103 protein-coding genes, 1 tRNA gene and 7 pseudogenes (2 of these 111 only partly in view) are annotated in these 115,343 nt (G+C 51.0%); 41 read left to right on the top strand and 70 right to left on the bottom strand.

Annotation, left to right across the window (positions count from 1 at the left end; genetic code table 11):
• A protein-coding gene (putP, locus tag C1N64_RS14545; protein WP_033742030.1) for a sodium/proline symporter PutP crosses the window boundary here: on the bottom strand, positions 1–1,365 show its 5' portion. It extends 120 nt beyond the left edge of the window; the window shows 1,365 of its 1,485 coding nt (coding positions 1–1,365); it begins with the start codon at positions 1,363–1,365; its stop codon lies off the left edge, out of view.
• A gap of 441 nt (positions 1,366–1,806) precedes the next feature.
• Here putP and putA point away from each other — a divergent pair, with 441 nt between their 5' ends.
• Complete coding sequence (gene putA / locus C1N64_RS14550; RefSeq protein ID WP_367143930.1) at positions 1,807–5,751, top strand: trifunctional transcriptional regulator/proline dehydrogenase/L-glutamate gamma-semialdehyde dehydrogenase; 3,945 nt, start codon at positions 1,807–1,809, stop codon at positions 5,749–5,751.
• 211 nt (positions 5,752–5,962) lie between these two features.
• Here putA and C1N64_RS14555 read toward each other — a convergent pair whose 3' ends face one another.
• The 9 genes from C1N64_RS14555 to C1N64_RS14595 all read right to left on the bottom strand — a co-directional run bounded on the left by C1N64_RS14555 (position 5,963) and on the right by C1N64_RS14595 (position 14,693).
• Entirely contained in the window at positions 5,963–7,042 is a 1,080-nt protein-coding gene (locus C1N64_RS14555; protein ID WP_367143929.1) for an acyltransferase family protein, read from the bottom strand.
• A gap of 414 nt (positions 7,043–7,456) precedes the next feature.
• Entirely contained in the window at positions 7,457–8,539 is a 1,083-nt protein-coding gene (locus C1N64_RS14560; RefSeq protein WP_205958559.1) for an acyltransferase family protein, read from the bottom strand.
• 237 nt (positions 8,540–8,776) lie between these two features.
• Positions 8,777–9,529 (bottom strand): L-cystine ABC transporter ATP-binding protein TcyN, encoded by a 753-nt coding sequence (tcyN, locus tag C1N64_RS14565; RefSeq protein WP_006118892.1) that lies wholly within the window; start codon positions 9,527–9,529, stop codon positions 8,777–8,779.
• On the bottom strand, positions 9,526–10,194 hold the full coding sequence (tcyL, locus tag C1N64_RS14570; RefSeq protein ID WP_033742036.1) for a cystine ABC transporter permease: 669 nt from the start codon (positions 10,192–10,194) through the stop codon (positions 9,526–9,528). The genes tcyN and tcyL overlap by 4 nt, the downstream gene beginning before the upstream one ends.
• Positions 10,194–10,994 carry a cystine ABC transporter substrate-binding protein gene (gene tcyJ, locus C1N64_RS14575; protein ID WP_033742037.1) on the bottom strand — a complete coding sequence of 267 codons (801 nt, stop codon included), beginning with the start codon at positions 10,992–10,994 and terminating at the stop codon, positions 10,194–10,196. The genes tcyL and tcyJ overlap by 1 nt, the downstream gene beginning before the upstream one ends.
• A gap of 132 nt (positions 10,995–11,126) precedes the next feature.
• Positions 11,127–12,113 carry a D-cysteine desulfhydrase gene (locus C1N64_RS14580; protein ID WP_058707979.1) on the bottom strand — a complete coding sequence of 329 codons (987 nt, stop codon included), beginning with the start codon at positions 12,111–12,113 and terminating at the stop codon, positions 11,127–11,129.
• A gap of 191 nt (positions 12,114–12,304) precedes the next feature.
• Entirely contained in the window at positions 12,305–12,808 is a 504-nt protein-coding gene (gene fliZ / locus C1N64_RS14585) for a flagella biosynthesis regulatory protein FliZ (RefSeq protein WP_039342604.1), read from the bottom strand.
• A gap of 50 nt (positions 12,809–12,858) precedes the next feature.
• Positions 12,859–13,581, bottom strand: coding sequence for an RNA polymerase sigma factor FliA (locus C1N64_RS14590; RefSeq protein WP_133745289.1), 723 nt, complete (start codon positions 13,579–13,581; stop codon positions 12,859–12,861).
• A 143-nt stretch (positions 13,582–13,724) separates the two neighbouring features.
• On the bottom strand, positions 13,725–14,693 hold the full coding sequence (locus tag C1N64_RS14595; protein ID WP_006118886.1) for an HNH endonuclease signature motif containing protein: 969 nt from the start codon (positions 14,691–14,693) through the stop codon (positions 13,725–13,727).
• A gap of 342 nt (positions 14,694–15,035) precedes the next feature.
• On the opposite strand from C1N64_RS14595, the pseudogene C1N64_RS14600 reads away from it, so the two are divergent.
• The 7 genes and pseudogenes from C1N64_RS14600 to C1N64_RS14630 form a co-directional block, all read left to right on the top strand.
• A pseudogene (locus C1N64_RS14600) lies at positions 15,036–15,164 on the top strand (sugar phosphate nucleotidyltransferase); the annotation flags it as partial.
• Complete coding sequence (locus C1N64_RS14605) at positions 15,162–15,353, top strand: dTDP-4-dehydrorhamnose 3,5-epimerase family protein (protein WP_324030615.1); 192 nt, start codon at positions 15,162–15,164, stop codon at positions 15,351–15,353. The pseudogene C1N64_RS14600 and the gene C1N64_RS14605, both read left to right, overlap by 3 nt.
• Positions 15,353–16,219, top strand: coding sequence for a dTDP-4-dehydrorhamnose reductase (gene rfbD, locus C1N64_RS14610; protein WP_324030488.1), 867 nt, complete (start codon positions 15,353–15,355; stop codon positions 16,217–16,219). Before C1N64_RS14605 ends, rfbD begins: the two co-directional genes overlap by 1 nt.
• A 12-nt stretch (positions 16,220–16,231) precedes the next feature.
• A complete protein-coding gene (locus C1N64_RS14615) occupies positions 16,232–17,074 on the top strand; it encodes a WcbI family polysaccharide biosynthesis putative acetyltransferase (protein ID WP_164482092.1) in 843 nt (280 codons plus the stop codon).
• Positions 17,075–17,477: 403 nt separating this feature from the next.
• Positions 17,478–18,644, top strand: a complete 1,167-nt coding sequence (locus C1N64_RS14620; protein WP_367143927.1) for an ATP-grasp domain-containing protein — start codon at positions 17,478–17,480, stop codon at positions 18,642–18,644.
• A gap of 9 nt (positions 18,645–18,653) precedes the next feature.
• Positions 18,654–19,763 (top strand): Gfo/Idh/MocA family protein, encoded by a 1,110-nt coding sequence (locus C1N64_RS14625; RefSeq protein ID WP_033742051.1) that lies wholly within the window; start codon positions 18,654–18,656, stop codon positions 19,761–19,763.
• Between the two features lie 33 nt (positions 19,764–19,796).
• Positions 19,797–20,903: an FkbM family methyltransferase gene (locus tag C1N64_RS14630; protein ID WP_367143926.1), complete on the top strand. Its 1,107-nt coding sequence runs from the start codon at positions 19,797–19,799 to the stop codon at positions 20,901–20,903.
• 241 nt (positions 20,904–21,144) lie between these two features.
• On the opposite strand, the gene C1N64_RS14635 is transcribed toward C1N64_RS14630, so the two are convergent.
• The 6 genes from C1N64_RS14635 to C1N64_RS14660 form a co-directional block, all read right to left on the bottom strand.
• Positions 21,145–22,287, bottom strand: a complete 1,143-nt coding sequence (locus C1N64_RS14635) for a DegT/DnrJ/EryC1/StrS family aminotransferase (protein ID WP_394514907.1) — start codon at positions 22,285–22,287, stop codon at positions 21,145–21,147.
• Between the two features lie 76 nt (positions 22,288–22,363).
• On the bottom strand, positions 22,364–25,837 hold the full coding sequence (locus C1N64_RS14640; RefSeq protein WP_394514908.1) for a glycosyltransferase family 2 protein: 3,474 nt from the start codon (positions 25,835–25,837) through the stop codon (positions 22,364–22,366).
• Positions 25,838–25,967: 130 nt separating this feature from the next.
• Positions 25,968–29,660, bottom strand: coding sequence for a glycosyltransferase (locus C1N64_RS14645; protein WP_394514909.1), 3,693 nt, complete (start codon positions 29,658–29,660; stop codon positions 25,968–25,970).
• Positions 29,661–29,846: 186 nt separating this feature from the next.
• Positions 29,847–30,752 carry a flagellin N-terminal helical domain-containing protein gene (locus C1N64_RS14650; protein ID WP_039342628.1) on the bottom strand — a complete coding sequence of 302 codons (906 nt, stop codon included), beginning with the start codon at positions 30,750–30,752 and terminating at the stop codon, positions 29,847–29,849.
• 178 nt (positions 30,753–30,930) lie between these two features.
• Positions 30,931–31,860: a flagellin N-terminal helical domain-containing protein gene (locus tag C1N64_RS14655; protein WP_006119482.1), complete on the bottom strand. Its 930-nt coding sequence runs from the start codon at positions 31,858–31,860 to the stop codon at positions 30,931–30,933.
• 402 nt (positions 31,861–32,262) lie between these two features.
• The gene (locus tag C1N64_RS14660) at positions 32,263–33,192 is read right to left on the bottom strand and encodes a flagellin N-terminal helical domain-containing protein (RefSeq protein ID WP_006119482.1); all 930 of its coding nucleotides are present in this window, start codon (positions 33,190–33,192) and stop codon (positions 32,263–32,265) included.
• Positions 33,193–33,444: 252 nt separating this feature from the next.
• Here C1N64_RS14660 and fliD point away from each other — a divergent pair, with 252 nt between their 5' ends.
• The 4 genes from fliD (at position 33,445) to amyA (ending at position 37,212) form a co-directional block, all read left to right on the top strand.
• Complete coding sequence (gene fliD, locus C1N64_RS14665) at positions 33,445–34,842, top strand: flagellar filament capping protein FliD (RefSeq protein ID WP_058708341.1); 1,398 nt, start codon at positions 33,445–33,447, stop codon at positions 34,840–34,842.
• Positions 34,843–34,856: 14 nt separating this feature from the next.
• Positions 34,857–35,267 carry a flagellar export chaperone FliS gene (gene fliS, locus C1N64_RS14670; RefSeq protein WP_033742062.1) on the top strand — a complete coding sequence of 137 codons (411 nt, stop codon included), beginning with the start codon at positions 34,857–34,859 and terminating at the stop codon, positions 35,265–35,267.
• Positions 35,267–35,626: a flagellar protein FliT gene (gene fliT / locus C1N64_RS14675; protein WP_033742064.1), complete on the top strand. Its 360-nt coding sequence runs from the start codon at positions 35,267–35,269 to the stop codon at positions 35,624–35,626. The genes fliS and fliT overlap by 1 nt, the downstream gene beginning before the upstream one ends.
• A 104-nt stretch (positions 35,627–35,730) precedes the next feature.
• Positions 35,731–37,212, top strand: coding sequence for an alpha-amylase (amyA, locus tag C1N64_RS14680; RefSeq protein ID WP_205953273.1), 1,482 nt, complete (start codon positions 35,731–35,733; stop codon positions 37,210–37,212).
• An 82-nt stretch (positions 37,213–37,294) separates the two neighbouring features.
• Here the strand turns inward: amyA and yedD are convergent, their stop codons facing one another.
• Complete coding sequence (yedD, locus tag C1N64_RS14685; RefSeq protein WP_367143923.1) at positions 37,295–37,753, bottom strand: lipoprotein YedD; 459 nt, start codon at positions 37,751–37,753, stop codon at positions 37,295–37,297.
• A gap of 241 nt (positions 37,754–37,994) precedes the next feature.
• Here yedD and C1N64_RS14690 point away from each other — a divergent pair, with 241 nt between their 5' ends.
• On the top strand, positions 37,995–38,318 hold the full coding sequence (locus C1N64_RS14690) for a DUF6388 family protein (protein ID WP_006119488.1): 324 nt from the start codon (positions 37,995–37,997) through the stop codon (positions 38,316–38,318).
• A gap of 130 nt (positions 38,319–38,448) precedes the next feature.
• Here C1N64_RS14690 and iraP read toward each other — a convergent pair whose 3' ends face one another.
• Positions 38,449–38,745 (bottom strand): anti-adapter protein IraP, encoded by a 297-nt coding sequence (gene iraP / locus C1N64_RS14695; protein ID WP_006119490.1) that lies wholly within the window; start codon positions 38,743–38,745, stop codon positions 38,449–38,451.
• A 175-nt stretch (positions 38,746–38,920) separates the two neighbouring features.
• Here iraP and C1N64_RS14700 point away from each other — a divergent pair, with 175 nt between their 5' ends.
• A complete protein-coding gene (locus C1N64_RS14700; RefSeq protein WP_033742070.1) occupies positions 38,921–39,160 on the top strand; it encodes a DinI-like family protein in 240 nt (79 codons plus the stop codon).
• A 37-nt stretch (positions 39,161–39,197) separates the two neighbouring features.
• Here C1N64_RS14700 and C1N64_RS14705 read toward each other — a convergent pair whose 3' ends face one another.
• Positions 39,198–39,464 carry a hypothetical protein gene (locus C1N64_RS14705; RefSeq protein WP_367143922.1) on the bottom strand — a complete coding sequence of 89 codons (267 nt, stop codon included), beginning with the start codon at positions 39,462–39,464 and terminating at the stop codon, positions 39,198–39,200.
• A gap of 249 nt (positions 39,465–39,713) precedes the next feature.
• Between C1N64_RS14705 and C1N64_RS14710 the strand changes: the two genes are divergently transcribed.
• Complete coding sequence (locus C1N64_RS14710) at positions 39,714–39,911, top strand: hypothetical protein (RefSeq protein WP_006119494.1); 198 nt, start codon at positions 39,714–39,716, stop codon at positions 39,909–39,911.
• 255 nt (positions 39,912–40,166) lie between these two features.
• Here C1N64_RS14710 and C1N64_RS14715 read toward each other — a convergent pair whose 3' ends face one another.
• Together C1N64_RS14715 and fliE are read right to left on the bottom strand one after the other, a co-directional pair.
• Entirely contained in the window at positions 40,167–40,457 is a 291-nt protein-coding gene (locus tag C1N64_RS14715) for a hypothetical protein (RefSeq protein ID WP_033742072.1), read from the bottom strand.
• Positions 40,458–41,215: 758 nt separating this feature from the next.
• Positions 41,216–41,527, bottom strand: a complete 312-nt coding sequence (fliE, locus tag C1N64_RS14720; protein ID WP_006119561.1) for a flagellar hook-basal body complex protein FliE — start codon at positions 41,525–41,527, stop codon at positions 41,216–41,218.
• A 233-nt stretch (positions 41,528–41,760) separates the two neighbouring features.
• Between fliE and fliF the strand changes: the two genes are divergently transcribed.
• The 15 genes from fliF to C1N64_RS14795 all read left to right on the top strand — a co-directional run bounded on the left by fliF (position 41,761) and on the right by C1N64_RS14795 (position 55,605).
• The gene (fliF, locus tag C1N64_RS14725) at positions 41,761–43,479 is read left to right on the top strand and encodes a flagellar basal-body MS-ring/collar protein FliF (protein ID WP_033742074.1); all 1,719 of its coding nucleotides are present in this window, start codon (positions 41,761–41,763) and stop codon (positions 43,477–43,479) included.
• Positions 43,476–44,468 (top strand): flagellar motor switch protein FliG, encoded by a 993-nt coding sequence (gene fliG / locus C1N64_RS14730; protein ID WP_006119564.1) that lies wholly within the window; start codon positions 43,476–43,478, stop codon positions 44,466–44,468. Before fliF ends, fliG begins: the two co-directional genes overlap by 4 nt.
• A complete protein-coding gene (gene fliH / locus C1N64_RS14735; RefSeq protein ID WP_367143920.1) occupies positions 44,461–45,156 on the top strand; it encodes a flagellar assembly protein FliH in 696 nt (231 codons plus the stop codon). Before fliG ends, fliH begins: the two co-directional genes overlap by 8 nt.
• Complete coding sequence (gene fliI / locus C1N64_RS14740) at positions 45,156–46,517, top strand: flagellar protein export ATPase FliI (protein ID WP_033742076.1); 1,362 nt, start codon at positions 45,156–45,158, stop codon at positions 46,515–46,517. Before fliH ends, fliI begins: the two co-directional genes overlap by 1 nt.
• Before the next feature lie 28 nt (positions 46,518–46,545).
• A complete protein-coding gene (gene fliJ / locus C1N64_RS14745) occupies positions 46,546–46,989 on the top strand; it encodes a flagellar export protein FliJ (protein ID WP_033742078.1) in 444 nt (147 codons plus the stop codon).
• Complete coding sequence (locus tag C1N64_RS14750) at positions 46,986–48,254, top strand: flagellar hook-length control protein FliK (RefSeq protein ID WP_367143919.1); 1,269 nt, start codon at positions 46,986–46,988, stop codon at positions 48,252–48,254. The genes fliJ and C1N64_RS14750 overlap by 4 nt, the downstream gene beginning before the upstream one ends.
• Before the next feature lie 129 nt (positions 48,255–48,383).
• Positions 48,384–48,869, top strand: coding sequence for a flagellar basal body-associated protein FliL (fliL, locus tag C1N64_RS14755; protein ID WP_006119574.1), 486 nt, complete (start codon positions 48,384–48,386; stop codon positions 48,867–48,869).
• Positions 48,870–48,873: 4 nt separating this feature from the next.
• A complete protein-coding gene (fliM, locus tag C1N64_RS14760) occupies positions 48,874–49,881 on the top strand; it encodes a flagellar motor switch protein FliM (RefSeq protein WP_006119575.1) in 1,008 nt (335 codons plus the stop codon).
• Positions 49,874–50,287: a flagellar motor switch protein FliN gene (fliN, locus tag C1N64_RS14765; RefSeq protein ID WP_006119577.1), complete on the top strand. Its 414-nt coding sequence runs from the start codon at positions 49,874–49,876 to the stop codon at positions 50,285–50,287. Before fliM ends, fliN begins: the two co-directional genes overlap by 8 nt.
• Before the next feature lies 1 nt (position 50,288).
• Complete coding sequence (fliO, locus tag C1N64_RS14770) at positions 50,289–50,687, top strand: flagellar biosynthetic protein FliO (RefSeq protein ID WP_033742082.1); 399 nt, start codon at positions 50,289–50,291, stop codon at positions 50,685–50,687.
• Complete coding sequence (gene fliP / locus C1N64_RS14775; RefSeq protein WP_033742230.1) at positions 50,687–51,418, top strand: flagellar type III secretion system pore protein FliP; 732 nt, start codon at positions 50,687–50,689, stop codon at positions 51,416–51,418. Before fliO ends, fliP begins: the two co-directional genes overlap by 1 nt.
• A 26-nt stretch (positions 51,419–51,444) precedes the next feature.
• Positions 51,445–51,714 carry a flagellar biosynthesis protein FliQ gene (gene fliQ / locus C1N64_RS14780; RefSeq protein WP_033742083.1) on the top strand — a complete coding sequence of 90 codons (270 nt, stop codon included), beginning with the start codon at positions 51,445–51,447 and terminating at the stop codon, positions 51,712–51,714.
• Entirely contained in the window at positions 51,714–52,499 is a 786-nt protein-coding gene (gene fliR / locus C1N64_RS14785) for a flagellar biosynthetic protein FliR (protein WP_006119583.1), read from the top strand. The genes fliQ and fliR overlap by 1 nt, the downstream gene beginning before the upstream one ends.
• 627 nt (positions 52,500–53,126) lie before the next feature.
• Complete coding sequence (rcsA, locus tag C1N64_RS14790) at positions 53,127–53,762, top strand: transcriptional regulator RcsA (RefSeq protein ID WP_006119584.1); 636 nt, start codon at positions 53,127–53,129, stop codon at positions 53,760–53,762.
• Between the two features lie 136 nt (positions 53,763–53,898).
• Complete coding sequence (locus C1N64_RS14795; RefSeq protein WP_367143918.1) at positions 53,899–55,605, top strand: methyl-accepting chemotaxis protein; 1,707 nt, start codon at positions 53,899–53,901, stop codon at positions 55,603–55,605.
• A gap of 106 nt (positions 55,606–55,711) precedes the next feature.
• Here C1N64_RS14795 and dsrB read toward each other — a convergent pair whose 3' ends face one another.
• Positions 55,712–55,906 carry a protein DsrB gene (gene dsrB / locus C1N64_RS14800; RefSeq protein WP_006119586.1) on the bottom strand — a complete coding sequence of 65 codons (195 nt, stop codon included), beginning with the start codon at positions 55,904–55,906 and terminating at the stop codon, positions 55,712–55,714.
• A gap of 62 nt (positions 55,907–55,968) precedes the next feature.
• The gene (locus C1N64_RS14805) at positions 55,969–56,127 is read right to left on the bottom strand and encodes a YqaE/Pmp3 family membrane protein (protein WP_006119587.1); all 159 of its coding nucleotides are present in this window, start codon (positions 56,125–56,127) and stop codon (positions 55,969–55,971) included.
• A gap of 304 nt (positions 56,128–56,431) precedes the next feature.
• Here C1N64_RS14805 and C1N64_RS14810 point away from each other — a divergent pair, with 304 nt between their 5' ends.
• The 3 genes from C1N64_RS14810 to C1N64_RS14820 all read left to right on the top strand — a co-directional run bounded on the left by C1N64_RS14810 (position 56,432) and on the right by C1N64_RS14820 (position 59,074).
• The gene (locus C1N64_RS14810; RefSeq protein ID WP_394514910.1) at positions 56,432–56,662 is read left to right on the top strand and encodes a DUF2525 domain-containing protein; all 231 of its coding nucleotides are present in this window, start codon (positions 56,432–56,434) and stop codon (positions 56,660–56,662) included.
• Positions 56,663–57,027: 365 nt separating this feature from the next.
• The gene (locus tag C1N64_RS14815) at positions 57,028–57,813 is read left to right on the top strand and encodes a mannosyl-3-phosphoglycerate phosphatase-related protein (protein ID WP_058708345.1); all 786 of its coding nucleotides are present in this window, start codon (positions 57,028–57,030) and stop codon (positions 57,811–57,813) included.
• A 40-nt stretch (positions 57,814–57,853) separates the two neighbouring features.
• Complete coding sequence (locus C1N64_RS14820) at positions 57,854–59,074, top strand: glycosyltransferase family protein (RefSeq protein WP_033742089.1); 1,221 nt, start codon at positions 57,854–57,856, stop codon at positions 59,072–59,074.
• A 94-nt stretch (positions 59,075–59,168) separates the two neighbouring features.
• On the opposite strand, the gene C1N64_RS14825 is transcribed toward C1N64_RS14820, so the two are convergent.
• From C1N64_RS14825 to C1N64_RS14845, 5 genes are all read right to left on the bottom strand, one after another.
• Positions 59,169–59,351, bottom strand: coding sequence for a YodC family protein (locus tag C1N64_RS14825; RefSeq protein ID WP_033742091.1), 183 nt, complete (start codon positions 59,349–59,351; stop codon positions 59,169–59,171).
• A 172-nt stretch (positions 59,352–59,523) separates the two neighbouring features.
• Positions 59,524–59,655, bottom strand: coding sequence for a hypothetical protein (locus C1N64_RS14830; RefSeq protein WP_006119592.1), 132 nt, complete (start codon positions 59,653–59,655; stop codon positions 59,524–59,526).
• Between the two features lie 44 nt (positions 59,656–59,699).
• The gene (locus C1N64_RS14835) at positions 59,700–60,602 is read right to left on the bottom strand and encodes a DUF808 domain-containing protein (protein WP_054633597.1); all 903 of its coding nucleotides are present in this window, start codon (positions 60,600–60,602) and stop codon (positions 59,700–59,702) included.
• A gap of 99 nt (positions 60,603–60,701) precedes the next feature.
• Positions 60,702–60,977, bottom strand: coding sequence for a hypothetical protein (locus tag C1N64_RS14840; protein ID WP_006119595.1), 276 nt, complete (start codon positions 60,975–60,977; stop codon positions 60,702–60,704).
• A 65-nt stretch (positions 60,978–61,042) separates the two neighbouring features.
• Positions 61,043–61,522, bottom strand: a complete 480-nt coding sequence (locus C1N64_RS14845) for a very short patch repair endonuclease (protein WP_394514911.1) — start codon at positions 61,520–61,522, stop codon at positions 61,043–61,045.
• Between the two features lie 233 nt (positions 61,523–61,755).
• Here C1N64_RS14845 and dcm point away from each other — a divergent pair, with 233 nt between their 5' ends.
• Both dcm and C1N64_RS14855 read left to right on the top strand, forming a co-directional pair.
• On the top strand, positions 61,756–63,144 hold the full coding sequence (gene dcm / locus C1N64_RS14850; RefSeq protein ID WP_282497973.1) for a DNA (cytosine-5-)-methyltransferase: 1,389 nt from the start codon (positions 61,756–61,758) through the stop codon (positions 63,142–63,144).
• Positions 63,145–63,245: 101 nt separating this feature from the next.
• The gene (locus C1N64_RS14855; protein WP_367143916.1) at positions 63,246–64,862 is read left to right on the top strand and encodes a methyl-accepting chemotaxis protein; all 1,617 of its coding nucleotides are present in this window, start codon (positions 63,246–63,248) and stop codon (positions 64,860–64,862) included.
• 69 nt (positions 64,863–64,931) lie between these two features.
• Here C1N64_RS14855 and C1N64_RS14860 read toward each other — a convergent pair whose 3' ends face one another.
• The gene (locus tag C1N64_RS14860; protein ID WP_006119599.1) at positions 64,932–65,183 is read right to left on the bottom strand and encodes an Arc family DNA-binding protein; all 252 of its coding nucleotides are present in this window, start codon (positions 65,181–65,183) and stop codon (positions 64,932–64,934) included.
• Positions 65,184–65,256: 73 nt separating this feature from the next.
• Complete coding sequence (locus C1N64_RS14865) at positions 65,257–65,961, bottom strand: phosphohydrolase (RefSeq protein WP_033742101.1); 705 nt, start codon at positions 65,959–65,961, stop codon at positions 65,257–65,259.
• Positions 65,962–66,571: 610 nt separating this feature from the next.
• On the opposite strand from C1N64_RS14865, the gene C1N64_RS14870 reads away from it, so the two are divergent.
• From C1N64_RS14870 to C1N64_RS14880, 3 genes are all read left to right on the top strand, one after another.
• Complete coding sequence (locus C1N64_RS14870) at positions 66,572–67,255, top strand: ASCH domain-containing protein (RefSeq protein WP_033742103.1); 684 nt, start codon at positions 66,572–66,574, stop codon at positions 67,253–67,255.
• A gap of 165 nt (positions 67,256–67,420) precedes the next feature.
• Positions 67,421–68,188, top strand: coding sequence for a DgsA anti-repressor MtfA (gene mtfA / locus C1N64_RS14875; RefSeq protein ID WP_367143915.1), 768 nt, complete (start codon positions 67,421–67,423; stop codon positions 68,186–68,188).
• Between the two features lie 112 nt (positions 68,189–68,300).
• Positions 68,301–68,376: transfer RNA gene (locus C1N64_RS14880), tRNA-Asn, on the top strand.
• A gap of 199 nt (positions 68,377–68,575) precedes the next feature.
• Here the strand turns inward: C1N64_RS14880 and hemH are convergent.
• On the bottom strand, positions 68,576–69,538 hold the full coding sequence (gene hemH / locus C1N64_RS14885; protein ID WP_006119604.1) for a ferrochelatase: 963 nt from the start codon (positions 69,536–69,538) through the stop codon (positions 68,576–68,578).
• 674 nt (positions 69,539–70,212) lie between these two features.
• On the opposite strand from hemH, the gene C1N64_RS14890 reads away from it, so the two are divergent.
• Positions 70,213–71,451: an MFS transporter gene (locus tag C1N64_RS14890; RefSeq protein WP_054687634.1), complete on the top strand. Its 1,239-nt coding sequence runs from the start codon at positions 70,213–70,215 to the stop codon at positions 71,449–71,451.
• 351 nt (positions 71,452–71,802) lie between these two features.
• Here C1N64_RS14890 and C1N64_RS14895 read toward each other — a convergent pair whose 3' ends face one another.
• The 19 genes and pseudogenes from C1N64_RS14895 to C1N64_RS14985 form a co-directional block, all read right to left on the bottom strand.
• Positions 71,803–72,555, bottom strand: coding sequence for a macro domain-containing protein (locus tag C1N64_RS14895; protein WP_054687633.1), 753 nt, complete (start codon positions 72,553–72,555; stop codon positions 71,803–71,805).
• Positions 72,549–76,661, bottom strand: coding sequence for an RHS repeat-associated core domain-containing protein (locus tag C1N64_RS14900; RefSeq protein ID WP_394514912.1), 4,113 nt, complete (start codon positions 76,659–76,661; stop codon positions 72,549–72,551). Before C1N64_RS14900 ends, C1N64_RS14895 begins: the two co-directional genes overlap by 7 nt.
• A gap of 10 nt (positions 76,662–76,671) precedes the next feature.
• Positions 76,672–76,800, bottom strand: a complete 129-nt coding sequence (locus C1N64_RS14905) for a hypothetical protein (RefSeq protein WP_096010432.1) — start codon at positions 76,798–76,800, stop codon at positions 76,672–76,674.
• The gene (locus C1N64_RS14910) at positions 76,797–78,347 is read right to left on the bottom strand and encodes a hypothetical protein (RefSeq protein ID WP_394514913.1); all 1,551 of its coding nucleotides are present in this window, start codon (positions 78,345–78,347) and stop codon (positions 76,797–76,799) included. The genes C1N64_RS14905 and C1N64_RS14910 overlap by 4 nt, the downstream gene beginning before the upstream one ends.
• A gap of 12 nt (positions 78,348–78,359) precedes the next feature.
• Positions 78,360–80,573: a type VI secretion system Vgr family protein gene (locus C1N64_RS14915; protein WP_367143912.1), complete on the bottom strand. Its 2,214-nt coding sequence runs from the start codon at positions 80,571–80,573 to the stop codon at positions 78,360–78,362.
• 311 nt (positions 80,574–80,884) lie between these two features.
• Positions 80,885–81,859, bottom strand: a complete 975-nt coding sequence (locus C1N64_RS14920; RefSeq protein WP_367143911.1) for a FecCD family ABC transporter permease — start codon at positions 81,857–81,859, stop codon at positions 80,885–80,887.
• A 29-nt stretch (positions 81,860–81,888) separates the two neighbouring features.
• On the bottom strand, positions 81,889–82,803 hold the full coding sequence (locus C1N64_RS14925) for an ABC transporter substrate-binding protein (RefSeq protein WP_367144010.1): 915 nt from the start codon (positions 82,801–82,803) through the stop codon (positions 81,889–81,891).
• 49 nt (positions 82,804–82,852) lie between these two features.
• Positions 82,853–83,656, bottom strand: a complete 804-nt coding sequence (locus tag C1N64_RS14930) for an ABC transporter ATP-binding protein (protein WP_394514914.1) — start codon at positions 83,654–83,656, stop codon at positions 82,853–82,855.
• A gap of 249 nt (positions 83,657–83,905) precedes the next feature.
• A complete protein-coding gene (locus C1N64_RS14935; RefSeq protein ID WP_033742120.1) occupies positions 83,906–84,202 on the bottom strand; it encodes a hypothetical protein in 297 nt (98 codons plus the stop codon).
• A gap of 83 nt (positions 84,203–84,285) precedes the next feature.
• Positions 84,286–84,774: an Hsp20 family protein gene (locus C1N64_RS14940; RefSeq protein WP_033742122.1), complete on the bottom strand. Its 489-nt coding sequence runs from the start codon at positions 84,772–84,774 to the stop codon at positions 84,286–84,288.
• Positions 84,775–85,325: 551 nt separating this feature from the next.
• Positions 85,326–85,451: a PTS sugar transporter subunit IIB gene (locus C1N64_RS14945; RefSeq protein WP_269750923.1), complete on the bottom strand. Its 126-nt coding sequence runs from the start codon at positions 85,449–85,451 to the stop codon at positions 85,326–85,328.
• A gap of 1,207 nt (positions 85,452–86,658) precedes the next feature.
• Positions 86,659–86,922 carry a hypothetical protein gene (locus tag C1N64_RS14950; RefSeq protein WP_367143909.1) on the bottom strand — a complete coding sequence of 88 codons (264 nt, stop codon included), beginning with the start codon at positions 86,920–86,922 and terminating at the stop codon, positions 86,659–86,661.
• Positions 86,919–87,287 carry a hypothetical protein gene (locus tag C1N64_RS14955; RefSeq protein ID WP_367144049.1) on the bottom strand — a complete coding sequence of 123 codons (369 nt, stop codon included), beginning with the start codon at positions 87,285–87,287 and terminating at the stop codon, positions 86,919–86,921. The genes C1N64_RS14950 and C1N64_RS14955 overlap by 4 nt, the downstream gene beginning before the upstream one ends.
• 42 nt (positions 87,288–87,329) lie before the next feature.
• Positions 87,330–88,156, bottom strand: a pseudogene (locus C1N64_RS14960) (RHS repeat domain-containing protein); the annotation flags it as partial.
• A gap of 126 nt (positions 88,157–88,282) precedes the next feature.
• Complete coding sequence (locus C1N64_RS14965) at positions 88,283–88,756, bottom strand: hypothetical protein (RefSeq protein WP_367143908.1); 474 nt, start codon at positions 88,754–88,756, stop codon at positions 88,283–88,285.
• 40 nt (positions 88,757–88,796) lie between these two features.
• Positions 88,797–89,274, bottom strand: a pseudogene (locus tag C1N64_RS14970) (type IV secretion protein Rhs); the annotation flags it as partial.
• Between the two features lie 166 nt (positions 89,275–89,440).
• The gene (locus C1N64_RS14975; RefSeq protein ID WP_338147057.1) at positions 89,441–89,809 is read right to left on the bottom strand and encodes a hypothetical protein; all 369 of its coding nucleotides are present in this window, start codon (positions 89,807–89,809) and stop codon (positions 89,441–89,443) included.
• Between the two features lie 750 nt (positions 89,810–90,559).
• Positions 90,560–90,808 (bottom strand): hypothetical protein, encoded by a 249-nt coding sequence (locus C1N64_RS14980; protein WP_164482108.1) that lies wholly within the window; start codon positions 90,806–90,808, stop codon positions 90,560–90,562.
• Positions 90,805–91,209: a hypothetical protein gene (locus tag C1N64_RS14985; protein WP_185199321.1), complete on the bottom strand. Its 405-nt coding sequence runs from the start codon at positions 91,207–91,209 to the stop codon at positions 90,805–90,807. The genes C1N64_RS14980 and C1N64_RS14985 overlap by 4 nt, the downstream gene beginning before the upstream one ends.
• 281 nt (positions 91,210–91,490) lie before the next feature.
• Here C1N64_RS14985 and C1N64_RS14990 point away from each other — a divergent pair.
• Positions 91,491–92,498, top strand: a pseudogene (locus tag C1N64_RS14990) (IS3 family transposase); the annotation flags it as partial.
• 410 nt (positions 92,499–92,908) lie between these two features.
• Here the strand turns inward: C1N64_RS14990 and C1N64_RS14995 are convergent.
• From C1N64_RS14995 to C1N64_RS15045, 11 genes and pseudogenes are all read right to left on the bottom strand, one after another.
• Positions 92,909–93,286: a hypothetical protein gene (locus C1N64_RS14995; protein WP_205958571.1), complete on the bottom strand. Its 378-nt coding sequence runs from the start codon at positions 93,284–93,286 to the stop codon at positions 92,909–92,911.
• A pseudogene (locus C1N64_RS15000) lies at positions 93,283–94,105 on the bottom strand (glycohydrolase toxin TNT-related protein); the annotation flags it as partial. The pseudogene C1N64_RS15000 and the gene C1N64_RS14995, both read right to left, overlap by 4 nt.
• 56 nt (positions 94,106–94,161) lie before the next feature.
• The gene (locus C1N64_RS15005; RefSeq protein WP_205958572.1) at positions 94,162–94,326 is read right to left on the bottom strand and encodes a hypothetical protein; all 165 of its coding nucleotides are present in this window, start codon (positions 94,324–94,326) and stop codon (positions 94,162–94,164) included.
• Between the two features lie 1,271 nt (positions 94,327–95,597).
• A complete protein-coding gene (locus tag C1N64_RS15010; RefSeq protein ID WP_205958573.1) occupies positions 95,598–95,864 on the bottom strand; it encodes a hypothetical protein in 267 nt (88 codons plus the stop codon).
• Between the two features lie 9 nt (positions 95,865–95,873).
• Positions 95,874–97,658, bottom strand: a pseudogene (locus tag C1N64_RS15015) (RHS repeat-associated core domain-containing protein); the annotation flags it as partial.
• Between the two features lie 244 nt (positions 97,659–97,902).
• Positions 97,903–98,103, bottom strand: a complete 201-nt coding sequence (locus C1N64_RS15020) for a DcrB-related protein (protein WP_394514915.1) — start codon at positions 98,101–98,103, stop codon at positions 97,903–97,905.
• Between the two features lie 11 nt (positions 98,104–98,114).
• Complete coding sequence (locus C1N64_RS15025; RefSeq protein ID WP_367143907.1) at positions 98,115–98,963, bottom strand: hypothetical protein; 849 nt, start codon at positions 98,961–98,963, stop codon at positions 98,115–98,117.
• A 10-nt stretch (positions 98,964–98,973) separates the two neighbouring features.
• Positions 98,974–99,525, bottom strand: coding sequence for a hypothetical protein (locus C1N64_RS15030; protein ID WP_367143906.1), 552 nt, complete (start codon positions 99,523–99,525; stop codon positions 98,974–98,976).
• A 415-nt stretch (positions 99,526–99,940) separates the two neighbouring features.
• Positions 99,941–100,474: a hypothetical protein gene (locus C1N64_RS15035; protein WP_367143905.1), complete on the bottom strand. Its 534-nt coding sequence runs from the start codon at positions 100,472–100,474 to the stop codon at positions 99,941–99,943.
• A gap of 84 nt (positions 100,475–100,558) precedes the next feature.
• The gene (locus C1N64_RS15040; protein ID WP_394514916.1) at positions 100,559–100,873 is read right to left on the bottom strand and encodes a hypothetical protein; all 315 of its coding nucleotides are present in this window, start codon (positions 100,871–100,873) and stop codon (positions 100,559–100,561) included.
• A 220-nt stretch (positions 100,874–101,093) separates the two neighbouring features.
• A complete protein-coding gene (locus tag C1N64_RS15045; protein ID WP_367143903.1) occupies positions 101,094–101,636 on the bottom strand; it encodes a hypothetical protein in 543 nt (180 codons plus the stop codon).
• Positions 101,637–102,794: 1,158 nt separating this feature from the next.
• Here C1N64_RS15045 and C1N64_RS15050 point away from each other — a divergent pair.
• A pseudogene (locus tag C1N64_RS15050) lies at positions 102,795–103,270 on the top strand (integrase core domain-containing protein); the annotation flags it as partial.
• A 79-nt stretch (positions 103,271–103,349) separates the two neighbouring features.
• On the opposite strand, the gene C1N64_RS15055 reads toward C1N64_RS15050, so the two are convergent.
• The 9 genes in view from C1N64_RS15055 to tssE are tightly spaced (at most 55 nt apart) and all read right to left on the bottom strand, a layout consistent with a single transcriptional unit that may run on beyond the window.
• Positions 103,350–103,706, bottom strand: a complete 357-nt coding sequence (locus tag C1N64_RS15055) for an immunity protein Tsi6 family protein (RefSeq protein ID WP_367143902.1) — start codon at positions 103,704–103,706, stop codon at positions 103,350–103,352.
• Positions 103,707–103,709: 3 nt separating this feature from the next.
• Positions 103,710–104,972 (bottom strand): polymorphic toxin type 46 domain-containing protein, encoded by a 1,263-nt coding sequence (locus tag C1N64_RS15060; protein WP_367143901.1) that lies wholly within the window; start codon positions 104,970–104,972, stop codon positions 103,710–103,712.
• Between the two features lie 3 nt (positions 104,973–104,975).
• Positions 104,976–105,770, bottom strand: a complete 795-nt coding sequence (locus C1N64_RS15065) for a DcrB-related protein (RefSeq protein ID WP_394514917.1) — start codon at positions 105,768–105,770, stop codon at positions 104,976–104,978.
• A gap of 14 nt (positions 105,771–105,784) precedes the next feature.
• Complete coding sequence (locus C1N64_RS15070) at positions 105,785–107,722, bottom strand: type VI secretion system Vgr family protein (protein WP_367143899.1); 1,938 nt, start codon at positions 107,720–107,722, stop codon at positions 105,785–105,787.
• An 11-nt stretch (positions 107,723–107,733) separates the two neighbouring features.
• Positions 107,734–109,224: a serine/threonine protein kinase gene (locus tag C1N64_RS15075; RefSeq protein WP_033742141.1), complete on the bottom strand. Its 1,491-nt coding sequence runs from the start codon at positions 109,222–109,224 to the stop codon at positions 107,734–107,736.
• A 29-nt stretch (positions 109,225–109,253) separates the two neighbouring features.
• Positions 109,254–111,863, bottom strand: a complete 2,610-nt coding sequence (gene tssH, locus C1N64_RS15080; RefSeq protein ID WP_367143898.1) for a type VI secretion system ATPase TssH — start codon at positions 111,861–111,863, stop codon at positions 109,254–109,256.
• 55 nt (positions 111,864–111,918) lie between these two features.
• On the bottom strand, positions 111,919–112,965 hold the full coding sequence (tssG, locus tag C1N64_RS15085) for a type VI secretion system baseplate subunit TssG (protein ID WP_367143897.1): 1,047 nt from the start codon (positions 112,963–112,965) through the stop codon (positions 111,919–111,921).
• Positions 112,962–114,839: a type VI secretion system baseplate subunit TssF gene (tssF, locus tag C1N64_RS15090; RefSeq protein ID WP_394514918.1), complete on the bottom strand. Its 1,878-nt coding sequence runs from the start codon at positions 114,837–114,839 to the stop codon at positions 112,962–112,964. The genes tssG and tssF overlap by 4 nt, the downstream gene beginning before the upstream one ends.
• A gap of 2 nt (positions 114,840–114,841) precedes the next feature.
• Positions 114,842–115,343, bottom strand: partial view of a type VI secretion system baseplate subunit TssE gene (gene tssE / locus C1N64_RS15095; protein WP_033742150.1) — the 3' portion only. Its footprint extends 74 nt past the window's final position; 502 of the gene's 576 nt are visible here — the last part of the coding sequence; its start codon lies beyond the right edge, outside the window — the gene reads right to left on this strand; it ends in the stop codon at positions 114,842–114,844.

Consider the following 115,343-nt stretch of genomic DNA (forward strand, 5'->3'; position numbering starts at 1 on the left):
GATTTCGTACAGACCGAGCCAGCCATACTGCTTCCAGACCACCACGGTCACCGCACCGACAACCATGCCCGCTAATGCGCCATTGCGGTTCATACGTTTCCAGCACACGCCGAACAACACAACCGGCCCGAACGCCGCACCAAAGCCCGCCCATGCATAGCTGACCAGGCCTAATACCCGGTTTTCAGGGTTGGCGGCCAGTGCGATGGCAATCAGCGCGACCAGCAGCACCATCAGGCGACCGACCCAGACCAGTTCTTTCTGGCTGGCATTTTTGCGCAAAAAGCCTTTATACAGGTCTTCGGTCAGGGCGCTGGAGCACACCAGCAGTTGGCAACTGAGTGTCGACATGACGGCCGCTAAAATGGCTGACAGCAGAATCCCGGCAATCCAGGGGTTAAACAGAATACGTGCCAGCTCAATGAAGACACGCTCGCCGTTTTGAGTTACACCAGCGGCCTCGCCCGGGTTGTTCTGGAAATAGGCGATACCAAAGAAGCCAACCGCGACGGCGCCGGCCAGACACAAAATCATCCAGGCCATACCAATACGGCGCGCGGTACGAATTGACCGGTGTGAATCCGCCGCCATAAAGCGGGCCAGAATATGGGGCTGGCCAAAATAACCTAATCCCCAGCCCAGTAGCGACAGGACCGCAACCACATTCAGTCCTTTGAACATATCCAGGTTTTCCGTGCTTTTAGCCTGAATGACTGCCAGCGAATCGCTTAAACCACCGACGGCCATGATGACGATAAGCGGCGTCAGGATCAGGGCGAAGATCATCAGGCTGGCCTGAACCGTATCTGTCCAGCTTACCGCCAGGAATCCGCCCACCAGCGTATAGAGAATGGTCGCCGCCGCACCGGCCCATAAGGCCGTGGCGTAGTCCATTCCAAAGGTGCTTTCAAACAGGCGCGCACCGGCAACCACACCGGAAGCACAGTAAATGGTGAAAAACATCAGGATGACGACCGCAGAAATCACACGCAGAATTTTGCTGCGATCTTCAAAGCGGCTGGTGAAAAAGTCGGGCAAGGTTAAGGCGTTATCATGATGTTCTGTCTGGACGCGTAAACGACCCGCGACAATTTTCCAGTTAAGCCAGGCACCAATAATCAGACCAATGGCGATCCAGCTTTCTGAAATGCCGGAGAGAAAAATGGCACCGGGTAAGCCCATCAGCAGCCAGCCGCTCATGTCAGAGGCACCCGCTGACAGCGCGGTAACCACACTGCCCAGGCTGCGACCGCCCAGAATGTAGTCATCAAAGTTTTTGGTTGAGCGCCAGGCAATAAAACCGATGAGCACCATCCCGAGGATATAAATTAAAAAGGTCACCAGCATGGGTGTACTTACTGTCATGTGTTTCTCCGTTATTATCCGATCTCTTAAGAGAAATCTTTTCCTGCGCCACCGGAACGGGGTAGCGTCAGCGTATTACCGCATCGATAAAAGTCCCGTTTCCCTTAAGGCGCGGTATCCTGCCGTAAAGGCACGTTCTACACAATGCATTTAACACATCCGTTACATCAGTTTCACCTCTCTCTCTGTTTTAAATGTTCACAGGTTGCGCCCGCTCACACTTGAGTTGCACCTTTACCACCACAACCCTGTTTAAATTGAAGGGGGTTGCAACATTGGCGAGTTTCTTGCAGCAAGATTTGTGCCGCTTTTAAATGTTAATGGTAAAAGCGGCGGTAAAGTATGGAAGCAAGGTCACATTTAACAAGGTTGCACAAAGTTGCAACATGAGTGATAGTGCAGCCCTTGCTCTGGTAAAAAACGTTTTAAGGAACAGAAATCATGGGAACAACGACCATGGGGGTGAAGCTGGATGAAGCCACCCGCAGTCGCATTAAACTGGCGGCACAGAAAATGGATCGCACGCCGCACTGGCTGATTAAACAAGCGATCTTTAACTATCTCGTGCAGTTAGAAGCCGGTGAAACAGTGGAAGAGATTCCCCTGCAGCTCAACGAATCGGCTTCTGATGAGGTCGCTGCGGACGAGATGGTTCAGCCGTTCCTTGACTTCGCAGAGCACATCCTGCCGCAGTCGGTAGCCCGTTCGGCCGTGACGGCCGCCTGGCGTAGACCGGAAACCGATGCCGTTCCCATGTTGCTGGAGCAAGCCCGCCTTCCCGCTCCGCTGGCTGAAAAAACCCGGCAGCTCGCCTTTACCCTGGCCGAGAAGCTCAGGCACCAAAAAGGGGCAACCGGACGCGCCGGTATGGTGCAAAGTCTGCTTCAGGAGTTTTCATTATCTTCACAGGAAGGCGTGGCGCTGATGTGCCTGGCGGAAGCGTTGCTGCGTATTCCGGATAAGCCGACGCGCGATGCGCTTATCCGTGACAAGATCAGTAACGGCAACTGGCAGTCGCATCTGGGCCGCAGTCCGTCCATGTTTGTTAACGCCGCCACCTGGGGCCTGTTATTTACCGGCCGCCTGGTCTCAACGCATAACGAAGCGAATCTGTCGCGCTCGCTCAACCGGATCATTGGCAAGAGTGGTGAACCGCTGATCCGTAAAGGCGTGGATATGGCGATGCGCCTGATGGGTGAACAGTTCGTGACGGGTGAAACCATCGCCGAAGCACTGGCTAACGCCCGTAAGCTTGAAGAGAAAGGTTTCCGTTACTCTTACGATATGCTGGGCGAAGCCGCCCTGACCGCCAGCGATGCGAAAGCCTATCTGGTTTCGTATCAGCAGGCGATTCATGCGATTGGCAAAGCCTCCAATGGCCGCGGCATTTATGAAGGCCCGGGGATTTCAATTAAGCTCTCTGCCCTGCACCCGCGCTACAGCCGTGCCCAGTATGACCGGGTGATGGATGAGCTGTATCCGCTGCTTAAGTCGCTGACGCTACTGGCCCGCTCTTACGACATCGGCATTAATATTGATGCAGAAGAAGCCGACCGCCTGGAACTCTCTCTTGATATGCTCGAAAGGCTGTGTTTTGAGCCTGAACTGGAGGGCTGGAACGGTATTGGCTTTGTCATTCAGGCCTATATGAAGCGCTGTCCGTTTGTTATTGATGAGCTGATCGACCTGGCGCAACGTAGCCGCCGCCGTTTGATGATTCGTCTGGTGAAAGGCGCTTACTGGGACAGCGAAATTAAACGCGCCCAGATGGAAGGCCTGGAGGGCTATCCGGTGTACACGCGCAAAGTGTATACCGACATTTCGTACCTGGCCTGCGCGCGCAAGCTGCTGGCGGTGCCGAACCTGATCTATCCGCAGTTTGCCACGCACAATGCGCACACCCTGGCCGCCATTTATCAGCTGGCAGGCAATAACTACTATCCGGGTCAGTACGAGTTCCAGTGCCTGCACGGCATGGGTGAACCGCTGTATGAACAGGTGGTCGGCAAGGTTGCAGACGGTAAACTTAATCGTCCCTGCCGTATTTATGCCCCGGTCGGTACGCATGAAACGCTGCTCGCCTATCTGGTGCGACGCTTACTGGAGAACGGCGCGAATACCTCCTTCGTTAACCGCATCGCCGATACGTCCCTGCCCATCGACGAACTGGTCGCCGATCCGGTTGCCGAAGTGGAAAAACTGGGTCTCAGCGAAGGAACACTGGGCCTGCCGCACCCGAAAATTCCCTTACCGCGTGACCTGTATGGCGAGGACCGCGTAAACTCCGCCGGTCTTGATATGGCGAATGAACATCGTCTTGCGTCGCTGTCCAGCGCGCTGCTGAGCGGTGCTACCGAAACATATGTGGCGCAACCGCTTATCGATGGCCCCTTAACGGGAGGGGAAAGCGAGCCAGTGCTCAATCCGGCCGTCCCTGCGGATGTGGTGGGCACCGTGCGCCAGGCATCCGAACAGGAGGTTTCCCTGGCCATTGAGGCCGCCGTTAATGCCGGCCCTATCTGGTTTGCCACGCCGCCGCAGGAGCGTGCCGCCATTCTGGAGCGCGCCGCACAGCTGATGGAAAGCCAGCTACAGCAACTGCTGGGTCTTCTGGTGCGTGAAGCCGGAAAAACCTATAACAACGCCATTGCCGAGGTGCGTGAAGCGGTCGATTTCCTTTATTACTATGCCGGCATTGTGCGCCATGATTTCGATAACGAAACCCACCGCCCGCTTGGCCCGGTAGTCTGCATCAGCCCGTGGAACTTCCCGCTGGCCATTTTTACCGGCCAAATCGCCGCGGCTCTGTCGGCAGGTAACAGCGTGCTGGCGAAACCCGCCGAGCAAACGCCGTTAATTGCCGCACAGGCCGTCAATATTTTACTGAGCGCTGGCGTGCCCGCCGGTGTACTGCAACTGCTGCCGGGTCAGGGCGAAACCGTGGGGGCACAGCTCACCGGCGACGAAAGGGTGCGCGGCGTCATGTTTACCGGCTCCACCGCCGTTGCCACGCTGCTGCAACGCAATCTTGCGGGCAGACTCGATCCGCAGGGCCGTCCGACACCGCTGATTGCGGAAACGGGCGGAATGAATGCCATGATTGTGGACTCCTCCGCGCTGACCGAACAGGTGGTTGTCGACATCGTGGCATCGGCCTTTGACAGCGCGGGACAACGCTGTTCCGCCCTGCGTCTGCTCTGCGTGCAGGAAGACGTCGCAGACCACACGTTAAAAATGCTGCGTGGCGCGATGGCGGAATGCCGCATGGGCAACCCGGAACGCCTGTCCACCGACATCGGTCCGGTGATCGATCAGGAAGCCAAAGCCAACATCGAACGCCATATTCAGGCCATGCGTAATAAAGGCTTCAAGGTCTACCAGACGGCACAGGATAACCCACAGGACAGCAAAGAATGGGCCACAGGCACCTTTGTGAAACCGACGCTGATTGAGCTGGATAAGGTCAGCGATCTGACCCAGGAAGTGTTTGGTCCTGTCCTGCACGTGGTGCGCTTTACCCGCAGCAACCTGCCGCAGATCGTTGAGCAGATTAACGCCACAGGCTATGGCCTGACCCTGGGTGTTCATACGCGCATCGACGAAACCATCACGCAGGTCACCGCCAGTGCCAAAGTGGGTAACCTGTATGTTAACCGCAACATGGTCGGCGCGGTCGTCGGTGTGCAACCCTTTGGGGGCGAAGGCCTCTCAGGTACCGGTCCAAAAGCGGGCGGCCCACTGTATCTTTATCGTCTGCTGGCTAACCGCCCGGATGAGGCGCTGAGCACCACCCTCGCCCGTCAGGATACGGAACGTCCCGCAGACAACAGTCAGCGTCAACGCCTGTTAGCGCCGCATCAGGCACTGACCAACTGGGCAAAAGATAAGCCACAGCTGTCTGCGCTGTGTCAGCATTATGAACAGCTGGCGCAGGCCGGTACGGTTCGTCTGCTGCCGGGCCCAACAGGAGAGCGCAACACCTTCCTGTTACTCCCGCGCGAACAGGTGCTCTGTCTGGCAGATAACAACGACGATGCGCTGATTCAGCTGGCTGCGGTAACCAGCGTCGGCAGTCAGGCCCTGTGGCCGGATGATGACCTGCATCGTACGCTGCTTAATACCTTACCGGCAGCGGTGAAGAGCCGTATTACCCTGGCGAAGGATCCGCTGACCGCGCAGTTTGATGCCGTGATTTATCATGGTGATGCCGACCAGCTCCGCAGCCTGTGCGAGCAGATTGCGGCGCGTGAAGGTGCGATTGTCTCGGTACAGGGATTTGCCCGCGGTGAAACCAACCTGTTACTGGAACGCCTGCTGATTGAACGCTCTTTGAGCGTCAACACCGCCGCCGCGGGCGGTAACGCCAGCCTGATGACGATCGGTTAACTGTCGGCGCGTTTCATTCTGGTTGTGATCAAGGTTCATGCCTGGCATGAACCTTTTTTTTATGACGGATGAAAAACCCGCGGCCGTTGAGCGCCTCAGCAGTGGAGAAGTGCGAAGGGATTCGCGCTATCAGGTGGTCTCTGCGCGCACATCCCCCGCATACGCAATCCGGACGCGCCGCAGAGACAGGTGGCTGACATGCGTACAATGGTCAGGCTGCCGGAATGGAAGGCCGTTTCATCAGATGTGGCAAGCGAAACAGCGCGCGTCCCGGTCCCCGATTCAGCAATGACCAGACCGCCATGGAGCACAAGGCGCAGATCGTAACCATCACCGGAGGATAGAGACAGGCCCAAAGCCATGAAAAGCCTGTCAGCTCAAAAAGCTGGTGACGTTGCGCATATAAAATCGCCGTCATCCCGAAATATTCAATGAAAATACGGTGAATAACGTAAAGGGGTAAGGTATGGCGGCCTGTCCAGTTAAGCCAGGCCATACAGCCCAGCTGGCTTAACCATCGGCAGGCGGCCACGCTGGCCAGAATGGCAATCAGACAGAGAAAAAGACGGCTGTTCAAATCAAGCAGGCCCTGTAGTACAGCCAGCAGTCCCAGTAACAGCCACGGCAACCTGTTCTCCCGTCGCCCTTCGCTCAGTCGTAGCATGGGTGCCCACCAAAATGCGCCCAATACAAAAAAGACAAAATACTGCGCCAGACTTTGCGGTCCCCAGAACGGGATACTCTTTTCGACCGCCAGATAGTTCAGCACAGCGGCTACGATAAGCAGCGGGATTTTGTAATGTTGAAACCATTTGGCGCACAGGAAATAGAGTGCCAGACCATATAAATACCAGGCGGTACTCATGGCGAGAAAGGTCAGTCTGAGAAATTCTGAAAACGAACCGGCATAGGCCGCATTAAGATTTTGCGAAATACGCTGTCCGGTAATTTCCGTCGCGATGCCGGAAATGGATCCCCACTGAATAACGCCCCATAACAGGTAAAGGTAAAACAGATTCATAATGCGGCTGGTGGCGACAGACTGCCAGGGCCGGTGAAGAATGGCATGACTGGCCAGCAGACCCGATACAAAGAAAAAGGCGGGCATGCGCAGCGGCGACAGTAGCAGGTTAAACCGGACCCACAGTTCAGCCGGGAGCAGGCCCGCGGTCAGTTGTGTTACCGTATTATCAAAGCCGGGTAATACCGTGTGATACAGAATAACCAGCAGGATACACAGGCCTTTGAGTGTATTAATCCAGGCAATTTCTTCTTTTTCTTTGCTCATCATTGGCACATTTCCGCTGCGGTGAAACGGCAATTCACATCGCCTTCTCTTGTGCGAAAAGTATTCCGTATGTTCTTTCTGCTGAATGTAGCGAAAGTCTTAAATACCCGCGTTGCGGTGCGTTTCGGACCGTACTTTACACTTAAAGGGATTTATTGACACTGCGCCCGGCAAGCGCGTTATTCAGACGCCTTTTCCTTTCCTGTCTGGTTATCCTTATGACATAAACCGAGGCTCTGCCCTGCTTTCAACAGGCGTACCTTTGGGACTGACGTAGGCGCTTTTATCCCGTTTACCCGATAAAAAATGGCTTCACGGTCAGGCGTGCGCTGACCTGGCTCCCGGCCCGCGAGGATGTCGGGCGACTAAGAGGTAATCTGGCAGATGAAAAAGGGGCCAGCGCGCTGGCCCGGATCTTCAGGATAAGGTTTGCGTTTCAGGCTGACGCTGACTGACCAGGCATGGATGGAGAAACAACATACGTCCTGGCCCGCGATTAAGTAACGACCAGACCAGCAGCGACAGCAGTGTGCATACCGCCACACCGGTCACCGGCATCAGCAGCGCCCAGGCCCAGCTAAAGCCGGCATTGCCGAACCAGCCGAAATGCAGCGCCAGTGTGATAGCGCTCAGTCCGAGCAGTTCGATAAAAATGCGGTGTAACACATAGATTTGTAATGTATTTCGACCGATAGCGTTCAGCCAGGTCATTCTGAAATGCGCATTGAGAAAACGACACAGCACGATGCCAAACACGATCGTCAGCAGGCTGTAAAACGGGTTTTTATAGATGCCACCTGCATGATGGGCGATGCCGACAAGTGCAATCGCGCCAAGCCACAGCCAGTGACGTCCCTTGAGGGCGCTCAGTTCAATTAGCCTCGCGCTGAAAAATACGCCCAGCAGGAAATACAGAGAGTTCTGCGCCACGCTGGCCGGGCCCCATCCGGGGATCAGGTTAAACTGCGCAGCGTAGTTCGCCGCTATCGCCGCCGCCAGCAGAACCCTTTTCTGTTGATGGAAAAGCTTAGTCACCAGGAAAAACCCTGCCAGCGCGTACAGGTACCACAGGCTGGTCATCGACAGCATCAGCAGCTTAATAAACTCAAGAGGCGAATCCGCATAGGCGGCATTTTTGCTACTGGACAGCCGTTCGCCTAAATGGGTGGAAATGTAGTGGATACTCAGCCACTGAATCACGCCCCACAGCAGGTAGAGGTAAACAATATTGCTGAATTTTTTCGTAAACACTTCCTGCCAGCTTTTCTTCACGACCGCGTTAGCGGCCAGCAACCCAGACACAAAGAAGAAAGCGGGCATACGCAATGGCGAGAGCCAGGTATTAAACGCCACCCATCCTTGTGCCGGTAGCAGACCCGCGGTCAGATGATGAAGCGAGGGTGCGAACGTGGTGATGATGGCGTGATGCAGTACGACAAGTAAAATGCACCCTCCTTTGAGGGTATTGATCCAGAGGATTTCCTTCCTGGGGTGAGTCATTATAACGTCCCGATAGCGCGATGAATTTGTGAAGAATTATTAATATTTTCACTGTCACCTCAATCGGGGAGGTCTTAAAATTTACACTCTGTTACGTCATTGAAACATCACTCCGTATAACCGAAGCGATAACAACAGGTTAAGGAAAGACCAGCTGTAAATTTTCAGAAGAAACTGAGCGCGCAGGCAGGAAAAAAATAAATAAAACGCCGCCCGTGTCGGGCGGCATTTTGGGGATTATTGATTAAGAAATTTATCCAGAAACTGTCGGGTACGTGCCTGCTGAGGAGCGCTGAACAACGCTTTGGCCGGGCCCTGTTCTACCACGCGGCCCTGATCCATGAAAATCGCCCGGTCAGCGACATCACGGGCAAAGCTCATCTCATGGGTCACAATCACCATCGTGCGCTTTTCCTGCGCCAGCGCCCGGATCGTATTCAACACTTCGCCCACCAGCTCGGGATCCAGCGCCGAGGTCGGTTCATCAAACAAAATGACTTCAGGCCGCATGGCAAGCGCGCGGGCAATGGCAACACGTTGTTGCTGTCCGCCGGAAAGACGACGTGGATAGCTGTCTTCTTTACCCTGCAATCCCACTTTTTCAAGCAGGCCACGCGCCCGCGCAACCGCGTCCGCTTTGGTTTCGCCTTTGACGATGACCGGCCCCTCAATAATGTTTTCCAGCACCGAGCGATGCGGAAACAAATTGAAGTTCTGAAACACAAACCCCACCTGCTGACGGAGTTGGCGCACCTGTTCTTTCTGCTTATTGATCCCCAGACTGGCGTCAATCGTAATATCACCGACTTTGATGCGCCCGGCCTCAGGCACTTCAAGCAGGTTGATGCTGCGCAACAGCGTCGTTTTACCGGATCCGCTCGGGCCGATAATCGCCACAATTTCACCCGGCGCAACATCCAGATCGATGCCGTGCAGTACCGTTTGGCCGTTAAACTGTTTCACCAGTTGGCGTACTTCAATGGCACTCATTTCGCCTCCTGATCCTGACGGTTAACGTGTGCTTCGAGCCGGTTCTGTAAGGCAGACAGCACGGTAGCCATGATCCAGTAGATAACCGAGGCCGCCAGATACATCGTAAATACCTCCAGCGTACGTGAGGTAATCAACTGGGCCTGACGAAATAACTCCGGTACCTGAATGGTCGCCGCCAGTGAGGTATCTTTGACCAGGCTGATGAAGCTGTTACCCAATGGCGGTAAAGCGGTACGGGCAGCCTGAGGCAAAATAACCCTGCGCAGCGTTTGCCACGGCGTCATGCCAATGCTGGCCGCCGCTTCCCACTGGCCGCGCTCAATCGCCGCAATGGCACCACGAAGCGATTCCGATGCATAGGCTGCTGTATTCAGCGACAGGCCAATCATCGCGGAAGGAATTGGATCCAGCTCAATGCCAAACTGGGGCAGACCGTAGTAGATCATAAACAACTGAGCGATAAGCGGCGTGCCACGAAAAATCGACACGTAGATACGTGCCAGCCAGCTGATGGGCCAAAAGCGCGACAAGCGCATCAGCGCCAGCACAAAGCCCAGTATCAGCCCAAAAAACATCCCGCCAATACTGAGCTGAAGCGTAAACAGCGCGCCTTTAAGAAGGAATGGTGCTGAATCCAGCACCAGTTGTAAACTTTCCTGCATTATTGCGTAACGTCCGCGCCAAACCATTTCTCAGACAGCTTTTTAAGCGTGCCGTCTTTCTGCATCTCTGCAATCGCCTGGTTAATGGCTTTCAGTAAATCTTCGTTACCTTTACGCAGTGCAACGCCCGCTTCAAGACGCGAGAACGCAGGGCCAGCAACGGCCATCGTGTCACCGGTTTTCTTCACCAGATCCAGTGCCGCCAGACGGTCCACCAGAATCGCATCAACGCGACCTGAACGCAGATCCTGGTATTTGGTAGGATCGTCATCATAGGTACGAACATCGACACCTTTCACGTTTGCACGTAACCACTGCTCGTAGTTGGTGCCCAGACCGACGCCCACTTTTTTACCTGCCAGATCTTCGGGGCGGGTGATGCTGCCGGCATTTTTCTTCAGCGTCAGCGCCTGCACGCCCGAAATGGTGTACGGCGTGGAGAAGTCATATTTCTTTTTACGCTCATCGGAAATGGTGACCTGATTAATCACCACATCGATACGTTTGGAATCCAGCGCGGCCAGCATGCCATCCCATTTTGTCGGTTTCAGAACGGCTTTCACACCCATGTGTTTCGCCAGGTCCTGGGCGAACTCCACCTCAAATCCGGTCAGCTTGCCTTTTTCATCCTGGAAACTGAAAGGCGGATAGGTGCCTTCCAGGCCCACACGCAGTTCGCCTTTACTTTTCACTTGCTGCAGCAAATCTTCTGCGGCAAAGGTTTTAACACTAACGCCAGCAACCAGCGCAACCGCCATCATTCCAGTCACCAGCTGGCGACGAATCTGTGAGAAAGCCATGTGTACCCCATTTATTATTCGTGAGTGTGCTGTTGAGCGGCTAAACCCCGTTTGCCGCTCTGTCATTATGGGCGTTATTTACCTGAGACAGCAAAATAACGGCCGGATTATAAACCTTTTTTTCGCGACGTCTCAGACCGAAGGGTGATAAGCAAATAACGCGGGCGCACCGCCGGTATGCACAAACAGGAGCGGTCCTTCGCGGCGGAAACGATTCTGACTGATCCCATCAATTAACCCCGCCATCGCTTTGCCAGTATAAACCGGGTCGAGCAGGAGGCCTTCCAGCCGGGCAAGCAGCTTGATCGCCTCTGTGCCCTCTTCATTTGGCTCGCCATAGCGTGGCCCAAAGTAGTCATCCCACAGCGTCACCGGCGCCTTTGCCTCTACCGACAACTGCGATGCCAGCGCCTGACGAATAGCGTCCACTTTCGGCAGCTGTTCATCACGCTGACGCGATACGGTCACGCCCACCAGCTCGGTTTGCGGCATGAGGTGTTCCAGCCCAATGGCCAGCCCCGCATGGGTTCCGGCACTGCCAGACGCGACAACTACCGCAGCAAAATCCACCACGCCTTCACTTTGATGCACGATCTCCTGGGCGCACTCTACGTAACCCAGCGCGCCTAGCGCGTTTGATCCACCAACAGGCAGGGTATAGGGTCGAAAGCCCTGCGCCTCAAGGCGTTCCGCCTGTTCCGCCAGTTGTGCGGCAGGATCGGTCAGTGCATCAACCATCACTACTTCAACGTCCATCAGTTCCAGCAGCAGCCGGTTACCGTTAGTGAGGTAATTCTCGCTCTGGGTCGCGATGGGGTTTTCGAGTAATGCCACGCATTTCAGCCCAAGTTTGGCCGCGACCGCAGCGGTCTGACGCACGTGGTTGGACTGGATCGCACCGGCGGTGAGCAGCACATCGGCCCCCTCACGCAGCGCATCGGCCGCCAGGAACTCCAGCTTGCGCAGTTTGTTGCCGCCCAGCGCCAGCGGCGTTACATCGTCGCGTTTGATAAAAATGTCACGACCTAAGAAGTCCGACAGACGGGGCAAAAATTCCAGAGGCGTGGGCGCACCCAGAAGTTCAATACGGGGAAACTGATGAATAAGATGTAAAGACAATGCGGCCTCCAGTCAGGCACAGAGCAGTTATCATTACAGTGTTACAGAAGATGAAGAAAGGATCATCCTGAATTGAGGTCAGGAACGTGGAAGACGGGAATGCACAACATCCCCACGTTTCTTCCGATGGTGAGAAGAAACGTGGGGCGGGAAATCGACTGACCGTGCATCCTGTGCCCGGCATTTTTCCCTTAACGTTGCTGCCAGCCTAAGAACTGGTCGTATTTGCGCAGCGCAATTCGATAATTATTGTTGCCTGCATCGGGTAAATCTTCTTCCAGGCATTGATGCCAGCTATTGCCTTTCAGTTTTTCTGCCGGAAAATTTCGCGCCTTCAGCATATCGTCAAGCCGACGTAACCGAACCACATACTCACGAATCGTGCTTGGGCTCATTTCCGTCTGCTCGAACAGATATTGTTTAAACGCCATAATGTCAAAATAGTTAGGATGTGTATTACAAAAAATATCGCTGCAAAAACGACAAAGTGCCGTTAATTCTGGCTGCAGTTTTAGCCAGAGTGGCTCATCAATCATTTGGTCCATCCGTGCGATGGCCTCTTTATTGATGATCTGGCCACGAAAAACCAGCGCCATTCGGTCTAGTACTTTGCCACAGTGTGAACAATTGGTTTGGCTGTGTTTATAGTCTTTAAGATAGCGACTTAAAGGTCTGGCTTTGGTTTTGGCTCCCACTGTTGAGTCCCCGATTTCTTATATTTATAGATCTCCAGGAACTGAGCCTTCTAGCGCGCTCCCGTAAGTCGGGCACGCAAGCGTTTAATCGCCTGACTGTGCAGTTGGCTGACCCGGGATTCCCCGACATCAAGTACCGCGCCAATCTCTTTAAGATTCAGTTCTTCCTGGTAGTACAGTGTCAGCACCATTTTCTCGCGCTCAGGCAACGCCTCGATCGCTTCTATGACGCGTTCACGCAGACTCCCTTCCATTAACTGATGAAGTGGATTGGCCTCTTCGTGCCCTTCCGTCACCAGCTCCGCACTGTCACCGTGTTCTTCCCGATACTCGTCGTATGAAAAGAGCTGACTGTTGTTGGTATCCAACAGAATCTGCCGGTACTCTTCTATCGAAACATTCAACTGTTGCGCGACTTCCAGCTCGGAAGCGGCCCGACCCAGCATCTGCTCAACCTGATGCATGGCTCCGGCTACCTCACGTGCATTACGTCTGACGCTGCGTGGCGCCCAGTCCCGGCTGCGAAGCTCATCAAGCATTGCGCCACGAATGCGCTGGACTGCATACGTGGTAAAGGCGGTACCCTGAAGCGCGTCGTAGCGCTCCACCGCATTCAACAGACCAATGCCCCCGGCTTGCAGCAGATCGTCAAGTTCCACACTGGCAGGCAGGCGAACCTGCAAGCGCAGTGCTTCATGACGCACCAGTGGGACGTAGCGCTGCCAGAGCGAATGTTTGTCCATCACGCCTTCGGCGGTATAGAGATCGTTCACGTTGACTACCCTGCGTTAATGAAGTTATCGGCATGATTATGCAATTCTGTAGGACTTTCGATTGGCAGAATAGGCGGGATAAACCGAGGTTATTTCAAATTTGTGATGTTTCAGAGCGGAAGATTCCGCTCTGTCTCAACAGGCTAACCTAATGACAGTAAACGTTGACGAGTGGCGGAGGGCACGCTGTCCCATAAAGCACAAACCTGCCCTTCCATTTCCTGATAAAAAGGGCTAATGCTTTCGCGGGTTTTTTCATCCCCATTAAAACGGACCTTGCCGGAATCACCATCAATACTAATCATTCGGTTAACAAAAAGTCGCTGTAAATCGCTGCGCAGGAACAATCCGTTATCCACACTGTTATCCGCCAGAAAACCTTCATCATTCTCTCGCGTATCAATATGGCAGGCTTCCACCCATGGCCACGGATGCTGATCGATCAGGCTGGTGCCGGTAATGACACAGGCACCATAACGGGCTTTCACGGCGGCCATAAATTCGGCCTGGCTGGCTCGCTGCAGCACTTTAGCCTTTACCCGCCGCCCGACTTCAGTACCAGGCATCACTGCGGCGGGTGTTTTATGTCCGGGGGTACTCAGTACCACAATAAACTGGATACGCTGTGATTGCGGAAAGCACGGGTTGGAGTGCATGTTAAACAACTGCCACCAGGCATCGTCGCCGTCTTCTCGCATCAGCACCAGTTTATATCCCCGGCTGTTAATCAGGTTCTGCGCCTGTGCTGAATGGGGATCGATCATGGCATATACGTAGCTTTGGCCAATCACTTTCCACAAATTCTCCGCTTTGTCCTGCTCTCCCCGGCGGAAATAGTGAAAAGGAGCCTGCTGCTTCAGGTAATACTCAAAACGGCGCAGGTAATTTTTACGTTCATTGTCGTTCGCAATAAATAACAGGTCTTCCAGCGGACTGTTGCTCTCTTCCTGTGCGAAGACAGCACGAATCTTTAGCGTCCGAAAGCTGGTCGAAGGACTCAGCAGCGCTCGCGCTGTTAATTCTTTCTCATCAGGGTATTGCTGTGCATAGCGCCGGGCGATCTCCTCGAAGGAAAGCCGTTCACCCGGTAGCAGGTCATAGTTGAAGCGCATAACCACCCCAGAACACGCGAAGTTGTAGCCAAATTAAACTTATCCTGAAGAGTGTTATCGGCACCATCTGTATGAACTGTAACGTTTATCCAACTTTTATCGCGCCGAAAACTCTAATCCACAATCACTTCCTTCTGGTTGACGCGATTTGCATTACTGCGCGATAAAATGTGCCCGCTTCGCTTATGCTGATTTATTTCATTAGCCGCTATGGATGCGGGGACGGACTTATCCTTGACTTTACCCGCTTTTTTGTCGGTTATTCGTGCCATTACTTTCACTCGAACACTCGTATTCTTTCACCATCACGCTGCACGCGCAGACGAGTTATGAAGGAAGCGAATGATGAAAGGCATAGTACTGGCAGGCGGAACCGGTTCCCGACTGCATCCGGTGACCTGTGGCGTCTCTGAGCAACTGCTGCCGGTCTATGACAAGCCCATGCTCTCTCTTCCCCTTTCACTCTTGATGCACTTGCATCCATTCGTCTCGCGCCCGGACATTGCTGATTTTGAATATACCTGTCCTCACTATGACAATCCTAAGGATGAAGCCTGCCTGATGTGGAATGCCCCTGATGTTGCGATTCAATGGTTTGTCGAACAGCCGATATTATCGGTGAAAAATCAACAAGGACTCTCATTGCAGGAGTTGGTGTAATGCGCGTTTTACTTACAGGTGCTTATGGTCAGTTGGGGCGCTGTTTACTGGATCGTTTTCCCGCCGACTGGATTACGCTGGCATGTGGTTCGGCGGAACTGGATATTACCGATCGCGTTGCCGTTGTGCGCGTGGTTAAAAAATTTAAGCCCGATGTCATTATGAATGCAGCGGCTTATACCGCCGTTGATAAAGCAGAAACCGACCGGACACGTGCCTTAAAGATCAATGCGATTGGCCCTGAAAATCTGGCTCAGGCCGCCAAAATGATCGGGGCGCGTTTCATTCATATTTCCACAGATTATGTTTTCGACGGGGTGAAAAGAACGCCCTATACCGAACAGGATCCGCCCTGCCCGATTAATTTTTACGGCCTGAGTAAGTGGGAAGGTGAAAAGCGCGTCTTTGAGGTCCTACCCGAGGCGATCGTGATCCGTACTTCATGGATGTTCAGCGAATACGGTAATAACTTCGTCAGTACCATGCTTCGTCTGGCGCAGACACGTTCCGAGTTACATGTGGTGAACGATCAGTATGGTTGTCCGACCTACGCGGGTGATTTAGCCCAGGCCATGATCACGCTCGCCGACATGCCCGAAAAGCACGGTATTTACCATTATTGTGGCGACGTTGCCGTCAGCTGGTGCGAATTCGCTCAGACAATCTTTGTCGCGGCGCAACAGGACGTGGTCGTGCATGGCATTATCAGCTCGCACTATCCGTCTGCGGCGATTCGGCCGGCGCGCAGTGTGATGAACAGCGACGCTCTCAGCACCATCGGCATCCCCCCCTCAGACTGGCAGGATAAACTTCGCCTCTGTCTGAATCACCTGGCGACCCCCTTTCCCTACGCGAATACTTTATAAGGAGATAATGTAATGAAAGTAGCAACGATTGGTAACTGTCAGCTCGAAGTCGTTGGTCAGTTATTAAGTAATTATTCTGAGCTTCATCGTGGCGCAATAACACACGTTGTTAATACACCTCTGTATAAACTTGATGCTCAGCGAGACATTATCAATCTGATGCACGAACTTGAAAGCTGCGATCATATTTATATGCAGTTTCATTCTGAACGCTGGGGTTTGCTGTCAACCGCGAAACTGACCGAGTATTTCGATATCCGCATATTACCCACAATGGAATCAAGCGTATCAGCACCGCAGCTAGGGTATTATTCTGCTGCCGTGCCCGATTTAATGGTGTATGTTGATTACCGTTTTTTGCATCTCTATTTGACCGCACATGCCTGTGCGGATGCCGTTGCTGCGTACCACAATGTCAGTTACGACGAGGCCAGGCAGCATAACATGATTATGGACGACGCTAATCGCTACCAGCGGTTGTTCAAAGAAGGTAAGGTGGCGTTTGATTATTCAGACTTTTATCGGGACGCCCTGTTAAAAGATAAACATTGCTACAGCACGGTAAGCCACCCCAATAACAAACATTTAAGCATTTTCTTTAGTGCAATCTTTTTTGATTTATTTAAAGAGAATAAGAACTTCGATCTTGGCGGCAACGATTTGCTTAAAAACTATATTGCTCCAGAGGTAGGCAGTGGCGAACAGCATTATTTCATGATGCGCGAAACAGGGCTTTCTCTGGCCTGTAAAATTAACTATCACTTCTTTTCTTCACAACCGCGTGAACAACTCTCAGAAGCCTTACTGCGTTCCACTTATTATCGTAGCCTGAAATCCGGCTATCAAAATCTCTGAGCCTTTGCTGTAAGCCTGAAGATGCATCTTATCGATCAGGCTTGTCAGCACACAAAACAGTACCATTCAGTCACGGCGGCAATGCAATCAATACTGCGATGTTGCTTTACTGTATTAATACAGCGTTATATCGCTTTGTGGCGTCTGCCTGTCTCTGCCATTCCGGTCATTATGACTCTGCATAAAACATTCACGTTGCCGCCAGAAAGAAGCGCGGTTCCTGACGAGCCTGCCTGTCCCCGTTTGCGTTAAATACACACTAAAAAGGGCTTTATTTACGGCATCAGTTCGGCCTGCCGGGATTACAATCTGCTATAAAAGCGCGCCTGGCACCCCATCCATACCAGGAAAAAACTTTGCCAGCTAAACAATGTGTTAGCTGCACCACCTCAGGCAAATCATAATGAGCAGTAATAAAAAAGCACTTATGCTGGATGCCGGTTTTGCTGCCATGCCTCTTTTGATGGCACTTAAGCATTCCGGTTATGAAACAGCCGTATGCAGCGGCAAACCGCAGGATCCGGGTCATCAACTCGCGGCCCACTCTTTTTGCCTGAATTATGCCAATGTACAGGACGTACTGACCCTGGCGAAATCACTCAATATTACATCACTTCTGCCTGGTGTTACCGATGTGTCTTACCTTACGGGTGCCAGTGTCGCTGAGGCAATGGGCTTACGCGGTTTTGATCGCCCTGATGTAGCAGAAATTATTTTTAAAAAAGACGTCTTCCGCCAGTGGGCACAGAATAAGGGTTATCCAGTCCCTATGGCCGTGAGCTGTCCTGAAGAGGCGGCGCAACTTCCGTTACCGTTGATGATAAAACCTGTCGATTCCTACAGCGGATTAGGGATTTCACTGGTGGCTGAGCGCGAACACATCTCCGCCGCCTGGCGAGATGCCTGTGCGGCATCATCCTGTGGCCAGGCGCTTATAGAGCGCTGGATAGCTGGCGATTTACACAGCCACTCCGCTTTTATCGTGAATGGAAAAGTGGCGGTCGAATATTTTGTCGATGAATTTTGTACCGTTTACCCCTGGCAGGTAAACAGTAGTAGCCTCAGCCTCAATCTTCCTGCGTCGATAAAAGACCAGGTCAGCGACTGTATACAGGCACTCGTTGATGAGCTCGGGCTTTGTGATGGTTTACTGCACACTCAGTTTATCTCGGATGGTAAAAGCTTTTCTCTGATAGAAATGACACGCCGATGCCCGGGTGACCTGTATAATCAACTCATTGAATATTCTACAGACACGCCTTATTCACTCTGGTTCACCCATGCCTTTACCGGCACACCTTTTACGCCAGCCAGTCGGCGTCCCGAACATGTCAGATTAATCGCTCGCCATACTGTGTCTGTTGATCAGGAACAAACCTTTACCTCCGTCAGCTTCGCAGCATTACCGGCCAATATCCTTTCTTTTCTGCCACTTAAGAAAACAGGCGAGAGAATCCAGCGCGCGCCTCACGATCGCGCCGCGCTTATTTTTGCTGAATTCCACCAACGTGATGAACTGGCCCGCTTCACACCACAGTTAAAAAATTTTTTTACGCTTGGTAAGTACTAGGAAACCGATATGAAAAAACGACTACAACTTGGTTTTATTGGCGGTGGCGCGAATTCGGCTATTGGTCTTACCCATAAAATTGCCTCACAGCTCGACGGGGATTTTACGCTTGTGGCGGGCTGTTTTAGCCGCAATCCTGAGCAGAATCGTCACACGGGTGAGAGCTGGAATATTCATCCTGAACGTATTTACGAGAGTATTCAGGCGTTTATTTTGCAGGAGCGCCATCATCTTGATGCAGTTGCGGTGTTAACACCCACCCCTGACCATCATGAAATTATCACCGCCTGTTTCGAAAACGGTCTGGCTGTAATTTGCGAAAAGGCGATGGTTGAAAGCCATCAAAGCGCTTTGCACATCATGAACAGCGAGCACCAACATCAGGCAAAATTGTTTGTCACTTACAATTACAGTGGCTATCCCATGGTGCGCGAACTGCAAAAGCGCGTACAGCGCGGCGATTTCGGGGCCATTCAGCAGGTCATGGTTGAAATGCCTCAGGAAGGTTTTGCACGCCATAATCAGCATGGCGATGTGCCAAAACCGCAGAGATGGCGGCAGCAGGATGCCGTCATTCCAACCGTTTCGCTCGATCTTGGCGTTCATGTTCACCAGCTTATTGAATTTATCACCGGGGATCACGCCGTCGATATTTATGCGATCAATGATACGTACGCCAAAATTCCCGGCGTTATCGACACCGTACATATCTTATCGCGTTATCAAAGCGGTATGACGTGTAATTACTGGTATGGCAAAGCCGCTCTGGGATACCGAAATGGCCTGCGGATTCGCGTCATGGGAAGTCAGGGCAGCGCAGAATGGCTCCAGATGGATCCTGAATTCCTGTATGTCAGCGGTTTGCAAGGCAGTCGTTCTGTTATTGATCGCACAGCCAATGACAACATTGTTGCTGCTGATGCACGTTACTGCCGTTTTAAAGCGGGTCACCCTGCTGGCTTTATTGAAGCATTTGCCAATTATTATGCTGACATTGCCTCTGCATTGAGAGGGGAACCTAACGATTACGTGATGGGTTCAGACGTTGCGGCTCGCGGGCTTCACTTTCTTGAAAGTGCCGCGAAAAGCGCAACAAGTCAGCAAAAATGTACCCTTTAAACAATAAAAAGATAAAATATAACGGAGTTCCTCATGAGTTTTCTTAGTGAAATAGTCGAGAAAAATAACCATTTTCTCGTTACGCTGGAGAAAATGTACCAAAACGGTAATCCGGTAGTCCTTATTGGCGCAGGCTGTCTGGCTACCAAGACCCGTGAATATATGGCGCGTAATCACTTGCATATCGATTATGTAGCGGTCAATGAAATGTATTTTTCTCCTGGTCAAACGTTAAACGAACTGACTGTTGTGCCTCTGGAAAGTTTGCTCAACACCAAAAAAAAATATAATTTTATTATTGCACTACAGTATGTGGATCCGGCGTTTTTGAATTCATTATCAGACGTTCAATCTGAAGTGCTGGTCTATGACCCCTCTTTTACGGGCGTAAACACCGAAGATATTATTTCCTATGATTTTTGTCAGACCCATGCTGACGCCCTGCATTCCTTATATGAAAGTCTTGGTGATGATAAATCTCGCGAGACGTTTATCGCATTCATGAATCAGCGTATTAGCGCACGACCTGACTATATTAAAACAGTGTATGATGAGAACCATTACTTCCCAACCGACATTGTCGCGTTGAGTAAGTCCGAGGTTTTTGTTGACTGTGGCGCTTATAATGGTGACAGCGTGAATGCTTTCGAAGCCGCACTGGCCACCCGCGGACTCCCTTCGCCGAAAAAAATCTTTGCCTTCGAACCTGACAACGTCAATTATCCGTTGCTGTGTGCCGCTACAGCGGATAAAGCGTATTGTGAATGCCACCAGGCAGGCGTATGGAGTGAAGAGACAACGCTGTATTTCGACTCAGGAAAAGCGTTGGATTCAAAAATTACTGAAAAGGTCACGACTAACAGTATCGCATTAACCACACTCGATAGCGTTATTGCGGACAGTAAGGTGACATTTATCAAAATGGATATTGAAGGCGCTGAGCTTTCTGCGCTGGAGGGGGCGAAAAACAGTATTCAACGCTGTTACCCACTGTTGGCAATCAGCGCTTATCATAAACCGGATGATCTTATAAAGATTCCTGCTTATATCAAAAGCATTATGCCCGGGTATCGATTTTATCTCCGCGCCCATCATCCTGTTCATGCTTTTGAACTGGTGTTGTACGCGATTCCTGCCTGATTTTTTTCGCATCAGCCCGGCTCTCGCGTATCAGCCGGGCAGAATTGTTCTCATTACCTGTATCCGTCGTCTGTGCCCTTCCCGTTTCTTTTTCGATATACCGCTGTCAGCAACGATTTTTGAGATGAGAAACGGTTAAGAAAGCGAGATCGTGCAGATGGAAAGCATGTGAGATCTGCAGCGTCAGGCAAAAGCATGTTCCCTTTTGCCTGACGGGCTTATAAAGATCCGGATTGAAGGCTTACGCAGCATTCACATTGCTGGCACGCATAATAATGTTAATAATCTCATCCTGATCCGCTTCCGCCAGGTTCGGATGCACCGGTAAACACAACACCTGCAGAGAAATTTGACTGGCCACCGGCAAATTTGAAGGAGCCGATGATTCATAGCCTTTATACATCGGGAAATCGGAGATGAGCGGATAAAAATACCGTCTGACATAAATATTTTGGCTTTTGAAGTGATGATACAGTTCATCACGCGTCATCGGGAATAATCCCGCGTGAACAAAGACCGGGCAATATGCATAGTTCCAGTCGGTTTCATCAACGAGCGGTAGTAGCGTAAGTCCGTGTATATGCCCTAATGCCTGCTGATATTTTTCGTAGATGACTTTACGCTTAGCCAGCGCTGAATCCACATGCTTCAGCTGGAGTAATCCAAATGCCGCCTGAACTTCATTCATTTTGCCATTGATACCCGGCGCAACCACCGTGGTTTCATCGGCAAAGCCAAAATTCTTTAAATAATCAATACGTCGTTTGATTTTTTCATTCGGGCAGATAATGGCGCCGCCTTCAAACGTGTTAAATACCTTTGTCGCATGGAAGCTTAAAACAGAAAGATCGCCGTGATTCAGGATACTGACGTTTTTTTGTTTAACACCAAAACAGTGCGCGGCATCGTAGATGACTTTCAGACCGTAGTTGTCGGCAATACGTTGAATGCGGTCGACATCGCAGGGAATGCCATAGCAGTGAACGGGTAAAATTGCACTGGTGGTAGGCGTAATGGCGGATTCGATTTTTTCAGGATCGATATTGCAGGTAACAGGATCAATATCGACGAATATGGGTTTTATGCCGTTCCATAATAAGGAATGGGATGTCGCGACGAAAGAATAGGGAGTGGTAATCACCTCCCCCGTGATTCTGAGCGCCTGAAGCGCAGTCACCAGCGCCAGGGTACCGTTCGCGAACAAACTGAGGTGCTCGACACCGAGATAATCGGCAAGGGCCCGTTCCAGCTCCTGGTGATACGGACCACCATTTGTGAGCTGTTTACTGTCCCAGATACGTTCTAAATAAGGCAGGAACTCTTCCAGGGGCGGCAGAAGAGGACTTGTCACCAGCACATTTGATGAGGGTTTGTTTATCTTCATCGGATAACTTCCTGACCTTAAATAATTGTTGAATGCGTACAGGGCTTTTATCTGGCGCGCTGTCTCTGCACGTCATTTATGCCTGAGTGGCTTCAGATAACGCCTGTATCCGGCCGAAAAGTGTCATAAGCGCGTCCTGGTTTACCTCGTTATACGCTTTTTCTTTCAATTGCTGACTGAGCGTGTCACTCAGCGACGTATCAGTACAAAGCGTTGCGATAGCCTCTTTCCAGGCGTTCGGGTTATGTTTTACTCTCCAGCCGGGAACGGACTCACCGAATGTAGGATGATCGCTATACATCGCCGGTATCCCCATTACTGCTAACTGCATGAGTACGTTGTTATCTTTGTAACGGTTTTCATCATTGTTGCAGCGCGGAAGCACGGCGATATCGGCGTCACAATGCAGCAACTGCGCGACCAGGCGGGCCTCAGTCTGAAAACGGTACGTTTCCCTGATATAAGGCAGCCATTCCGGCGGACAATGTCCAATGACAATCCAGTCAAGCTTTTCCGCACTTGCCGTTATCGCTGGAGTCAGTAATTCATAATCTTTCTTCCTGAGATCGTATGTGAAACACACGACACGGCATTTGTCTTTTTTCTGCTTAACTCTATCCTGACAGGGTTGTACTAAAACATTGGGAAGAATAACGACAGGTTTATGGCGCTTTTTGAGCCAATTGGCCAGTGCATCGCTGTACGTTAGCCAGTTATCGATAACATTATCTTCAATTAATTTTTTATATTTCCGCGCATTCGGATCGTCCTGAATAAGATAATGAACACGACAGGTTATGGCGTTCTTGAGTTGCCTGATTGTCTGGCAGGCGAGATCCGTCAGTTCGCCGCTGATAACGAGCTCGTCAGGATGATGCCGCAATAATTCTGGCGCGGAGGGTATCTGTTCAAGAAGCACGCTTTTGACGCCACCGGCATTCATCAGCCTGTCCAGCGCGGTGGTAAATCGCTGCACGCCAGTATTATTCTGATCCTGCGCGATAAAAATGACGGTGCGTGTTTCGCCAGGTTTGAGCGGATTCCAGCCCGTGACTAACGTGCTGTCTGCGGTAAAAAGGGTTCTGTTCAGGCTTAAATTTTTATTATAAGCCGGATCATCTGCCAGAACAGGGAGCCAGGCGTGATAGAAACGGTCAAGTTCCTGTGAAGGCGACAACGCATATTGTGGCGGAAAGTCCGTCACGGCTTCCTGTTTTGCTACAACGCTGTAAGGTGTGCATATTGCCCGACCGCCCTGCTGAACCAGTCGCAGATTCAGGTCCAGTCTGGCCAGCAGAGGTTGTGTATAAGCCGTATCAAATCCACCGACCTCCAGCCATCTGTCTTTTCTGATTAACAGACAGTCTGTGGCCAACGTCGAATAACTACAGTCGCTTTGATAGCGTGACAGGTAGCCTGCATTGCCCCATCTTTCGGCATAACCAACAGGGAAGGCCAGGCCCCGAACCCCAAGAATTTCTCCGGCACATAAGAGCTGACTGTCCAGGTTGATAATATGAGGCGCGACGCAGACAACATCATGTCGCAGGGCATGACATGCCAGCGCCTCCAGCCAGCCGCGGCTGACAAATAAAACACGGGGATCCAATAACAGCAGAAACTCCCCTTCTGCCTGCCCTACTGCCTCATTAATCGCCGCTTCCTGGGTTTGGCTGCCATGACTTTTCAGGATGTTGATGTTAACCGACGCTGTTGACAAATTTGTCGTCAGCCAGGCCGTGATGGCCTCAGAGGTCGCCGGCGTCACAATAACAATCAACTGGCATACCGGTTGGTGGGTTTGTTCAAATAACGTAGTGATGCAACACTGCAGTTGATGGATATCCGTGCCAGCGACAAGTATGATGCTGAGCGAAATCACCGGCTCCGTGCTGTATCTTAATCGCCACGGTTTACCCGGCTGGTGCTCCACAACACCCTGGCTGAAGCCCTGCTGCTGAAGATAAGATTGCAACACAGCATGTTCCTGCTGCAGATCCTGTGCCACACAGCTGTTCAGAGGCGTCACGGTAAAGACCTCTGAAACATGGCCAAACACGTTGCTATCGCGCGTAGCTAACAGTCGCGTAATCGCATCCAGCTCATAGCTCACGGATAAATCAGCATTAAACCCGCCGATAGCCATCAAGGCGTTTCGCGCGAAGATCCCGCGCTTAAGGTAGAGTGAAGGCTGACTCAGAAAAAGGTCCGGGCAAAATGCAGGCTTAAAATGAGGATGAATTTTCCCTTCCTTGTCAGAGAGGCCTTCATCCGCGTAAACAAAGGCGCATCCCGTTCTGCTGTGCAAGGCCTCAGCAAGGAGTCGTAAACTTTCCGCTGTAAACTGACACCCGGCAGGAACGACGTATATCCAGTCGTAAACGTTCTGCTCCAGATGACAATTAATTTCATTCAGCCACACATCAGACCGAATCTGAAAGACACGATCGTCAGAAACGTGGCACGTTTCCTGCGGCGTCGCCAGTAAAACGGCGCATCCTGTTACCTGATCTAACTGAGGCAATAAGGCATTCAGCGTCGAGGTCCTGTCCGCTTCGCTGCCTGGCTGGACGGCAATCAGCATTCTGAGGAGTGGCAGTGATGAAGGACTCTGCACCTCTTCAGCAGGAGCCGGAAGTTGCCGCTTATACAGCCAGTCATTCAAAGCGTGTCGCTTATCCTGCGCGGCACGTTGTTCGGCCTTTTCTTGTGTCAACGTAACGAAGTTTTCAAACTGTTGCTGACTTCGCGCGCGTCGGACCAGAAAATAGTCTCGCATCTTCCATAAATTCTGGCGCTCGGTATCAATAGCTTCCTGGGTGTTTTCCCAGCAAAATCCAGCGCCACCGTTGTCACGCACGGTTTCCTGCGTAATGGCATACTTTTCATAACCCGGTGCGGTTAACGCAACTACAGGACTTCCGCATAAAATCGCCATTGCGCAGGTGCCCGAGGACTCATACGAATAAAATACGCGCGTACGCTTGAGCACAACGGCAAGTTCTTTCAGCGTCAATGGGTTTGCCATGGACAAGATTTTGGTATCCGCGGGTAGCTGGCTGAAATTAACGACCGACTCAGGCACACGATTCAGGTAGAGGATATTCAGGTCTTTCTGCGGGTTGTCGTCACAAAATAATTGCAGATCAAAGGATTCGATTCCCAATATTTGTGGGTCAACGGCTTTTTCAGCAAACTCATTGCGGTACCAGAAAAATAAATCATCCGGTCCTTCATGGATCCGGTTATTCATGATCACGCCTTCCCGGTTCAGCATATAGCGAACACATACGGGCGCGGAAAGAGGATTACCCGATACGATTTCAGGGTAAATGGCAATCCAGGGTTGCCCGCTGTTTTGAATAACTTTCCAGTCTTCACTGTTTATCACCGGCGTATTCCATTCTGGATTCACGCGGCAATTAACCATCCAGGCTTTACCGCCCTGTTCATTAATCATGTGACAGAGCTGATGGATAACCTGAACGCCGGATGAAGATTCGATGTAATCCGGTGCCAGAAGTAAGTAAGGAAAGGTGAACCCACGCATAACAGCCTCTTTTTCTACAGGCGCGACAATGAAAAGCTGGCGTTGCCTGAACGTTGTGTGTCTCTATGGAGACGTTATGTCCGGTCATGTAACGACGGCGTCATCATCAGGACGACGCGCCGCCACTGTCTCAGGCAGAAAGCCAACCTCTCTGCCATTCGTTTAATCCCTGCTCCCTCAGGTACCAGTCCTGATGGACCGCCGCGCGAAGTTGATCGCCCAGACGACGAGTGGCATCCATATCCGCAAGGTGCGCGCGTATAGCGCTCATCCAGTCTTTAAAGCGGTTTTCAACGAGCGTGACGGGCAGGCCACAACGATAGGGTTCGATACTGGTGGCAATGATCGGCACGCCACAGGTGCCGATCTCCAGTAACCGCAAATTACTTTTGCATTCATTGAACTGGTTGACTTCGAGCGGCACCAGCGCCAGATCCAGGTTCAGGCTGGCCAGCTTTTCTGGGTACATATCAAACGGCACGCCAGTGTGGAACTCACAGTGCACGCCCCGCGGTTTCATTCCCATGAAAACCCATTCAACCTTGTCTTCCAGCTCCTTGATAAGCGGCAGCAAAATTTGCAGGTCACCGGCATGCGTACTGCCGCCCGCCCAGCCGATACGCACTTTACGCCCCACGCCGCGCTGGCTGGTCAAATGGCCCCACTGACCTTCTGCGAGACGGTTCTGTGCAATGCGGATATCATGATGGAAACGGCTGTAGGCATCCGCTAACGGTGCGGTTGACACAACCACCCAGTCCGCGCACTCCATTACTTTGCGAAGATTTTTGACAATCTGTTTAGGGAACTGGTTACGGTTGCCATTTTTTACCGGTACGTTGAGCAGGTAGTCGTCGTACTCAACCACAATTTTGGCATCGCAAACGTCGCGATATTGCGCCATGACCGACGGGAAACGGCCGCCACTCAGCGACTCCAGCACAATAATATCAGGCTGTAGAAGTGCGACTTCCATTACGCCGGGAATTTGCTGAGTCAGTCCGCCCTCAAGCAGCAACTGACTTTCCATGGCCTTGAACGGTTGCAGGATGCGGTGATTGCCACATCCCTGCCAGTCGACATGGTGTGCGAGCACGACAGGCAGTGGCCTGCCCGGCAGCGGCTGCTGAAAACGCGCCGTCCCTGCACCCAGCGTAAACGGTTTACCTGCCCGCTGCATCAGCGGATGGTTACTGGGATCTTTTAACAGCGTAGCGCGCCACTGCTGGCGAAGCCGACTATAGTCATGCTGAAACGGCCTTTCCTGTACGTTGAACTTTTCTGGCATCAACCGCGTTGCACCGCCCATATGGCGAACACGCGACCACGGCGTCCAGACGTTTAAGTAACCTTGTTGCTGCGCACGTAACCCCAAATCGACATCCGCGAAGTAAAGCGAGAAATCGTTCTCAGCAAAGCCACCCAGACTAAAGAACACGTCTTTACGGACCATCATGCAGGACCCACTCACTGCAGCAAGATTGTGCTCCGTTTGCAGGTAGCTCTGGAAACCTCTGGCATGTTCCTGCATCCCCTCCCACGGATTGTCAACGCCGTTCTGTACCCCCAGCAGATAACCGCCGTGCTGAACCCGGCCATCGTGGTATTCAAGGCGCGCCCCGACTAATGCGACCTCTGGCCGCAGTGCATGCTCCAGTAGCGCATCCAGCCAGTCAGGTTGCGTAATCTGGCAGTCGTTATCCAGGAACAACAAGACATCGCCCTTCGCCTGCTCTGCGGCGCGATTATGCATGGCGGCGAAATTAAACGGCGCGTCGTAACGCAGTACCTTAATCTGTTCGATATTGAGTTTGTCGAGATCGTTGAGAAAGGTACAGGCCTGCGCATCCACGGACTGATTGTCGACGATCAGTAATTCATAATAGGGATAACGCGTTTTCTCCATCAACGTATCGATGCAGGCACGGAGTAAGGCGGCATGGTCACGCGTGGGGACGATAACAGAAATAAGAGGCTGCGTGTCCCACTGATAGCGCACCCGTGCAAAACCGGGATTCACGCCGGCATCAAGTGACGCTTTTATCCCTAAACGCTGTAAATGCGCCTCGACAACGCGCCGATAGCCGGCTTCACAGGACTGCGCTTCATGCCAGCGCCCGTTCTCTTTTTGGCCTCTGACTACGACATCTGCCACATGTCCGAGCGCGCCCGGTCCCTGATTTTCAATGCAACGCCACAGCCATTCATACATGATCAGAGGATTGACGGCATCCTCGCCCTTCCCCGCCGCCTGCACTTTCCGGCGGTCAAACAGCAACGTGCGGCCTACGTAAGGCGTACTTCTTAACAGATCGATATTGGGATCGGGACGAAGAATCGCTCCCGGCTCATTCATATCATCATTAAAGGTTTCATCGACATACCACACAGCCGTTTCCGGGCGTCGCAAACGCTGCTCTGCCAGCAACAGCAACGCGTCAGGCAAAAGCTCATCCCCTGCCATCACCAGCAACAGCGCAGCTGGCCCGGTTTCGTGATAAACGACCTCGTTAAGTTCAGCGACCCAGCCTGAGGCACAGGCGCTTATCGTCCCCTCATTTAACGCAATGTCGACATCGCTCAGTAACATGACCGTCGCGGGCGGCAATGTTTGCTGCCTGACGGCGGCAAGGGAACGTTCACAGGCTGCGGCATCGCCGTTTTCATCAATGATCACGATCCCGATGTCGCCACTTTCGGGCACAGACTGAATAAATGACTGTAACGCTGCGCGTCGGGCTTCGGTAATTGACCTGTCTTTCAGCCACTGTTCAATGGAGTAATTTTTATCGGCCCAGGACAGGACGGACTGTCTGTGAAAGCGTAACGCATGTTGCGCCGGGTCATCCATGGACCAGCGTTTGGGCGCAGGGAGCTGGCTGAGGATAGTCTGGATCGCAGCAGGCATCGTCCATTTATCGCCAAAGCGGCCCTGGTTCGCCCGGGTCCATGCCACGGCTTCACTGAAACCCCGTTTGAGTGCGGCGATCCACTCCTCCGTCTCCGGGCAAAACTGCAGATTCACCACGGTAAAATGCGATTGTTCAAACTCCTGAAGGTTATGCGCGTTCAGATAACCTTCCACGCCGGTTGTAGACGCTAAAAATACCGGAATACCCAGTATTAATGCCTTGGCCACAATTTCATCGCCACCCATGACCATATCGTAGTTATCCAGCCACTCAGGCTCAATCCGACTCACAGGCTGGCTACAGTCGAACCATTCCAGCGTAATGGACTGACTTTTCAGTTGCTGTTGCAGCTCATACATTTCTGCGGAAATATCCGGGGCGTAATAAAGTATGCGTTTGAGCGCAGTGCGGGCATTACGAGATGGATAGCAACTGAATGCGGAAGGAACGGTAAACGGCAAAACAGCGATCTGACTGGATAGCAGTCCGTTTTGCAGCAAACGTTCTGATACCACAGGCGACAAACTCAATGACAGGGAGGCGAGCTGATTTTCCAGCTCAGCGCCCCACGGCATATAAATGTCATGATAATCATAAAAGTGGCGGAAAATAACCGGGGCCGTGCCTGTTAACGTTTCCAGCACGGGTAACAATTTTTGTGCAATAAAACCCTTATAGACCCAGATGAGGCTATAAGCATCAGCGAGCGTGCCTTGCTTATCACTGATAATGCGGAAAGCCGGGTTGGATTTGTACTTTTCCAGTTCAAACGACAGCGTTTTACCATAGGTACTGGTGACAATATCCACCTGCCATCCCCAGGGTAAAAAAACATCAATGATATCGAGCGCCTCATTCACGTGAAGAGAAAACTGCTCAACTCGGTCAATGCTTATTAAAAGCCTGTTCATCTGACATCCTCTGGTTGTGCATAGCACTATCCTGCACGTAAGTACCTTACCTGTTTCAGACTATTGTAAATTTTTGGGTATTAATTTAGGGCGGGAAAAGCTATAGCAAAGCGGGCTAATTAGACCGATTAAGAAAAAACGCCCTCATTTCTGAGAGCGTTTTTAATCTGACGGGCTGTGCGGCGATTAACGCAGCAGAGACAGCATGGTCTGTGGCACCTGGTTGGCCTGTGCCAGTACAGAAGAACCGGCCTGCTGCAGGATCTGCGCGCGGGACATGTTTGACACTTCCGTCGCGTAGTCCGCATCCTGAATACGGCTGCGGGCAGCGGTCAGGTTGGTCACGGTGTTGTTCAGGTTGCTGATGGTGGATTCAAAACGGTTCTGAGACGCACCCAGCAGGCTGCGCTGGTTGTCGACCGCTTTGATGGCCGCATCGATGTCCGCCAGAGGTGAACCATCGGTGGTGCCACCGCTTGTTACGGTCCCGCTCATCACGTCAAAACCTTCAGCCGCGGTAGTACGCGCGTTGCCATTGATAGTCTGACCGGTTGTCTGAGCAGTCGCACCAGAGGTATTGAACAGGTTGAAACCGTTGCTTGCACTGATGGTGATACCGATGGTTTCGCCGTCTTTTGCGCCAACCTGGAAGTTATACGTCTGAGAACCTGAACCGGTATTCAACACTTTAATACCGTTAAAGTCAGTCTGCTGAGTAACGCGGTTGATCTCTTCCATGCGCTGGTTAACTTCCGCCTGGATTGAGTCAATGTCAGACGCTGAGTTAGAGCTGTTCTGCGCCTGAACGGTCAGGTCACGTACACGCTGCAGGTTGTTGTTCACTTCAGTCAGGGCGCCTTCAGCCGTCTGCGACAGAGAGATACCGTCGTTGGCGTTACGGGCTGCAACGGTCAGGCCGTTAATGTTAGAGCTGAAGCGGTTAGCGATAGCTTCGCCGGCTGCGTCGTCTTTTGCGCTGTTGATACGCAGGCCAGAAGACAGGCGCTCAATCGCCGTACCCAGTGATGACTGAGATTTGGTCAGGTTGTTCTGAGTAACCAGCGACAGGGTATTGGTATTAATGACTGCCATAATAATTATCCTTCATGATGATAGGGTTCAGATTTGGGCTGCGGCTTTATCGCCTTCATTATTGTTATCGTCGAACGGGGGACAAACTTTATACATTACTTAAATTTTTTTAACTGATTTGGCAAAAAAAACGCCCTCATTTCTGAGGGCGCTTTTAATCAGACGGGCTGTGCGGCGATTAACGCAGCAGAGACAGCATGGTCTGTGGCACCTGGTTAGCCTGTGCCAGTACAGAAGAACCGGCCTGCTGCAGGATCTGCGCGCGGGACATGTTTGACACTTCTGTCGCGTAGTCCGCATCCTGAATACGGCTGCGGGCAGCGGTCAGGTTGGTCACGGTGTTGTTCAGGTTGCTGATGGTGGACTCAAAACGGTTCTGAGACGCACCCAGCAGGCTGCGCTGGTTGTCAACGGCTTTGATCGCCTTGTCAATGTCGGCCAGCGGTGTGGTGCCTGCTGCAGTACCGCCGGTACCGCCGGTTACTGCGCCTTTCAGCACGTCGAAACCGATAGCTGAAGTGGTACGGGCGTTGCCGTTAACGGTCTGACCGGTTGTTGAGCTGGTGTTCTGAGTGGTGCCAGACTGGCCGGCTGCTGCCAGGTCGAAGCCGTCGCTTGAGCTGATGGTGATACCGATGGTTTCGCCGTCTTTTGCGCCAACCTGGAAGTTATAAGTGGTGCTGCCTGAACCGGTGTTCAGAACTTTGATGCCGTTGAAATCGGTCTGCTTGGTGACGCGGTCGATTTCCTGCATACGCTGGTTAACTTCAGCCTGGATTGAGTCGATGTCAGATGCTGAGTTAGAGCTGTTCTGCGCCTGAACGGTCAGGTCACGTACGCGCTGCAGGTTGTTGTTCACTTCAGTCAGGGCGCCTTCAGCCGTCTGCGACAGAGAGATACCGTCGTTGGCGTTACGGGCTGCAACGGTCAGGCCGTTGATGTTAGAGCTGAAGCGGTTAGCGATAGCTTCGCCGGCTGCATCGTCTTTTGCGCTGTTGATACGCAGGCCAGAAGACAGGCGCTCAATTGCAGTACCCAGAGAAGACTGTGACTTGCTCAGGTTGTTCTGGGTAACCAGCGACAGGGTATTGGTGTTAATAACGGCCATGATAATTATCCTTCATAAATAATGTCGGGGGTCAGGTGTTAATCCTGCGGCTTTATCGCCTTCACTATTGTTATCGCCCGTCGGGGCTAAAACTTTAGAGAGAATGACGGCTTTTATTTTAATGAGACAGGAAGGCATCCTGGCGGAATGGCGTGGTTATCAAAAAATAGTGCTGTCGCTGTTACGCTTTCTGATGACATTAACTCAGCGCAAACAATCATTGCCCCATCGACAATAAGCATTGCGCGAACCTTAGTTTGTCAAACGACAGTCAGACAGCCCTGTGAGAGAGCTTCGGGCAGACTGTCATATCCGGAAAATAAACCGTCTGCTGGATCCATCAACAATAAAAAAGCGCCCTCATCACTGGGGGCGCTTTTAATCAGACGGGCTGTGCGGCGATTAACGCAGCAGAGACAGCATGGTCTGTGGCACCTGGTTGGCCTGTGCCAGTACAGAAGAACCGGCCTGCTGCAGGATCTGCGCGCGGGACATGTTTGACACTTCCGTCGCGTAGTCCGCATCCTGAATACGGCTGCGGGCAGCGGTCAGGTTGGTCACGGTGTTGTTCAGGTTGCTGATGGTGGACTCAAAACGGTTCTGAGACGCACCCAGCAGGCTGCGCTGGTTGTCAACGGCTTTGATCGCCTTGTCAATGTCGGCCAGCGGTGTGGTACCTGCTGCAGTACCGCCGGTACCGCCGGTTACTGCGCCTTTCAGCACGTCGAAACCGATAGCTGAAGTGGTACGGGCGTTACCGTTAACGGTCTGACCGGTTGTTGAGCTGGTGTTCTGAGTGGTGCCAGACTGGCCCGCTGCTGCCAGGTCAAAACCGTCGCTTGAGCTGATGGTGATACCGATGGTTTCGCCGTCTTTTGCGCCAACCTGGAAGTTATAAGTGGTGCTGCCTGAACCGGTGTTCAGAACTTTGATGCCGTTGAAATCGGTCTGCTTGGTGACGCGGTCGATTTCCTGCATACGCTGGTTAACTTCAGCCTGGATTGAGTCGATGTCAGATGCTGAGTTAGAGCTGTTCTGCGCCTGAACGGTCAGGTCACGTACACGCTGCAGGTTGTTGTTCACTTCAGTCAGGGCGCCTTCAGCCGTCTGCGACAGAGAGATACCGTCGTTGGCGTTACGGGCTGCAACGGTCAGGCCGTTGATGTTAGAGCTGAAGCGGTTAGCGATAGCTTCGCCGGCTGCATCGTCTTTTGCGCTGTTGATACGCAGGCCAGAAGACAGGCGCTCAATTGCAGTACCCAGAGAAGACTGTGACTTGCTCAGGTTGTTCTGGGTAACCAGCGACAGGGTGTTAGTGTTAATCACTGCCATGATGTTTTTCCTTTAAAAAATTGAGCCATATTAGGCGTCTGAATTCGGCTAGCTTACCGACAACCTGATTATCGTCAGCCCTCGTTCAACCTTTAGAAAAAAAATTCAGTAATTTTTCGTCAGCCAAATCCGGGAAGACAATTAAAGAAAGGGGTTTTATTCAGCCATCAATTTTTTCAGAAACAGGCTAATCTTTTGCCACTCGCTGCCGATACCCATTTCACTTAACGTAAACTCGTAAAGGATTAAAGCATGGCAAGTGTAAGTTCACTCGGTGCTGGTACGAACCTCGACCTGAATACTCTCTACAGCAGCCTGGAATCCGCTGAGCAGACTAAACTGACGCCTATTACTAAGCAGCAGGCGTCCTATAACGCTCAGCTTACCGCCTGGGGCGTGGTGAAAACCGGCCTGTCAAAATTGCAGACCGCGGCGGCGGCATTGCAAAATGCCTCGACGATTGCGGCTACGAAAGTCACCAGCACGAATACCGCTTTCACTGCCACGCTGGCGAGCAAAGCCTCCGCCGGTAACTATTCTATTGAGGTTACTCAACTCGCCTCTTCGCAATCGCTGCTGTCAAAATCAGCCAGCAGTAAAGATACCGATTTAGGTGATCAGAGCCTGGCATCTCGCACGATTACGATTTCCCAGTCTGGGCAGAAATCGCCGCTCACGGTAACACTGAGCAAAGATCAAACCAGCCTGTCTGATATTCGCGATGCGATTAATAAACAGCAAGGCAGCGTAAACGCCAGTATTATTAAAGCAGACGATAATACCTATTATCTGTCTCTGACTGCACGCGACAGTGGCACAGCGAATGCGATGACGGTCAGTACGGACGACGGCACGCTGTCCCAGTATATTAATTACAGTTCGGGTGGCAGCAGCAACGCGATGACCGAACAGGTTGCCGCTAAAGATGCGCAGTTAAAAATTAACGGCGTGTCCATCACCCGCAGCAGCAATACCGTCACGGACGCGCCTGAAGGTGTCACGCTCAACCTGACGAAAACCACCGCTACAAATACACCGGAAACGCTGACCGTCGCCACAGACAATCAGCCAATGACGGCGGCAATTCAGGCTTACGTAGATGCCTACAACTCCCTGCAAACCACTATCGGTAACCAGACGAAATACACGGCGGTGAAAGCAGGTGAGTCGCAAAGTTCCGGTAACGGCGATCTGTTGGGTGATAATACCTTACGTAACATCCAGACCAGCCTGCGCAGTCAACTGTCCAGCGCACAAGCCAGCGGAAACCTGACCAGTCTGTCACAACTGGGGATCACGCAGGACGTTAACGGCAAGCTGACTGTGGACAGCACCAAACTGGACAAAGCCCTGACCAATCAACCGACAGATGTCCTGAACTTTCTGACGGGTGACGGTAAAACAACCGGGTTTGCCACACAGGCAAATAACAAACTGACGCAGATACTGGCCAGTGACGGACAGGTACAAAATGCCACTAACGGCATTAATACCTCACTGAAAAAACTGTCCGATCAGTACGACGAAGTAAACAGCCAGATTGCGGCGACCATGGCGCGTTACAAAACACAGTTTACCAGTCTGTCTACCCTGGTCAGCTCCATGACCCAGACCGGTAACTATTTGACCCAGCAGTTCGCCAAACTATAACAGGAGTGGTAAGCATGTACGCTAAGTCCGGTATTCAGGCCTATGCGCAGGTAGGTGTGGAAAGCGCCGTATTAAGCGCCAGCCCACATCAGCTGGTCGTGCTGCTTTTTGATGGCGCCCTGAGCGCCATGAAAAAAGCTGCCATTTTAATTGAGCAAGGCGATATTCCCGGTAAAGGTAACGCCTTATCTAAGGCCATTAATATCATTACTAACGGGCTGCGCGCAGGCCTGAACCATGAGGTTGGCGGTGAAATTTCCGCTAATCTCGACGATCTGTATGAATATATGACCCGTCGTCTGTTACAGGCTAACCTGAACAACGACCTTGAGGCCATTACGGAAGTCGAAGGCTTGCTCAATAATATTGCGGATGCGTGGAAACAGATTGGCCCTAATTACCAGCCACAGCAGGATACCTTTTAATGAGTCATCCACTCGAGCTGCTAAAAGGATATCAACACTTACTCACGCTCAGTAATGCCATGCTGGAAAATGCCCGGCAGGGACAATGGGATGAGTTGCTTAGTTGCGAATCAACTTACGTTAGTAGCGTCGAGCGTGTTGCGCGTGATAACGATGCCAGTGCGCTGTCCGCATTACAGCGGGCACAAATTCGCCCGGTACTTGAGCAAATTCTGAAGAATGAAACCACGCTGAAGACGTTGCTGGGTGAACGTATGAGCGAACTGCGCTCGCTGGTCACGACCTCAACGCAGCAACACAATATTGTCTCTTCTTACGGCAAGATGGCGGGTAATATCCTTTACCCAAAAGACCAGTAAAGGCCGACTTATGCGGGTAAACACTCTTTTTTTAGTTTACCCGCGTAATTTCTTCACTCTTATCCCATACTTCCAGTTCCCTCTCCTCTGACTGGACGTTTGTCATGCACAACCCAACCCTTTTGCAGTTTTTCCACTGGTATTATCCCGATGGCAGCACGCTGTGGCCGGAAGTCGCAGAAAAAGCGGCCCTGCTTAATGACATCGGCATCAACATGGTCTGGCTGCCCCCTTGCTATAAAGGCGAGTCCGGTGGTTACTCGGTGGGTTATGACAGCTACGATCTCTTCGATTTAGGCGAGTTTGAGCAAAAAGGCAGCGTCGCCACCAAATATGGTGATAAGCAGCAGTTGCTGGCTGCCGTCAATGCGCTGCGCAGCCACAACATTGGCGTGCTGCTGGATGTGGTTCTCAACCATAAAATGGGCGCGGACGAGAAAGAACAGGTGAGCGTAAATCGCGTTAACCCGGATAATCGTGATGAAATTTATCCCGAGGTCGTGGAATGCGAAGCCTGGACGAAGTTTACGTTTCCGGCGCGGGCAGGCGAATACTCGACATTCATCTGGGATCATAAGTGTTTTAGCGGGGTTGACCATATTGAAAACCCCGATGAAAACGGCGTGTTCAAAATCATCAACGATTATACCGCTGAAGGCTGGAACGACCAGGTGGATAACGAGTTAGGTAACTTTGATTATCTGATGGGCGCCAATGTTGATTTCCGCAATAAGGCGGTGAGCGAAGAACTCAAATACTGGGCGCGCTGGGTCATGGAGCAGGTCCCCTGCACCGGCTTTCGTCTGGACGCGGTAAAACATATCCCGGCCTGGTTTTACAAAGACTGGATCGAACATATTCAGGACGTCGCTAACGAACCGCTGTTTATTGTGGCGGAATACTGGTCCTTTGAAACCGAAAAGTTGCAGGAATATATCCATCAGGTGGAAGGCAAAACGCTGCTGTTTGACGCCCCGCTGCATATGAATTTTCATCAGGCGTCTAAAGCCGGCAGCGATTATGACCTGAGCAAAATTTTTGATAACTCGCTGGTATTAGCCGACCCGTGGCATGCCGTGACTATCGTGGCCAACCACGACACACAGCCGCTGCAGTCTCTGGAAGCGCCCGTTGAAGCCTGGTTTAAGCCGCTGGCTTATGCGCTGATTCTGTTGCGCGAGCAAGGCGTTCCGACCATTTTTTATCCGGACCTGTTCGGTGCCCACTATGAGGATGAAGGCGGAGACGGTGAAATGCATCAGGTCGATATGCCGGTCATTCCTGAACTCGAAGGGCTGATTCGTGCCCGTCAGCAATTTGGCTGGGGCGCGCAAACCGATTACTTCGACCATCCTAACTGCGTCGCGTTCAGCCGCAGCGGAACCGCTGAAAAGCCGGGCTGTATTGTGATCATGTCGAATGGCGAAGCGGGGGAAAAACAGATTTCAATGGGAGAAGGATATGCCGGGAAAGTATGGTATGACTATCTGGGACATCAATCCGATACCGTTACGACGGACGACGCCGGCAGCGCCGTGTTTCGCTGTAATGCAGGCAGCGTGAGTGTCTGGGTTGTTGAGGCATAAAACCACAGGTCCGCTGCTTTTTCTGGCGCGGTAACAGCCTGCGCATCAGCGCAAAGCGGTCTCGTGGACCGCTTTGCGTCATTTATTTGTTCAGAACCGGACGCATAATCTCAGGTTCGATATTCTGAATCACATCCACACCGGGATGTTGGGCCGCTTCCTGTATAGCTTTCTGGCATTCCACCGTGGGTCGATCGACCTTACGCAACGTAAGCCCGTCGTAATCCAGCTCACCGCCATCCAGATCCAGTGTCATGATGCGTAACTGACGCGTAACATTGACATAATCGCCATTCAGCTGCGTCAATTTGCCTGGCTTCGCAATGACCCGTTGCCACTGCCGGCAATCCAGCGTACTGCCGTCCGCGTTGATAATCAGACTCCCAATCGCCTTGTCGCTAATCAGGTTACTCTGCGGCCCAACCGTCTGCCAGTTGCCTTGTAAATTTGCCGGGGCCGGCGTTTGCACCGCACTTTGATAACTGTTTATTTGTGCGCAGCCACTCAGCGCCAGTGTGGCAATCAGCATCCAGTTTTTCATCTTTGATCCCTAAATCCGGTTAATGGCGGCTACGTTATAATTTTTACCGCCAGATGTGCAAGATATCTGAGGGATGAAATCAACGTAAAGCGCGCTTTTCCTGGATTCATCACGCACCGGGTGATGTTTATTCCCTTCCCTGCCCGCTTTTATCGCTGTGAATGAACCTGTCCACTCCGGCCTGACAAGGGAGGCACAACAGGCTACACTGTCGCCCTGCATTACATCTCAGAGATTTGTCATGAAAACTCCAGAAGCTTATTATGCCCAGGCACGCCAAATGTTCTTCACTGCCCATGCCGATTTTCAGGCCGCACTCGATGAACTGACCGAACAGGATGCCCGTGCCGCCAATATGTCCCTGCGTGAATTGCGCGAGTGGCACGCCGAACGCATTTATGCCGCCTTTTTACGCCAGAAAAATCTTGATGGTATGATTTTTTCGATTCAACTGGCAGAGCCGGATAAAGCCGTCGCCGCCGAAGCCATCGAAGCCTATCTCCGATCGCATGCCGAATCTCTGGGAATGAGTTGGGAAGAATTTTGTATTAAGAACGAGCTCTAGCTATACCTCAGCTGTGCGGACAGGAAGAATAACGGCGATGGCGTTGCGCAGCGTCGTGACAACAAACGGTTAATGCCCCTGATACGGCCTCGCTGGCGGCAGAAAACCCCGCTGCCGCCAGCGTTAGCCATCACTCTTCTTGTTCGAGCTTTCCTCTCACCTCAACATACTTAGCCACGGCCAGTAATCGGTTGAGGTGCGTGAGCAACAGATCAATATCAGACTGCATGAACTCTGATGAGGAACGCGATGCCGTGACAATGGCATCCTGCACCGTCTCAGAAATCGTTAACGCATTATCTTGTTTCGCCTGGACTAATAAAGCGGCAACCAGCAATGACTGCGCTTCGACCTGAGCAGTCAGTTCCTTTGCATCGACATCCATTTTTGCCAGTTTAAGCAGAATATCAATAACCAATTGTCGCATTGCACTTCTCCCGGTGAGTGAGCGCATATATCGTTAAGAGCGCCCTCAGAGTAAACCAGATAAAAATGCTTTTCTACGCGGGACCTAAAAAACGGATTCATGCAAACATCAGCTTGATACTGTTTTTATTTACAGTAAAATGGCAACGCGATTTTGCCCTGAAGGGATGGTTATTATGTTTGTAGAGTTAATTTACGATAAGCGTAATGTCGCGGGCCTGCCAGGGGCGCGCGACATGATATTGGCAGAGCTTGAAAAGCGTGTGCATCGTGTTTTTCCTGACATCGAGGTCAAGGTGAAACCGATGGAACGTAACGCGATAGAAACCGACCTCAGCAAGAATGATAAAGCCACTGTCGCGCGTCTGGTGGAAGAAATGTTTGATGAAGCCGAGTTTTGGCTGGTGGCGGATTAATCCGTTAATCGCCACCCCTCAGTTAGCGGGAGATACCTTAACTCTCCTGCTCACTGTGGTTGATTTCAATTTCAATATCCTGAATGGCTTTCTCCAGATCTTCCAGCAACGTTCCCTGCTTATTCAGTAATGCGTCAATACGGGCCGCATTCCCTTCATCCTTGTATTCACCGGCATCAAAGGCTAACCAATGGGCGGAAAGCGTCTCAGTGTTCGTTTGCGCATAGTGGCGCATTTCTTTCAACTGGGATGCCACGTCACGCAGATAATCGGTTTTGCTTTTGGTTTCGATTGATTCACTCATGCTGTGTTTCCTTTTGGTTGTTTTTCCAATGAAAATATCGTCTGGAGATTTAAAGGTAGGACAATATAGCGGTTTTGCATTAGGAATAATCGGAAGTCACTTTTACAGGACATGGCTTCTCGCCGTGGTCAGGCGGAAAACGGCGGTGTCATACCCCGTCTTTACGTGATGATAAATATGCTGACGGGTCTCCGCTCACAGCTTTGTTGTGCTGGTCTAGACTTAGAGGACGACAAAGAGGAGCAAACGATGCACAACCAAAGTAACGATAAACGTAAGCATGAAGGCGATGTCAGCAAAGGATTACCCGAAGCCGCACCTAATGCGGGAAATGCCTACGAGGAAGATGATCATCCCGCAAACGATGCACCGAAAGATCACGGTGAAGTGCCCAGAAAAAATGATGACAGTCAGGATGATAAAAAGGATCCTTTCAAAGCATCATGACATGTCACCGTCCGCCCACTTAACCGGGGCAGACGGTGATCTGCACCATGCTTTGAAGCTGGTGCAGCCATTATTTTAAGGCCAGCAGGATGAGAAGCCATGCCTCCCTGCTCGTTAACCCAGCTGGGCTGGCATGTGGGCTGCTCGCCTGGCAACTTTCAGGGACGGGCGGGCAACAGGCTTTGGCCCTTTATTCACACGGATCGCAGGCGCAGAAAACCGCCGGATACGGGAGCGGGCCCCCTCTGCACGTGATCAGGCTTGCTGATTTAAATAATCGACCAGCATCTCAAGATTGATCCGGTGAGGGCCGTCTGGATAAAAAACATCCTGCGCCGGTCGATGGGCATCGAATAACGGTTGCAGATTCACATCCCGATCCAGCAACTGAATCGTCCCCTCAGTCAGTTTGTAAGAAATCACTGTGCAGGAACCTTCCGGAATTTTATCTATAAAATCTGACTTCCGGTTTTCCGAATAGACTTCATATTTAATCTGCTCACCACTTTTTGAGTTCGTGAGAAGTGTTTGAATTAAGTATCTCATGTTGATATATCCGTGAGCAGAAAGAATGCTGACATTAATATCAGGCGACAGATTTAAACAGTTAAATATTTTAATTAGATTAGAAGAGGAATATTTCCGTTTGATGTGTAACCGGGGATGCAAGCCGCGTGGTGCCTGTTACGCTGCTGTCGCAACCCGCGTCGCCGTTAAGGTAAACAGGTTTTGCTGGCTTACGAATACATACCAGATTACATCTTTTGCTTTCAGTATTTCATTTTTTACTTCCCACCTTCAGGGATATTTTTAGTTATTAAGCTAACTAATTTTTCTTTTAAAAGTCGTAGAAAAATTACAACATTAGAAATGATATTTTTTGACGCAAGAAACGTGCTGAAAATACTTTAGCGGATGGCGTCATGCAGCCGTAACCGGCACAGCGAAAATGTCATAGTGAACGCCTGCACGGAAGCGAAGGATAAAGATGCAGGATATATTTTCTTTCGGCAAGAAAAGGAGAATAAACACCGACAGGTAGATGTCTGAAGTAAAGGGATGATGAGGCAGGTTGTGGTGCGATAATCGCGTCTCAGACGCTGCCCTGACAGGCCCAACTCGGCTACCGCGCGCGGCTGGCATGGCCTGAACGCATCAGGAAAGGTTATCAGGTGTACGATTGCATCGTTGAACACGTATAAAGTAACAAGAAGGCGCTTTTGGTAAAGCCACATTCTGTGTCGCTCTTGTCCCAACTCAACGTCGCCAGGCATATACCTGATAATAAAGACCCGTTTTCCCGACTACACCTGCATGTTCATGATATCGGTATAGGCCGAAACCAGCTTGTTCCTGACCTGAATCCCCATCTGCATGGAGATAGACGATTTTTGCAGATCGACCATCACATCGTTTAAAGCGACACCGGGTTTCCCCATTTCGAACGCCTGCGCCTGGCTACGGGCAGTGGTCTGGGTTTCGCTGATTTTGTCCAGAGCGGCTTTCATGGTCGCGCCAAAATCGATATGGCTGTTGACCTCATCGCTTTTGTTATTGGCCTGAAGCGAGGTCATCTGTAACTGCTGTAAAACACCGTCGATTGCCTGAATTGACATGGTTGCTACCTCATTAAAAAAGATGAAGATTTTTGACGTGGGGAGAAGTTAACACATTGTCAATAAGACAAAGCCGCTAAATGACGCTAAAAACCGTGGCTTATTCACCCATCGAATTTTGCGTTTCATCAAATAATGCCAGGCATTGAAGTAGAAATTTTATTTAAGCAGGTCAGGGAGTCTGTTTTGCCATCACAACTAACCCGGTCAATTACGTCAGGCAGGAATCGGTCATGAATGCGAGTGCAGCCGCCACACAAAATGAAGAAACGAAAGGCTTTGGTGACCTTCTCGCTCGCCTGCGTGCCAATCCACGTATTCCGTTAATCGTCGCAGCCGCAGCCGCTATCGCTGTGGTTTTTGCGTTGGTGCTCTGGGCCAAAACACCGAACTACAGCGTATTGTTCAGCAACCTGTCCAATGAGGACGGGGGTGCCATTGTCACGCAGTTGACGCAAATGAATGTCCCTTATCGTTTCGCGGATAACGGCGGTGCATTAATGGTGCCGGAAGATAAGGTGCATGAGCTGCGCCTGCGTCTGGCTGAACAGGGCCTGCCTAAAGGTGGCAACGTCGGTTTTGAACTGCTGGATAAAGAAAAGTTCGGTATCAGCCAGTTCAGCGAGCAGGTGAACTACCAGCGCGCACTGGAAGGCGAGCTGGCACGTACTATCGAATCTCTGGGGCCGGTGAAAACGGCGCGCGTCCATCTGGCGATGCCTAAACCAACCCTTTTCGTACGTGAGCAAAAAGCGCCCTCCGCGTCTGTGACGTTAACTCTGCAGCCGGGCCGTGCGCTGGATGAAGGTCAGATTCAGGCCATCACGCACATGGTTTCCAGCAGCGTGGCCGGTTTACCGCCGGGGAACGTGACCGTGGTCGATCAGAGCGGTCATCTGTTAACCCGTTCTGACGCAGTAGGCCGTGATCTGAACGATGCACAGCTGAAATATGCCGCCGAAGTCGAAGCGCGTTACCAGCAACGTATCGAAGCGATCCTTAACCCGATTCTGGGCCAGGGCAATGTCCATGCGCAGGTAACGGCACAGATTAACTTCGATACCAGTGAACAGACGGATGAGAAGTACCAGCCGAACGGCGATCCGAAAAACGCGTCTATTCGCTCTCAGCAGACCAGCACCAGCGAGCAGACGGGCAGCCCTTATCCGGGCGGCGTACCGGGCGCACTGTCTAACCAGCCTGCGCCAGCCAATACGGCCCCGATCAATACGGCCAATAACAATGCGGCCAATGGCCAGAATGCCAATGGTCAGAACAATGCGGCCAATGGTCAACGGACCAGCACAGCCTCTACCAGCAGTGTACCGACCAACTCGCGCCGTGATGATACGGTGAACTATGAGCTGGATCGTACCATTCGTCATACCAAGATGAATGTGGGTGACGTGCAGCGCCTGTCTGTTGCCGTGGTGGTGAACTATCGCGAAGACGATAAAGGCAAAGCGATTGCGCTGAATGAGCAGCAGCTGAAGCAGATTGAAGACCTGACGCGCGAAGCCATGGGCTATTCACAGACACGTGGCGACACTGTCAACGTGGTGAACTCGCAGTTTAATACCACCGAGCCTGTATCAACTGAACTGCCCTTCTGGCAACAGCAGTCGTTCTTTGATCAGCTGATTAATGCAGGTAAATGGCTGTTGGTTGCGCTGGTGGCGTTCATCCTGTATCGCAAAATGGTGCGTCCGCATGTTCTGCGTAAGAAAGCCGCAGAGCAGGCCGCTGCAGAAGCTCAGGCTGCCCGTGCTGCTCAGCAGAACGATCAGGAAGCTTACAGCGTCCAGCTCAGCAAAGATGAACTTGAGCAGGAACGTAAATCTAATAACCGCATGAGCGCTGAAGTCATGAGCCAGCGTATCCGCGACATGTCTGAAAACGATCCGCGCGTTGTTGCGCTGGTGATTCGCGAATGGATGAGTAACGAACTATGAGTCTGACCGGTACTGAAAAAAGCGCCATTCTGATGATGACCATTGGTGAAGAACGCGCGGCGGAAGTCTTTAAGCACCTGAACCAGCGTGAGGTTCAGCATCTGAGTGCCGCGATGGCCAGCATGCGTCAGGTCTCGCATAAGCAACTGACCGAAGTGCTGCGTGAGTTTGAAGGCGATGCCGAGCAGTTCGCGGCACTGAGCCTCAACTCGAACGATTACCTGCGCTCCGTGCTGACCCGGGCGTTGGGTGAAGAGCGTGCGTCAAGCCTGCTGGAAGATATCCTTGAAACCCGCGATACCACCAGTGGTATGGAAACGCTCAACTTCATGGAACCGCAGGCCGCAGCCGATCTGATTCGCGACGAGCATCCACAGATCATCGCGACTATCCTGGTCCACCTGAAACGGGGTCAGGCTGCCGATATTCTGGCCTTGTTTGATGAGCGCCTGCGTCATGACGTCATGCTGCGTATTGCTACCTTCGGTGGTGTGCAGCCGGCAGCGCTGGCAGAACTGACCGAAGTCCTGAACAGCCTGCTCGACGGTACCAACCTCAAGCGTGCGAAGATGGGCGGCGTGAGAACAGCGGCCGAAATTATCAACCTGATGAAAACGCAGCAGGAAGAAGCGGTTATCGAAGCGGTACGCGATTTCGATGGCGAACTGGCACAGAAAATTATCGACGAGATGTTCCTGTTCGAAAACCTGGTGGAAGTGGACGACCGCAGTATCCAGCGTCTGTTGCAGGAAGTGGAATCCGAGCAGTTGCTGATCGCCCTGAAAGGTGCCGAGCAGCCGCTGCGCGAGAAGTTCCTCAAAAACATGTCAGCCCGTGCGGCCGATATCCTGCGCGACGATCTGGCCAACCGTGGTCCGGTACGTATGTCTGCAGTAGAGAACGAACAGAAAGCGATCCTGCTGGTGGTGCGTCGTCTGGCAGAGTCCGGCGAGATGGTAATCGGTGGCGGCGAGGAAACCTATGTCTGATGCATTTTCCGCCCGCCCCTGGCAACTATGGCAGCCTGTAGAACTGGGGCGTCCTGAAGAGCCCGCGACGATTCAGGCTGAACCCGAAATCGAATTCTTCGAATCAGAAGAAGACGAACAGCAACAGCAGTTTGAGCAGATGCAGCAGCAGTTGCGTAAAGAAGCCCACGGTCAAGGCTACAGCGAAGGCCATCAGCAGGGGTTTAATGAAGGTCAGAAAGCCGGCTATGACGCGGGCTTTCAGCAAGGCCTTGCTGATGCGCAGCAACAGCAGGCTCCCTTACAGGCGCGAATGCAGCAGCTGGTGACGGAATTTCAAAATACGCTGGAATCGCTGGACAGCGTCATTGCTGCCCGCCTGATGCAGCTGGCTCTGGAAGCCGCGCGTTCGGTGATTGGTCAGGCCACCACGGTGGATGGCAGTGCGTTGCTGCGCCAGATTCAGAGCTTACTGCAGCAGGAGCCCATGTTTAGCGGTAAGCCGCAGCTTCGGGTGCATCCTGATGACCTGCTGAGGATTGAACAAACACTGGGGCCAACGCTTGATCTGCACGGCTGGCGTTTACTGGCTGACAATACGCTGCACCCCGGCGGCTGCAAGCTCAGTGCCGAAGACGGCGATCTTGACGCGAGCGTGGCAACCCGCTGGCAGGAACTGTGCCGTCTTGCCGCACCTGGAGAGTTTTAATGACCACTCGTCTGAACCGCTGGCTGGGCTCGCTTGATGCCTTCGAAAGTCGTATTGCGCAGGTGCAACCTGTTCGTCGCTATGGACGGCTGACGCGTGCCACCGGCCTGGTTCTCGAAGCAACCGGCCTGCAGTTGCCGCTCGGTTCGACCTGTGTGATTGAACGTAATGACGGTAAAACGATTAGCGAAATTGAAAGCGAAGTCGTGGGCTTCAACGGTCAGAAACTGTTGATGATGCCGCTGGAAGAAGTGGACGGCATTCTGCCCGGCGCGCGCGTTTATGCCCGTACCACCGGCGATAACCCTCATTCAGGTAAACAGCTGCTGCTGGGGCCACAGCTGTTAGGCCGGGTGCTTGATGGCAGCGGCCGCCCACTGGATGGCTTGCCTTCCCCGGAAACGGGCTACCGTGCTCCATTGAACACACCGCCGTTTAACCCTTTACAGCGCACCCCTATTACCGATGTGCTGGACACCGGCGTTCGGGCGATTAACGCCCTGCTCACCGTTGGCCGGGGACAACGTATGGGCTTGTTCGCCGGATCAGGCGTGGGTAAAAGTGTGCTGCTCGGCATGATGGCGCGCTATACCCAGGCCGATGTGATCGTGGTGGGCTTAATCGGTGAACGTGGCCGTGAAGTTAAAGACTTTATTGAAAACATCTTAGGTGCTGAAGGCCGCGCCCGTTCGGTCGTCATCGCCGCGCCGGCAGATGTCTCACCGCTACTGCGTCTGCAGGGTGCCGCTTACGCCACGCGCATTGCGGAAGATTTCCGCGATCGCGGTAAACATGTTTTATTAATCATGGATTCGCTGACACGTTATGCCATGGCGCAACGTGAAATCGCGCTGGCGATTGGTGAGCCGCCGGCCACCAAAGGTTATCCACCTTCCGTATTTGCCAAACTGCCCGCCCTGGTTGAACGCGCGGGTAACGGCATCGATGGCGGCGGCTCGATCACGGCGTTTTATACCGTGCTGACCGAAGGCGACGATCAGCAGGACCCGATTGCTGACTCTGCGCGTGCCATTCTTGACGGCCACATTGTGCTGTCACGTCGTCTGGCCGAAGCCGGCCATTATCCGGCGATTGATATTGAAGCCTCAATCAGTCGTGCCATGACGTCACTGATTGATGAAAACCATTATGCACGCGTGCGCCAGTTCAAACAGTTGCTCTCGAGTTTCCAGCGCAACCGGGATCTGGTCAGCGTCGGTGCCTATGCCGCCGGTAGCGATCCGATGCTGGACAAAGCCATTCAGCTTTATCCGCAGATGGAAGCCTTCCTGCAACAAGGCATTTTTGAGCGCAGTGAGTACGACGATGCCTGCCTGCATTTACATGCATTGTTCGGTTAATTCGCGCGTTTGATATGAGGACATCGTAATGAAAACAGTCAATGCCATTGACACTTTGCGTGACCTGGCGGAACAGGATCTTGAACGCGCCGCCGTGCTGTTAGGCGATATGCGGCGTGGCCAGCAGGCTGCAAACGAGCAGCTCAGTATGTTGCTTGACTATCAGGATGAATACCGCAACAAGCTGAACAGCGACATGTCCAGCGGTATTGCCAGCAACCGCTGGACGAACTATCACCAGTTCATTCAGACGCTGGAAAAAGCCATTGAGCAACACCGCAGTCAGTTGCAGCAATGGAATCAACGGCTTGAACAGGCACTGGTTAACTGGCGTGAAAAACAACAACGCCTCAATGCCTATCAGACGCTGATTACCCGGGCAGAAGAAAATGCATTACGACAAGAAAACCGTCTCGACCAGAAACGGATGGATGAATTTGCCCAACGGGCTGCACTGAGGAAAGGCGAATGATTACGCTGCCAAACATTGCGTTGACAACGAAAACAACCGGCACCGCTGAAACATCGGGGACAACCGATCTGCTGAGCGGTGGCGAGGCGCTACCGAAGGACTTTATCACTACGCTGGGAAATCAGTTGCTTTCCCTGGCGAAACTGCACAGTAAAACCACGGTTGCAGCAGAAAAAAATAGTGTCGCTGATGACGACAGCAAGGTTGCCACGTCGTTGAATGCATTGATCTCTTCGCTGGAAAACCCGACTGCACTTAGTGCGCTGTTTAAACCGGAAAATATTAAAGCCGGTACAAAATCAGCCGATGATAAGGGTGACGCGAAAGAGGCCGCGCTGAACAGCAGCGATATGCAAAATATTCAGGCGCTGTTTGCCATGTTACCGGCAACCGGCTTGCAACAGGCCGTGAAAGACAGCACGACGACGCGTGACGTGGATATGCAACGCGATGCCGGACCGCGTTCTGCCTTATCGGCACTGACGCAGGCGGTGACCACGGCACTGAGCGGTGATGACAAAAACGCGAAAAACAGCAAGGTGCAGGACGCCAGTCGTCTGGCCAGTAACGTTGACCAGGCCAGCCGTGGGGTAACGCCCGCAGCCACGACGCAAACCGCATCGACACCGGCACAGTTGACGACAGACGCCAGTTTTCAGCAGATACTGAGCAGCGTCAACAAGCAGGATGAGCGTCCGATAAACGCTGCAGCCAGCGATAATCAGACGATGATTTCCGCGCCGATAACCAGCGCCAGCAGCGTTATGCAACCCTTCACGGCCTCTGCGTCGATGAACACGCCGTCTACGCCGATGCTGAATGCCCACCTGGGTAGCAATGAATGGCAGCAGGCCCTGAGTCAACAAATTGTGATGTTCAGTCGTAACGGCCAGCAGAATGCGGAGTTACGCCTGCATCCAGAAGATCTCGGTGCGATCCAGATCAGCCTGAAACTGAATAACGATCAGGCACAGTTAAATATGGTTTCAGGTCACAGCCATGTCAGGGCTGCACTGGAAGCCGCGCTTCCTCAGCTGCGCACTGCGCTGGCTGAAAATGGTATTAACCTGGGTGAGAGTCAGGTCAGCAGTGACAGTTTCGCGCAAGGGCAAAGCTTCCAGCATCAGCAGGAGGCGCGTCGCGACGGACAGCACGGCAGCTTCTCTCTGACCCAGGACAGTGATAATGACATCACGCCGATTGCCGTACCGCAGGCTCTTCAGGCCCGGTTAAACGGTAAGGGCGCCGTCGACACCTTTGCCTGACAGCGACAAACGCTGAAGGTAAGCGTAAAACCCGTGTCTTTTCTTGCCATTGTTTGACTTAAGACACGCGATAATCTGTTCAGGTGAGCCGAGAGGCTCGCCCATAATTCACAGGAAGTAACTGCTAAAATGTCTGATAACGCGAAAGCTAAAGGTCGCAAACGTAAAATCCTGATTCCAGTGTTGCTGATCGTAACGCTGGCCGCTTGCAGCGTGGCAGGCTATGCAGTCTGGCGAATAATGAATAAACATGAGGGCGATAAGCCGGAGGTCGCGAAAGTTGAACCGCCTCCCGCCCCGGTCTTTTTTGCACTTGATACATTTACGGTTAACCTGGTCAATCCCGACAACGATCCAGACCGTGTACTGTACGTAGGGTTTACTCTGCGTCTGCCGGATGAAGAAACGCGTCGTCGGATGAGTGACTATCTGCCTGAGGTTCGCAGTCGTCTGTTACTGCTGCTTTCTCGCCAGAGCGCTGCTGCGCTGGCGACAGAGCAAGGAAAGCAAGCGCTTGTTGAGCAAATCAAACAGGCGCTGGCACCACCGCTGGTGAAAGGTCAACCTCCGCAGGTCGTAGACGACGTACTGTTTACCGCCTTCATTTTGAGGTGAATCAATGGGCGACAGCATTCTCTCCCAGGCTGAAATTGACGCGCTATTAAACGGCGACAGTGGCAGCGCGGAAGAAGAAAAGAAACAAAACGGGCCAGAGGGCGATATTCGCCCTTATGATCCCAATACCCAGCGCCGTGTGGTGCGCGAGCGTTTACAGGCGCTGGAAATTATTAACGAGCGTTTTGCCCGTCATTTCCGTATGGCGCTGTTTAACCTGCTGCGCCGTAGCCCGGATATTAGCGTGGGCGCGATCAAGATTCAGCCATACCATGAGTTTGCCCGCAACCTGCCGGTGCCAACGAACCTGAACCTGATCCACCTGAAGCCGCTGCGCGGCACGGCTCTGGTCGTGTTTTCACCGAGCCTTGTGTTTATTGCCGTTGATAACCTTTTTGGCGGAGATGGGCGTTTTCCGACTAAAGTAGAAGGACGTGAGTTCACGCATACCGAGCAACGCGTCATTCGTCGTATGCTGAAACTGGCGCTTGATGGCTACAGCGATGCGTGGAAAGCGATTTATCCTCTGGATGTCGAGTACGTCCGTTCGGAAATGCAGGTGAAGTTCACCAACATCACCACATCGCCTAACGATATCGTCGTCAACACGCCGTTCCAGGTCGAGATTGGCAACCTTGTCGGTGAGTTCAACATCTGTATTCCGTTTTCGATGATTGAACCTTTGCGTGAAATGCTGGTGAATCCGCCGCTGGAAAACTCGCGGTCAGAAGATACACACTGGCGGGACAATCTGGTGAAGCAGGTTCAGCATTCTGAACTGGAACTGATTGCCCATTTTGCTGAAACGTCGTTGCGTCTGTCACGCGTGTTGCAGCTGAAACCCGGCGATGTCCTGCCGATTGAAAAACCCGAGCGCATTATTGCCCACGTGGACGGTGTGCCTGTTTTAACCAGCCAGTACGGTACACTTAACGGTCAGTATGCGCTGCGTGTAGAACATTTGATTAACCCGATTTTGAATTCGCTTAACGAGGAACAGCCCCATGACTGACAGCAAGAAACCGTCCGATGACACCATCTCTGCGGACGATCTGTGGGCTGAAGCAATGAATGAGCAGGTGGGCTCTGGTGCCAGCACCTCACAGAGTGATGACGTTTTCAAATCGTTTGAAAGCAGCAACACTTCAGGCTCATTGCAGGATATTGACCTGATTATGGATATCCCGGTAAAACTGACTGTGGAACTGGGCCGCACCAAGATGACCATCAAAGAACTGCTGCGTCTGACACAGGGTTCTGTGGTCTCACTGGATGGTCTCGCAGGCGAGCCGCTGGATATCCTGATTAACGGTTACCTGATTGCGCAGGGTGAAGTCGTGGTCGTTAACGACAAATATGGTGTGCGTATCACCGACATCATTACGCCTTCAGAACGTATGCGCCGTCTGAGCCGTTAATATGAATAACCAGAATCATACTGTCCAACCGGCTACACCGCAGACGCCCGCCATCTCAGCGGGCTCTGTACTGACTCAGGTAAGTGGTGTTCTGGTTGTTATTATCCTGTTGATTCTGGCATGCGCCTGGCTGGCCCGTCGTATGGGCTTTGCGCCGAAAAAAGTCGGCAGCCGTGAGCTGACGCTCACGGCCAGTGTCCAGGTCGGTCAGCGCGAGCGCGTCGTCATCGTTGATACGCCAGATGCCCGTCTGGTACTGGGCGTAACGGCACAGCAAATTACCCACCTGCATACGTTGCCACCGGGTTCACCCGATGTAGACACCGCGGAAAAGGCAGCACCGCAGGATTTTCGTCAGTTATTACAGAATCTGGTTAAACGTCCCGGAAAAAACCCATGATGCGTCGACTGCTCCCTCTTCTGCCGCTGCTGTTGCTGGCACCGGTTGCTCACGCCCAGTTACCAGGCCTGGTAAGCCAGCCATTAGCCAATGGTGGCCAGAGCTGGTCACTTCCGGTACAAACGCTGGTATTTATTACCTCATTGACGTTTCTGCCGGCCATTCTGTTAATGATGACCAGCTTCACCCGCATCATTATTGTTTTTGGTCTGCTGCGTAATGCGCTGGGCACGCCCTCTGCGCCGCCCAATCAGGTATTACTTGGCCTGACGCTCTTTTTAACTTTTTTTATTATGGCACCTACCTTTGATAAAATTTATCAGGATGCCTATCTGCCTTTCAGTCAGGATAAAATCAGTATGGATGTGGCCATTGATAAAGGCGCACAACCCCTGCGTGAATTTATGCTGCGTCAAACGCGTGAAGCTGACTTAGCGCTATTTGCCCGTCTGGCAAATACTCCTCCCATTGTCGGGCCGGAAGCCGTGCCGATGCGTATTTTATTACCTGCTTATGTGACCAGTGAATTAAAGACCGCCTTCCAGATTGGATTTACCGTCTTTATTCCTTTTTTAATTATTGACCTTGTCGTGGCCAGCGTATTAATGGCGCTGGGTATGATGATGGTGCCGCCGGCAACCATCGCCCTGCCCTTTAAATTAATGTTATTTGTTCTGGTGGATGGCTGGCAGTTGCTGGTTGGATCGCTGGCACAAAGTTTCTATTCCTGATCTTGTGAATTGCACAGGAGATATTCATGACACCTGAATCGGTAATGGTAATGGGCCAGGAGGCGATGCGCGTCGCGTTGCTGCTGGCCGCTCCGATGCTGCTGGCCGCCCTGGTCAGCGGTTTACTGGTGAGCTTGCTACAGGCAGCGACCCAGATTAATGAACAAACGCTGTCTTTCATTCCTAAGATTATTGCGGTGGCGGCCACGGGCGTCGTTGCCGGTCCCTGGATGTTAAACGTCTTGCTGGATTATATCCGCACCGTTTTTTCTAACCTGCCCTATATCATCGGCTGATGATTACGCTCGACAGCAGCCAGCTTGTTCACTGGATAAGCCAGTTTTTCTGGCCGATGGTGCGCATTCTGGCGCTGATTGCGACAGCGCCGGTATTGAGTGAGCGCGCCATCAGCAAACGGGTGAAAATCGGCCTGGCGGCCATGATCACCTGGTTGCTGGTCCCGCTGTTACCGCCGGTGAACGTCACCCTGTTTTCGCCGGCCGGTTTCATGCTGCTGATTCAGCAAATGCTGATTGGTATCGCCATTGGTTTTACGATGCAGTTTGCCTTTGCAGCTGTCCGGGCGGCCGGTGAACTGATTGGTTTGCAAATGGGTCTGTCATTTGCGACGTTTTTTGATCCCGCCAGTCGGCTTAATATGCCGGTCCTTGCGCGTTTTCTCGACATGCTGGCCATGTTACTGTTTTTATCCTTCAACGGTCATTTGTGGCTTATCTCACTGTTGGCGGACAGTTTTCATACACTTCCTGTAGGTGGAACACCACTTGAAGCTAATGCTTTTATGGCGCTGGCAAAATCAGGCGGCATGATTTTCCTTAATGGCATGATGTTAGCGTTACCCTTGATCGTTCTGCTACTCACGCTAAACATGGTCCTGGGTTTGTTAAACCGTCTTTCACCACAGTTATCAATCTTCGCGATCGGCTTCCCGATTACCTTATCAGTCGGCATTTTGACAATCAGCCTGCTGATGCCCCTTCTCGCCCCGTTCTGTGAGCACCTGTTCGGCGAAATATTTGATCTTCTGGCCCAGTTCCTCACCGAACTGTCCCCCTCCTGAACATTAAGTATCTAACTATTTTTTCTTTTCCATACTTAAGAAATTCACAACTATCCGGGCATTTTTCAAACCATATTTTCCAGAAATCAACTAAGGATATTCTGATAAATGTGCGATAAGTCTTAAAATAATTCTTATTAAACCGCGCATCGCGTATTTTAGTCGGGCGGTACACAGAGTCATCGACAGGGTTGTTTTGGTGATAAAATCGGCAATGCATTGAAATTAAACAAGAAAAAATATTGTGTGATTTTTCTTGTCAGAAAATGTTTTTTCCGGCATTGTCAACTCACTCTTCAGCCTTACACTTTCGTGAAACAAATGTTTTTAAGACTTGTCCTATCAGAAAACTCTGGGTTTTCAGCGATAGTGACATTGCTCCCAAAAACGGTGTTTCGCTCCGGTACGACTTTACATCAATACCCGATGTGGATTCGACGCCAGGTGTGGGGCCAGAGTAAGAAAAAATTTTGCAGAACGGGTCAAGGAAGAAGACTTTTACGGGCGTTTGCCCGTTGCCACGCTGCATCAGCAGAATAAAAAAAAGCGCTTTGGAAATCTTCTCGTACCGCAACGCGTAATTCATCGTTGATTTAAACGGATAACAAATTGGTGAGGGTCGCTAACATGCCAACGATTATTATGGATTCCTGCAACTACACACGCCTGGGATTATCGGACTATATGTCTTCTAAAGGAGTGAAGAAGAAAAATATTACTTCTGTCTCCGATATTGAGCAATTACAGCAAAGATGTGAGCAGTTGAAACCAGGTGTTGTGTTTATTAATGAAGACTGTTTCATTCACGAAACCGACTCAAGCGAGCGCATTCGCAGCATTATTAATCAGCATCCCGAAACACTGTTTTTTATTTTTATGGCTATCAGTAATATTCATTTTGAAGAATATCTGTATGTCCGAAAAAATTTAATTATTACGTCGAAAGCCATTAAACCTTCAACGCTGGATTCTCTCCTTAGCACGTATTTGCAAAAGAAACTTAACATGTCTCCGCGTATTTCCTCAGGGCTGGACGTTCACCCTCTGACGTTGAGCCAGACTGAGTCAAATATGCTGAAAATGTGGATGTCGGGTCATGATACCATTCAGATATCCGACAAAATGCAAATTAAAGCGAAGACGGTCTCTTCCCATAAAGGAAACATTAAGCGGAAAATTAAAACGCACAACAAGCAGGTTATTTACCATGTCGTGCGCTTAACCGATAACGTGACCTCTGGTATTTACGTCAACGTAAGATAGTTTGCCGCCTCACAGAACTGGCCCAAAAGGCCGGTTTTTTTTAGTGATTAGCGATCAAGATCTCAATTTTCAGCATAAACCTTTTCCTGCTCCTGCCGATGTTTTTTTCATCAGGCCCCCTTAAGAGAGCAAGGAAATGAACACAACGCTGATTAATGAAGGACATCACAACGTCAGTTTTTGGCAAAATCTCAGACTGGTCCCGCTGTTTAGTTTGATTTTCGGCGGGATATTATTTTTGTTCGCACTCTGTATAGGCATTTCCAGCTACTTCCTCATCCTGAGTAATCAGTCGTTGAAAGATGCGACTGAGGAAATTCAGGTTCGCAACGGTCTGATCGACAGCTCCTCAAACCTCCGCTCTGCCCGACTGAATATCATCCAGGCCGGTGCGGCCGCGCGTATTGGTGAGATGGATGATTTCAATGCCAACCTTGCCGCAACGGATGAGCGTATTAAGCAGGCTGAAAATGGCCTCAACGTCTACCTGAACCGCAAGAATAAAACCCCCGAAGACGTCAGGCTGGACGAAGAGCTCACTACTCGCTTCAAAGAGTATGTTCAAAAAGGCCTGAAGCCGATGATTGATGCCGGTAAACAGGGCAGTTTCGAAAGCATCATTGCCCAGGAAACCGACACCACGCGTAAACTGGATAACGCTTATAACGCTGTGCTGGTCAAGGCGATCAAACTTCGGGATATCCGTTCTGATTTCATTAACGCCAAGGCTGCCGAACAGTCACGTATTGGTTTTATTTCCATGGGTGGTGCGTTTGTGGCTGCGCTGGTGCTGGTGCTGCTGACCTTTGTTTTTCTCCGTCGGGTCGTGATCACGCCTTTACGCAAATCGGTTGCCCATATCGAGCGTATCGCTCAGGGTGACTTAACCGCCCCTTCAGTACCGCACGGTCGTAACGAAATCGGCTTACTGCTGGATAATCTGCAGCGCATGCAGGAATCGTTAGTCAAAACGGTCGGTACGGTGCGTGAAGGCGCTATCGCCATTTATCAAGGCTCCAGTGAAATTTCAGCCGGTAACACCGACCTTTCCTCGCGGACGGAGCAGCAAGCCGCCGCCCTTGAGCAGACCGCAGCCAGCATGGAGCAGTTAACGGCGACGGTGAAACAGAACGCCGATAACGCGCACCATGCCAGCCAACTCGCAGCCGATGCATCAGATAAAGCACGCAACGGTGGCGACATGGTCAGTGGTGTAGTGAAAACCATGAACGATATTTCTGGCAGCTCGAAGAAAATTGCTGAGATCACCAATGTGATTAACAGCATCGCTTTCCAGACCAATATTCTGGCGCTGAACGCCGCCGTCGAAGCGGCGCGCGCAGGGGAGCAAGGACGTGGCTTTGCGGTTGTTGCGAGTGAAGTCCGTAGTCTGGCACAACGCAGCGCCCAGGCCGCGAAGGAAATTGAATCCCTGATTGCCGAGTCTGTGAAGTTAGTCAGCAGTGGCTCGCATCAGGTTGGCGAGGCCGGCAGTACGATGGGTGAAATTGTCGAAGCGGTGCGTCGCGTGACCGATATCATGTCTGAGATTGCTGCCGCCTCGGATGAACAAAGCCGCGGTATTCAGCAGGTGAGCCAGGCGGTAACGGAAATGGATAACGTGACCCAGCAGAACGCCTCGCTGGTTGAAGAAGCCTCAGCGGCGGCGGCATCACTGGAAGATCAGGCGGGTAAACTGACGAAAGCGGTTTCCGCATTTCGCTTAGTCGACACACCGGTCGCGAAAGCTCCCGATGTTAAAGACGTGGCACCGAAAGCGAGCTCACCCGTGCTACGTCCGGTAGCCACTACCTCCGGTCATGAAAACTGGGAAACGTTCTGACCCAAGCGGACGCCCCTGTCCTGTGACATGCGTGACAGGACAGATAAAAGTAAACGCCCGCGACATCCTCAGACATCGCGGGCGTTTTCATCAGACTGACCGATAATCAGGCGGGAACCCAGGGCTCGACAAAAACGCCGTCCCGGTGATTATTCTCGTTAAAAAACCAGATCCCCTGCGGATAATCGTCCAGCGCCACCAAAAACATCGTCCCTTCGTTAAAAGGTTCTACCGCCAGGATCGTACCGATTCGCCGGGGTCCACCGTCGGTTTTAACGCTTACGCGATCGTCTACCTTCATCTGTTACTCTCCAGAAACGTTCCTGATAACAGTGTAATGGAAGCGTAGGACGAATGCAGGCATTAACGGCGGGCAATCACCCACACGGCATGGACGATGCCGGGAATGTAGCCGCACAAGGTCAGTAAAATGTTCAGCCAGAACGCGCCGCCAAAACCGACCTGCAGGAAAACGCCCAGTGGTGGAAGTAAAATAGCGATAAGAATTCGAAGTAAGTCCATAACCATTCCTTTAGGTACTGAGAAAAACCGTTTTGCTTACCAATATAGCCGTTTTCTGAAGGGTTACAGGAAAAGTCAGGTAAATCTGAGTCATGGTTTTTTTCGTTTTCCTGACACTTCACAGCCGGACGTTTAACACGAGAATCGTTACACTTCATTGCGTTGCTTTCCTACCCCAGGAAAACAACACACCCAAAGTAACAAGGATTATTTTGCCCGCGCAGCGCGGGCTTTTTTTTACCCTTCCCTGCTGTCAGCCCGCCGTTCTATACTCAGTATTCACGTTGCTCTTTGGAGGCAGACTATGACGCATTTTCTCGCTTCAGATGAAAACCAAAGTGATCGGGACAGTGAAATGGATGCGCTTCTTCATGCCATCCAGCGTGACACGGCAGGACAGGTACAGGACTATTTTTCGCCTCGGGTTGCGCAGGCTGAAAAAAATGCTGGCGGGCCGACAGCGCCGTGCCGTGAACCTGCGGAGCAGTGTGAGATGGACATTCACGATTGCCGCTACAGTGAGATCAATCGCTAGCGGGATCGCTCGCCGGGCGGAATAGCAGGCAAAAAAATACCCGGCACAGGCCAGGCAAGTATTCAAATCGTTACACCAGGGAAGACATACTGCTTTCTCAGAGTAGCTGTTCCGGTAATGAAAACAAGCTTCTGCGATGCACGTTTCGCTCATCTTATTCTGCTCCTGCTCTCCTCCTGCCTACGCAAGCCGCAGCGTGCGCGCCATGCGTCGTGCACATTCTGACCGCTCCCGCTTTTTGTCCTATCGGGTTTTAAGAATCCTCCTGGTTCTGTCTGCATGAGTACGGAACCTCGGGCCTTTTCAGGACTCAACTACACTAAACAGATGCCGTGGCTAACGTGAGCCGTGTGGAGGAGACCTGGATGCCCAACCTGAATGAATCGCTGATGATCGTGACCGACCTCGATGGATCGCTGCTTGACCACCACGACTACAACTGGGATGCCGCCACAGCATGGCTGGAGACCTTCAGCCAGCATCAGATTCCTGTGGTGATTTGCTCCAGCAAGACGGCGGCGGAAATTCTGCCGCTGCAACGAAAAATCGGGATTAGCGGTACGCCGTTTATCGCCGAAAACGGCGCGGTTCTCTATCTCCGTGAGGACAAACCCGTTCGTATCCCTGACGATAAGCTGAACTACGTCGCCATCTGTCGGATTCTTAGCGCGATGAAACAGCAGTTCCGCTTTAGCGGTTTTCAGGATTTTAGCGACAGCGACGTGTCGGCAATGACAGGTTTACCGGAAGCCGAGGCCGCGCTCGCCCGCCAGCGCGATGCCTCCGAAGTTATCGTCTGGCGCGATACCGACGAGGCGTTAGACCGTTTTCGCCATGCGCTGGCTGACTACCATTTGACGCTTACCCAGGGCGGCCGCTTCTGGCACGTGATGCCGGCCCGAAGTGGAAAAGGCCATGCCCTGCATAAATTACTGTCGCATTACAGCCATCAGGATCTGATCACGATTGGACTGGGTGATGGCCCTAACGATGCACCTATGCTCGATGCGGTCGATTATGCCATCGTGATTAAAGGCTTCAGCAAAAACCCTGTCACGTTAACGCGTAATGATGGGCAGGTTTATCATACAACGCATCACGGCCCTGAAGGCTGGCGCGAAGGTCTGGACCATTTTTTAACGCAGCCATGAACGGCTGTGGTTCCTCGGGCAACCCCATAAGGATGATGCAATGAGTGATTTCTTTCAGAATGGCGTAATTACTAACTTTCATAATCTCACGCACCGCAGCGTCGAATCGCTGGAAAAAGAAATGGTGCGTTTTGCGCGTAAACGCAAAATGGGGTTAATTCTGCCCTCCCTGTTTTCTGAGCTGGAAGGACCGGCACTGAGCAAAATCGTCGATGAACTGGCGAAAGTGCCGTATCTGAATGAAATTGTCATTGGCCTTGACCGGGCCGATCGCGATCAGTTCCTCCATGCCCGCGAGTTCTTTTCTCGCCTGCCGCAGCGCCATCGGATCTTATGGAATGATGGTCCCCGCCTGAAGGCGATCGACGCGGAACTGGATAAAGAAGGTTTGTCGCCGACGAATCCGGGCAAAGGGCGTAACGTCTGGTTCTGCACCGGCTATACGCTGGCCTCCGACCGCACCAGCTGTGTCGCGCTACACGATTGCGATATTGTTACCTATGAGCGCGGTATGCTGGCACGTCTGCTTTATCCGCTGGCGAATCCCGCGTTTCAGTATGAGTTTTGTAAAGGATTTTATGCGCGTGTCGCCGACGGCAAACTCAATGGTCGCGTGGGCCGTTTATTAGTCGGGCCGCTGCTGCGTTCCCTGCAAAAAGTGTATGGTCACTCGGAGTACCTTGATTACCTCTCCAGTTTCCGTTACCCGCTCTCCGGCGAGTTCGCCATGCGTACTCATGTCCTTAACGGGATTAAAATTCCGGGTGACTGGGGCCTGGAGATTGGCGTGCTCTCCGAGATCTATCGCAATTACACCACACGCCAGTCGTGCCAGGTTGAGATTGCGGATAATTATGACCACAAGCATCAGCCGCTGGCAGAGGATGACGGAACAGGCGGCCTGAAGCGCATGAGCAACGATATTGTTCAGTCGCTTTTACGTAAACTTGCCACCATGGGCGTGCCGCTCACCAGCGACTCCTTCCGCGTGCTGAAAGCCACCTACTATCGCAATGCGTTAGATATGATGGAAATCTACAATCATGAGGCCGCCATGAACGGACTGAAATTCGATCAGCACGTGGAAGAGGCTGCGGTCGAGATGTTTACCCAGGCTATCCTGGATGCGGGTCAGTCCTTTATAGAACGCCCAAATGACAAGCCGTTTATCCCAAGCTGGAGTCGGGTTCAGTCTGCCTTCCCGGATATTCTGCAACGAATTTACAAGGCGGTGGAAGAGGATAATGACGGTAACGTCTAGCATGCCATAGGTGGAAGACAGGCTATTACGTGACGTGATGCCTGGAAGTAAGACAGACGGGCCAGGTGTACAACACCGGCCCGGTCATCTGCAATCAGGACGTTAACTGCGGTTGTGACTCACGGGTGTGGCTGAGCTCATCTGTCCGAAACGCCTCGCTTCTGACCGCATAACCATCATACCAGCGACACTCTACCATGCCGCTGGCATGACCGGTCACCACCATCGTTTGCCCGCCGTCCTTATGCTGCACTTCATCACTGATTGCAAAAACCATGTTGCGCCCTCTTTATCCATTGACATTAATTCTTAATATTTATTTATAGCATGGTAAAAAAGTTGCTGCTGTTAAGGCGCGCAGAAAAAGGGCAAATTCAGAATAAAGTAGAAGGTTATCCTGGAAAGGAATAAAGCGGATAAGAGGCTATCCGCTTCAGAGGGAGGATGAATCAGATTTTGCAGCCTTCGCAGTCCGCTTCGTCACTCAGGTCGTCAGGCACTTCGGCCGCCTTTTTTTCTGCCTTGGCTTCGGCCTGCTCTAACTGAGCATCTATATCGAATTCAAACATATCGTCGCTCATTGTTTTCTCCCCAGAACGCGTAAAAGAAGGCGCTGTTATACCGATTACCCACGCAGTTTGGCAATAAGGTTAACCACTAAAAGCACGATCGACCCAATGATAAAACCAATCACCAGGTTAGCGCCGTTACTCAGCAGCCCTGACACCAGACCGCTAAACGGAGCGATAGCATTTTCAATAAAGTGGTGCAAAGGCGTTATCCCGTGAACAATGATGCCCCCTCCCACCAGGAACATGGCCAGCGTGCCCACCACGGTTAATATTTTCATCAGCCAGGGTGCCGCAGCCAGCAGCACGGCACCAACTGACTGGGCCACCCGTGACGATTTTTGCTTTAACCAGAATCCCAGATCATCGATTTTCACGATGCCCGCCACAATACCGTAAACGCCAATCGTGACCAGAATGGCAATGCCCGCCAGGATCAGAACCTGATTCAGCAGCGGTGCTTCCGAAACGATGCCCAGCGTAATCGCGACGATTTCGGCGGACAAAATGAAATCGGTGCGCACAGCCCCTTTAACCTTTTTCTTTTCAAATTCACGCGGGTCCTGCTTTGCCAGGTTATCCAGGCGCTGCTGACGGGCCTCCGGTGAATTTTGCTGCTTGTCGTGTTGCAGGCTGTGCAGCACTTTCTCGACACCTTCATAACAAAGGTAAGCGCCGCCAATCATCAACAGCGGCGTGATTAACCACGGCGCAAATGCCGAGATAATCAGCGCCAGCGGCACCAAAATCAGCTTGTTCAGAAACGAGCCTTTGGCCACGCCCCACACGACCGGCAGTTCGCGATTGGCTTTTACGCCACTGACCTGTTGCGCATTCAGTGACAGATCGTCACCCAGAACGCCCGCCGTCTTCTTTGCCGCGACTTTGCCCATTACAGAGATATCATCCAGCAGCGTGGCGATATCATCCAGCAACGTTAATAAACTGGTTCCTGCCAAAATATGTCCCTTATACGGTCATCGACAACGACTTACATCGCAAACAGTGAAGGCCTCATCCTCGACGAAGCCCAACGGCATACGATGCGTGCGTTGTGACTATTCCGGTTCGTTATGTTGACAACATGGGCATCGTTCGATTTCCGTTACCGTCATCTCTGCGATGCCCTCACAATCCCATTCGACGCGCACCGCTTGCCCAGCCAGTCCTTCGCTATGCAGGTATTTACTGACCGGGCTTTCCGTCATGCCGGTAATTTCTTCCGTGGCCACCAGCGTTTCGCCCACATAAATTCTCGCGGTGGCTTTGGTATTCACCATGCGCTCATCACGAATCTGGTAGAGACGTTTAACCGTCAGTTTTATGCTGCTCATCTCGGTCTCCCGGTCACGGAAAAGCGTCTATCTAACATGTTATGTTACTGATGAGCAAGGCCCGATCATTCCTGCTCACGATAATGATGAATGCCCTGATGATCGATTTCAGCACTGTCATTCATCACCAGTAACCACTCTTCCAGTCGTTCAAGCAACGCGTCGTCGTCGAGACGGAGTTTGCCACGCAGTGCACATTCCCAGATGATGAGAACCTTCCAGCCGCTCTCACGTAACTGCCGGACATAGCGATGGTCTCGTTCGACGTTGCTGTTAATCTTGCCTATCCAGAACTCGGTGCGCGTGGCGGGTATCTTAAACAAATAGCAGTGATGACGATGCCAGAAGCAGCCGTGCACAAAGATAATGGCCTGATGAGCGGTCAGGACAAAATCAGGCCGCCCTGGCAGGTTTTTGTCCTGAACCCGGTAAGTGAATCCGCGATCTTTAAGCAACAGTGCGATGCGTTGCTCAATCGCAGTGTCCTGCTGGCGAATAGCGCGCATGTTTTTGCTGCGCGTTTCGCTGGAGTGAACGTCGGCCATAGCATCTCCTTAAAGGCTACTCTTTCAACTTTAGTCGCCGTCCTGAAAAGCGAAAGCCACCTGTACAAAAGCAGCCATTTTTTTGCCGCTTCCGGACGGTAATCACGCGTCCGGTGCTACCTGTCCTGACTTTCCCACTCGCGTGTTTTGCAGCATACCGCCGCCGCGTCAGGCGGATTTCCTCATCGGGCAAGGAGTGATAGCATAGGCGCTTCACTGTTAAGGATATTTGCATGCACGCCGTCGCAACCGCTGAACCTCTTCTTTCTGCAGCTCTGCATTCCGATGAACTGAATCTGTTACACCAGGTCCTGTCGATCTATTCCGTCAGGGATATCGTTGCCCGACTGCATCAGGCCGGCTTTGCGCACTGGTCACCGACGCTCATCAACCGTATTCGTCAGGGTAAAAGCACGCTGCCCGTGCTGAGCACTGCGGAGCGGGATCTGTTCGAACGCTTATTGCCGTCTCGTCCTGCACATTATGATGCACCTGCGTTTCGTTTTGTTGATCTGTTCGCCGGCATCGGGGGGATTCGTCGCGGATTTGAGCGCATTGGTGGAAAATGTGTCTTTACCAGTGAGTGGAATAAAGAGGCGATTCGCACGTACCGGGCCAACCATTACAGCGATCCGCTTGAGCACCACTTCAATACCGATATCCGCCAGGTCACGCAGCCTGCCGGGCTAAACGATGAAGCAGCGATCTACTCCTCCATTGATGCAGCCATCCCCGATCATCAGGTGCTGCTGGCAGGCTTTCCTTGTCAGCCTTTTTCGCTGGCTGGCGTCAGTAAGAAGAATGCATTGGGTCGGGCGCATGGGTTCGAATGTCAGGCGCAGGGTACGCTATTTTTTGATGTAGCACGCATTCTTGCCGCCAAAAAACCGCCCTTCTTCGTGCTGGAGAACGTGAAGAACCTAAAAAGCCATGACAAAGGCCGGACCTTTGCCATCATCATGGACACGCTGGATGAGCTGGGCTATGCCGTCGCGGATGCCGATGCCAGTGCACCGGATCCGAAAGTGATTGATGCCCGCCATTTCTTGCCTCAACACCGCGAGCGTATTGTGCTGGTGGGCATTCGACGGGACATTGCCGGCTGCGAGAATTTTACCCTGCGCGACATCAAACGCTTTTTCCCTGCCCAGGTGCCCAGCCTGCAAAGTTTGCTGGAAGCCGCACCTGATGATAAGTACATCCTGTCGCCGGTGCTGTGGCGTTATCTGTATCAGTATGCCAAAAAGCATAAAGCGCTGGGAAATGGCTTTGGCTTTGGTCTGAACGATCCGCGCAATCTGCAGTGCTGCGTGCGCACCCTGTCTGCCCGCTACTATAAAGATGGCTCTGAGATTTTGATCGATCGCGGCTGGGACGCGGATAAAGGCGAGCGTGATTTCCTTGATGCCACCAATATGGCGCATCGTCCCCGTCGTCTTACGCCCCGTGAATGCGCACGCATCATGGGCTTCGATGATGCCGGCAGTGAGCCTTTTCGCATTCCGGTCTCCGACACGCAAGCGTATAAACAGTTTGGTAATTCCGTTGTCGTCCCCGTTTTTGCCGCCGTGGCGCAGCTTCTCCTGCCCTACATCCGCGATTTACAGCATAAAACACGCTAAAAGTTGCGCTTAGGCGCAACCTTTCTCCTCTTTTCCCGCTGCCAGGCGATATTGTCACAACCTCGTCATACAAGCCCAGAATACTGCTGCTTTTTCACTTGATGGGTAGAATGATGTCACCTCTCACGTTGTTATCCCTGCGCAGTCTGAAGCGTCGCTATCGCGTCAAACTGCCCCCGGTGCCCACCTGGCTTACCAGCCTGCGCGGCAATTTTATGCTGTTCGTTGTGCTGTTTTGTTTGCTGCAATCCATCGGGATTGTTCTGCTGACCGCGCAGGTCAGCCATACCAAAGTGAACCTGACGCAGGCGAGTGCCATGCGCGACCGGCTGGCGCTGCTCGATCACGCTCGCATAGAGCTGCTGACGGCCAGCGATAACAGTCACCGGGCAGGCATTTATCTGATGGAAGATCAGAAAAGTGGATCGGTGGACAGTTGGAAGAGCCTGGCGGAAACCGCAAAATCCTCACTCGTGCATGCAGAACAGCTGTTTGCTCAGTACCATGCCGTTCCCAAGGGGGAGCTTGAGCAGGGTTTCATGATGTTAACCCAGGGCCTTGAAGAGCAGCTTAAAGGCCTGGAAGCCAATAATATCGATGCGTTCTTTATGGTGCCGATGCAGGCTTATCAGCAGCAGTTTAACAGCGCCTGGTTTAACGAAATCACCCAGGCCAACAAACAGCTTTCTGCCGTCAACAACCTGACACTGGAGACGCTGACCACCAGCCGTAACCTGTCGCTGCTGGTCACAGGGCTGCTGTTTACGCTGTTGCTGACGGGTGGAGTTTTGCTGCTGCGCGGCGTGATTATTCCTTTAAGACTGGCCAGCCGCCAGCTGCAGGCTATCGCCACTGGCGACTTAGTCAGTTGCCCGCAACCGCCTCGTCTGCAATCGTTAGAAACCGCCGGATTGTTTAACGCGGTGGCGGATATGCGGCAAGGGCTGCGCACCATTGTGGCAGAAATTAATACCATAGCCGCCAGCGTGGCGGAGGGCGCGCGGGAAATGCAGCATACCAATGACCAGGTAAGCGAGCACTATAAGGTGCAAAACAGCAGCTTTAGTCATATTTCGCAGCGCCTGCATCGTGTCTCGGAAGAGGTTGAAAACAGTACGCTGTTTTCGCAACAGGCCGCACAGCAGGCACATGTCGCGGATGAACTGATGCAGCAGTGCGCCAGTCAGGTCTATGAAATGGAGGTGCAGATGCGCCACATCGTCGATTCCTCAGGGGAAATCGCCGGCATTGTCGAGCTGCTGGACGGTCTTTCACTGCAAACGCGTCTGCTGGCGTTGAATGCGGCGATTGAATCAGCGCATGCAGGGGTTTATGGACGCAGCTTTAGCGTCGTGGCAAAAGAGATGGGTACCCTGTCGAATAAAAGCGGCGAGTCGGCTCAGCAGATTAACGGGCTGGTGAACAATACACAGCTGCATATTTCTGAGGGATTCAACAAGGTGAAGTCACTGGAAGCCTTGTTTTACCAAATCAGCCAGTCGGTCAGCGCCGTGGTCACCCAGTTAAAAGAACTGGAGGAAAACGCCACAGCACAAAGTCGCCGCGTGTCTGGCATTGCCGCCGAAGTGGTGGCGCTGGACAAGGAACTGCATACCAACGAGGGGCTTACGGCACGGCAGGTGCGTACCGCCGATACCTTACAACATCAGGCCTCACGCCTGGCCGAAAGCGTGCAACAATTTCGCATTGCCGTCTGAACACGCGCTCTGAATAAAAAAGCCGCCTTTATCAAAGGCGGCTTTCATCGCGAGAACAACCGATAACCATTATTTCTTTTTCTTACTCTGCTTCTTAAGCAGCGTACGCAGTTGTTTGATTTCGCTGGAACTTAAAGCATCCGACGCGCCTTCTTCCGTGTTCTGACTGTCGATGGCGGGCTGAGAAGGTGCTTCGAGGCTGGCCTGCAGACGTTGCACGATCTCCTGACTCATTGATACCTGGTTTTCAAGCGCCAGCTGTTTAATGTGTTCTTTCAATGCAGGATCAATTTTAATCGTCAAATTAACAGTTTCGGTCATTTCCTCACTCCTTTTTTGTTATTGCTTCCACGCTACCGGATGACTGTATCGATTCCTATACTGTCATAAAAATTTAATATTCAGCGTGTAAGGGACTAAAATCACGAAGTACTGCCTCATCCAGACTAACCAGATTACCCTGCAGCTCAGCACACAACTTGGCCATATAGCGTACCAGGAAGTCCGCGTTGTGTTCTGCGAGTCTCCGCCCTGCTTCGGTTTGCATCGTTTCAGGCAACCGTAACAGCTTGGTTTGAAAGTGATCCAGTGTCCATTTCACATCATTAAGTTCACGCGCTTTCCCCAGCGGGTCTTCACTGTTGAACAGAGGACGGTTCATCGTACCGGCCGTGTAAAACACCCGGGCCAGCCCGATTGCACCCAGCGATTCCAGCCGATCGGCATCCTGAACGATTTTCGCTTCAGGGGTTTCGGGCGTGATGGCCGCGCTAAAACTGTGTGCCTGAACCGCGTGCATCACTCCAGCGATTAATTCGGCAGGAAAATCCGTAAAGTCCTGCTGCAGGATACGCTGCGTTTCGCTGGCGGCGTAAGTGGAAGCCTTATGACGTTCAGGATGGTTTTTCGGTAAGTTCACCACGTCATGAAAGTAGCAGGCAGTCAGGACGATCAGGGGGTCGGCAGATGTACCTGCCATAATGCGCTGCGCGCTCATCCAGACCCGACGTAAATGCGCAATATCGTGTGCGCCATCATCATGAATCCAGTTTTTTTCAAACCAGGTTTCATAGCGAGCCTGCCAAAGTGCAAGTGACATAATCTTTTCCTGTAAGGGTTATTTTCGTCTCAATTGACGACCTGTTACGCGTATAGGCTTTGTCATCATAACGAATGGCTAATGACATTTTCTTTACATCGCTAAGGAAAAAGCCGGTCGGGACCTTTAAATTCCTCTTAAAAATGAGACGCTGATCATTTTTATGGCAATTTGCTACCAGGAAAACAGCCATTTGCTGCTTTTTCAGCCTTGACTGATTCAGTTTTAGGCAGGATGAATAGTTTAATATTAATAATGATTAATCAGCGCTATTTTATCTCAGAGTGAGGGAATTAATGTCATAATAAAAATGTAAAAAACAATAAAAGCGGCGAAAATTATAGATGGATAAATCTGAAAAGGTTCCTATTTTTGCCGATATAACGTACTGTATTCTCACTATCAGATGTCCGGTAATACGCGTTAACAGCAGTGCTGATGATTTTTTATCCACTCCTGTCCGGTGGATTAAAAATCATCACAACTGAGCGAACCACACGGTGGCCAATTATCAGGAATAATGATTTATATTTTTTATGATATTGCCACCATTTAGGTGCCCTTTTTGTTTCAGCAGTAACCGGGATCGACTAATAAAAAGAGGTAATCCATGAAAGAGCGGCCGATTCTTTTTTCCGAACAGCGGGTCCGAGCCCTGCTGGTTGGCCAACAAACCCAAACCCGGCGCATAATGAAAACGCAGGCTTTTGGTCCAGGCCAGGATCATCATGAAGGGGTACATGCCTTTGATGTGCAGGCTAATCACCTGCACGGTGACAAAATGATGGCCATGAACGACATTCGTTATCATTGTCCTTACGGCATGCCTGGCGACAAGCTCTGGGTCCGCGAAACCTGGCGTGGCCCCATCGTGCCTGAACATGCGCTGGCGGATTATGAACGCGATCCCACCCCGTTTCGCTCGCCGGACTTTTGCCAGTACCGGGCGGACAGCAATGAACTGGGCCAACATACGTCAGGCGGACCGGACGCCGAGCAGTTTGGCTGGCAAACAGCCATTCATATGCCGCGCTGGGCAAGCCGCATCGACCTGATTATTACGGATGTGCGCGCAGAGCAGATTCAGGATATTAGTGAAGACGACATTATGGCGGAAGGTGTGCAGACCGACTCGCACTTCCTGAACAACTTCTTTACCATGAACGTCAATTCTGAACTGCCTAAAGAAGCCTATCGCAAAGCCTGGCAAAAACAGTACGGGGCAACCAGCTGGCAGGTTAACCCGTGGGTTTGGGTTATTGAGTTCGAGCGTGCCACGCGCGAATCAACTTAGCCTGCGCTTTGTGGGCTGAATCACAGACAATTTCCTTGCTAACAGGTTGAATATTGCTCCTTCATCCCTGAAGCCTGACGATGCCAGCATGCCGTTTTGATGCTGGCATTTTACTGTCTGGTCGCTCAGGGTTCTGCAATTGCAGCATTCAGTGCGGAACCAACGATGTTTAAATGGCCATGGAAAACACACAGCAATACGGATCTGACTGACCTGCCCTGGCAGGCCGGGCTGACACAGCCGATTTTTACCCTCCTCAACCACGATGAACGTCAGTCGCTGCAGGCCATGGCTCAGCATTTTCTGCAGCAAAAAAAACTGGTTCCGCTTGAAGGCTGTCAGCTTGATACGCTGCGTACCGTGCGCATTGCTTTGCTGTTCTGCCTGCCGGTGCTGAAGCTGGGGCTCGACTGGCTGGACGGCTTTCACGAAGTGCTCATTTATCCCGAGCCTTTCAATGTGGATGACCTGTGGCAGGATGAGCATGGCCTGGTCCATCAGGCCCCCGCCGTCCATGCCGGGCAAAGCTGGACGCAAGGGCCAATCGTACTCAACTGGCTGGATATTCAGGACTCCTTCGATCTTTCCGGCTACAACCTGGTCATTCATGAAGTGGCGCACAAACTGGATGCGCGCGGTAGCGGTTATACCAGCGGCGTGCCAATGATGCCGCTACGTGAGGTTGCCCAATGGGAAAAAGATTTGCGTAGCGCGATGGCCGGGATTGAACATGAAGTGGAAAGTGTCGGTGAGCAGGCCGCCAGCATCGATCCTTATGCCGCCAGCGATCCGGCAGAGTGCTTCGCGGTATTATCCGAGTATTTTTTTACGGCCCCGGCCCTGCTGGCGGAGCGTTTCCCGGCCATGTACCGTCATCTTCAGCACTTTTATCAGCAGGACCCGTTAAGCAGAACAGGAGCCGCCCACGACTAAATCGCCTGCTTTGCAGACGCATTGCTTTAAAGCTAGCCAGTTGAATGCTAAACGCTTTTATACTGTTGACACCCTGAGCCGACCTCGTTACTATTCGCCTCGTTCACACGATTCCTCTGTAGTTCAGTCGGTAGAACGGCGGACTGTTAATCCGTATGTCACTGGTTCGAGTCCAGTCAGAGGAGCCAGAATTAAAAAAGCCTGCTTACGAGCAGGCTTTTTGCTTTTCAGCCGATCGCCTTTCTCTGTCTTCTCTCCGCGCATTGCTTTACGGCCAAATTTAGCAATCTGCCATCATAAAATGCTGCAGGTTAATAAAAACACAAAGCCAGAATGAACGCATTCTGGCTTTGTCGCTACCGGTCTTTAACAAGTGACGGACCACAGCTATTTCGCGCCCTCCGCCAGCTGGCGCAGCATCTCAATATGAACAGGTTTATCATTGAGTGCAGGAATATAGGTGAAGGATGTCCCACCCGCATGCATAAAGATTTCCCTGTTCTGCTCATCCAGTTCTTCCAGCGTTTCCAGACAGTCTGCCGCAAAGCCCGGACTGATTACCTGCAGGCTTTTCACGCCTTCCGCAGGCAGATTTTTAATGGTTTCATCGGTATAGGGCGTCAACCAGGGTTCCCTGCCGAAACGTGACTGGAAGGTCATCACTACTTTTAGCGAAGGCATGTTCAGGGCGTCGGTGAGTAATTTCGTCGTTAACGCACAGCGTTCCTGATATTTGTCGCCTTCGTTTGAAAACCTGACCGGTATACCGTGATAGGAGACCAGTAAGGCATCTGGCACGCCATTGGCCTCAAACGATTCAAGCACGGACGTTTTTAACGCATCGATATAAGCAGGATGATCGGCATAGTCGTTGATGAAGTTGATCGCCGGTGTGTAGCGGTTCTTCATCGTCTGCAGGTGACGACTCACGCTGTCGAAAACGGATGACACGGTGGACGAGGAAAACTGCGGATACAAAGGAATAACGATAATTTTATCGACACCTTTCGCCAGCAGCCTGTCGATAGCGCCCCCGATGCTCGGCTCGCCATAACTCATGCCCAGCTCAACAGGCATGCCCGTCAACGCTTCCAGGGCGCGCGCCTGACGGACGCTGTAGACCATCAGCGGTGAACCTTCGTCCATCCAGATAGAGGAGTACAATTTGGCGACGCGTTTGGCGCGTAGCGGGATAATTACGCCATGCAGGATCGGGCACCACAGGATCCGGGGTAAATCGACCACTCTGTAGTCGTGCAAAAATTTCGATAAAAATGTTTTAACCGCAGCAGTCGTGGGTTCTTTTGGTGTTCCAAGGTTAACAATTAAAACACCCTGTTTATTCGTCATTAGCTGGGACCTCTGAAAACCCAAGGAAAAAAAGTGCCTGAACACTGTAGCACACTCAAGGACATCATCTCCTCCGTCTGCGCCTTTTGCGTCAGTGACGGCGAAACGAAGGCCTGGCGGAGACTTCTGCGACGACGTCGAGTCAGCCTGCCAACGTCTTTGCTGACGTCTTACGCCGCCTTATGAGCCCGGACTATGGATGAAACAGTCAGGCGGGCTTTAACGTCTTTTACGCCGTAAAAAGCGTTATGCCCTGCGAGCCCGCCTTTATTTGCTTTTTGACACGGCTTTGCCTGACGGTCAAAAAACATTGGATCGTATCTTATCATCGCTGCGTCGACGAAAGACCAATAGCTCTGATAAGTCGCGTCCCTTCCGATCGGCTCGTACATTTTCTGTGGTGAATGATAAAAAGTAATCCGTCAATTCCCCATTATTCAGCAGGTTAAAATCACATCTTGTCGATATTTTGATTTATTAAATTGAATATTGAGCATGCTAATATTTAGGGCTCTATCTATGCTGACTGACGCTGCCCATGTCGTGAATATCGCGCGGACCGCCAGGCAGTAACATCGCCATGCTTTAGTCAGAAAAAACCAGACTGCATCATGGTCATCAATCAGACTGAGGCAATCACTTTTGCCGCGAGGCTTTTCGGGACAGGAATCAGGATGCGTACAGGCGTTTCAACAGGCGAAGACTCGCTGCTGCAACACAGGTCATTTGTGGCGTTTTGGCTCGCCCGAACCTGCTCTTCATTTGGTTTTCAGATGTTTTCCGTGGCCGTCAGCTGGCAAATCTATGCAATAACCCACAGCGCGATGGCGTTAGGCATGATTGGCCTGATGCAGTTTCTGCCCTCAGTGCTTCTGGCGTTGCCGGCAGGACATCTGGCCGATCAGTTCGACCGCCGCCGTATCGTGGTTATCGGCCAACTGATTGAGTGGGCCGCGCTGCTCGGCCTGGTGGCGCTGACGCTATTGCACTGGGCAGACAAACTTGAAATCTGGGGGCTGGTCTTTCTGATTTCGCTGGCGAAAGCCCTGGAATGGCCAGCCATTACCTCTATGTTGCCGGCGCTGGTCCCGCCACCGATTCTGGCGCGCGCCATGGCGGCCAGCTCTGTTGGCGGTCAGGCGGCGGTGATCGTCGGGCCAACGCTGGGTGGCCTGCTGTATATAGCCGGTCCCGAGGTGGTTTACGGGGTTTCAGCCCTGTTTTATTTATTCTCGCTGATACTGGTGGGTTGCTTACGTTATGAACGCCCTCCTCAGGAACGTGTGCCGATGACGCTGTCGAACATGTTTATGGGCGTGCGCTTTATTCGCGAACGCAAGGATGTTCTGGGCGTAATATCGCTCGACCTGTTCGCCGTGTTACTGGGCGGGGCGACCGCCCTGCTCCCTGTCTTCGCCCAGGATATTCTGCACACCGGGCCATGGGGACTTGGCCTGTTACGCGGTGCGCCGTCAGTGGGTGCCCTGTTGGTCGGTGTCTGGCTCAGCCGTCATAAGCTGGAAAAACATGTCGGCATGATTATGTTTGGTTCCGTGGCCGGTTTTGGCCTGGCGACGCTGCTGTTTGCGCTCTCAACAAAACTGTGGCTTTCTCTGCTGGCGCTGGCCGCACTGGGCGGTTTCGATATGGTGAGCATGGTGATCCGTGGCGCACTGGTTCAGCTGGATACACCGGATACGATGCGCGGCCGCGTCAATGCGGTTAACGCTATCTTTATCAATACCTCAAATCAATTGGGTGAGTTTGAATCCGGGCTGCTCGCGGCATGGATGGGCGCGGTGCCCGCCGCCGTCATTGGCGGCGTCGGGACACTGGTGGTGGTTGGGCTCTGGATGATGCTCTTTCCGAATCTGCGGAAAAGGCAGAAGCTTGAGAATGAGACGGTGGTGTGAGTGAGGGGGTATTTTAAGTGTACCCAGCCGAACATTTATTTATAATAATGCTCATAGAATTAAGAATTGCCGCATTAGCGGCATTTTTTTATAGGTTTCTTTCCAATTTATATCTAACATCTAATTTTCAGCTCTAGTTTTAATATGACTTAGCTAATTCACCAAAAAAAGAAAATTTATCACAGAATAAATCATAGCAAAGTAGCACGACTTATTAAAATTTCGCCATTATGAACTAGAGTAATATTATTTTTTTCACATGAAAAAGAAAACTAAACCCTCATAAAAAACCTTAATTAAAAGGAAAAAGCGAGAAAAAAGAAAAGGCTGATAAAAGCCCTTTCTTGCCATCTAGTCTAAAGTTAGAATATGGCAGGGTATTTTTTTATAAGTCAGTTTATCTTTTATAATATCAATAATAACTTGCCAATCTCCGCCGCCCAGACCTGCACCGATCATTGGCATCTGAACTTCTAATCTATTGCACAACGCATAGTCACTTGCAATTTCCAGACACTCTTCAAGAGCCTCATATGAAATGTATCTTTTAGCGTCTCTTTGGGATTTTTTTATTCCTTCCTGTGCAACCATATTCGCTACAAATACTCTATTAAGAGTATCCACTTCAATAAATTGCACATCGCCCATCTTATACCCAATTCGCGAAGAGGCCAAATATTTTTCTTTTGCCAACGGATATCTTTTAGACAAAGAAAGGACAAAACCTTTCCCCCACTTTCCTAGGTTATTCACAACGTGCAAAATAATAACTGATTCTTTAAATGGTATTGATGCATCTCCACTATGATGATGGATATAGGCTATTTGGTCTTCATTGACGAGTGTTTTTTTCCATTCGGTTTCAAAATTTTCATCTGTAATCTCTTCAGAATCAGATAAATCTAACTCATTTTTTTTGCCATCATAGAGTAAGTAACCGATATCTTCATGCCAGTCAGTGACAGAAGATGAAGAGTAATGATTCCCTTCAAAAACGCTTATCTGTCTGGTTGCCACTTCCCCGATGAATTCAGTATAGACAACACCGGCTCCCCTCAAAAATTCTGAAACCGCACGGTAGTAACTTTTATTACTCACTAGCATGAACTCCCACTACTCACTATTCGGTTCGAGACATCAAGTTCTTTGTCATTCTTGACTAAGAAAGTACCCGGTCTCGGCTCAGTTATATTCAACCCTGTCACATCAATCTCAACATAATGAGTGATACTACCAGACTTTCTTGCATCACCATAAATGTTAGCCGCAAGTTGCCCCAAAGATATTTTACCAGAGTCTTCTAAATCTTTTAATGTACGCCCACCAATCCTATCTGGGTGAACATTAGTAAAATACTGACCATCTCCAAAACGAGCATGAACACCGCCCGTGGAAGGCCTGATAACTCCACTGTTTTTAATACCCTCCATTCCTTTCAAATCGGTGAAATGGAACAAAGTTTTTATTTCCTCCGTCGTAAGCCCGAGTGGATCACTCCATACAAATGGATTTGGAGCATAACGATAGGGAGTAACCCCCCCCGCCAGCCCTATCGGATCCTGACTGATATACGCCGCAATCTCAGGGTCATAATACCGATAGCGGTTATAATGTAACCCCGTCTCGGCATCAAAATACTGCCCCTGAAAACGCAGGGGGTTTTCGATCTGATCAGCAAAGATTTGGCCTTTTTCACCCCAGACACCGGTTTTTTCTGCCCAGACAATCTCACCAGTAACGGATGTCAGTCTGACTGGTGCGCCATTAGGATCGCAGTGATAGTGCCAGCTTTGTTTACTGTCCCCCTGTTGCGTCAGAAACGCCAGCGGTCGAAACGTGCCGGGATAATAGACGTATTCCCGCATCGTGCTGAACAGTGCAGCCTGTGCTTTTTGTCGCTTAAGGCGACTGCCTGTATCAAAGATACTCTGCGCGGCCAGAGGTTCATGTGTGCGGGTGAGCGTTTCGCCCACCAGCGCGTCCTCCTGCCAGTAGAACCAGCGCGTTTCGCTGTCGGTTTGCTTAAACACCCGGCGGCCCAGCCCATCATAGCCATAGCGCACCTGATGGTTCCCTTTACGCACCGCAATCAGTTGTCGATTTTCATCCCAGAGGAAATCTTCTTTTTCATCCTGATCACCCGAGGTCCCCGCGACTCGGCGTCGCTGGCGTAACTCACCGGCACGATCATAAACATAACGAACGCCCTGATGCACGCCCTCCCGGAACCAACCTTCCGCGCGGTCATTAACCTCACGGGTTTGCGTCTGCAAATGGCTACCTGTTGCATCCTGCACAAACTTTCGCAGTGCCCCGTCAGGGGTGATATGTGCCGTCAGCCTGCCCACAGGGTCATAACGATAGCGATCGTTGCCCCACTGGCTGTCGTGACGCGCAGTCATATTTCCGCTTTTGTCATAGACAAAGCCACTGGCAAACAGCGGTAAATCATTTTGTAGTACCTGCTGTGACGTAAGCCGTCCCTGGTGGTCGTAATTCAGGGTGCGCGTCAATGCCTCTGGCAACTGTTCATGAATACACCGTCCCGCGGCATCATAATCAAAGGTGATCGGCGAATCAGTGTTGAGTTGCACGGTGCGTAAACGTTGATACGCATCGTACCGATAAACCACCCGATGGCCACTGTCGCTTTCACGCTCGTGCAAACGTCCCTGCTCGTCATAATGGTAGCGAAGTTGAAAGCCGTCCTGATCTTCTGTCAGTAACCGTCCCGCGTCATCGTAGCGCCAGCTGAGTCGCCGCCAGGGATTCTGGCAGAGCACCAGCCTTCCGCAGGGATCATAGTGGAACGTTGCCTGTAAGGTATCACCGCTACGTCGTTCACTCAGGCGCCCGGCTTTATCGTAGCCATAGTGCACCTCACGTCCGAGCGGATCGCAACGTGCGGCCAGGCGGCTGCCTTTGTCCCAACGGTACTGCGTTTTTTGTCCCCAATAATCCTGCTCGGCCGTCACACGTCCAAGCCCATCTCGTTCCATCTGCCAGCGTTGACCAGATTGATTAATCACGGCCAGCAGGCGGTCCTCAGGATCGTATTCATAACCCAGCCGGGCACCATCAGGCGTTTCACAGGCGGTGAGCATGCCTGTGCCGTTATAGTAAAAACGCGTGGTCTGCCCCACTTCATCGGTAAACGTGACAGGCTCATCTTCACGGTCATACTCAATCCGGACATCGCCACCCGCCGGGTCGACCGTGGCGATGAGGCGATCTTTCGAATCCCAGTAAAAACGGGTCACACCGTTACTGGCATCAGCACGTTCCAGTAAATTCCCACGTACGTTGTGCCTGAAACGCGTCTCTCCCGCGCCTGCCACGCTGACCACCAGCAGGAAACCAAAGCGGTCATACCGATACTCTGTTTGCGGTGCACCCGGCTCATTCGCCTGGGTCAGTTGGCCAAGCCGATCGAACTGATAACGGGCCGTCACACCGCCCGGATCGCGACTGGCAATAAGGTTGCCACCGCTGTCATAGTCGGCGTGCCAGACCGCACCTTTCTGATCGGTGATCGCCAGCGGCAGGCCATCCTCATTGTAAACGGCCTGCACCATGCTGCCGTCGGGTAAATGCTCAGCGACCATGCGGCCCTGCGCATCATAATCCCATTGATGAATGCTGCCATCCGGTTCAATCACTTCTACCGTTCGACCAAAGTCGTCGTAACGAAATACCGTATTCACGCCACAAGGATCGATTTCGGCAATCGGCAGACCATTGTCGTCAAACGTAATACGTGAGAGGTGGCCCAGTGAATCCGTTACTTCAACCTCATTGAGCAGCGGTTCGTAAGCGAAGTGGTAGTCCCAGACGCCGCCGTCACCCCAGGCGTGAATGACGCGCCAGTCCTGATTGTACTGGTAATGAAATCCCTGGCCGTTTCGGTCAAAGTGACTGACCAGATAAAACTGTTGATAGTCAAAACGCCGGGGATGCGATAGCGCATCAATTTCGGCGCTAAGTTGACCATTGGCATGATATTCGTAGCGCGTCAGCGGCGTGATGTCACCGTCCAGCGCATTGTGCAGGCGTAAGCTACTCAGGCGGCCCTTATCATGAGTGACAAGGACCTCTCGTCCGGTCAACCCGTTAAGGCTGAATTCGCGAAGCCGAATCAGCATCTCGTCCTGCCATTCAAAGGCCCAGCCGTTTCCGTTACGATCGGATAATTGCTGTATCGGTAACCGCCCATCGGCACCGGTGAAATGCCACAGGATCCCCGCTTCCTGCTCAACGCACCAGGTCACCTGGCCCTGGGCGCTGTCTCGCCACAGGCGGCTGCCATCCGGCAACCCCATGACAGCATGTTTACGTCCGTCTTCCTGTGGCAGGGCGGCAAAAAGCGTCATCCCGTCAGGCTGAATAAAGAGCGCAATGCCCTCTTCAGTCAGGATTTCCAGCCGGATATCCGCGGGTGTCAGCCAGCCATAGCCACAAAGTCCTGCCGTTTCAACATCGGCCGACGAATACGTCCGATGCCAGGCCAGCGGCAGCCGGCCCGGCAACAGGAAATCCTGCTGTTCAAGACTGACGCTGCCATCCCGAATATCGACCGGTTCCGCTCGCAGAACCTTACACTTGAGAACCCCTGGCTCCATATTACGAAACAATTTGCGCCTGTAGTCGCCAAAGCGTTTCATGAAATTTTGCCATTTCACCGACTTCCGGAACTTCTTCAGCCCTTTTCCCAGACCGCTCAACCCGGCACGCATCAGCAGCGCCATCAAATTGATTGTTGGTGGCCCGCCTACGATGACATTGTTGGGGATGGCTAGGTTGAACGTCAGCGGTAGCGTCAGGGACAACGGTTTGGGTTTAGTGACGCGCTTGAGGCGAAACGGGGGAATCATACCGACAATATTGCAACTCAGTACCGGCATGCCAATTCGGGAAAACGGTTCACCATCCACCGAAACCGTTTTACTGCCCATAAACAGCTCATCTTCAATCTGTGGGCCGCCGGGCGCACGCAACGGCGGCACCCAAACGCCGCCAACGGGGATATGTATCGACATTCCACCCGTTCCCGCGCTGGCCCGTTTGATGCTGTTAACATGCACCGTAGTGCCAATCAATGGCAGATAGTCAAACACATCAAACACAATACCGATGTGAGGCGTCGGTAAAGGCCAGGGATAGGTGTGAATGTCCAGTCCTAGCTGCGGATCAAAGTGCGCACCGGAATGCATGAATCAGGCCTCAGAAAATGGCTCGCAGCAGCGCGCGCAAAAATGTTCTGACTTCCGTCGCCAGCCCGCTATCGGACAGGCTTAAGAACAGCAGCGCCAGGACCGTGACGACGACAATAAGGATGATGCGGTTTTTCACAATGTGTTGCTCCCTGCAGGTTGTGTGGCTAAGGGTTCAGTGCTTCCCCACGCAGGCAGGCTTTGCCATTCACCCGGCGGGGCATCAAAAGGATGGGCGATGTCAGGTAAGCCATTCCACTGCGGATGCAGTTTTTCACGGGCCAGGTGGATGACACGGCGAAAACTGTCATCGCCATTGCGGATGAGTGTTTCCCGCTCCTCGCGAATAAGTAAAAAGGTTGCCTCGAGCTGGCGTTGCAGCAGGCTGTCAGTTTGGCGGACCTGCGATGGGGTGGGCACAGGCGGCAGGTTCGCGTCGGCCTGCTGAATAAGCCGCTGTTTATCGGATTGCCAGCGAGATGCATAGGCTTCAAGCGCCTCTGTGCGGCGTTTATCGTGACTGCGCAGGAGATCCTGAAAGACCAGCGGCAGCGTGGTTTCGCCCCGCTCGGCCAGCGGCACATTCTCTGCGGCTCGCACGGCCTTACCATAGGCTTCCATGGCAGCCGGGCGTTGTCCGGCGAGCCATAAACAGAAGCCAGTCATGCGCCAGCCCTCAATCGCAAACACAGGATGGGGGATTACCTCTGCCTCACGCGCGGCCTGCCGGTAGCACTGTGCCGCCCGAACGTACTCTTTACGTGAAAACCAGGCACCGGCTTCGCCAAACGTACTCTGCGTTCGAAGCTGGCCTTTGACAACGGGGTCCGCCACGCTGCTGGACGCGTTTTGCGCCTCACGATAGTGGTCGACGGCCTTATTGTGATCCTGGCCTTTCAGCCAGCCGCCCGCAATAAGGTTATGCAACATCGCCTGTTGATCAGGCCAGCCTCGCCGCTGTGCAATGCCTAACGCCAGACTGCCGCGCGCAGCGACCTGCTGGGCGGTCCCTTTTTCCAGCAAGAGCATCGCATCGGCAAGGTAACGCCGCAGCAATGCCCGATCGGTATCAGGATCGCTTTGCTGCTGGGCGGTTTGATGCATCACCTTCATGCCATCGACCTGATCGACAATCAGTTGGACGCGATCAGGATGCGCGTCATGAAGTGGCTGCCAAAGCGGTTGTTCAAGCGTATCAATCAGCAGTAAACGCGGCGCAGGCGCGGAGGAAGCCAGCCAGCGTTTCAGCCAGCGCATCAACGCACTCTCGTCACTTACGACAGCGGGTTTAAGCACCAGAACCAGGTAACGTAAATCCTCTGCAAAATGATCGGCGAAGTCCTGTAACAGGCCGCAAAGCTGTTCAATGGTGTAGCAGGGCAGCAACACATCGCCATCCCAATGTGCCGCATCGGGCGTGGCGTCATAATGTTCAAGAAAGTCACGCGACAGTGCATCGCTATAGCCATAACCGGTTTCAAACGCCGTAGACAGACCAAGGAATATATCGGGTACGGAACGCCCCTCCGGATGCTGCTGAAGGGCGATGAACGCATCAAGTAGTGATTCGCCTGCGGCTGGAACGCGCCAGATAAACAGACCCGCGTCGGTCTTTTCCGTGGCGGTTAACCAGCTCAGCTCCAGCTCAGTCATAACACGTTCAGTGGGATTCTTTGCGGTGCTCATTTCTCATCCCTGTCAGGCATTGAGTTCAATCTTTTTGCCATTCACCATGACACCGGCGGCATTAATGGTAATCGTCGATCCGCCCGCCGTAATTTGCACGCTGCCATTGCTGATTAAAATCCCGCTCTCACCGACGTTGATATGGAACGTATCCGTGGCACTGTCGGCCACGCTTCCTTGAGTAAAGCGGGTATCGCCCCCCGTGATACTGAGCGTGCGCCCAGCGCCGATCGTCACATCCTGCTTTTGCGCAATGGTACGGGCCTCATTGCTGTTGACACTGACGTGACGATTACCCGTCACGTCGAGTGTCTGATTACCCGTCACCTGCACGGTTCGGTTTTGCTGCACGCTAACCTTTTCATTGCCCTGCACCGTACGGGTCCGATCCTGAATCACCGTTAGCGTTTGCTTCCCTTCTACTGTGCCGGTGTTATTGCTTTTCACCGTCGTGGTATGGTTTCCGGTAATGGTTTCATCGCGGTTTTGCTCAACGCTGAGCGTTTCATTACCTTTCACCGTTTCCGTACGATTTTGCTGAACCGTGGTGGTTTCATTGCCGCTGATGGTTTTACTGCGGTCCTGTCCAACCGAGATGGTTTCATTGCCATCCACGGTCCGTGTACGGTTCTGCTTGATATGGCTGGTTTCGTCTTTACCAACGGTTTTGGTGCGATTGCTGCCGACATCATGGGTTTCGTCGTTTTCAACCTCGGTATCCATATTACGTTCAGCATGCAACCAGAGCTGCTCTTCGCCGGGTTTATCTTCAAAACGCAGCGCATTGGCATTGTCAGGCGATCCATCCTTTGAGCGGCTCATGAATCCCATCTGCGTAGCGGCAGCGGGCAAAGCCCAGGGCGGCATGCTGGCCTCGTTATAGACGCGACCGGTGATAATTGGCCGATCAGGGTCGCCATTAATAAAGTCGACCACCACTTCGTCGCCTACGCGTGGAATCTGCACGCCGCCGAAACCTTGTCCCGCCCACGCGCTGGAAACACGCACCCAACAGGAACTGGTATCGTCACCTTTTGCCAGCCGATCCCAGTGAAACTTAACCTTGACCCGACCATAGCGATCGGTCCAGATACTTTCGCCTTTCGGCCCGACCACCTTCGCCGTTTGCGGGCCGCCCGTGCGCGGCCACGGCGTTTTCTGCTCAGGACGAAACACCACACCCGCTGGTATCACGCTAAACTCCGTACGATGAATCGTCTGGCTGTCCGGGCCACTGGCGTAGCGATTCTCCTCAAACTGGTAGTCAGCAGCAGTCACCAGATATTCACCGACATCGCTGAAAAAGGCCGCATTGGTGAGCTGGAACGTGCTGCCCGGCACAATCCCCATTGCCGTCGCGGTGCCGTGGGTTTGTTGATGCTCTACCTGCCAACGCTCCTGACGGATGCGGGCATAAAATTCACCATGACCATGTTCCACAAACCGCCCCGGCCAGTCATACACATCAATGGTGCCGGGTGAAGGAGATGTTGGATTTTGTCGTGCCTGGAAGAGCCAGGCGTTAGGTTTGCGAAAATCGTAGTCGTCCAGACTGTATAAACCCGGCGTCACGCTGTCAGTAAGGGCCCACTGGCTTATCCCTTCTTCACTGGTGGAACCGCCTGAAGGCGTTTGATGATAGGGGATCACTTCATAGCCACTAAATGGCGTGTACTGCGCAGTGGCATCCGTGAGCACGATGGTATGCTTACCGGCCTCATGGCGAACGTGCCAGGTAATGCCTTCCAGCTCCATCAGTCGGTTGATGAAATCAAAACTGCTTTCCTGATACTGAACACAGTAATCCCAGTTGCGATAGCTACCCGACAGGTTATTTTCCACGTTAACCTGATACTCACTGAGTAACGTCTGCACGATTTGTGGAACGGTTTGCTCCTGAAAGATGCGCTGATTCCGGTCACGTTTCATCGGCCACAGATCTGGCTCAAGCGTTAACGTGTAAACAGCATAACGCGTGCCTGACATCTCTACCGCGCTCACCGCCACCCGCGTGATCTTGCCATTAAAGTAACGTGGATTTGCCAGACTTTGCGTCGGCACCACTACGGTAGCGGCTTTACCCAGCAACGCGCTGCGTTCGATACGCGCATCGGTCCCTAAAACCTGAAGCGTTAAGATAAACGATTCAGACAGGGCCTCTCGGCCAGATAGCTTCCAGAACAGCAAGCCTTCAACGGGTAACTGAACAGTAATGCGATTGAGCATAAATCGAACCCTGACGACAGACTGGAGTCACGCGGGACTTCGTGAGTACGTTAGTTTTAAGGTTTAGGATGGATCGGATCAATTGTTTAAGTAAATAAGACAATGGCTAATATGTTACCCGAATGCAAAGAAGTGTGAATAGCTATTACATTCATAATAAAGCCAGGCAATCCGGCAATCCTCGGTGGAAATACCTTGATTGCAGAAGATCGCTCGCCATTATTGGCCAGCTGTCTCGGAATGAAATAATGAAATTACCTTACTGAGTCAGGCACCGTGAACCGGTCTTACTTAGCGGCGGATTTCAGCATTCAGGGTCGGGCGCGCGTCAGTTGGACAATCACAAACATCCCCCCAATGCCCGCTGTGATGATGCCGATGGGCAGCTCCTGCGGGGCCAGCAGCGTCCGACTGGCAATATCGCCAGCACACAACAAAATGGCGCCCCAGAGAGCGCACAGTGGGATCAGCAACCGGTGTTTCACACCCGTTACGTGTCGGCACAGGTGCGGCACCATCAGTCCGACAAAGCCAATGACGCCGGTCAGTGCCACCAGCAACGCGGTTGCCAGCGCACAGCACAGAAACACCTCGATGCGTAACCGGTTGACGTGAATACCAAGCGAGAGTGCGGTTTGCTCGCCCGCCAGCAATCCATCCAACTGCCGCCCGCGCAGCGCCACAAACCCTGTCAGTAGTGCCAGACTTACCAGTGCATAAGGCAGATTATGCCAGCTGGCTAATCCCAGCCCGCCCAGTGACCAGAACATCACCGAGCTGGCCGCGCGCTGGTCGCCTGAAAAAATCAAATAGCTGGTCACCGCACCAAACAGAAATGACACGGCCAGCCCGCAGAGAATCAAGTGCTCTGCTGAACGTTGCTTTTTGAAATGAAAAAGCAACATGACGGCGGCGGCTGAAAACAGCCCACCCGCGAAAGCGGCAACGGGCAAGGTTAACGCCGACAGCCGATCGCCAAAGCGGGTAATCACCAGTACAGCACCGGCTGAGGCCCCAGAGGACAGACCAAATAAAAACGGATCGGCTAAATCGTTACGGGTGGTGGTTTGCAACAATGCCCCGACGATGGCCAGGCCAGCCCCCGTCATCACGGCCAGCAGCGTGCGAGGTAACCGTAGGTCGATCACGATTCGGGTTACCATTTCAGAGACGGGCGCGTCTGCCATGTCGAGTGCGGACAGCACCTGCGTTAAAGACAATGACACGGTGCCTTCCGCCGTGCTGATCAGCATCAGGATCGCCAGCAGCAGGCAGGACGCACTCATTATTCCTGAATAACGATGCGGCAATCGATTCACGGCGCATCCGTCGAATAGAGCGCATGAGCCAGCTTCTCCACGGCCTGAATATTGGCCGGCCCCGGTGTGAGTTCAGCGTACTGTAACTCCAGGTAGCGGTGGTGCTTCACCGCAGGCGTCAGCTTCATAAGCGGATGATTTTCCAGGAAGTGGCGCAGTGCCTCTGCCCCACTGCCGGTCTGATAGTCCAGCAAGATAATAAAATCCGGCTGCGTGGCCGCCACGCTCTCCCAGGAGGTGGTGCCCCAGCTCATCTCCAGCGATTCCATCGCGTTTTTACCTCCGGCGGCCTCAATGATGGCGGTCGGCATGGCATATTTTCCGCTGGTGAACGGTTTATCTTCGCCTGAGTCGTAAACGAAGACTTTTCGAGGCGGCGTGTCAGCCGGACGCTGAGGTAAGGCCTGCAGTTGCTGCTTCCAGTCCGTCACCAGCGCCTCGGCCTCGGCCCGCTTGCCAAAAATTTTGCCCAGTTTAATCTCGTCGTTATAGAGCAGATCCATCGTCGCTTTCTGCTTGTCCTTCTGCGTAAAGATACAGCTTTCACTCAGCACCAGGGTTTTAATGCCGTACTGACGCAGTGAAGCAGGCGTAACGTCACCGCCCACTTTCATCCCGTAATTCCAGCCAGCAAAAAAGAAATCAGGGCTCGCGGCCAGCAACGTTTCCAGTGAGGGATATTTCGGTGCCAGCTCAGGGATGGATCCCATGGCCTGCTTAAAGGCCGGCGTCATCTTGTACCAGCCACTGATGCCGGTGAGACCGACAATACGGTTCTGCAGATGCAGCGCAAAAGCCATTTCTGCCATATTGAGGTCGTTAATCACGGCTCGCGCAGGCGGCGAGGTGAACGTCACGGGCTGGCCGCAACTGTCGACGGTGACAGGAAAATCACTTGCGCTGGCCCACATGGCTGGCGTCACGGCCAGAAACGCGGCAAAACCGATTTTACTCAATGCATCATGCACAGTCGGGCACCTCAAAAATACGTAAGCGCTTACCGCTGGCAGGATGTTTTACGGTAAAGCTGTTTAAGCCGAACACGGGCTGGAGATAGCGCGACGTCAGCGCGTGCGACGGGTGATCACACACAATTTGCTCGCCCTGCGACAGGATAAGCACACGATCGGCAAACGTATCAATCAGGGACAGGTCATGCAGTACCGCTATTGCCGTAATCCCTTTGTTTTTAATGAGTGCCAGTAGCTGCTGGCGGGCCAGCGGATCAAGATGGTTCGTCGGTTCATCCAGTAAGATCAATAACGGCTTTTGCGCCAGCACGCGCGCCAGTGCAGCACGTTGTCGCTCTCCCCCGGACAGCGCAGCCAGCGGGCGTGTTTTTAGTGCTGAAAGACCGGTTTCATCAATGGACTCGTGGACGATCCGTTGATTTACTCCTACCGGGCAGGCGCCTAGATGCGGAATACGGCCCAACGCAACGTACTCTTCAACCGACAGCCTGAGATCGGGCATATCATTCTGCGCCATCACGGCTATGCAGGTGGCAAGCTGTTGCCGTGAAAACGTTGCCAGACATGCGCCGTTAAGCTGAATCGCCTGTGGCGGTGACGATAACTCACGGCACATTGCCCGCAGTAATGACGTCTTGCCACTGCCGTTTGGCCCGATGATGACCAGCAGCTCTCCCTCTCTGACGCTGAAGTGAATGTGATGCAAGAGCGGTTCGCCGTCCGTTCGGTTCAACTGCGCAATGTTGACCTGCAAAACAGAATCGGATTGAGGTAACGCTCTGGACGACGGCATGTTTTTCACCCTACAAATAGATATGTTATAACATAACAATTAAAGCACAAAAAGACAAGCGGCCGGCACGAATGAAACAGGGTGCCGCGATGTCGGCACCCTGACGAGAGAAAACGAAAAACGGCTTATTTAAAACGGTTGTGAAACAGGCTGGCCGTCATCGCTAGCATGCCAGCACCCAACGAGGTATGTAGCATGAGTGTGTTGAGCATCGTCACCTCCTCTTCGTTTTGGTTGCACTTATCGGTTTTACACCGCCTCAGCCAGCTTTTCCTCACTGGCCTCTTTCTCAATAAGCCGCATTAACAGCGACAATCGACGTTCAGTGCGCTCTGGTGTATCGGGCGGCAGGTTGTAACGCAGGGAGTAAAGCTTGCCTTTTTCGTTGTAGAAATCCACCACCAGCACCGGCATGATACCGCCAGGCACTTTGTTGTAATTCACCGACAACCGGGTGCGGCCTAACTGTAACTTTGCCGCCATTACGGTTTCGCCAACCAGTTTGGGATAAAGAGCACGATCTTCGGGCACGCTGATGACTTTCATTACCGCCTCCTGATTCTCTGGCACCTTGATGACAAAGCGCGGAGAACGCCGTCAGCGCCCTCCGCTTTTTCGTTAACCTGCCATTAGGCCTGATGTTCAATGGCTTCCGCCGTACGGTGTTCGATCGGAATGCGACGAGGCTTCTCGCTTTCCGGTATTTCATGGTGCAGGCCGACGCGCAGCAAACCGTCCTGCAGGCGTGCAGTGGTCACTTTCATATGCTCCGGCACGCTGTAGCTCAGACGGAAGTCTGAACGACTGATACCACGGTGCAGCCAACCGCTGTTCTGCCCTTCTTTTTCCGTATCGTTATCGCTGACCTCCTCTTTCTGTCCAGTCACGGTCAGACGACCGCCTGCCACTTCGATTTCGAGCTCGCTTTCTTTCCAGCCCGGCACGCTGACGGTCAGTTCGTAGTGTTCGTTATCAACCTGCTTCAGGTCGTAAGAGGGAGAAACCGACACGGGCGCATCACCGGTCAACTGGCTGAACAGCCTGTCGATACGGTTAAACCGGTCTGAAAAGGCAGAATCTGCGATAGAAGGAAATACGGGAAAATTACGTAATGCCATAGTGATAACCTCCTGAATTAATGGTTCATTCAAAAGCTCATCGGCGTGGGGACCTCCCCCGCTGCTCACAGACATTTATAGGATCATTTAGTGGGATTTCAAGCGAGGAAAATGAAATTTTTTTGGGCGTGAGTGGCTACATGGTTTTGCCTTTTTCGTTGATATTTTCTGAGCGCCGATCTGAAGTGGTATTTGAACCGGACACGTGTATCAATAGCATCACTATGGCATGCAACTCAGCGGTAATAAACGGCATAATGATGGGCGGTGCAGACGAGGCGGCAGAAGCGATAATACGAATCTTGCGTAATACTGAAGTACCCAGCCAGTAAGATTCTCAGAAATCCGACGCCAGACCGCTTTCCGGAGATTGAACAGGCAACGTAAACACCTGACAGGTAATTCATTAATCCAATGATTTTGAAACCGATATCCTGCGTAAGATGTAGCCATTATATTCAGCCAGCAGTAATGACGGGCAGAGCAAAAGAGATGCCTGTCATTAAATGGTTTTTGATATTGACCATCGTTTTTTCATAGTGTCACCAATATCAGGGATTACGGCGCGCCTCGACAGCCGCCACACATTTAGCAGTCACCACAGCGGCATGCCCCACGCACTGGCTGATTTTCACCCGGATGATGGTTTTACCGGCAAAACGCTCCTCATTCTTCAATTGAGCGATCCGCCGCATTCAGCACGAAGTCTGTCTCCGTGATATATTCCAGAGTGAATTTATCGATCATCCCCATCGTCCCTTGCTGTTGGATATGCACCTGATGGCCCAGCTTTCTTCCCGCTTTCTAAAGCGATTTCGCTGCCATCGGTGTATGCGCTAACCCGGCAATACAGGATGTGACGCCTACAATATTCATGCTTCCTCCTAAAACTGAATTCGTTGCACCATAAACTGGAAAAGGGCATCCTTGTTTTCGAGCGAAAATAAGGCGTGCCAGAAATCATCATCGACAATCTGACTTGCCAGCGCGTTGATGATTTTTAAATGCAAAAGACTGGCACCCGAGGAAGGGCTGTGCAGTTGCCCAGCGCAACATACTCACACGCCAGTTCGTCGTGCCAGAGCTACGAGGTATTAGACAACGACAAATGATATGACACTTTGCCCAGCTATTCCCGACAACTGTAGTAGCTTTTTATTCCGTATGCTTTTAATAACTTCCCAGGCTTTTTTACCTTTATGAAATTCATCATATCATCCACCTTAAAAGCGATGAATTATTTAAATTAAATTGCATCAATTCCATTATCGCTGCTAAACATTAAATAACTGCTTCCTAATTTCATCTCCTCACCTGTAGTAAAACTAAAATCACCATTTCGACACTAAGTATACAGCAATCTAAAAAGAAAAAGGCGCAACCCAAGGATTCGCCTATCGCTTTCAGTAAGTCAACGCCATTAATACCAAAGCAAGAATTAGTTGCTAGTCAAATATACATCGACAGACTTTTCACTTTTGTTCATTACATCCATTATTGTATGGAGGTAATCGTTATACATCTCAGCATAGCGCCGGGGAAAGCCTCTTAAAGGATTATTCATAAGACTGTTATTTATAACTTTAAGTGACTTTAACTCATCAATAAAGACCTTCACCCCCCTTTATTTTCGTTATTCATAACTTGATCTATGTAAGAAGATGCCTTATCTATTTCAGCCATTAACTCATGCTTGTTCATAGTCAATTTCTCAATTATAAAAATCTTACATCAGTTATCCAACGGACAGGATGTCCGTTCTTGCAGCTTGGTGTGCAACTAATCCGGGTTCAGCATAAAGTTGGGACAGGGCTGCCTGATCCTGACACCGGGTAACTAAAAAGAAAAACCGGAGAGATCTCTGGGATCACTTCCGGCCATGATTTATTTTTCTTTATTTAGCTTATTCTTAAATTCAGTAATAAGATCGGTCCATTGTTTATAAGTAATGTTGTTAACATAATAGTCCCCAAGCCATTTAGGATGACATCGTGATATTAAACTATCTATCGCCATCATTCTTAAAGGATCATTTTTATCCAACATTAAAACTTTAATCATTAGATCTTTAATGTCATTGGATTCATCAAGATAAGCAGATGAAGCTAATATATCACATATTTTTTTGCCAACTTCTTCTAAATTCATAATGATTCTGTCGCTCCTGAATATCTACCGCCGGCAGTTACTATTTGCCATCCGCCACCGACCTTATCTGCCCCCCATTGCAGTTGAGGCGCAACTTTACCTTCAAGAAGAACTTGAGGTCTGGTCAGGGCTACCTTACCTTCATAAGTTGCTGAGTTATTCGGTGGCAAAGCCAAGTTTGCACGTCTTGCCGCTGGGGTGGCACCTGCACTTCCTCTTGTGACATATACTTGTGAGGCACTACCTGGTGTATGCTCTGTAATAGTGAACACATCTCCAGACTTTACTCTGGATGCATAAATCTGATCATCAAAACTATTGATAGTGTCATGCTGAATTTGCTTATTTAATCCGCGACTTCTCAATAGTTTTCTGGCTGAATTTCGCGTTATTGGCGTTTTATCTAATGAACACCTACTCAACCCCCACGGATCCACCCATCCCAGCGCATTCGGCGCATACTGGTAAAGGTTAATCCCCCCGCCAGCCCTATCGGGTCATGCTGGGTAAAACGGCCGCTGTCCGGGTCATAATAACGGAACAAATTATAGTGAAGCCCCGTTTCGCGGTCCAGGTACTGGCCCTGCATACGCAGGTTCTGCTCTACCACCGGAATTCGCTGATTCGATTCGCGCAGCAGTTTGCCCCACGGGCTGTTCACACCTTCCCAGTTCTTCTGGCCTTCAACGTCGGTCAGTCGCTCGGGCGTGCCATTTGCGGCGCAGTGGAACCAGAATATCTCCGGACTTTCCACGCCATCAATACGGGCCAGTGGCTCATAGATCTGGCTGTCGCTGTACACATAGATCAGCGGAATATCGTCGTGGATTTCCTGCAGCAGACGGTAACCTTCCCACACAAACCGCGTTGTGACAGCATGACCAGACGGCTTACCCTGTAATGATTGTTGGCAGGTTTTACTGATGCGTCGGCCCAGCGGATCGTAACGGAAGCTCACTTTGTTGCGTGGCTTATTGCGATCACGCGGCTCGCTGATGACATCCGTCAGACGATGCTCACCATCGTAAAGGTAGCGCCAGCGGGTCTGGCCGTCATCCTTCTCAGTGGTGCGGCCATGAATATCGTACTGCCAGCGAATCCCGTTCTGTTCGGTCACGCGGTTATGCATGACGTGGGAAGCGGCATGGCGATCCAGCGGGTTGCCTGCACCGTCCCAGCACCTGTCCCCTTTACCAGGCTGCGCGCCATCCTGAGAAAATAGCCGATTAGTGGACTACCATTAATACGACATCCCCAATACTCCCAAAAATCAATAACCATAAAACAGATGGTTTTATTGAGGCGAAATCCTTTCACAACTCAAAAAAAAATTAACAACACACTCAATAAAACAACTACTTCAATTCCATTCTATATATATACCGCACTCAAAAGTATTGGAGTTTGATTGAACCGCTACATTACCCCACTGGAAGCACCATACATACCCATAGGGAGGATTTTTTATCTCACCATCATAGTTTCCGGGGTATTTATTCCGAGTCCATTCATATAACCTTTTTTCTTCATCCTTCAGCATATTTAAGTCAGCTTTTTTATTCCAATCGTGAAGGCTTTGAAAATAACCACCACTTTTGCTAATAAGATAAACACTTTTTTTAAAAGAAAAAAATGCAGGTCTAAACTCTATAGTAAATGGTTCATTATGCCAGATGATTTCTTTAGCAAAGAAACAATATTTACCAACGCATGTCAAATCATCAGATAATTGAAAAAAATGGGATTTAATGAAGGAATCGTAAGATTCAAGCTCTATCTCATTTTCATTTATCCGCAAACCTCCAGTATTTACATCTAAAGTCATTTTTTTCATATATCTATTATTTTTCCTGGTTTCAGTTTAAGTCTTGCTTCTTCTGGCCTTCAACGTCGGACAGTAGCTCGGGCGGCCCATTCGCGGCGCAGTGGACCAGAATATCTTCGGACTTTCCACGCCATCAATACGGGCCAGTGGCTCATAGCTCTGGCTGTCGCTGTAAACCTAAGTCAGCGGAATATCGTCGTGGATTTCCTGCAGCAGTCGGTAGCCTTCCCACACAAACCGCGTTGTTACGGCGTGACCAGATTGCTTGACCTGTAACAACGACTCACTGGGTTTGCTGATGCCCCGCCAAGGGGATCGTAACGGTAGCGCCAGCGGGTCTGGCCGTCATCCTTCTCAGTGGTGCGGCCATGAATATCGTACTGCCAGCGAATCCCGTTCAGTTCGGTCACGCGGTTATGCATGACGTGGGGAGCGGCATGGCGATTCAGCGGGTTGCCTGCACCGTCCCAGCACCAGTGCCCTTTACCAAGTTGCGCGACATCTTGGGAAAATAACCGACTAACATTTTAATATTACTGGATATTTCCTACTATCAGCATTCAGAATGATAACTTATTTGTAATTTTAGGTTTTACAGTTTTATCATTCAATTAAAACTTAAAGGTTATTATGATTGATGAGCAACCATATTTTTTCTTTACAGAATCCAAAAAATTATTAGCTTCACTCCTATTAGCGTGCAGGCGCAATGCGTTCGAGTTTCCCCGAATCCTGATTGAACGAAAAATGCCAATCATTCCATCCATCCAGCTTCTCACTAAAAACACAGACTACCAAAACTTCTTTCTCAGGAGTGATTGTCAAATAATAGAAGTCTCCATTAACGGGAGAGAAAAAAGTCGATAAAACCTTTCCGGATCCGTTTATTACAGACAATCTTTTAGGCAATCTTTCCTTTTTATCGAGAACAAATAATAAGTTTCTACTGGAATCAATCAAGGACTGGTCGATGTTTGTAAAAAACATTGAAATAGTCTCTCCATTGTATCTCCATTCGACAGTTGATTCGCCAGCATTAACTTTCAGATTTTCAATTTTCACTACAAAAATCGCTCATCAAAGTTACTTTAATCGCTAAATATCAATAATCCCAACTTTAAGGATTGAATGCAAATTTCGCGTAGCGAGTTTTCCCATAGACTGTTACCCCTTCCATCTTTTCATGGTTCTTTACATTAGTAAAAATTTCTGACGCGCCATTAGCAGCACAATGGAACCAGAAAAAATGCAAGCTTTTCAGAACAGTTTTACATAGCTCTGGCTGTCGCTGTAGACGTAGCGAAATATCTTCGTGGATTTCATGCAGCATTCGGCAGCCTTGCATATAAATCGTATTATGACAGCGTTGTTAGACTGCTTACCTGTAACGATTGCTCGCGGGTTTTACTGATGCATCTGGGTGGTTGTCGAGCCGGTGGCAAGTCACACATCCCTTTTTCTTTATATAAGTACGAAAATTAAAGTTAAAAATGAGTAATATTAAGAGAAGGGGGAATTAAATAGTCAATACTATAAAATCATACTATCTACAATAAGCTTTAAGGAAAAAATGATAATTTTATTTAAAGTTCACACAACTCCAGGATAATAAAAAACTTAATTCTTAAGGAATACACCGCTCAAATGAGAAATGTACCTGGATGGTTGAACTTCAGAAAAAGTACAAAAAAATTTTATGTTTTCCAGGATCAAATTGAGTTTCAAAATAGCTGATAGCTTCATCATTGTAATGATAAAGACCAGAACCCTTAGTCATTTCTTTTACTCTTCTTGTTTTTTTGACAAAACACTCTATTGCCAAATATCTATTAAGTGTTTCCAAACTTCAGTCTCTTCATCATTTGGTAGGCGATAATCAGCGAATTTCTTACGATAATTTTTAAAGCAAACGTCAATTGCTCTAATTGAAACCGTTTTATTATCACGACTTCCATCAAGAATTATTTGCATTTCTTTCCGGGACTTTTCGTCTTTAATCATTTTATCAAAAAAAACCTCAAGAAAATTTAAAGCTTCATTGTAAGAAAATAGATCAATCATTCTCTCTCCGGCAAAATATCAACTTTATCAAATTCAATTATTTTATTATCGGCATGCATTTGTTCAATTTTTCCAGCGCCATATTCCGGATATGCCTCGGTAAATGGCTCTAGTGGTGCATCTTTTTGGTCGCCAAACATTCGTGGATGGCGTACTTGTGGAACACCATTCTCGTAAAGTTGTAATGTATCAAATTCTCCTCTAAGGCGTCCATCGCTCCAAGTTTTGTCCAAAGGATCCAATGGATCTAAATTCTCTTTTCCTTTTATTTGAAAGGCATCACGCACACCATATCCAGAATTTATTTTTTTAAACCCGAAGTAAGTTACTGGTGCTGACTTAGTTTCAATTACCTTAACTGCCCAAACATTAATACTACCATCATCATTAAGATACCTCATGTAACGATATCCTGTTGCGGGCAACGTAGCGCCAGGCCCAGTTGGACCAACATAAAAATCAGGTTTATTAGGCTTCTCATTTGTTTTACAACGTCTTGATAAACCCCACGGATCCACCCGATCCACCCATCTCAGCGCATTCGGCGCATATGATTCAGTCCGCAAAGCTGGAAAACATTTTTTGCCAGGTCGATGCGCATAAATACAATGTTCATAGTCACACTCCTGCTGGATAAATTATGTTCAGTTAAGCGCAGGGGGAAGAGATAGTCCATCCCATTACCTGGCGCAAGAAGTATGGCGGTATGGATGTGCCCGGGGTTAAGCGCCTGAAGTCGCTTGAGGAAGAGAACGCCAGACTCAGGAAGCTGCCTGCAGAAGCCATGCTGGATAAGGAGGCACTTCAGATGGCTCTGGGGCGAAAGTACTGACGACAGGCCAGAAGCGGGAAGCCGTTGAGTTTATGTGTGATGTAACCGGTCTGTCGCAACGTCGTGACTGCAGGCTTACAGGTTTGTCCATGTCGACCTGCCGCTACGAGGCTCAGCGTCCGGCGGCTGATGCGCAGCTGTCTCTACGCATCACAGAGCTGACACTGGAGCGCAGGCGTTTTGGCTACCGCCGCATCTGGCAGTTGATGCGCCGTGAAGGCCTTCTGGTTAATCACAAGCGCTTGTACCGCCTGTATCATCTCAGCGGGCTGGGCATAAAACGCAGACGACACCGTAAAGGACTGGCAACGGAACGTCTGCCGCTGCTCCGCCCGGCAGCGCCCAACCTGACCTGGTCGATGGATTTCGTCATGGACGCGCTGGCCACCGGTCGCAGAATAAAGTGCCTGACTTGCGTGGACGACTTCACGAAGGAATGCCTGACGGTCACTGTTGCCTTTGGGATTTCAGGTGTTCAGGTCACGCGTATTCTGGACAGCATTGCACTGTTTCGAGGCTATCCGGCGACAATAAGAACTGATCAGGGCCCGGAATTTACCTGCCGCGCGCTCGATCAATAGGCCTCTGAGCATGGCGTGGAGCTGCGGCTTATCCAGCCCGGCAAGCCGACACAGAACGGAATTATTGAGAGTTTTAACGGACGCTTTCGCGATGAATTGTCTGAATGAAAACTGGTTCAGTGACGTCAGTCATGCCAGGGAAACCATCAGTGAATGGCGTCAGGATTATAATGAGTGCCGCCCGCACTCCGCGCTCAATTATCAGACACCGTCTGAATTTGCGATGGGCTGGAGAAAGAATAATTCTGAGAGTGAAGGATCCGACATTACTAACTGAGCCTTGTATCTAATAGTGGTGGCAGGTCAATATGTCCAAGCTCATTATCTTGATATGCATAAGCTGAATTATCATTTTTCAATTCATTGATATATGCTATTTCATCCCCATTCATTTATACCTTTCCTTAACAATTGCGGAATTAACCATGTAACTCATAGTCAAGGTATGCATGTGCTTATTCTGTATCTCAGCACTTACTTTGTATTCCTTTTTAATACGTATTCAAACTTAACTTATCAACCCATTCAAGCATATTAGTTTTATTGATAATTATTGATAATTTCAAACTGTCTAATAATACTATTAGGATCAGCAGGGTGTCTAATTAAATTACCCACTAGACCTTCCATTAAAAACGTCATAAAGGAAAAAGATCCCATTAAAAATGACACTCTCTATAATTATCATCACTCTTCATTGAACGTATTATTGTCAAAAACCCCTACAAGATAGGATTCATAACGAGCAGGCTGTAACTCCTTGTAAGTAAACACAACCAAAATATCATGCCCATTAGAACATTTTGTTTCTGAAACTCTCAATGAGCTACTTTTATATCTATACTCTTGAATTTCGCCTCCAATAAATTCCAATCCCTTAATACTGCCAACTATAGCCTTTACTTTCTTTTCATCATACATATCTAAATCTGTAGAGTTGTACAAGCCATAATAAGCCATGCCATCACAGCGAGGGCAAGAAATTAGCTTGTCATTCTTCAGGAATGCATCTTCTAATCCGTCGTGAATTAATACCTTTTTTTTCTGATGATTAATTATTTTCATACTTTCCTCAAATAGCCTTTCTCGATTAGTTTATCAATTTTTAAAAAGGTTTCATGTTGCGTTCCGTAGCCTGGTTGTCTAAACCAAGGTATGGCTGGTCCAGTATCAACCGGCAATGGCTTCAATACTTCATAAATTGAATAAGGTTTATCCAGTGTACTCGATTGTAAAGCCCTGCCCTCAAATGATGAACCTACTGGAGAAATAAAAGTACCAATATCATGGAATCCTTTTTCATCTATCCAACCACCATATCGATCAACTAAAGTGCCGGGTTGAAGAGTTGTTCTTGTTGCTTTTACAAAACCGCGATTAGGTGGCCAAGCACCTTCACCCATAAATTGTTCTAACGCTGCCCAGTCTTGTTTTTTCCATAAAGCATATGCTTTGGATGCTTGTTTCCTTGAAGTAAATTGATTATTGTTCGATTTTTTCTGAAACTCATTCCATTCGTTTTTACACCTACTCAACCCCCACGGATTAACCCATCCCAGCGCATTCGGCGCATACTGATAAAGGTTGATCCCGCCCGCCAGCCCTATCGGGTCATGCTGGGTAAACTGGCCAGTGTCCGGGTCATAATAACGGAACAAATTATAGTGAAACCCCGTTTCGCGGTCCAGGTACTGGCCCTGCATACGCGCAGGTTCTGCTCTACCATCGGAATTCGTTGATTCGATTCGCGCAACAGTTTGCCCCACGGGCTATTCACACCTTCCAAGGTCTTCTGGCCTTCAACGTCGGTTAAAAGTTCTGGCGTGCTATCAGTGGCGCAATGGAACAGAATATCTCCGGAATTTTCACTTCATCTATATGTGAGTAATCAAAATTGAGACCGTCCTCTTCCCTATCTGGATTGGGTGGCTATAATGACTTCAATAGGCATCACGTTCACTTTTCTGAGCTTTTAATGCTTCGTAAAATGAAATTTTTGATTCTATCTCATACATAGCAATCGTCCCGTTATCGTACCTAATATAATACTCATCATTTCTTTTTATAATATCTACGCCATATCCTGAGAACATTAATTCATTCATAAAAAATTCGTAAATTCATTTAAATCTAGGAAAACAGACAACTTGACTAGTCAGTTAGTGTGTGAAACCAAATGATCGCAACAATTAATTCAAAATATCAAACATTGAAAACGCTTCAGAAGCCTAACACTATCATTTTTATTTAGTAAGCTTATGTCAGTGTTAATCTTAATGCAAATCGTGAAAATAATAATTACATCCACATGCAAAATCATTCATTCTTTTAGCTTACGTCAAGGATGATTATCACACTTTCAAAACATATTTAACTTTGCATATTGTGAAAAAGTATGATAATCCATAGCTTATAAATCAATAATTTAAAAATCTCTATAAAATGAGTCACTTGTAAAAAAACACCTACCAGCTTTAATTTAATAAAAGAAAATCAATATATTGCCGATTATTGTATATAGAAGGATGGAAATACTTAAAAATATAAAAATGAATGTATTGACTGGTAAACCACAAAAACATGCAGAAGAAATTTAATTATTCATAGTAATTCTTTAAGTTATTCCATTTTAAATATCCCCCCCATGACTTTACATCTTCGAAACCTGAAAATTATTTACAAGTAACCATACCTGTTCTGTCATGTGGATCATATACTGCATCAATGTGTCCCCGTGGGCCATAGACGGGAAGCTTACAATCAGATTGCACTTCAAACCACTTTTTTAATTTTCACGTAAGTTTATCTTCTGGTTTATTTTTCTCTACCATCAATAGCTTATCAGGTGCAAAGCACCAACTTACTACTGTGGCATCTACATCACCTTGATGAGATAAAAATACGATGAGGTAAATATCACCTTGTCTATTATTTTTATATTAAAAACGGCTCGATAGTTTACGGTATCATCACCATTGTCAGGCCACGCCTCCCAGCGCAGCCCGTCAATAATAAACAACTTCTGCTTAGTTGAAGTTGAGAAGATAACTAATCCATTGTCAAAAATCACACTTCTATTTTCTTCGTTAAGATTAATTTAAACTCTCTATATTGGAAAAATTTATACCAGTCGAAAAATCCCTACACTAAAAAATTGAAAATCACTTTCGCCGTCGCTAAAGTAATATTTACTTCATCAGCCCATCAGACTTATTTTCTAGCTCAGGATAAAAATATACTCGCACTTACTTCTGAGCTCAGGATTCACTTTTCAACACCTATTCAAATACCACTTATCAACCAATTTAAGCGCATTCGGATTATTGATAACATTAAGCCAACTACAATTATCACTCATTAAAATTATCGACAATCATTATACTTCAAGGTATATAGACACTGCTTTCTCAGCATCTGACATCTTAAAAAGCAAAGGGTTATCATAATCATTATAAATCTCAAGGTAGGCTTTTACTGAATTATGAATTTCATTATACTTCAAAGTACCATCCTCTATCTTCTGGATTGTTAACTCATATTTCTCAATGATATCACTAAGCTTATTTTTTCCATTTATTAAGGATTCGTTCTTAATTAATGCCAGTGTATCTTTCAAAATTTTCACTACTTGATTCGTATTCATATAGACGTCCTATGGAGTGCTAATTCTTCTAGTGTTTAAAATCCAATTCTGATCCCAGTCTCGAGGAAGTATTATTTGATCAGCTTTCCCATTAAGTATTGCCCCGGACTTTGTCACTTGAGGTGCAACCTCACCAATCTGTAGAACTGTCCCCTTAGGTACCAATATTGTAGCTTCGTATTGTCGAGTATTTTTCCATTGCGGTAGTAATGCAGCATCTATCTTAGCTTGAATACGACTACCGGCGCTTGTTGTTGAAACGAATGAACCACCTGCTTCAGCCTTCCCTCCATATACCCTATACAAAATAATATCTTCTGTTGTTACAACAGTTTTATAATCACTATTTGTAAACGTAGCAGCGAGTGATTCTGGGAGAGGTTTTTTCTCAATTTCTTTATATTTACCTTCAAGTTTTTTACAACTCAACCCCCACGGATCCACCCATCCCAGCGCATTCGGCGCATACTGATAAAGGTTGATCCCCCCCGCCAGCCCTATCGGGTCATGCTGGGTAAACCGGCCGCTGTCCGGGTCATAATAACGGAACAAATTACAGTGAAGCCCCGTTTCGCGGTCCAGGTACTGGCCCTGCATACGCAGGTTCTGCTCTACCACCGGAATTCGCTGATTCGATTCGCGCAGCAGTTTGCCCCACGGGCTGTTCACACCTTCCCAGGTCTTCTGGCCTTCAACGTCGGTCAGTCACTCGGGCGTGCCGTTAGCCGCGCAGTGGAACCAGAATATCTCCGGACTTTCCACGCCATCAATACGGGCCAGTGGCTCATAGCTCTGGCTGTCGCTGTAGACATAAGTCAGCGGAATATCGTCGTGGATTTCCTGCAGCAGACGGTAACCTTCCCACACAAACCGCGTTGTGACAGCATGACCAGACGGCTTACCCTGTAACGATTGTTGGCAGGTTTTACTGATGCGTCGGCCCAGCGGATCGTAACGGAAGCTCACTTTGTTGCGTGGCTTGTTGCGATCACGCGGCTCGCTGATGACATCCGTCAGACGATGCTCACCATCGTAACGGTAGCGCCAGCGGGTCTGGCCGTCATCCTTCTCAGTGGTGCGGCCATGGATATCGTACTGCCAGCGAATCCCGTTCAGTTCGGTCACGCGGTTATGCATGATGTGGGAAGCGGCATGGCGACCCAGCGGGTTGCCTGCACCGTCCCAGCGCCAGTTTTCATTACCAGGCTGCGCGCCTTCCTGGGACAACAAACGACCTGCATTATCGTAGTGCCATAATGTCTGGCTGAACGGATTATCGTCGCGCTCTTCACGGATGAGGTTGTTGCCGTAATCGAAGTCGCGTCGGCGGGACCAGACGCGCGGTGCAGGACGCTGGGCTTCCCCCCTGAAAACGTCACGGCGGCGCAGTCTGCCAAGACGATCGTATTCACTGCGCGTGGTCAGACCGCCCTGCGTGCGGCTGAGTTCCCGATGCAATGTGTCACGGGTAAACTCCGTCACCGGCAGGTTGTCGAGTGCAATGCTCAGTAAATGACCGCTACCGTAGTAAAGCTGCTTCAGGTTGCGGCCATCCGGCAGGGTTAGGGCTGTGCAATTACCCAGCGCATCGTACTCCCAGGCCAGTGTGCCCTGCTCCCCCTGTTCACTCACGATGCGGCCCAGTGCATCATAGGTAAACGTAATCTCCTGCTCAGCCTGCTGGCTCCACTCGGTGTCAGACAGTGGCAGATGCTGTGACACTTTACTTAGCTGACCACCACCACGGTAGTGATAGCGCGTCTGGCCTTCCGGTGTCGTGCGCGCCAGCAGTTTCATACCCTATGCTTTCCGTGGATTGTTCAGACTCAAACTGTGTTTAAAACTCTCGCAGTTCACTTCATCTTCTTTGTTTAAAGGACGCATTGCGGAGAGGGTAAAGATTATGAAAATATTGCTATCAGGAACCTTAGTGGCCAACTGTCGCTGCTACACAGCTTGTCCATTGCGCTCGAATGCGGTTTCGACCTTCAGCGCCTCTAGCGCTATCAATCCCAGCCATACCCCGTACAAACGCTGTCTACTGAATAGCGCCCATCTGACTGCGAAATGTATCCCATTGACGCTGGAACTCCGTCTCCGCATCGCTACCTTCAGGAATGACACCACGACTCACAACGAATGCCAGCCCACTGGCCTCATCCCGCAAAATATTCATGGTGGTGTCCTGCCACGCAACAGGAAACAGCGCAAATGCGCCTTCATTGAACTGATAATTCATAGGGTGTCCGTTTATTGATTGGGTGTGGCTGACGTATTCAGGCTTCGATATGTGCCATCGGCATCATCGGCGTTAGTGAGTATTTGAGTGTTATCACGCGCTACTTTAATGTCGAAAAGACGAGGGGAGATATCCGGATCGCCGCCACAACTGACGTCATGGTTGTCTTCGCGAACCGTAATGATAAAGAAACTTTTATCACTGCTGTCGTCAACATCATACCTGAGACATTGATCGCTGAGTGTTGTCAGGTGGTAAGTATGAATGGCTTCCGTTGCCGAACTGACAGCCTGGTCTGCGTTGATTTCATGCTGTCTGGCACTCATAGTTGTATTCAACATGATATGGCTGACCTTTTGCTGGTCAATTTCAAACATCAACTGCTTCTCACCCAGCTTATAGATAAGCCAGTGTTGATTATCGCTGTCACTTTCTTTGGCTGGGCCATAGGCTTGCCGGACCTGTTCCACGCTATCGCCCACCACTATATTGCGAGCCGTCGGCACGCTGGCAGCGTCCACAAGAATCTCCGCCAGAATGGTATGGCTGGCATTTCCCACCGCCGTTGCGCTGAACAACGCAAAGCCGTCATAGCTGTGTTGGAAATAGTTGTATCGCTGTTCATCGATGACCACTTCTCCGGCCACAACCGAGCTCAAGGCTTTGCCTGCACGGACGAAGCTCTGATTGTTCCATGCGTCACCAGGGGTGAAAGCGTAGTCGTTGAGCAGGACGGAAAAATCTCCCTCATTTAAAGCGGGAGCTACGGTTTCTGCAGTAGATTCAGCCCTGGCAATGCACGATACCAACATAAGGACAGCCGCAAACAAAAAGCTGCCGAAAAGACGATTTATGAACATGGTGTTTTTATCAGGATAAAGGCAGAAGAGTATCAAATGAAACTGGTGTTGGCATTAGGTTACCATCAGGATCTTCAACAAGTTGCCACGAAAGATTTGCCCCTTTTAAGGTGACTTTGACTTTCCTGCGGTCGGGTTCGCCTGACGACGAAGGGAATGAAAGCATAACAGTGTTGCCACTCACGCGTCCGTGTAATATATGGGGATTATCATCACCCGGGCAATCAATTTGGTCAGCGTCCTTCATGTAACAATAGGTGCCAGTGACATTCTCATCGTGCTGAACCAAACTTACTGTTAACACTCCATCCCGGTCACTTTCGCCACGCCAACGTCCAGTGAAAGGTTTTGAAGAATTTGACTCTTCTTCGCGAACGGTCATCAATCTCAAAGAACAGCGCTGGCTTGAAGACAATTCGGCCTCTTTATCCGCCGGGCAAGCATTTAGCGCGTTGTAATCAAAGCCATCGGCAAATTTTAATTGCTGAGCGATAGATGCATTTGTGATAAAAACTGATGCGCATAAGACTAATGATAAGGAAAAAAATTTATAAATAATCATTTTTAAATCAGCCAATATTGAAATGAATTCAAAGCTCTTAAATTAACAACAGACAAGCTAAAGATGGTGCTAGTTCATTCAATAGATGATAAGCACGCAACTATACAGATCATTAATAGAAAAGTGAACTTTTATACAAGAAGTAAGATTAAATAAAAAATCAATATAACAGAGCCGCAAATCTCTTTTAATCTCACCCTTCACAACTTTAATTGCTGGCTACTTTAAAAAAATATTGGCACCATCATTCCCATTCCCCACTTTGCTCAAGAATAACTTTTTATCCTGAACCACTTTTAAAATAAGCGGCTTTAAACTTACAGTATAATCCACATCACTATTACTGAAAATCATCCCCTGTGTTTTATTAGAGCTCTCAGGCTGAAAGGTTTTACCGCCGAGCGTTATCTGATTTTCATTCTTTATTCCTGAGACTTAAATAGTTAACATTATCGCATACAGTATAAAATCCGCCACAGGTATTCAATAAAGTGACTGTGAAGTCGGATGTTGAGAAAACTTTCACATCAGATTTTACATTTATTTCTTTCACTTCTTTAGTCAGCACATAATTTTTTGGAGCATAAAATTCGCCGCTTACTGGATCTTTAATTATCTTCCATAAAACGTTACCGTCTTTAAGCTCTAAATCAGCCTTCCCGTTTACTCCCCCGAAACTTGAGTTAAACTCGACTAAAGCATGTCTCCCATTAATAGCACCATCAAGATTACTTTCATTGCCCTCAGGGCAATCTATTTCTCTTCCATTTCTTGTAATATAGCAATTACTACCAGTTATTAACTTGTCATTTTGCTTTAATTCAATGTCGAATATAATGCCCCATCGTCGTTTCTTTCCACTCCACTGCCCCGTAAAATCATCGGAAGCAAATAAAGACAAGGAAGACACTGATAAGAAAACTACCACACCAAATATAAGTTCTCTCATTTTAATTAATATTTAAAATCCAGACAATCATTAAGTCTGTCAATCCATCCATTGAGACTGAGTAGATTATTGGGGCAGATATAGTCAAATTCGTAAAGTATTGCTCTCTGATTTCAGCAAAGCATTTTGTGAGACAACACTATTGCCCACCACGATATTACGTGCCGTTGGCACACTGGGCGTGTCCCAAAGGATCTTTGCCAGCACCCTCTGGTTGGCGTTTCCAACCGCCGTCGCGCTAAATAACTGAAAGTCTTCATAGGTATGTTGAAAATAGTTGTACCGCTGTTCATCGATGAACACTTCTCCGGCTACAACTGAACCCAGCGCTTTGCCTGCACGGACGAAGCTTTGAATCTTCCACACGTCGCCGGGGGTGAAAGCGTAGCTATTGAGCATGACAGAAAATCATTGTTGCTTAGTGGGGGGACTGCCTCTGTCGATACAGTATTTGCCGGTCTTAAAACAGGTGTGCAAAAACGTCAGTGTCAAAAACAATCTGATTAACGTCATATATTTTCAAATGAGAGAGGAACATTCCCTGCAAAAAAATCACACTAAGAGGCAACAGTTGCTGCCAGACTTTGCACAAAGGCATCGTTATTTGTAAGCAGCGCCTCTACTCTTCAGTCGTAATAATCACTCTAATCAGGCAGTCGGGATTTTTCGCCGTGAATGAAAAAGTGATAACCTGCCCGTTAGTATCGGGGGATGATGTGTAACTGATTAGCTCGTGCTCAGACTGACCACGAGGATAATCCGTTAGTCGGAGTGTCTGATAGTGCTTTTTGATTACATTCAGTGTGATGCATTTACCTTGTGGTGAAAAACTAAAAAAGGGTGCCATTCCGTCAGAGGTTTTGCTCAGCCGCAACTCAATATCATTGATCAACAAAGTATCTTTAAGCCTGACCTGTTGCGCCCGATAAAAATTGATATATTCATTCTGATTTTGTAGCGTGAACGTCATGGGGGCTTTGTGGAGAGTTTGTACAGACAAACTCTCCACATTGGAACGCATTTGCGTGACAAAACTCCAAATATCATTTGCCTGCATTTTAGCTTCCACTAATCCGCTTATAAAAAAACCTACCAGTAACATTATTGTTAATTTACTTTTCCGGGTAATCTTTATCATACCAACCGCCATAACAAACTTCATATAACTCTTTAGTCGTGGAGGTCTTTTCACCCTGTCCGAATATACGTCCTATATTGATTATCACGACAATATTCGTCACGCCTTTTTTTTCAGAAAGTCCAAGGCATTATGAAAATGCGTCATCATCATTAAATGCAGCATAGTTTTTTCTTTAGCCTTGTCGGTGATTCTTATTACAAAAAAAACAGATAGAGATAAAAGAAAAAATAAAGAAAAATAAGTCATTCTCAAGGTGCATCGTATAAGTTTAAAATTACGATTATATGAAGTGACAAAAATTAAATAACAGGACAAGATGTCAGAAATAAACTGCTATACCTATGATTTTCAATAAAAAATGAAAGTACTTTTCAATACTTTCATCTATTGGGTCATAACTCGCGAATTTATCTAAAACAGGTACTCGTTTGCCATTTATGTTTTCATGGGTCCATTATTACAGATAATTTGGCGAGCCGTGCGCTTTTACCCAAAGAGATTATTGCTGACCTTATTTTTTTAACGTCAGTCAGCACTATCTTTCCCCAGTCAGATTCTAATATAGTTTGAGCCGTTGTTATCTGTGCAGGGACGTTTTTTTTCTCTTCAGCTTGAGCTGATGCATACACCTTATCAAAAAAGGCCTATTTTTAGGGAGATAAAGGCCGCACTTTCTTTTCAGTGTTATTGCTTACTGGTGTGGAAGAGGATTTCGCATGCTCAACTTTCGCTTAGGGTGCTGCCGGAGCCACCTGCCCCTTTTGCTTTGGGGAGAAAAGATTCACAGCGGCCTGATTAACATTGCCTTAATGGCCCGCCCCTGTAACCCCAGTGCTTGGCTTCGCACCCGATGTATTTTAATTATGTTTCTCACCTGATGTGGGGATGTGGCCATCACCGTTCACAAAGAAGTTGAAGCCTTTACCGACAATATTGATATCACCGTTAGCATTAAGTTCAATCGCGCTTTCACAGTATTCAAGGCGTAACTTAGTTCCTGACCCAAGAACGTAGGTTTCGACAACGTTGTCGATTTTTCCTTATTCGCTTAAATGCTCTTCCCCATCTTTAACACCATGTACGCGGTTGGTTCATACCGATAGCATTCGTGGAATTCTGCAGGCCCATGCTTTTCAGACCCGTTGCCGGTGTGCCCTTAAGCAATACCGTAAGTGAGACAAGGAGACGTTCATGGATACCTACCCGAGGGTCGCTCACTGCAAACTGTATGTCACCAAAACGCCGATTACAGCGGCCGACCTGCTGAATGATCGTGTGTTGCCGTTCTATGCGACTCAGGGACTGTCTGAGCTAAGAATACTGACCGACAGAGGTAAAGAGTACTGTGGCAAAGTATAGCAGCATGATTACCAGCTTTATCTGGCAATAAATGATATAGACCACACAAAGATTAAAGTGATGTCAATGCAGACGAACGGCATCTGCGAACGGTTCAACAGGACGATATTGCAGGAGTTTTATCAGGTAGCGTTCCGCTGCGAACTCGATACATTACAATCGGATCTTGATGAATGGCTGTCTCACTATAATAATGAGCGACCCCATCAGGGTAAATATTCTGTGGCCGGACGCCGATGGAAACGTTACTAGATGGAAAGCGCATCTGGTCCGCGAAGAATTTAAGGCAGATGTAATCTGGCAGATACCTGAATATATAACCGGTAACTGTCAGATCTGAGCTAATAAAAATAAATATAACCTAAGTATCATAAATCATCTTTTAGCATAAGCATAGCGTTTCATCCTTTTTTCATATTCAGGATCGGTTTCATGTGGTAAAATAACCTTAATCCCGCGCCCGATTTGAGATGCTATATAATTAGCATGAGAAAGATGCTTAGCAAGTTCAGGGTCTGTAGTATCAAATTCTTTGGATGCCAGCACTCCCAAGTTCATACGATGGATAGGGCTTTTATCTTTCTCCTCACCAGTTATAATTTTTTTTAAATAGTACAATTGATCGAGAGCTATTTGATAGAGATTGAATTGAGGTTTTTCAGCCAACCGTTTACTAGTAACTTCAATTGCATCGTTAATATAATCAAGTGCAGTGTAATCATTAATATTCATATTTCACCTAAACATCTCTTTTTCATTCGATAGCAGTTGAATTGCTCCACCCTCTGTTTGATATGGCTTACCTTTTACAGACCACTCATCGAGGGCTGGCGATGACGTACTTCGCAACACTTCTACTTTTTGCTGTGTAGTATACGGGGTTGCGACTTTGTCGACTACTTCTTTTGTTCCATAGATGGTTCCTTTAGGATTGATTCCCAAGCTTGTTGGTTTAACATCTTTACTCAATGCATACCAGTTACCTTGACGGCCGCCTGGAACTTGATTTTGATAAAGCAATTTATTTTTATTCAGTGTTTCGACACTCACTCTCCTCGAAAAGTCAATTCCATTATCGAAATCGCTAATTTGTTCAGGGGTAAACCCTTTTGATTCCATCCAATTTCGAGATAGTTCTTTATTACCTCTTATCGTAATATCTTTGTTTAGATCTCCTGTCCGGCCAAATTTTGCATTCAATTCGGCTCGGCGAGCTGATATTTCAGCATTGACAGGTTTTACCTCAGCTGGAGTGGGAATCTCACCACTGCGCCAGGCATCAAACTTCATCCCACCCTTGCCGCCGGCATATCCTCCAATGAAGCTTCCCGCCAGCATAGACCATTTTTGACCATCGCTGCCTTCGCCAAATATCTTCCCACCCAGCCAGCTTCCTGCATAACCGCCACCAAACGCGCCCGCCAACCCCAATAAAGCAATAGCTGGTGAGGCAATAACAGCAACAGCTGCAGTCCCAACGCCCATCATCACCCAGTTAACCCAGCCCGGAATTTCAGGATTAATTACATCAGTTTGGTATTTACCACCGCCGATAAATACGTTACCAGAACCACTACTGATCTCTGCACTACAAGTTAAACGATCACCTATGCGTGCCGCCGGGAAATTGTTAATAAAAACCTTATCTGAACCTTCTGCAACTAACTGCAGCGAGCCACTATGTTCATCGCAATTTCCTTTAGACAAATGTGCACGCATTGCTGCTCTGCTATTCACAAACACGTTGAGAGAGCCGCATGTAAGTTTGCCTGTATTGTGCCGTGGAGCCCAGGACATACTTCCCAAAACTTCTCCTATTCCGCCTGCGGCACAAGCGCCCGCCGCCGCCGCTGAGACAACGGCTAATGCCGCACCACCAGTCACCACTACAGCTGCCGCACCCAATATTGCGCCGCCGATTAGTCCTGCAACCATCCAACCCTTTGAAGCGGTGTGTGCTATATCGTCAAGGTCTCTCGCCGCATTAAACTCTGCCATTCGCTATGCATCCTTCTGCCTCAGTAAAAATGCAATGACTTGCTCCTCACTGGACAATCTCTCTGGTCCATCGTAACCTTTAGCAATACCAATATTGTTCAAAAGTGACGATACTTTGCTACCTGGTGAATGCCAAAGAGCGTAGCGTATGGGTTCTTCATCGTTCAACGCGGCGATATGCAAGGGATTACCCTTAGAATCAAAAAACAAGTAATTTCCATTTAACGCTCTCTTTAAATCAACATGTTGATAGAGAGCGTTAACACCTTCGTGCGCTGTAATGATTTTGGTATCGTTATCAAGAGAGAAAAATATCTCAGGAGAGTCTGATGCAACAGGCGTGGATTCACTCTCTTTCTCAACATGATTGAACTTAATGCTGTTGATGATCGTTTGATACTGTTTTTGATAATACTCGTTAAATTGGGAAGGGCATGTACCAATATAGCAAACAATTTTCTTCCCACCCAGCGGTTCATCAAGTAAGACAACTGTTTGTTTTTGCCAAATCTGAACCCCACCATTTTCAAAATGGTAGAAAAGCTCAACAGCCTGCACCCCATCAACTATAGTAAATTGTGATGTAATATTGGTAAACGCCTCAACAGTTGTACCCATTTCTTTTATGATTCGAGCTGCAACTTTTTGAACTGAATCATCACTTGATGCGGACGCCCGCGATACCACAAAAGTAAACTCACTTGCACTATTTTCACTTAGTGTGAATAAATTCATAGTGCGGTCTTTATATATATCGGGTAATTCAAGTGAAGCTTCCTGAAGTGTATAAATTGCCATTTTAAATCCCGGAACTATTTATCTGAAGAAGTAAAATAACTGTCTATTTCACTCTCAATTTTATTTTTTTGACCGCCACCTGGCGCTACAATTTCTGCTACTCCACCTGTGGGATTTAATTGCAACTTGCCACTCGAGGTGTTTATCTCACCGTTTTGGCCGACTGTCAGGTTGAAATTTTTGCCAATGAAGTTGATATCACCAGCCTGAGTTAACTCAATCGCACTTTCTCCACATTCGATTCTAATTTTATCGCCAGCAGCGATAATATAAGCGCCAAGAGCACTTTCAGAACGGTTCCCGGATGTTAACGTTTTACTGTCACCCTTCACGCCTAATGTATGGTTGCCCTGAACACGCGTTTCGTGATCAGCGCCAACCGTCACGCTTCGATTATTAACTACGTTGTGACTTTCATCATTCTTGACATTAGTATCCAGATTACGCTGCGCCTGAAGCCATACCTGCTCCTCACCCGCCTTATCCTCAAAGCGCAATGCGTTAGCGGTATCCGCCGTGCCGTCTTTCGATCGGCTCAGAAAGCCCATCTGTGTGGCGGCAGCGGGCAGTGCCCACGGCGGCATACTGGCCTCATTGTAAACCCGGCCGATAATCAATGGACGGTCGGGATCGCCGTTGATGAAATCCACCACCACTTCATCGTTGACGCGCGGGATCTGCACCCCGCCAAACCCCTGGCCTGCCCAGGCGCTCGACACGCGCACCCAGCATGAACTCGTGTCGTCACCCTTCGCCAGACGGTCCCAGTGAAACTTCACCTTCACCCGGCCGTATTTGTCCGTCCAGATGCTCTCGCCCTTCGGCCCTACCACCCTGGCCGTCTGCGGGCCGTGCGTCTTCGGCCACGGTGTTTCCGGGCGCGCACGGAAGGTTACCGCGGCAGGCAGCACCGTGAAGTCGATGTTGTGGCGCGTGGCACCCACGTCGCCGCTGGCGTAGCTGTTCTCTTCAAAGTCATAGTACGCCGACGTCACCAGGTATTTGCCGTTGTCGCTGAAGTGCGGCGCGTTCAGCAGCGCAAAGGTGTAGCCCGGCGCGATACCCGTCGCCGTTCCGCTTCCGCTCACCTCGTGGTGCTCTGCCTGCCACACCTCCTGGCGGACGCGCGCGTAGTATTCGCCGTGACCGTGCTCGACAAAGTGGCCAGGCCAGTCGTACACGTCCACTGAACCCGGCGTCGGCGACACCGGATTCTGGCGCGCCTGCAGCATCCACGCGTTTGGCTTGCGGAAGTCGTAGTCGTCGGTGCTGTAGATGCCCGGCGTCACGCTCTCCGCCAGCGCCCACTGGCTCACGCCCTCCTCCGTAACGCTGCCGCCCGACGGCGTCACGTGGTACGCGATTGTCTCGTAGCCCGGGAACGGCTGATGCTGATCCGGCGCGTCGCACAGCACCAGCGTGTGTTTGTCCGCCTCGTGGCGGAAGAAGTAGTAAATGCCCTCCAGCTCCATCAGCCGGCTGATGAAGTCAAAGCTGCTCTCCTGATACTGCACACAGTATTCCCACACCCGGTAGCTGCCCGCCAGGCGCGTCTCCACGTTTACCGCGTACTCCTTCAGCAGCGTCTGCACAATCTGCGGCACCGTCTGGCTCTGGAAGATGCGCAGGTTGCGGTCGCGCTTCATCGGCCACAGGTCCGGCTCCACCGTCAGCCCGTAGACCGCATAGCGCACACCGCCCAGCTCCTCGCTGCGTACCCCAATCCGGATGATTTTGCCGTTGATATAGCGCGGGTTCAGCGCGCTCATCAGGCCGTCCGTCGGCAGCGTGAAGGTGACCGGTTTACCCAGCAGCGACTGGCGGTCAATGCGCGCGTCCGTGGAAAGCAGCTCCGCTTCCAGCACGAACGATTCAGACAGCGCCTCGCGGCCGCTCAGACGACGGAACAGCAGTCCCTGCGCGGGAAGTTGTACAGTAATACGTGAAAACATAGACATACCTGTTAAATATGAGGATCAAGTAACCAGACGCCTTCCTGATTAATCGTCAACGTCTGTTCGCGTTCGCCGCTTTGACCTGTCACTGAAAACGTGTAATTGCCTGGTGCCAGTTGCAGTGCGGCAAAACCATTGGCTGCCGGTACAACCGCCTGCGGCTGGCCGTTCACCTCAACGCGCTCGCCGGGCTGTAATTTGATATACACCTGCGCGACGGGCGCAGGTGGCGGTGCCACCGGCTCCTGCGCTTTTTCCGGTTGGGCCTGGGCAGTCTGCGTTTGTGCTGGCGCCGTCTGGGTTTGAGCCGGTGTAACAGAGGGCTCCGTCGGTGCCTGCGATGCGGAGGAAGCTGCCGGGGCCGTTTCCGTCTGCGCAACGTCAGCCGGTTCAGCGTCCTGTTTGTCGCCGCCCGCCATCAGTAAACCTGCACACACGCCCACCAGCACGCCCGCCGCGACCAGGCCCGGTAACGCAAAGCGGTTACGCATCAGTTTCTTCAGCGGTGTGGCCGGTGCAGCGGCCTCGTCGTTTTCTTCTACCGGCACCAGCATCGTGCCCGGCCCGGTGTTTTTCACTTCCGGCAGCGGTTCGGGCGCTTTTTCTGGCAGCACCAGGGAGGCCGCAAAGGCGTCAATGCTTTGCGGTCGATCTTCCGGTTTCAGGGCCAGCGCGCGATCGACTGCCGCCAGCAAGGTCTGGCTGTAGCCAGCCGGCGCACGCTGAACCAGCGGTTGATAATTATCTTCAATACTGCGTACCACGCTCACCGGCGGCGGTGCGCCAGTGATTAGCGTGTGCAGTACGGCACCCAGCGCATAGATATCGGTCCACGCGCCCTGTTCACTTTCATCGTTGTCGCTGTATTGCTCAATCGGCGCATAACCCGGACGCAGCATGGTTTCGCTTTCATCCGAAAGGTTACCGATGGTTTTGCGCGCGGAGCCGAAATCCAGTAGCACCGGATCGCCGTTACTCTGAATCTGGATGTTATCCAGCGAGATATCCCGATGCAGATAACCCGCATCATGGATGGTCTTAATCGCACCCAGCAGGGGCGGCAGCAGGCGACGAATCCAGTTCTCATCGATCAGCTGCGGATTGCGCTCACGCAGGGCTGACAGTGTGGTCCCGCTGTAAAACACCGTACCCATGTAGGCGGTGTCGTTTTGCACCCAAAAGCGCAGTACATGCAGTAGATTAGGATGGTTAAAACGCGCCAGCAGACGAGCTTCCTGAATAAAACTGTTCAGGCCGGCATGGAACGTCTTGCTGAACCGTTCACTGCGCAGTACCAGATTCAGATCGTCGCTGCGCACAGCCAGTGAAGACGGCATAAACTCCTTGATGGCGATATCGCGTTCCAGCTGGTGATCCCACGCGCGATAAACGATGCCAAAGCCACCGCCGCCGATGACTTCCTTGATTTCAAACTCATTGAACCGGTAACCAATTGGTAGCGCATTGGGTACAGTCTGGTGATTATCGTGTTCCGACATATTCGAACGCTCTCTGATAACGAACGGCTTTAGACAGCAAACTGGCAAACAAACTCGCCCTGCTCACAGCTGACCTGCACACGACGATAACGTTCGTCACGGGCATGGGCGCTGAGCAGTATCTGGCTCATTTGCGGCAACAGGGTATTGGTCAGGATGGCGTCGACCATGCGACCGCCAGACTCCACTTCCGTACAACGCTGCACGATCTGGCTGACCACCGAATCGTCAATAACGGCCTCAATACCGTGATTCTCTTCCAGCCGACGGACAATGCGTCCCAGCTGAAGTTTAACAATCTCCGCCAGCATCTCATCACTCAGCGGATAATACGGTACCACCAGCAGACGGCCCAACAGCGCAGGCGGGAAAACCTCCAGCAACGGTTTACGTAACGCGGTGCTGAGAGCTTCTGGCTCCGGCATCAGTTCCGGATCGGCGCACAGAGCGCTGATCAGTTCCGTACCGACGTTAGAGGTCAGAATGATAATGGTATTGCGGAAATCGATGTGACGGCCTTCACCGTCTTCCATCCAGCCCTTATCAAACACCTGGAAGAACAGCTCATGCACGTCAGGATGGGCTTTTTCAATCTCATCCAGCAGTACCACGCTGTAAGGGCGACGGCGGACGGCTTCCGTCAGTACGCCACCTTCCCCGTAACCGACGTAGCCCGGAGGCGCACCTTTCAGGGTTGATACGGTGTGCGCTTCCTGGAACTCGCTCATGTTAATGGTGATTATATTTTGTTCACCACCGTAAAGCGATTCAGCCAGCGCCAGCGCGGTTTCGGTTTTGCCCACGCCCGACGGGCCGCAGAGCATAAACACACCGACCGGTTTGTTGGGATTATCCAGACGGGCGCGCGAGGTGCGGACGCGTTTGGCAATCAGATCCAGACCGTGGCGCTGACCAATCACGCGCTGGTTCAGCGTATCGGCCAGATTCAGCACAGCGTCGATTTCGTTCTTCACCATGCGGCCCAGTGGGATACCGGTCCAGTCAGATACCACCGCTGCGACCACACTGGCATCCACGGCGGCAAACAGCAGGGGCGCTTCACCCTGTACCGCCTGCAGCTTCTGCCGGGTGTGATCCAGCGCCTCACGCAGCGAGGCTTCTCCTTCCGTCACGCAGCGGGCACGGAGTGCAATCAATTCTTCGACCAGTTCGCGCTCCTGCTGCCAGCGGGTGTCCAGCGCATCACGCTCGGCCTCCAGTGCGCTGCGCTGCGCGGCAATGGCGGCCTGACGGGTTTCATCGCCCAGCCCGACCTTCGCTTCGCGTTCCGCAATGTCTGCTTCAATGTCCAGCGCCGCCAGGCGGTGCAGACAATCTTCCAGCGCAGGCGGCTGAGCGCCCTGGCTGACGGCCACGCGGGCGCAGGCGGTATCCAGTAACGCCACGGCTTTATCCGGCAACTGACGGGCAGGAATGTAGCGGTGAGACAGCTTTACGGCGGCGCTGACGGCTTCATCCAGGAGCAGTACCTGGTGATGTTTCTCCAGAGCACTGACGGTGCTGCGCAGCATCAGGATCGCTTTCGCTTCATCCGGCTCCTGCACCTGCACGGTCTGGAAACGGCGGGTTAACGCGGGATCTTTCTCAATGTATTTTTTGTATTCGGCCCAGGTGGTTGCGCCAATCGTGCGCAGCTGGCCACGGGCCAGGGCGGGTTTTAACAGGTTGGCGGCATCGCCTGTGCCCTGTTGTCCACCCGCGCCTACCAGTGTATGAATTTCATCAATAAACAGCACAATCGGCGTGGGACTGGATTGCACCTCGTTGATCAACGCCTGTAAGCGCGCTTCAAATTCGCCTTTCATGCCCGCACCAGCCTGTAGCATACCGATATCCAGCAGCCACAGCTGTACGTCGCGCAGCGGTGCAGGTACGTCACCGGCCGCGATGCGCAGCGCCAGCCCTTCTACCACCGCCGTTTTTCCCACGCCGGCTTCACCGGTGAGTAACGGGTTGTTCTGGCGGCGGCGCATCAGAATATCCACCATCTGGCGGATCTCTTCATCACGGCCGGCGACCGGATCGATTTTTCCGTCCCGTGCGCGGGCCGTCAGATCCTGTGCATACTGCGCCAGCGTACTGGTGCCCGCTGCCGCTGGCGCGGCGGCCTCACCGGCAGGCGGCACAACGGCCTGCTGAACCTCCTTGCTGTTCGCCAGCAAGGTATCAAACTGCGCCAGTAACGCATCGGCATTGATGCGCGAAAACTGCGGCGAGATGCCTTTCAGCACGCTGGCCAGATTAAAGGTTTTCAACATCCCGATGAGAAGATGCCCGCCGCGAATGCGGTTCGCGCCGTATTTCAGCGACGCATAAACCCAGGCGCGTTCAACGGCGCTGTCGATGTGTTCTGCGAGATCGGAGACCGCACTGGCACCGCGCGGCAGGCGGTCCAGGGCAGCGACGATATCCCGCGTCAGCGCGTTTTCATCCAGTGAAAAGTGCTTAATCACCTGCTGAAGATCGCCATCCTGCTGCTGCATGAGCTGATGCAGCCAGTGCACCAGCTCCACGTAGGGGTTGCCACGCAGTTTGCAGAAGGCGGTCGCACTCTCAAGCGAGGTAAATAACAGCGTATCCAGTTTGCCAAATAGTACGGCACGGCTGATTTCTGACATATCGGTTCTCTTTAATGAAAGAAGCGGCTAAATATCGGGGAAAGCGGTTGCGCCGTTACGGCATGGCCTCAACCTCAAAAGCAAAATCTTCACGATCTATGGGCTGCGGTTGCTGTCCAAGCCAACTGGTATAGCCCAGCCGCGCCTCACCGCCCAGGGTTACCCCTTTCACGGCGTCGGCCGCCAGGATCAGGCTGAGATCCCACTGCATCTCAATCCCTAAATAGTGACGTACCCAGTCGCGCACTTCGCACGCGCCCTGAGCATTGGGTAAAAAACGTTCATACTGCTCAGCACTGAGTGGCCCGATGCGCAGGCGGAAGCGATGCTGCACATCACGCACGGCCACGCCAAGGAAAGCGGACTCACCCAGCCGCGGCATGTGGCGTCCTGCTGACAACCGCGCCTGATCGCGGCTGTCCAGCGCTAACCATTGCGGCACGTTCTGCTGCAACATCACCGGCACACCAAAGTAATGACGCAGAATCCGCACCAGGCCTTCGGCATCATGACCGTGACGGCTGAGGTGGCCGGACACCATCAGGCGCGCATGCAGGCTGAGCGAACTGGCTTGTTGCTGAGCCGGTAAGCCAATGCCTGCCACGCAGGCCAGGTAATCCTGAAAGCGTCGGTCATCACGGCGATCCAGCGAGCTGGTGGGCTGAGCATTCGCCCAGGCCCGGTAAAACAGCAAGGTGGCGCGATGGTGGAACAGATCGGCAAAGGCGCTCAGGCTGTGATCCTGGTGGTGATCGATGCGGCCACGAACGTATTCCGTTAAGTGCGTCGGTAACGGGCCGTTAGGGCCGAACAAGCCAAAGCTGTAGATGGACACGTCATAACGGTCGTCCTGCTCGCGCGGTTTAACCTGTGACACGGTGGACGGTGCAAAGGCCAGCGAAGGGGTTTGTCCGATGCGCACGGCTTCAAATTTTGGCAGCGGCGCTTTACCTAAGGCATAACGCTGACCGCTCTGGGCATCCAGCTTACGCAACAGCTGAAACAGGTCGTAGCGCCAGGGGGCGGCCATGACCGCCTGCCAGAAATCATCAGGCAGGCGAACGGCCCGCTGTAAGGGAATGATGTGCGCCGTTTCACTCATAGCAGCGCCTTTTTACCCATGCGCGGTGGCCAGTAGCCCACTTCGCCGCGCTGCTGGCTGCTCAGGGTGAATTCGGTAAAGCTGTTCAGCGCCACGAGGCGAGAGAAGACGCGCTCCAGTACGCTGCCAAACAGCCACGGACTGGCACCTGAAAAAGCCTGTTCATCGACTTCCAGCGCGATGCTCACGCCGCGTGCAAAGACCACCGGGCCCGGTTCCGGTACGCGACGGTGCACGGCTTTCAGGTTGCAGTGCCGTATGCCGTCGATCTGGCGCGTTAGCGGCGTTTCCGCCAGGCTCGCATACAGACTCAACATCTGGCGCAAGGCCGCCGCGCCTTCCCCCTCACTGCTGTCCATCAGGCTGAGATAGTTCATCTGCAGATGACTGATTAACCGCCAGGCTGACAGCCCTTCTGCCAGCGCGGGACGTGGCGGCGTGGGCCCTTTGCATAAGGTAAGCTGCCCGACCGGAATTGAGTCGGGCATAACAAAGTTGCCCTGTTCCTTCTGTAACAGCATTAACGGCAGATCGCGGCTGGTACACATCACCTCGGCAGACAGGTAGCGGATATCGCTGTTCCACGGCGTGTGGTTTTGATCGACCAACGACAAAAATACTTCAGAGCCGATATAGCCTGTGCGGGTGCCATAGCGCAGCGCATGTTCGGACAGTGTGCGCTGTTCGCGACGCAGCGAGAAATAGGCGCCGTAATCGCCGCCATCGTGGCTGAAGGTGCTCCAGAAGGGACGGAAAATTTGCTCTTCACGCTGCCCTTCCACCGAGGCAAACAGCCGCTTCACCGAATGAATTTCATAGTCCAGTGGGCGGATGTTATCGACCACCAGATGATATTCATGCTGACTGTCACTGACTTTGAGTCGCTCAGCCGTTTTCGGGAACAGGTTGATCACCGGCGTGCAGTGCAGCGCCAGGTGCGTATTGTCGACCACGCTTTCCAGCGCGGCATCGGCTTTATCCAGCAGGATAACGATGTCAAAAGACTGTGTGTTGTCGCAGCGGCGCAAAAACGGCGCGAGCTGGCGCAGGCTGACAAACTGGAAACGTGCCGGGAAAGCGAAATATTCCTGTAGCAGACGATAGCCATCGAAATTACGCAGGTCATCCGGCAGCAGCGCCTGATCCGGCGAAAAGCCTTCCTGCTCCAGCGCATCGTCTGGCAGCGACTGGCGCTGTGGTTTTGCTTCCACGGACTGCAAAATAATGCCGCTACGATGCTGCATCAGCAGCTCCATCAGCTTGAGCGCCTGAATATCCGGGCCGCTGAGGAAAAACATAATGTCGTCCAGACTGAGCTGGCTCAGCGAGGAAATGCCTTCGCAGGTCATACGGATGCGCAGTGCACTGGACGCCCCGGACGCTCCGCGTGCCTTCAGTTCTCCCAGCGGAATATCCGCCGGTACGCCCCCCAGGGAGACATCGCTGATGCGCAGCGGCTGCAGCATCACATCATGTGCCGTGCTGTAGCTGCAGGTGACACCGGTTTTTTTCAGGTTCTGGCTTTCCATCATCGTGCCGCGCGGCACTAAAAAACCATTGCTGATATCGCCTTTCCGGCTGTCCGGCGTCAGTTGCGCGATGGCCATGGACGGCGTGGGAGACAGATAGCCGGGCGCCACCATTTCCAGCATGCGCTGCGAAAAGCGCGGGAACTCCGCATCCATCTTTAGCTGCACACGGGAGGTCAGGAAAGCAAAACCTTCCATCAGCCGCTCGACATAGGGATCGGCAACGTCAATACCGCGCATCCCGAGCCGTCCGGCGACTTTCGGATACTGCGCAGCAAATTCCGCGCCCATCTCACGCAGATAGGCCAGTTCACGGTTGTAATAATCGAGCAGCTTGCTGTCCATGATTAACCTGCATCCTGTAGTTCAAAATGGCCGCTCTCTAAATCCACCTGAGTGCGGAACAGAAACTCCAGCGGGTAAGGTACGCACCATAACCGGCCTTTAATCTCGATCGACAAAACGTTGTGCAGGCTGAGGGAGGTCAGATCGCTGACACAGCGCACCTGCAGGCCCTGCGGTATAATACGCGGTTCGAAATGCAGGATGGCATCGGTCATTTTCCGCTGCATATCCTGCCACTCAATGTCAGAAATATTCTGTCCGGCCAGCGGCGCGACGCCAAAGTTCAGCACAGAGCGCTGCACCTCATTCAACCCGCTAAGATCGTGCTGTGCTTCATTGTTAATGGTGTTGAACAGCCACTGAAGATCGCGCAGTACATTGCGTCGCAGCGTGCTGTGGGTAATCACCGAACTGTTGCCCGATTCTGTCGCTTTCTCGGGTGCATCATCCGTCAGTCTGTCCAGCAGCGATGACTGAAGCTTATCGCGCGCGGTCAGCGTGTCG

Source organism: Pantoea sp. SGAir0215 (genome assembly GCF_043543215.1).

What these genes read in the sequence shown, in the direction of transcription:
- putA (WP_367143930.1), top strand. Translation starts at nt 1,807, where the DNA reads ATGGGAACAACGACCATGGGGGTGAAGCTGGATGAAGCCACCCGCAGT.
- C1N64_RS14555 (WP_367143929.1), bottom strand. Translation starts at nt 7,042, where the DNA reads ATGATGAGCAAAGAAAAAGAAGAAATTGCCTGGATTAATACACTCAAA.
- C1N64_RS14560 (WP_205958559.1), bottom strand. Translation starts at nt 8,539, where the DNA reads ATGACTCACCCCAGGAAGGAAATCCTCTGGATCAATACCCTCAAAGGA.
- tcyN (WP_006118892.1), bottom strand. Translation starts at nt 9,529, where the DNA reads ATGAGTGCCATTGAAGTACGCCAACTGGTGAAACAGTTTAACGGCCAA.
- tcyL (WP_033742036.1), bottom strand. Translation starts at nt 10,194, where the DNA reads ATGCAGGAAAGTTTACAACTGGTGCTGGATTCAGCACCATTCCTTCTT.
- tcyJ (WP_033742037.1), bottom strand. Translation starts at nt 10,994, where the DNA reads ATGGCTTTCTCACAGATTCGTCGCCAGCTGGTGACTGGAATGATGGCG.
- C1N64_RS14595 (WP_006118886.1), bottom strand. Translation starts at nt 14,693, where the DNA reads ATGCGCTTCAACTATGACCTGCTACCGGGTGAACGGCTTTCCTTCGAG.
- C1N64_RS14605 (WP_324030615.1), top strand. Translation starts at nt 15,162, where the DNA reads ATGCACTTGCATCCATTCGTCTCGCGCCCGGACATTGCTGATTTTGAA.
- rfbD (WP_324030488.1), top strand. Translation starts at nt 15,353, where the DNA reads ATGCGCGTTTTACTTACAGGTGCTTATGGTCAGTTGGGGCGCTGTTTA.
- C1N64_RS14615 (WP_164482092.1), top strand. Translation starts at nt 16,232, where the DNA reads ATGAAAGTAGCAACGATTGGTAACTGTCAGCTCGAAGTCGTTGGTCAG.
- C1N64_RS14620 (WP_367143927.1), top strand. Translation starts at nt 17,478, where the DNA reads ATGAGCAGTAATAAAAAAGCACTTATGCTGGATGCCGGTTTTGCTGCC.
- C1N64_RS14625 (WP_033742051.1), top strand. Translation starts at nt 18,654, where the DNA reads ATGAAAAAACGACTACAACTTGGTTTTATTGGCGGTGGCGCGAATTCG.
- C1N64_RS14630 (WP_367143926.1), top strand. Translation starts at nt 19,797, where the DNA reads ATGAGTTTTCTTAGTGAAATAGTCGAGAAAAATAACCATTTTCTCGTT.
- C1N64_RS14635 (WP_394514907.1), bottom strand. Translation starts at nt 22,287, where the DNA reads ATGAAGATAAACAAACCCTCATCAAATGTGCTGGTGACAAGTCCTCTT.
- C1N64_RS14640 (WP_394514908.1), bottom strand. Translation starts at nt 25,837, where the DNA reads ATGCGTGGGTTCACCTTTCCTTACTTACTTCTGGCACCGGATTACATC.
- C1N64_RS14645 (WP_394514909.1), bottom strand. Translation starts at nt 29,660, where the DNA reads ATGAACAGGCTTTTAATAAGCATTGACCGAGTTGAGCAGTTTTCTCTT.
- C1N64_RS14650 (WP_039342628.1), bottom strand. Translation starts at nt 30,752, where the DNA reads ATGGCAGTCATTAATACCAATACCCTGTCGCTGGTTACTCAGAACAAC.
- C1N64_RS14655 (WP_006119482.1), bottom strand. Translation starts at nt 31,860, where the DNA reads ATGGCCGTTATTAACACCAATACCCTGTCGCTGGTTACCCAGAACAAC.
- C1N64_RS14660 (WP_006119482.1), bottom strand. Translation starts at nt 33,192, where the DNA reads ATGGCAGTGATTAACACTAACACCCTGTCGCTGGTTACCCAGAACAAC.
- fliD (WP_058708341.1), top strand. Translation starts at nt 33,445, where the DNA reads ATGGCAAGTGTAAGTTCACTCGGTGCTGGTACGAACCTCGACCTGAAT.
- fliS (WP_033742062.1), top strand. Translation starts at nt 34,857, where the DNA reads ATGTACGCTAAGTCCGGTATTCAGGCCTATGCGCAGGTAGGTGTGGAA.
- fliT (WP_033742064.1), top strand. Translation starts at nt 35,267, where the DNA reads ATGAGTCATCCACTCGAGCTGCTAAAAGGATATCAACACTTACTCACG.
- amyA (WP_205953273.1), top strand. Translation starts at nt 35,731, where the DNA reads ATGCACAACCCAACCCTTTTGCAGTTTTTCCACTGGTATTATCCCGAT.
- yedD (WP_367143923.1), bottom strand. Translation starts at nt 37,753, where the DNA reads ATGAAAAACTGGATGCTGATTGCCACACTGGCGCTGAGTGGCTGCGCA.
- C1N64_RS14690 (WP_006119488.1), top strand. Translation starts at nt 37,995, where the DNA reads ATGAAAACTCCAGAAGCTTATTATGCCCAGGCACGCCAAATGTTCTTC.
- iraP (WP_006119490.1), bottom strand. Translation starts at nt 38,745, where the DNA reads ATGCGACAATTGGTTATTGATATTCTGCTTAAACTGGCAAAAATGGAT.
- C1N64_RS14700 (WP_033742070.1), top strand. Translation starts at nt 38,921, where the DNA reads ATGTTTGTAGAGTTAATTTACGATAAGCGTAATGTCGCGGGCCTGCCA.
- C1N64_RS14705 (WP_367143922.1), bottom strand. Translation starts at nt 39,464, where the DNA reads ATGAGTGAATCAATCGAAACCAAAAGCAAAACCGATTATCTGCGTGAC.
- C1N64_RS14710 (WP_006119494.1), top strand. Translation starts at nt 39,714, where the DNA reads ATGCACAACCAAAGTAACGATAAACGTAAGCATGAAGGCGATGTCAGC.
- C1N64_RS14715 (WP_033742072.1), bottom strand. Translation starts at nt 40,457, where the DNA reads ATGAGATACTTAATTCAAACACTTCTCACGAACTCAAAAAGTGGTGAG.
- fliE (WP_006119561.1), bottom strand. Translation starts at nt 41,527, where the DNA reads ATGTCAATTCAGGCAATCGACGGTGTTTTACAGCAGTTACAGATGACC.
- fliF (WP_033742074.1), top strand. Translation starts at nt 41,761, where the DNA reads ATGAATGCGAGTGCAGCCGCCACACAAAATGAAGAAACGAAAGGCTTT.
- fliG (WP_006119564.1), top strand. Translation starts at nt 43,476, where the DNA reads ATGAGTCTGACCGGTACTGAAAAAAGCGCCATTCTGATGATGACCATT.
- fliH (WP_367143920.1), top strand. Translation starts at nt 44,461, where the DNA reads ATGTCTGATGCATTTTCCGCCCGCCCCTGGCAACTATGGCAGCCTGTA.
- fliI (WP_033742076.1), top strand. Translation starts at nt 45,156, where the DNA reads ATGACCACTCGTCTGAACCGCTGGCTGGGCTCGCTTGATGCCTTCGAA.
- fliJ (WP_033742078.1), top strand. Translation starts at nt 46,546, where the DNA reads ATGAAAACAGTCAATGCCATTGACACTTTGCGTGACCTGGCGGAACAG.
- C1N64_RS14750 (WP_367143919.1), top strand. Translation starts at nt 46,986, where the DNA reads ATGATTACGCTGCCAAACATTGCGTTGACAACGAAAACAACCGGCACC.
- fliL (WP_006119574.1), top strand. Translation starts at nt 48,384, where the DNA reads ATGTCTGATAACGCGAAAGCTAAAGGTCGCAAACGTAAAATCCTGATT.
- fliM (WP_006119575.1), top strand. Translation starts at nt 48,874, where the DNA reads ATGGGCGACAGCATTCTCTCCCAGGCTGAAATTGACGCGCTATTAAAC.
- fliN (WP_006119577.1), top strand. Translation starts at nt 49,874, where the DNA reads ATGACTGACAGCAAGAAACCGTCCGATGACACCATCTCTGCGGACGAT.
- fliO (WP_033742082.1), top strand. Translation starts at nt 50,289, where the DNA reads ATGAATAACCAGAATCATACTGTCCAACCGGCTACACCGCAGACGCCC.
- fliP (WP_033742230.1), top strand. Translation starts at nt 50,687, where the DNA reads ATGCGTCGACTGCTCCCTCTTCTGCCGCTGCTGTTGCTGGCACCGGTT.
- fliQ (WP_033742083.1), top strand. Translation starts at nt 51,445, where the DNA reads ATGACACCTGAATCGGTAATGGTAATGGGCCAGGAGGCGATGCGCGTC.
- fliR (WP_006119583.1), top strand. Translation starts at nt 51,714, where the DNA reads ATGATTACGCTCGACAGCAGCCAGCTTGTTCACTGGATAAGCCAGTTT.
- rcsA (WP_006119584.1), top strand. Translation starts at nt 53,127, where the DNA reads ATGCCAACGATTATTATGGATTCCTGCAACTACACACGCCTGGGATTA.
- C1N64_RS14795 (WP_367143918.1), top strand. Translation starts at nt 53,899, where the DNA reads ATGAACACAACGCTGATTAATGAAGGACATCACAACGTCAGTTTTTGG.
- dsrB (WP_006119586.1), bottom strand. Translation starts at nt 55,906, where the DNA reads ATGAAGGTAGACGATCGCGTAAGCGTTAAAACCGACGGTGGACCCCGG.
- C1N64_RS14805 (WP_006119587.1), bottom strand. Translation starts at nt 56,127, where the DNA reads ATGGACTTACTTCGAATTCTTATCGCTATTTTACTTCCACCACTGGGC.
- C1N64_RS14810 (WP_394514910.1), top strand. Translation starts at nt 56,432, where the DNA reads ATGACGCATTTTCTCGCTTCAGATGAAAACCAAAGTGATCGGGACAGT.
- C1N64_RS14815 (WP_058708345.1), top strand. Translation starts at nt 57,028, where the DNA reads ATGCCCAACCTGAATGAATCGCTGATGATCGTGACCGACCTCGATGGA.
- C1N64_RS14820 (WP_033742089.1), top strand. Translation starts at nt 57,854, where the DNA reads ATGAGTGATTTCTTTCAGAATGGCGTAATTACTAACTTTCATAATCTC.
- C1N64_RS14825 (WP_033742091.1), bottom strand. Translation starts at nt 59,351, where the DNA reads ATGGTTTTTGCAATCAGTGATGAAGTGCAGCATAAGGACGGCGGGCAA.
- C1N64_RS14830 (WP_006119592.1), bottom strand. Translation starts at nt 59,655, where the DNA reads ATGAGCGACGATATGTTTGAATTCGATATAGATGCTCAGTTAGAGCAG.
- C1N64_RS14840 (WP_006119595.1), bottom strand. Translation starts at nt 60,977, where the DNA reads ATGAGCAGCATAAAACTGACGGTTAAACGTCTCTACCAGATTCGTGAT.
- C1N64_RS14845 (WP_394514911.1), bottom strand. Translation starts at nt 61,522, where the DNA reads ATGGCCGACGTTCACTCCAGCGAAACGCGCAGCAAAAACATGCGCGCT.
- dcm (WP_282497973.1), top strand. Translation starts at nt 61,756, where the DNA reads ATGCACGCCGTCGCAACCGCTGAACCTCTTCTTTCTGCAGCTCTGCAT.
- C1N64_RS14855 (WP_367143916.1), top strand. Translation starts at nt 63,246, where the DNA reads ATGGGTAGAATGATGTCACCTCTCACGTTGTTATCCCTGCGCAGTCTG.
- C1N64_RS14860 (WP_006119599.1), bottom strand. Translation starts at nt 65,183, where the DNA reads ATGACCGAAACTGTTAATTTGACGATTAAAATTGATCCTGCATTGAAA.
- C1N64_RS14865 (WP_033742101.1), bottom strand. Translation starts at nt 65,961, where the DNA reads ATGTCACTTGCACTTTGGCAGGCTCGCTATGAAACCTGGTTTGAAAAA.
- C1N64_RS14870 (WP_033742103.1), top strand. Translation starts at nt 66,572, where the DNA reads ATGAAAGAGCGGCCGATTCTTTTTTCCGAACAGCGGGTCCGAGCCCTG.
- mtfA (WP_367143915.1), top strand. Translation starts at nt 67,421, where the DNA reads ATGTTTAAATGGCCATGGAAAACACACAGCAATACGGATCTGACTGAC.
- hemH (WP_006119604.1), bottom strand. Translation starts at nt 69,538, where the DNA reads ATGACGAATAAACAGGGTGTTTTAATTGTTAACCTTGGAACACCAAAA.
- C1N64_RS14890 (WP_054687634.1), top strand. Translation starts at nt 70,213, where the DNA reads ATGCGTACAGGCGTTTCAACAGGCGAAGACTCGCTGCTGCAACACAGG.
- C1N64_RS14895 (WP_054687633.1), bottom strand. Translation starts at nt 72,555, where the DNA reads ATGCTAGTGAGTAATAAAAGTTACTACCGTGCGGTTTCAGAATTTTTG.
- C1N64_RS14900 (WP_394514912.1), bottom strand. Translation starts at nt 76,661, where the DNA reads ATGCATTCCGGTGCGCACTTTGATCCGCAGCTAGGACTGGACATTCAC.
- C1N64_RS14910 (WP_394514913.1), bottom strand. Translation starts at nt 78,347, where the DNA reads ATGAGCACCGCAAAGAATCCCACTGAACGTGTTATGACTGAGCTGGAG.
- C1N64_RS14915 (WP_367143912.1), bottom strand. Translation starts at nt 80,573, where the DNA reads ATGCTCAATCGCATTACTGTTCAGTTACCCGTTGAAGGCTTGCTGTTC.
- C1N64_RS14920 (WP_367143911.1), bottom strand. Translation starts at nt 81,859, where the DNA reads ATGAGTGCGTCCTGCCTGCTGCTGGCGATCCTGATGCTGATCAGCACG.
- C1N64_RS14925 (WP_367144010.1), bottom strand. Translation starts at nt 82,803, where the DNA reads ATGTGGGCCAGCGCAAGTGATTTTCCTGTCACCGTCGACAGTTGCGGC.
- C1N64_RS14930 (WP_394514914.1), bottom strand. Translation starts at nt 83,656, where the DNA reads ATGCCGTCGTCCAGAGCGTTACCTCAATCCGATTCTGTTTTGCAGGTC.
- C1N64_RS14935 (WP_033742120.1), bottom strand. Translation starts at nt 84,202, where the DNA reads ATGAAAGTCATCAGCGTGCCCGAAGATCGTGCTCTTTATCCCAAACTG.
- C1N64_RS14940 (WP_033742122.1), bottom strand. Translation starts at nt 84,774, where the DNA reads ATGGCATTACGTAATTTTCCCGTATTTCCTTCTATCGCAGATTCTGCC.
- C1N64_RS14950 (WP_367143909.1), bottom strand. Translation starts at nt 86,922, where the DNA reads ATGAATTTAGAAGAAGTTGGCAAAAAAATATGTGATATATTAGCTTCA.
- C1N64_RS14965 (WP_367143908.1), bottom strand. Translation starts at nt 88,756, where the DNA reads ATGAAAAAAATGACTTTAGATGTAAATACTGGAGGTTTGCGGATAAAT.
- C1N64_RS14980 (WP_164482108.1), bottom strand. Translation starts at nt 90,808, where the DNA reads ATGATTGATCTATTTTCTTACAATGAAGCTTTAAATTTTCTTGAGGTT.
- C1N64_RS14985 (WP_185199321.1), bottom strand. Translation starts at nt 91,209, where the DNA reads ATGAGGTATCTTAATGATGATGGTAGTATTAATGTTTGGGCAGTTAAG.
- C1N64_RS14995 (WP_205958571.1), bottom strand. Translation starts at nt 93,286, where the DNA reads ATGAAAATAATTAATCATCAGAAAAAAAAGGTATTAATTCACGACGGA.
- C1N64_RS15005 (WP_205958572.1), bottom strand. Translation starts at nt 94,326, where the DNA reads ATGAATGAATTAATGTTCTCAGGATATGGCGTAGATATTATAAAAAGA.
- C1N64_RS15010 (WP_205958573.1), bottom strand. Translation starts at nt 95,864, where the DNA reads ATGAATACGAATCAAGTAGTGAAAATTTTGAAAGATACACTGGCATTA.
- C1N64_RS15020 (WP_394514915.1), bottom strand. Translation starts at nt 98,103, where the DNA reads ATGAATTATCAGTTCAATGAAGGCGCATTTGCGCTGTTTCCTGTTGCG.
- C1N64_RS15025 (WP_367143907.1), bottom strand. Translation starts at nt 98,963, where the DNA reads ATGTTCATAAATCGTCTTTTCGGCAGCTTTTTGTTTGCGGCTGTCCTT.
- C1N64_RS15030 (WP_367143906.1), bottom strand. Translation starts at nt 99,525, where the DNA reads ATGATTATTTATAAATTTTTTTCCTTATCATTAGTCTTATGCGCATCA.
- C1N64_RS15035 (WP_367143905.1), bottom strand. Translation starts at nt 100,474, where the DNA reads ATGAGAGAACTTATATTTGGTGTGGTAGTTTTCTTATCAGTGTCTTCC.
- C1N64_RS15040 (WP_394514916.1), bottom strand. Translation starts at nt 100,873, where the DNA reads ATGCTCAATAGCTACGCTTTCACCCCCGGCGACGTGTGGAAGATTCAA.
- C1N64_RS15045 (WP_367143903.1), bottom strand. Translation starts at nt 101,636, where the DNA reads ATGAAGTTTGTTATGGCGGTTGGTATGATAAAGATTACCCGGAAAAGT.
- C1N64_RS15055 (WP_367143902.1), bottom strand. Translation starts at nt 103,706, where the DNA reads ATGAATATTAATGATTACACTGCACTTGATTATATTAACGATGCAATT.
- C1N64_RS15060 (WP_367143901.1), bottom strand. Translation starts at nt 104,972, where the DNA reads ATGGCAGAGTTTAATGCGGCGAGAGACCTTGACGATATAGCACACACC.
- C1N64_RS15065 (WP_394514917.1), bottom strand. Translation starts at nt 105,770, where the DNA reads ATGGCAATTTATACACTTCAGGAAGCTTCACTTGAATTACCCGATATA.
- C1N64_RS15070 (WP_367143899.1), bottom strand. Translation starts at nt 107,722, where the DNA reads ATGTTTTCACGTATTACTGTACAACTTCCCGCGCAGGGACTGCTGTTC.
- C1N64_RS15075 (WP_033742141.1), bottom strand. Translation starts at nt 109,224, where the DNA reads ATGTCGGAACACGATAATCACCAGACTGTACCCAATGCGCTACCAATT.
- tssH (WP_367143898.1), bottom strand. Translation starts at nt 111,863, where the DNA reads ATGTCAGAAATCAGCCGTGCCGTACTATTTGGCAAACTGGATACGCTG.
- tssG (WP_367143897.1), bottom strand. Translation starts at nt 112,965, where the DNA reads ATGAGTGAAACGGCGCACATCATTCCCTTACAGCGGGCCGTTCGCCTG.
- tssF (WP_394514918.1), bottom strand. Translation starts at nt 114,839, where the DNA reads ATGGACAGCAAGCTGCTCGATTATTACAACCGTGAACTGGCCTATCTG.